The sequence below is a fragment of the Paraburkholderia sp. FW306-2-2C-D06C genome (assembly GCF_058781505.1).
This window is the reverse complement of sequence record NZ_JBYSWU010000018.1, coordinates 1-112,606: the sequence shown is the minus strand read 5'-3', so window position 1 is coordinate 112,606 and position 112,606 is coordinate 1. Positions and strand designations below refer to the sequence as shown.

The 112,606-nt window shown below is 63.5% G+C and carries 111 protein-coding genes, 3 pseudogenes and 1 riboswitch (1 of these 115 cut by a window edge); of the genes and pseudogenes, 58 read left to right on the top strand and 56 right to left on the bottom strand.

The annotated features are described in order from the left end of the window. A protein-coding gene (locus tag AC3WLT_RS16200; protein ID WP_492592721.1) for an orotate phosphoribosyltransferase crosses the window boundary here: on the top strand, nt 1-341 show its 3' end. 346 nt of this gene lie to the left of the window's left edge; only the last 341 of its 687 coding nucleotides appear in the window; its start codon lies off the left edge, out of view; it ends in the stop codon at nt 339-341. Nucleotides 342-449: 108 nt separating this feature from the next. Here AC3WLT_RS16200 and AC3WLT_RS16195 read toward each other — a convergent pair whose 3' ends face one another. Beyond that, nucleotides 450-1,139, bottom strand: coding sequence for a response regulator (locus AC3WLT_RS16195; RefSeq protein ID WP_492592720.1), 690 nt, complete (start codon nt 1,137-1,139; stop codon nt 450-452). Nucleotides 1,140-1,407: 268 nt separating this feature from the next. On the opposite strand from AC3WLT_RS16195, the gene AC3WLT_RS16190 reads away from it, so the two are divergent. The 5 genes from AC3WLT_RS16190 to AC3WLT_RS16170 all read left to right on the top strand — a co-directional run bounded on the left by AC3WLT_RS16190 (nt 1,408) and on the right by AC3WLT_RS16170 (nt 7,516). Continuing rightward, on the top strand, nt 1,408-2,010 hold the full coding sequence (locus AC3WLT_RS16190) for a YbhB/YbcL family Raf kinase inhibitor-like protein (RefSeq protein ID WP_492592719.1): 603 nt from the start codon (nt 1,408-1,410) through the stop codon (nt 2,008-2,010). Between the two features lie 294 nt (nt 2,011-2,304). Then, on the top strand, nt 2,305-3,252 hold the full coding sequence (gene argC, locus AC3WLT_RS16185) for an N-acetyl-gamma-glutamyl-phosphate reductase (protein WP_492592718.1): 948 nt from the start codon (nt 2,305-2,307) through the stop codon (nt 3,250-3,252). Between the two features lie 486 nt (nt 3,253-3,738). Then, a complete protein-coding gene (locus AC3WLT_RS16180; RefSeq protein ID WP_492592717.1) occupies nt 3,739-5,172 on the top strand; it encodes a DUF2957 domain-containing protein in 1,434 nt (477 codons plus the stop codon). 102 nt (nt 5,173-5,274) lie between these two features. Further along, nucleotides 5,275-6,522 (top strand): DUF2957 domain-containing protein, encoded by a 1,248-nt coding sequence (locus AC3WLT_RS16175; RefSeq protein WP_492592716.1) that lies wholly within the window; start codon nt 5,275-5,277, stop codon nt 6,520-6,522. Nucleotides 6,523-6,691: 169 nt separating this feature from the next. Continuing rightward, nucleotides 6,692-7,516 (top strand): OmpW/AlkL family protein, encoded by an 825-nt coding sequence (locus tag AC3WLT_RS16170; protein ID WP_492592715.1) that lies wholly within the window; start codon nt 6,692-6,694, stop codon nt 7,514-7,516. A gap of 269 nt (nt 7,517-7,785) precedes the next feature. On the opposite strand, the gene AC3WLT_RS16165 is transcribed toward AC3WLT_RS16170, so the two are convergent. Together AC3WLT_RS16165 and AC3WLT_RS16160 are read right to left on the bottom strand one after the other, a co-directional pair. Further along, a complete protein-coding gene (locus AC3WLT_RS16165; protein ID WP_492592714.1) occupies nt 7,786-8,421 on the bottom strand; it encodes a LysE family translocator in 636 nt (211 codons plus the stop codon). A 173-nt stretch (nt 8,422-8,594) separates the two neighbouring features. Next, complete coding sequence (locus AC3WLT_RS16160; RefSeq protein WP_492592713.1) at nt 8,595-9,464, bottom strand: NAD(P)-dependent oxidoreductase; 870 nt, start codon at nt 9,462-9,464, stop codon at nt 8,595-8,597. 96 nt (nt 9,465-9,560) lie between these two features. On the opposite strand from AC3WLT_RS16160, the gene AC3WLT_RS16155 reads away from it, so the two are divergent. Together AC3WLT_RS16155 and AC3WLT_RS16150 are read left to right on the top strand one after the other, a co-directional pair. Further along, nucleotides 9,561-10,367, top strand: coding sequence for a Mut7-C RNAse domain-containing protein (locus AC3WLT_RS16155; protein ID WP_492592712.1), 807 nt, complete (start codon nt 9,561-9,563; stop codon nt 10,365-10,367). Between the two features lie 72 nt (nt 10,368-10,439). After that, nucleotides 10,440-10,718 (top strand): hypothetical protein, encoded by a 279-nt coding sequence (locus AC3WLT_RS16150; RefSeq protein ID WP_492592711.1) that lies wholly within the window; start codon nt 10,440-10,442, stop codon nt 10,716-10,718. A 133-nt stretch (nt 10,719-10,851) separates the two neighbouring features. Here the strand turns inward: AC3WLT_RS16150 and AC3WLT_RS16145 are convergent, their stop codons facing one another. Together AC3WLT_RS16145 and AC3WLT_RS16140 are read right to left on the bottom strand one after the other, a co-directional pair. Next, the gene (locus tag AC3WLT_RS16145) at nt 10,852-11,064 is read right to left on the bottom strand and encodes a hypothetical protein (protein ID WP_492592710.1); all 213 of its coding nucleotides are present in this window, start codon (nt 11,062-11,064) and stop codon (nt 10,852-10,854) included. Between the two features lie 226 nt (nt 11,065-11,290). Then, nucleotides 11,291-12,043 carry an IclR family transcriptional regulator domain-containing protein gene (locus tag AC3WLT_RS16140; protein WP_492592709.1) on the bottom strand — a complete coding sequence of 251 codons (753 nt, stop codon included), beginning with the start codon at nt 12,041-12,043 and terminating at the stop codon, nt 11,291-11,293. A gap of 88 nt (nt 12,044-12,131) precedes the next feature. Between AC3WLT_RS16140 and AC3WLT_RS16135 the strand changes: the two are divergent. The 3 genes and pseudogenes from AC3WLT_RS16135 to AC3WLT_RS16125 all read left to right on the top strand — a co-directional run. Further along, a pseudogene (locus tag AC3WLT_RS16135) lies at nt 12,132-12,302 on the top strand (slipin family protein); the annotation flags it as partial. A gap of 58 nt (nt 12,303-12,360) precedes the next feature. Beyond that, complete coding sequence (locus tag AC3WLT_RS16130) at nt 12,361-13,572, top strand: RtcB family protein (protein WP_492592708.1); 1,212 nt, start codon at nt 12,361-12,363, stop codon at nt 13,570-13,572. A gap of 3 nt (nt 13,573-13,575) precedes the next feature. Next, nucleotides 13,576-13,803 (top strand): DNA polymerase beta superfamily protein, encoded by a 228-nt coding sequence (locus AC3WLT_RS16125; protein WP_492592707.1) that lies wholly within the window; start codon nt 13,576-13,578, stop codon nt 13,801-13,803. A 41-nt stretch (nt 13,804-13,844) separates the two neighbouring features. On the opposite strand, the gene AC3WLT_RS16120 is transcribed toward AC3WLT_RS16125, so the two are convergent. The 4 genes from AC3WLT_RS16120 to AC3WLT_RS16105 form a co-directional block, all read right to left on the bottom strand. After that, nucleotides 13,845-14,096, bottom strand: coding sequence for a hypothetical protein (locus tag AC3WLT_RS16120; protein ID WP_492592706.1), 252 nt, complete (start codon nt 14,094-14,096; stop codon nt 13,845-13,847). A 783-nt stretch (nt 14,097-14,879) separates the two neighbouring features. After that, nucleotides 14,880-15,575 carry a DUF2242 domain-containing protein gene (locus AC3WLT_RS16115; protein ID WP_492592705.1) on the bottom strand — a complete coding sequence of 232 codons (696 nt, stop codon included), beginning with the start codon at nt 15,573-15,575 and terminating at the stop codon, nt 14,880-14,882. 171 nt (nt 15,576-15,746) lie between these two features. After that, nucleotides 15,747-16,397: a lytic transglycosylase domain-containing protein gene (locus tag AC3WLT_RS16110; RefSeq protein ID WP_492592704.1), complete on the bottom strand. Its 651-nt coding sequence runs from the start codon at nt 16,395-16,397 to the stop codon at nt 15,747-15,749. Nucleotides 16,398-16,680: 283 nt separating this feature from the next. Further along, nucleotides 16,681-17,664, bottom strand: a complete 984-nt coding sequence (locus AC3WLT_RS16105) for a helix-turn-helix transcriptional regulator (protein ID WP_492592703.1) — start codon at nt 17,662-17,664, stop codon at nt 16,681-16,683. Between the two features lie 99 nt (nt 17,665-17,763). On the opposite strand from AC3WLT_RS16105, the gene AC3WLT_RS16100 reads away from it, so the two are divergent. Together AC3WLT_RS16100 and AC3WLT_RS16095 are read left to right on the top strand one after the other, a co-directional pair. Next, nucleotides 17,764-18,411 carry a glutathione S-transferase family protein gene (locus AC3WLT_RS16100; RefSeq protein ID WP_492592702.1) on the top strand — a complete coding sequence of 216 codons (648 nt, stop codon included), beginning with the start codon at nt 17,764-17,766 and terminating at the stop codon, nt 18,409-18,411. Between the two features lie 170 nt (nt 18,412-18,581). After that, nucleotides 18,582-18,842: a DUF6723 family protein gene (locus AC3WLT_RS16095; protein WP_492592740.1), complete on the top strand. Its 261-nt coding sequence runs from the start codon at nt 18,582-18,584 to the stop codon at nt 18,840-18,842. Nucleotides 18,843-18,879: 37 nt separating this feature from the next. Here the strand turns inward: AC3WLT_RS16095 and AC3WLT_RS16090 are convergent, their stop codons facing one another. After that, entirely contained in the window at nt 18,880-19,080 is a 201-nt protein-coding gene (locus tag AC3WLT_RS16090) for a hypothetical protein (protein ID WP_492592742.1), read from the bottom strand. On the opposite strand from AC3WLT_RS16090, the pseudogene AC3WLT_RS16085 reads away from it, so the two are divergent. Then, nucleotides 18,991-19,478 (top strand): annotated as a pseudogene (locus AC3WLT_RS16085) (chromate transporter); the annotation flags it as partial. The gene AC3WLT_RS16090 and the pseudogene AC3WLT_RS16085 overlap by 90 nt on opposite strands. A gap of 44 nt (nt 19,479-19,522) precedes the next feature. On the opposite strand, the gene AC3WLT_RS16080 reads toward AC3WLT_RS16085, so the two are convergent. Continuing rightward, nucleotides 19,523-21,088: a diguanylate cyclase domain-containing protein gene (locus tag AC3WLT_RS16080; RefSeq protein WP_492592701.1), complete on the bottom strand. Its 1,566-nt coding sequence runs from the start codon at nt 21,086-21,088 to the stop codon at nt 19,523-19,525. Between the two features lie 489 nt (nt 21,089-21,577). Here AC3WLT_RS16080 and AC3WLT_RS16075 point away from each other — a divergent pair, with 489 nt between their 5' ends. Beyond that, nucleotides 21,578-22,492, top strand: coding sequence for a CHAD domain-containing protein (locus AC3WLT_RS16075; protein WP_492592700.1), 915 nt, complete (start codon nt 21,578-21,580; stop codon nt 22,490-22,492). A gap of 206 nt (nt 22,493-22,698) precedes the next feature. Here AC3WLT_RS16075 and AC3WLT_RS16070 read toward each other — a convergent pair whose 3' ends face one another. Next, nucleotides 22,699-22,896 carry a DUF3562 domain-containing protein gene (locus tag AC3WLT_RS16070; protein WP_492592699.1) on the bottom strand — a complete coding sequence of 66 codons (198 nt, stop codon included), beginning with the start codon at nt 22,894-22,896 and terminating at the stop codon, nt 22,699-22,701. 403 nt (nt 22,897-23,299) lie between these two features. Here AC3WLT_RS16070 and AC3WLT_RS16065 point away from each other — a divergent pair, with 403 nt between their 5' ends. The 12 genes from AC3WLT_RS16065 to AC3WLT_RS16010 all read left to right on the top strand — a co-directional run bounded on the left by AC3WLT_RS16065 (nt 23,300) and on the right by AC3WLT_RS16010 (nt 35,561). Further along, the gene (locus AC3WLT_RS16065) at nt 23,300-23,746 is read left to right on the top strand and encodes a hypothetical protein (RefSeq protein WP_492592698.1); all 447 of its coding nucleotides are present in this window, start codon (nt 23,300-23,302) and stop codon (nt 23,744-23,746) included. A gap of 352 nt (nt 23,747-24,098) precedes the next feature. Beyond that, nucleotides 24,099-24,794 (top strand): phosphate signaling complex protein PhoU, encoded by a 696-nt coding sequence (gene phoU, locus AC3WLT_RS16060; RefSeq protein ID WP_492592697.1) that lies wholly within the window; start codon nt 24,099-24,101, stop codon nt 24,792-24,794. Nucleotides 24,795-24,970: 176 nt separating this feature from the next. Continuing rightward, a complete protein-coding gene (locus AC3WLT_RS16055; RefSeq protein ID WP_492592696.1) occupies nt 24,971-25,333 on the top strand; it encodes a hypothetical protein in 363 nt (120 codons plus the stop codon). Between the two features lie 92 nt (nt 25,334-25,425). After that, nucleotides 25,426-26,733, top strand: a complete 1,308-nt coding sequence (locus tag AC3WLT_RS16050; protein WP_492592695.1) for a TolC family protein — start codon at nt 25,426-25,428, stop codon at nt 26,731-26,733. Between the two features lie 11 nt (nt 26,734-26,744). After that, nucleotides 26,745-28,277, top strand: coding sequence for an efflux RND transporter periplasmic adaptor subunit (locus AC3WLT_RS16045; protein ID WP_492592694.1), 1,533 nt, complete (start codon nt 26,745-26,747; stop codon nt 28,275-28,277). After that, on the top strand, nt 28,274-31,480 hold the full coding sequence (locus AC3WLT_RS16040) for an efflux RND transporter permease subunit (protein WP_492592693.1): 3,207 nt from the start codon (nt 28,274-28,276) through the stop codon (nt 31,478-31,480). Before AC3WLT_RS16045 ends, AC3WLT_RS16040 begins: the two co-directional genes overlap by 4 nt. Then, nucleotides 31,477-31,827, top strand: a complete 351-nt coding sequence (locus tag AC3WLT_RS16035) for a copper-binding protein (RefSeq protein ID WP_492592692.1) — start codon at nt 31,477-31,479, stop codon at nt 31,825-31,827. The genes AC3WLT_RS16040 and AC3WLT_RS16035 overlap by 4 nt, the downstream gene beginning before the upstream one ends. A 78-nt stretch (nt 31,828-31,905) precedes the next feature. Further along, nucleotides 31,906-33,774: a protein-disulfide reductase DsbD gene (gene dsbD / locus AC3WLT_RS16030; protein ID WP_492592691.1), complete on the top strand. Its 1,869-nt coding sequence runs from the start codon at nt 31,906-31,908 to the stop codon at nt 33,772-33,774. 557 nt (nt 33,775-34,331) lie between these two features. Next, the gene (locus AC3WLT_RS16025) at nt 34,332-34,637 is read left to right on the top strand and encodes a hypothetical protein (RefSeq protein ID WP_492592690.1); all 306 of its coding nucleotides are present in this window, start codon (nt 34,332-34,334) and stop codon (nt 34,635-34,637) included. Nucleotides 34,638-34,690: 53 nt separating this feature from the next. Further along, entirely contained in the window at nt 34,691-34,918 is a 228-nt protein-coding gene (locus AC3WLT_RS16020) for a DUF2933 domain-containing protein (protein ID WP_492592689.1), read from the top strand. Nucleotides 34,919-35,010: 92 nt separating this feature from the next. After that, nucleotides 35,011-35,202: a hypothetical protein gene (locus tag AC3WLT_RS16015; protein ID WP_492592688.1), complete on the top strand. Its 192-nt coding sequence runs from the start codon at nt 35,011-35,013 to the stop codon at nt 35,200-35,202. 5 nt (nt 35,203-35,207) lie between these two features. Next, entirely contained in the window at nt 35,208-35,561 is a 354-nt protein-coding gene (locus tag AC3WLT_RS16010; protein WP_492592687.1) for a YncE family protein, read from the top strand. A gap of 328 nt (nt 35,562-35,889) precedes the next feature. On the opposite strand, the gene glmS is transcribed toward AC3WLT_RS16010, so the two are convergent. From glmS to AC3WLT_RS15985, 5 genes are all read right to left on the bottom strand, one after another. Next, nucleotides 35,890-37,707: a glutamine--fructose-6-phosphate transaminase (isomerizing) gene (gene glmS / locus AC3WLT_RS16005; RefSeq protein WP_492592686.1), complete on the bottom strand. Its 1,818-nt coding sequence runs from the start codon at nt 37,705-37,707 to the stop codon at nt 35,890-35,892. A 58-nt stretch (nt 37,708-37,765) separates the two neighbouring features. Beyond that, nucleotides 37,766-39,127: a bifunctional UDP-N-acetylglucosamine diphosphorylase/glucosamine-1-phosphate N-acetyltransferase GlmU gene (gene glmU / locus AC3WLT_RS16000; protein ID WP_492592685.1), complete on the bottom strand. Its 1,362-nt coding sequence runs from the start codon at nt 39,125-39,127 to the stop codon at nt 37,766-37,768. Nucleotides 39,128-39,368: 241 nt separating this feature from the next. Then, complete coding sequence (gene ttcA / locus AC3WLT_RS15995) at nt 39,369-40,367, bottom strand: tRNA 2-thiocytidine(32) synthetase TtcA (protein ID WP_492592684.1); 999 nt, start codon at nt 40,365-40,367, stop codon at nt 39,369-39,371. 3 nt (nt 40,368-40,370) lie between these two features. Continuing rightward, nucleotides 40,371-40,766, bottom strand: coding sequence for a dihydroneopterin aldolase (locus AC3WLT_RS15990; protein ID WP_115101604.1), 396 nt, complete (start codon nt 40,764-40,766; stop codon nt 40,371-40,373). A gap of 88 nt (nt 40,767-40,854) precedes the next feature. After that, nucleotides 40,855-41,673, bottom strand: a complete 819-nt coding sequence (locus AC3WLT_RS15985; RefSeq protein ID WP_492592683.1) for an SDR family oxidoreductase — start codon at nt 41,671-41,673, stop codon at nt 40,855-40,857. A 13-nt stretch (nt 41,674-41,686) separates the two neighbouring features. Between AC3WLT_RS15985 and AC3WLT_RS15980 the strand changes: the two genes are divergently transcribed. After that, entirely contained in the window at nt 41,687-42,877 is a 1,191-nt protein-coding gene (locus tag AC3WLT_RS15980; RefSeq protein WP_492592682.1) for a class I SAM-dependent methyltransferase, read from the top strand. Nucleotides 42,878-42,899: 22 nt separating this feature from the next. After that, nucleotides 42,900-43,094, top strand: a complete 195-nt coding sequence (locus AC3WLT_RS15975; protein ID WP_492592681.1) for a DUF2905 domain-containing protein — start codon at nt 42,900-42,902, stop codon at nt 43,092-43,094. A gap of 72 nt (nt 43,095-43,166) precedes the next feature. Here AC3WLT_RS15975 and AC3WLT_RS15970 read toward each other — a convergent pair whose 3' ends face one another. From AC3WLT_RS15970 to AC3WLT_RS15955, 4 genes are all read right to left on the bottom strand, one after another. After that, nucleotides 43,167-44,399: a multifunctional CCA addition/repair protein gene (locus AC3WLT_RS15970; protein ID WP_492592680.1), complete on the bottom strand. Its 1,233-nt coding sequence runs from the start codon at nt 44,397-44,399 to the stop codon at nt 43,167-43,169. Beyond that, nucleotides 44,396-45,049, bottom strand: coding sequence for a glutathione S-transferase family protein (locus AC3WLT_RS15965; RefSeq protein WP_492592679.1), 654 nt, complete (start codon nt 45,047-45,049; stop codon nt 44,396-44,398). The genes AC3WLT_RS15970 and AC3WLT_RS15965 overlap by 4 nt, the downstream gene beginning before the upstream one ends. Before the next feature lie 30 nt (nt 45,050-45,079). Continuing rightward, complete coding sequence (locus tag AC3WLT_RS15960; RefSeq protein ID WP_492592678.1) at nt 45,080-46,033, bottom strand: complex I NDUFA9 subunit family protein; 954 nt, start codon at nt 46,031-46,033, stop codon at nt 45,080-45,082. Nucleotides 46,034-46,111: 78 nt separating this feature from the next. Next, nucleotides 46,112-48,079: a lytic transglycosylase domain-containing protein gene (locus tag AC3WLT_RS15955; protein WP_492592677.1), complete on the bottom strand. Its 1,968-nt coding sequence runs from the start codon at nt 48,077-48,079 to the stop codon at nt 46,112-46,114. 77 nt (nt 48,080-48,156) lie between these two features. Here AC3WLT_RS15955 and AC3WLT_RS15950 point away from each other — a divergent pair, with 77 nt between their 5' ends. After that, nucleotides 48,157-48,699: a 5-formyltetrahydrofolate cyclo-ligase gene (locus AC3WLT_RS15950; RefSeq protein WP_492592676.1), complete on the top strand. Its 543-nt coding sequence runs from the start codon at nt 48,157-48,159 to the stop codon at nt 48,697-48,699. Between the two features lie 66 nt (nt 48,700-48,765). Here the strand turns inward: AC3WLT_RS15950 and AC3WLT_RS15945 are convergent, their stop codons facing one another. Further along, nucleotides 48,766-49,278, bottom strand: coding sequence for a winged helix DNA-binding protein (locus AC3WLT_RS15945; RefSeq protein ID WP_492592675.1), 513 nt, complete (start codon nt 49,276-49,278; stop codon nt 48,766-48,768). Between the two features lie 204 nt (nt 49,279-49,482). Between AC3WLT_RS15945 and pxpB the strand changes: the two genes are divergently transcribed. The 7 genes from pxpB (at nt 49,483) to AC3WLT_RS15910 (ending at nt 56,075) form a co-directional block, all read left to right on the top strand. Continuing rightward, nucleotides 49,483-50,136, top strand: coding sequence for a 5-oxoprolinase subunit PxpB (gene pxpB / locus AC3WLT_RS15940; protein WP_492592674.1), 654 nt, complete (start codon nt 49,483-49,485; stop codon nt 50,134-50,136). After that, the gene (locus tag AC3WLT_RS15935) at nt 50,133-51,185 is read left to right on the top strand and encodes a 5-oxoprolinase subunit C family protein (protein WP_492592673.1); all 1,053 of its coding nucleotides are present in this window, start codon (nt 50,133-50,135) and stop codon (nt 51,183-51,185) included. Before pxpB ends, AC3WLT_RS15935 begins: the two co-directional genes overlap by 4 nt. A gap of 19 nt (nt 51,186-51,204) precedes the next feature. Beyond that, nucleotides 51,205-51,957 (top strand): 5-oxoprolinase subunit PxpA, encoded by a 753-nt coding sequence (pxpA, locus tag AC3WLT_RS15930; RefSeq protein ID WP_492592672.1) that lies wholly within the window; start codon nt 51,205-51,207, stop codon nt 51,955-51,957. Between the two features lie 277 nt (nt 51,958-52,234). After that, nucleotides 52,235-52,984: a DUF969 domain-containing protein gene (locus AC3WLT_RS15925; RefSeq protein WP_492592671.1), complete on the top strand. Its 750-nt coding sequence runs from the start codon at nt 52,235-52,237 to the stop codon at nt 52,982-52,984. Continuing rightward, nucleotides 52,981-53,937: a DUF979 domain-containing protein gene (locus AC3WLT_RS15920; protein WP_492592670.1), complete on the top strand. Its 957-nt coding sequence runs from the start codon at nt 52,981-52,983 to the stop codon at nt 53,935-53,937. The genes AC3WLT_RS15925 and AC3WLT_RS15920 overlap by 4 nt, the downstream gene beginning before the upstream one ends. A gap of 11 nt (nt 53,938-53,948) precedes the next feature. Further along, the gene (locus tag AC3WLT_RS15915) at nt 53,949-54,152 is read left to right on the top strand and encodes a hypothetical protein (protein ID WP_492592669.1); all 204 of its coding nucleotides are present in this window, start codon (nt 53,949-53,951) and stop codon (nt 54,150-54,152) included. A 111-nt stretch (nt 54,153-54,263) separates the two neighbouring features. Continuing rightward, entirely contained in the window at nt 54,264-56,075 is a 1,812-nt protein-coding gene (locus AC3WLT_RS15910) for a tetratricopeptide repeat protein (RefSeq protein ID WP_492592668.1), read from the top strand. An 11-nt stretch (nt 56,076-56,086) separates the two neighbouring features. On the opposite strand, the gene AC3WLT_RS15905 is transcribed toward AC3WLT_RS15910, so the two are convergent. From AC3WLT_RS15905 to AC3WLT_RS15850, 12 genes are all read right to left on the bottom strand, one after another. After that, a complete protein-coding gene (locus tag AC3WLT_RS15905; RefSeq protein WP_492592667.1) occupies nt 56,087-57,238 on the bottom strand; it encodes a TraB/GumN family protein in 1,152 nt (383 codons plus the stop codon). Further along, on the bottom strand, nt 57,231-58,250 hold the full coding sequence (locus AC3WLT_RS15900) for a peptide ABC transporter ATP-binding protein (RefSeq protein ID WP_492592666.1): 1,020 nt from the start codon (nt 58,248-58,250) through the stop codon (nt 57,231-57,233). Before AC3WLT_RS15900 ends, AC3WLT_RS15905 begins: the two co-directional genes overlap by 8 nt. Further along, nucleotides 58,247-59,239, bottom strand: coding sequence for an ABC transporter ATP-binding protein (locus AC3WLT_RS15895; protein ID WP_492592739.1), 993 nt, complete (start codon nt 59,237-59,239; stop codon nt 58,247-58,249). Before AC3WLT_RS15895 ends, AC3WLT_RS15900 begins: the two co-directional genes overlap by 4 nt. A 120-nt stretch (nt 59,240-59,359) precedes the next feature. Then, on the bottom strand, nt 59,360-60,277 hold the full coding sequence (locus AC3WLT_RS15890; RefSeq protein ID WP_492592665.1) for an ABC transporter permease subunit: 918 nt from the start codon (nt 60,275-60,277) through the stop codon (nt 59,360-59,362). Nucleotides 60,278-60,451: 174 nt separating this feature from the next. Then, complete coding sequence (locus AC3WLT_RS15885) at nt 60,452-61,462, bottom strand: ABC transporter permease subunit (protein WP_492592664.1); 1,011 nt, start codon at nt 61,460-61,462, stop codon at nt 60,452-60,454. A 126-nt stretch (nt 61,463-61,588) separates the two neighbouring features. Further along, nucleotides 61,589-63,217 carry an ABC transporter substrate-binding protein gene (locus AC3WLT_RS15880; protein ID WP_492592663.1) on the bottom strand — a complete coding sequence of 543 codons (1,629 nt, stop codon included), beginning with the start codon at nt 63,215-63,217 and terminating at the stop codon, nt 61,589-61,591. Between the two features lie 195 nt (nt 63,218-63,412). Further along, entirely contained in the window at nt 63,413-65,056 is a 1,644-nt protein-coding gene (locus AC3WLT_RS15875) for an ABC transporter substrate-binding protein (protein WP_492592662.1), read from the bottom strand. Nucleotides 65,057-65,264: 208 nt separating this feature from the next. Continuing rightward, nucleotides 65,265-66,095 (bottom strand): methylenetetrahydrofolate reductase [NAD(P)H], encoded by an 831-nt coding sequence (gene metF, locus AC3WLT_RS15870; protein WP_492592661.1) that lies wholly within the window; start codon nt 66,093-66,095, stop codon nt 65,265-65,267. A gap of 11 nt (nt 66,096-66,106) precedes the next feature. Next, nucleotides 66,107-66,460, bottom strand: a complete 354-nt coding sequence (locus tag AC3WLT_RS15865) for a phage holin family protein (protein WP_492592660.1) — start codon at nt 66,458-66,460, stop codon at nt 66,107-66,109. Between the two features lie 118 nt (nt 66,461-66,578). Beyond that, nucleotides 66,579-68,000 carry an adenosylhomocysteinase gene (ahcY, locus tag AC3WLT_RS15860; protein ID WP_492592659.1) on the bottom strand — a complete coding sequence of 474 codons (1,422 nt, stop codon included), beginning with the start codon at nt 67,998-68,000 and terminating at the stop codon, nt 66,579-66,581. Nucleotides 68,001-68,033: 33 nt separating this feature from the next. Continuing rightward, nucleotides 68,034-68,167: riboswitch (S-adenosyl-L-homocysteine riboswitch) on the bottom strand. Nucleotides 68,168-68,248: 81 nt separating this feature from the next. Next, nucleotides 68,249-68,971, bottom strand: coding sequence for an LrgB family protein (locus AC3WLT_RS15855; protein WP_492592658.1), 723 nt, complete (start codon nt 68,969-68,971; stop codon nt 68,249-68,251). A gap of 37 nt (nt 68,972-69,008) precedes the next feature. Further along, nucleotides 69,009-69,413, bottom strand: a complete 405-nt coding sequence (locus AC3WLT_RS15850) for a CidA/LrgA family protein (protein WP_492592738.1) — start codon at nt 69,411-69,413, stop codon at nt 69,009-69,011. Nucleotides 69,414-69,580: 167 nt separating this feature from the next. Here AC3WLT_RS15850 and AC3WLT_RS15845 point away from each other — a divergent pair, with 167 nt between their 5' ends. The 3 genes and pseudogenes from AC3WLT_RS15845 to AC3WLT_RS15835 all read left to right on the top strand — a co-directional run. Next, a complete protein-coding gene (locus tag AC3WLT_RS15845; RefSeq protein WP_492592657.1) occupies nt 69,581-70,531 on the top strand; it encodes a LysR family transcriptional regulator in 951 nt (316 codons plus the stop codon). Between the two features lie 394 nt (nt 70,532-70,925). Continuing rightward, a complete protein-coding gene (locus tag AC3WLT_RS15840; RefSeq protein ID WP_492592656.1) occupies nt 70,926-72,647 on the top strand; it encodes an isovaleryl-CoA dehydrogenase in 1,722 nt (573 codons plus the stop codon). A gap of 21 nt (nt 72,648-72,668) precedes the next feature. After that, nucleotides 72,669-72,803 (top strand): annotated as a pseudogene (locus AC3WLT_RS15835) (aldehyde dehydrogenase family protein); the annotation flags it as partial. On the opposite strand, the gene AC3WLT_RS15830 reads toward AC3WLT_RS15835, so the two are convergent. The 5 genes from AC3WLT_RS15830 to fliE form a co-directional block, all read right to left on the bottom strand. Continuing rightward, complete coding sequence (locus AC3WLT_RS15830; protein ID WP_492592655.1) at nt 72,778-73,158, bottom strand: EscU/YscU/HrcU family type III secretion system export apparatus switch protein; 381 nt, start codon at nt 73,156-73,158, stop codon at nt 72,778-72,780. The pseudogene AC3WLT_RS15835 and the gene AC3WLT_RS15830 sit on opposite strands and share 26 nt — an antisense overlap. Continuing rightward, on the bottom strand, nt 73,155-74,588 hold the full coding sequence (gene fliK / locus AC3WLT_RS15825) for a flagellar hook-length control protein FliK (protein ID WP_492592654.1): 1,434 nt from the start codon (nt 74,586-74,588) through the stop codon (nt 73,155-73,157). The genes AC3WLT_RS15830 and fliK overlap by 4 nt, the downstream gene beginning before the upstream one ends. A 99-nt stretch (nt 74,589-74,687) precedes the next feature. Further along, on the bottom strand, nt 74,688-75,014 hold the full coding sequence (locus AC3WLT_RS15820) for a flagellar protein FliT (RefSeq protein WP_492592653.1): 327 nt from the start codon (nt 75,012-75,014) through the stop codon (nt 74,688-74,690). Then, nucleotides 75,011-75,445 (bottom strand): flagellar export chaperone FliS, encoded by a 435-nt coding sequence (fliS, locus tag AC3WLT_RS15815; protein WP_492592652.1) that lies wholly within the window; start codon nt 75,443-75,445, stop codon nt 75,011-75,013. The genes AC3WLT_RS15820 and fliS overlap by 4 nt, the downstream gene beginning before the upstream one ends. Before the next feature lie 274 nt (nt 75,446-75,719). Continuing rightward, entirely contained in the window at nt 75,720-76,055 is a 336-nt protein-coding gene (gene fliE / locus AC3WLT_RS15810) for a flagellar hook-basal body complex protein FliE (RefSeq protein ID WP_492592651.1), read from the bottom strand. Nucleotides 76,056-76,290: 235 nt separating this feature from the next. On the opposite strand from fliE, the gene fliF reads away from it, so the two are divergent. The 14 genes from fliF (at nt 76,291) to fliR (ending at nt 89,315) form a co-directional block, all read left to right on the top strand. Further along, nucleotides 76,291-78,099, top strand: a complete 1,809-nt coding sequence (gene fliF / locus AC3WLT_RS15805; protein ID WP_492592650.1) for a flagellar basal-body MS-ring/collar protein FliF — start codon at nt 76,291-76,293, stop codon at nt 78,097-78,099. Continuing rightward, nucleotides 78,089-79,084 (top strand): flagellar motor switch protein FliG, encoded by a 996-nt coding sequence (fliG, locus tag AC3WLT_RS15800; RefSeq protein WP_054040817.1) that lies wholly within the window; start codon nt 78,089-78,091, stop codon nt 79,082-79,084. Before fliF ends, fliG begins: the two co-directional genes overlap by 11 nt. Further along, nucleotides 79,071-79,754: a flagellar assembly protein FliH gene (gene fliH / locus AC3WLT_RS15795; protein WP_492592649.1), complete on the top strand. Its 684-nt coding sequence runs from the start codon at nt 79,071-79,073 to the stop codon at nt 79,752-79,754. Before fliG ends, fliH begins: the two co-directional genes overlap by 14 nt. Further along, nucleotides 79,748-81,244, top strand: a complete 1,497-nt coding sequence (gene fliI / locus AC3WLT_RS15790) for a flagellar protein export ATPase FliI (RefSeq protein WP_492592648.1) — start codon at nt 79,748-79,750, stop codon at nt 81,242-81,244. Before fliH ends, fliI begins: the two co-directional genes overlap by 7 nt. Before the next feature lie 2 nt (nt 81,245-81,246). Next, entirely contained in the window at nt 81,247-81,696 is a 450-nt protein-coding gene (gene fliJ / locus AC3WLT_RS15785; protein ID WP_492592647.1) for a flagellar export protein FliJ, read from the top strand. A 61-nt stretch (nt 81,697-81,757) separates the two neighbouring features. Next, nucleotides 81,758-83,338, top strand: a complete 1,581-nt coding sequence (locus AC3WLT_RS15780) for a flagellar hook-length control protein FliK (RefSeq protein ID WP_492592646.1) — start codon at nt 81,758-81,760, stop codon at nt 83,336-83,338. After that, the gene (locus AC3WLT_RS15775; RefSeq protein WP_492592645.1) at nt 83,331-83,513 is read left to right on the top strand and encodes a hypothetical protein; all 183 of its coding nucleotides are present in this window, start codon (nt 83,331-83,333) and stop codon (nt 83,511-83,513) included. The genes AC3WLT_RS15780 and AC3WLT_RS15775 overlap by 8 nt, the downstream gene beginning before the upstream one ends. A gap of 1,066 nt (nt 83,514-84,579) precedes the next feature. Then, on the top strand, nt 84,580-85,086 hold the full coding sequence (fliL, locus tag AC3WLT_RS15770) for a flagellar basal body-associated protein FliL (protein ID WP_492592644.1): 507 nt from the start codon (nt 84,580-84,582) through the stop codon (nt 85,084-85,086). 65 nt (nt 85,087-85,151) lie between these two features. Next, nucleotides 85,152-86,150 (top strand): flagellar motor switch protein FliM, encoded by a 999-nt coding sequence (gene fliM, locus AC3WLT_RS15765; RefSeq protein ID WP_492592643.1) that lies wholly within the window; start codon nt 85,152-85,154, stop codon nt 86,148-86,150. Then, nucleotides 86,143-86,601 carry a flagellar motor switch protein FliN gene (gene fliN, locus AC3WLT_RS15760; RefSeq protein WP_492592642.1) on the top strand — a complete coding sequence of 153 codons (459 nt, stop codon included), beginning with the start codon at nt 86,143-86,145 and terminating at the stop codon, nt 86,599-86,601. The genes fliM and fliN overlap by 8 nt, the downstream gene beginning before the upstream one ends. After that, a complete protein-coding gene (gene fliO, locus AC3WLT_RS15755; protein ID WP_492592641.1) occupies nt 86,598-87,230 on the top strand; it encodes a flagellar biosynthetic protein FliO in 633 nt (210 codons plus the stop codon). Before fliN ends, fliO begins: the two co-directional genes overlap by 4 nt. Continuing rightward, the gene (fliP, locus tag AC3WLT_RS15750) at nt 87,230-88,054 is read left to right on the top strand and encodes a flagellar type III secretion system pore protein FliP (protein ID WP_492592640.1); all 825 of its coding nucleotides are present in this window, start codon (nt 87,230-87,232) and stop codon (nt 88,052-88,054) included. Before fliO ends, fliP begins: the two co-directional genes overlap by 1 nt. Before the next feature lie 153 nt (nt 88,055-88,207). Next, entirely contained in the window at nt 88,208-88,477 is a 270-nt protein-coding gene (gene fliQ, locus AC3WLT_RS15745; protein ID WP_492592639.1) for a flagellar biosynthesis protein FliQ, read from the top strand. 55 nt (nt 88,478-88,532) lie between these two features. Beyond that, nucleotides 88,533-89,315 (top strand): flagellar biosynthetic protein FliR, encoded by a 783-nt coding sequence (fliR, locus tag AC3WLT_RS15740; protein ID WP_492592638.1) that lies wholly within the window; start codon nt 88,533-88,535, stop codon nt 89,313-89,315. A 7-nt stretch (nt 89,316-89,322) separates the two neighbouring features. On the opposite strand, the gene flgL is transcribed toward fliR, so the two are convergent. The 12 genes from flgL to flgB form a co-directional block, all read right to left on the bottom strand. Beyond that, entirely contained in the window at nt 89,323-90,555 is a 1,233-nt protein-coding gene (gene flgL, locus AC3WLT_RS15735; protein ID WP_492592637.1) for a flagellar hook-associated protein FlgL, read from the bottom strand. A gap of 10 nt (nt 90,556-90,565) precedes the next feature. Beyond that, nucleotides 90,566-92,542, bottom strand: a complete 1,977-nt coding sequence (gene flgK, locus AC3WLT_RS15730) for a flagellar hook-associated protein FlgK (RefSeq protein ID WP_492592636.1) — start codon at nt 92,540-92,542, stop codon at nt 90,566-90,568. A gap of 100 nt (nt 92,543-92,642) precedes the next feature. Then, nucleotides 92,643-93,416, bottom strand: a complete 774-nt coding sequence (locus tag AC3WLT_RS15725; protein ID WP_492592635.1) for a flagellar brake protein — start codon at nt 93,414-93,416, stop codon at nt 92,643-92,645. 394 nt (nt 93,417-93,810) lie between these two features. After that, nucleotides 93,811-94,809, bottom strand: a complete 999-nt coding sequence (gene flgJ, locus AC3WLT_RS15720) for a flagellar assembly peptidoglycan hydrolase FlgJ (protein WP_492592634.1) — start codon at nt 94,807-94,809, stop codon at nt 93,811-93,813. A 12-nt stretch (nt 94,810-94,821) separates the two neighbouring features. Continuing rightward, the gene (locus tag AC3WLT_RS15715; protein ID WP_492592633.1) at nt 94,822-96,018 is read right to left on the bottom strand and encodes a flagellar basal body P-ring protein FlgI; all 1,197 of its coding nucleotides are present in this window, start codon (nt 96,016-96,018) and stop codon (nt 94,822-94,824) included. A gap of 2 nt (nt 96,019-96,020) precedes the next feature. Continuing rightward, nucleotides 96,021-96,719 (bottom strand): flagellar basal body L-ring protein FlgH, encoded by a 699-nt coding sequence (flgH, locus tag AC3WLT_RS15710; RefSeq protein ID WP_492592632.1) that lies wholly within the window; start codon nt 96,717-96,719, stop codon nt 96,021-96,023. Nucleotides 96,720-96,749: 30 nt separating this feature from the next. After that, complete coding sequence (flgG, locus tag AC3WLT_RS15705; RefSeq protein WP_492592631.1) at nt 96,750-97,538, bottom strand: flagellar basal-body rod protein FlgG; 789 nt, start codon at nt 97,536-97,538, stop codon at nt 96,750-96,752. Between the two features lie 30 nt (nt 97,539-97,568). Beyond that, complete coding sequence (flgF, locus tag AC3WLT_RS15700) at nt 97,569-98,327, bottom strand: flagellar basal-body rod protein FlgF (RefSeq protein ID WP_492592630.1); 759 nt, start codon at nt 98,325-98,327, stop codon at nt 97,569-97,571. A 20-nt stretch (nt 98,328-98,347) separates the two neighbouring features. After that, the gene (locus AC3WLT_RS15695) at nt 98,348-99,862 is read right to left on the bottom strand and encodes a flagellar hook protein FlgE (RefSeq protein ID WP_492592629.1); all 1,515 of its coding nucleotides are present in this window, start codon (nt 99,860-99,862) and stop codon (nt 98,348-98,350) included. Nucleotides 99,863-99,905: 43 nt separating this feature from the next. Beyond that, nucleotides 99,906-100,628 (bottom strand): flagellar hook assembly protein FlgD, encoded by a 723-nt coding sequence (locus AC3WLT_RS15690; protein WP_492592628.1) that lies wholly within the window; start codon nt 100,626-100,628, stop codon nt 99,906-99,908. 10 nt (nt 100,629-100,638) lie between these two features. Further along, nucleotides 100,639-101,064, bottom strand: coding sequence for a flagellar basal body rod protein FlgC (gene flgC, locus AC3WLT_RS15685; protein WP_492592627.1), 426 nt, complete (start codon nt 101,062-101,064; stop codon nt 100,639-100,641). Nucleotides 101,065-101,087: 23 nt separating this feature from the next. Beyond that, nucleotides 101,088-101,582 (bottom strand): flagellar basal body rod protein FlgB, encoded by a 495-nt coding sequence (gene flgB / locus AC3WLT_RS15680; protein WP_492592626.1) that lies wholly within the window; start codon nt 101,580-101,582, stop codon nt 101,088-101,090. 216 nt (nt 101,583-101,798) lie between these two features. On the opposite strand from flgB, the gene flgA reads away from it, so the two are divergent. The 4 genes from flgA (at nt 101,799) to AC3WLT_RS15660 (ending at nt 105,219) form a co-directional block, all read left to right on the top strand. After that, entirely contained in the window at nt 101,799-103,376 is a 1,578-nt protein-coding gene (gene flgA, locus AC3WLT_RS15675) for a flagellar basal body P-ring formation chaperone FlgA (protein ID WP_492592625.1), read from the top strand. A gap of 183 nt (nt 103,377-103,559) precedes the next feature. Continuing rightward, a complete protein-coding gene (gene flgM, locus AC3WLT_RS15670; protein ID WP_492592624.1) occupies nt 103,560-103,916 on the top strand; it encodes a flagellar biosynthesis anti-sigma factor FlgM in 357 nt (118 codons plus the stop codon). Between the two features lie 94 nt (nt 103,917-104,010). Continuing rightward, nucleotides 104,011-104,457 carry a flagella synthesis protein FlgN gene (locus tag AC3WLT_RS15665; protein WP_492592623.1) on the top strand — a complete coding sequence of 149 codons (447 nt, stop codon included), beginning with the start codon at nt 104,011-104,013 and terminating at the stop codon, nt 104,455-104,457. Between the two features lie 351 nt (nt 104,458-104,808). Then, on the top strand, nt 104,809-105,219 hold the full coding sequence (locus AC3WLT_RS15660) for a type II toxin-antitoxin system HicB family antitoxin (protein ID WP_492592622.1): 411 nt from the start codon (nt 104,809-104,811) through the stop codon (nt 105,217-105,219). A gap of 48 nt (nt 105,220-105,267) precedes the next feature. On the opposite strand, the gene AC3WLT_RS15655 is transcribed toward AC3WLT_RS15660, so the two are convergent. The 5 genes from AC3WLT_RS15655 to flhB all read right to left on the bottom strand — a co-directional run bounded on the left by AC3WLT_RS15655 (nt 105,268) and on the right by flhB (nt 112,493). Beyond that, on the bottom strand, nt 105,268-106,002 hold the full coding sequence (locus tag AC3WLT_RS15655) for an RNA polymerase sigma factor FliA (RefSeq protein ID WP_492592621.1): 735 nt from the start codon (nt 106,000-106,002) through the stop codon (nt 105,268-105,270). A 28-nt stretch (nt 106,003-106,030) separates the two neighbouring features. Next, nucleotides 106,031-106,900, bottom strand: coding sequence for a MinD/ParA family ATP-binding protein (locus tag AC3WLT_RS15650; protein WP_492592620.1), 870 nt, complete (start codon nt 106,898-106,900; stop codon nt 106,031-106,033). Further along, a complete protein-coding gene (gene flhF, locus AC3WLT_RS15645; RefSeq protein WP_492592619.1) occupies nt 106,893-108,848 on the bottom strand; it encodes a flagellar biosynthesis GTPase FlhF in 1,956 nt (651 codons plus the stop codon). Before flhF ends, AC3WLT_RS15650 begins: the two co-directional genes overlap by 8 nt. Before the next feature lie 334 nt (nt 108,849-109,182). Continuing rightward, a complete protein-coding gene (gene flhA, locus AC3WLT_RS15640) occupies nt 109,183-111,285 on the bottom strand; it encodes a flagellar biosynthesis protein FlhA (protein ID WP_492592618.1) in 2,103 nt (700 codons plus the stop codon). Further along, entirely contained in the window at nt 111,282-112,493 is a 1,212-nt protein-coding gene (gene flhB, locus AC3WLT_RS15635; RefSeq protein ID WP_492592617.1) for a flagellar biosynthesis protein FlhB, read from the bottom strand. Before flhB ends, flhA begins: the two co-directional genes overlap by 4 nt. Nucleotides 112,494-112,606: the final 113 nt, after the last annotated feature.

Below are 112,606 nucleotides of genomic sequence, written 5' to 3'. Positions count from 1 at the left end.
TCGAAGGTCTGCTGACCGAAGGCCAACGCGTGCTGCTGGTCGAAGACCTGACCACCGACAGCCGCAGCAAGATCAACTTCATCAACGCGCTGCGCACGGCCGGCGCCACGGTGAACCACTGCTTCGTGCTGTTCCACTACAACATCTTCAAGGAAAGCGTGTCGGTGCTGAAAGACATCGACGTCGATCTGCACGCGCTTGCCACGTGGTGGGACGTGTTGCGCGTCGCCAAGCAAGCGGGCTACTTCGACACCAAGACGCTCGACGAAGTGGAGAAATTCCTCCACGCACCGGCCGAATGGTCGGCAGCGCACGGCGGCGCAACCTCGACGCCGCAGTAGGCGCAGCGTCGCCGCTCGAGGCGGCTGAAACAAGAAAGGCCGCCTGTCTTGTCGACAGGCGGCCTTTTTCATTGAGTTCGCCCGGGCGGGCGAACTAGCGCATCGCGGCTAAGACGCGGCGCCGGTATCGCCCGCCGAATGCGACGACAGATTCAGCAAGCCGTTGCTCTGCGCGTACTGGAACAACTCCGAATCGCGGTCGATGCCGAGCTTGCGCATCGCGGTGTTCTTCTGCGTGCTGATCGTCTTGATGCTGCGATTGAGCTGTTCCGAGATTTCCTTGATCATCATGCCGGACACGAACAGGCGCACGACCTCGAGTTCACGCCTCGACAGCATCGCGTCGTCGCTCTTGCCGCCGGCATTCATGCGCAGCGTATCGAGCGACGCCTTGACCGACGGGCTCATGTATTCGAGGTTGCGGCTGACGTGCTGCACCGCGAGGCCGATATGGCTCAGATCGTCCGATTTGTTGACGACCGAGGTGACGCCGAGTTCGCTCAGCCGCTTGAGCAACGCGGCGTTTTCCAGCATCGTCAGCACGACGATGGGAAGGCCGGGAAAATTGCGGCGCAAATAGCCGATCAACGGCAAACCGTCGCCGTATTGGCCGCCTGGCATCGCCAGATCCGTAACGAGTACATCGCACGCAACCGTCCGCAGCACCTTCATTAACTCGGTTGACTGGCGCGCTCGCGCGACCACCTGAAGGCCTGGAAACTTGAGCAAAGCCTGTTCGGCGCCGAACAGAATCACCGGATGGTCGTCGGCCACCACGACCCTGACTGGATCTTGCATTGCCCTTCCCTCGACTGATAAACCGCTCTCCAAAACTTCTGCCATCCCTTTCTATTCTGTGTACTCAAACTATTCGAGTGCGCAGTCTTTTGCCCACGCAGAATATTCCTCCGACTATAGCCGATTTCGCCCCCAACCAAGCCCGCCAACTGGGCTGACGAATGGCCAATCAAGCTAATGTTAGACTTGATTCGATCTTGGGGCACAAAATAGGGACAATAATCATCGCGAGGACAACCGCCTCGCGCCCTGACAGGAGAACCGGCACATGCGCTCGCGTTGCCTGGTTGTTTCGCTTGCCTCAACCTACCGCCGCCTGCCGTCCTTCACCTGCGCAATGCTGAGTCTTGCGCTACTGGCGGCGCAGGGCCCTCACGCGCTCGCCGAAGGCACATTCGCGCTCACCAGCGCCAGCTTCCATGCAGGCGGGACGGTGGATGCCGCGCAAGTCTTCAATCAGGACGACTGCAAAGGCGGCAACCGCTCGCCGCAACTGACCTGGCACGACGCGCCGGCCGGCGCGCGCAGCTTCGCGGTCACCCTGTTCGACCCGGATGCGCCCGGCCGCGGCTGGTGGCATTGGGCGGTCGCTGGCATTCCGGCCACCGTCGACCGCTTGCCGGAGAACGCCAGCTCGTCGGGCTACCTCAAGAAACTCGGTGCGGTCGAAGCGCGCAACGATTTCGACGTCGACGGCTACGGCGGCCCCTGCCCGCCACCCGGTAAACCACATCGCTATGTGATCACCGTTTATGCGCTGAGCACCGCCGACCTGCGGCTCGGGCAGGGCCGCCCGGCGCTGATGTTCGATCACGAGATCAGCACCGCGACGCTCGGCAGTGCGCGGATGGTGGTCAATTACGGGCGATAGCGCCGGCCGCGGGCGATCTGGAAACGGCACGGATGTTCGGCGCGCGCATCGACAGGCGCGCGGTGCAACCGCACTCGGCCGCTCGTCAATCTGCTCCGAACCCGCCTGTATCGGCTTGCATCTGCCGCATAACCGGTCGCGCCGATATCATTTTTGGCGCACATCGTCGTTTTTTCACCCCATTTTTCACCCCTTTTGCGCCCCGATCAGTACGACCACCGCCATCACGTCTTAAAATAGCGTTCCGGCGCGGTGTCGCGCCCCGTTTCCAGCCAAGCAGCCAGTGAGATCGAGATGAGCACGAAAGTTTTTGTCGACGGACAGGAAGGCACGACCGGCCTGAAGATTTTCGAATACCTGTCGCAACGCGCCGACGTGGAGATTCTGCGTATCGAAGAAGCGAAGCGCAAAGACCTCGACGAGCGCCATCGTCTCATCAACGCATCGGACGTCACGTTCCTGTGCCTACCGGATGTCGCCTCGCGCGAATCGGCCTCGCTGGTGGACAACGATCGTACCGTGCTGATCGACGCCAGCACGGCCTTCCGCACTGCCGCCGACTGGGCTTACGGTCTGCCTGAACTGGCGCGCTCGCAGCGCGAGCGTCTGCGCACCGCGAAACGCATCGCCGTGCCGGGCTGTCACGCGTCGGCCTTCGTGCTGGCGATGCGTCCGCTCGTCGACGCAGGCGTCGTGGCGCCGGACTTCGCCGCGCATGCGTACTCGATCACCGGCTACAGCGGCGGCGGCAAGAAGATGATTGCCGACTACGAAGCCGGCGGCAACGCCAGGCTCAAGAGCCCGCGTCCGTACGCGCTCGGCCTCACGCACAAGCATCTGCCGGAAATGGCGGCACATACGGGCCTGAAGTCGGCACCGGTGTTCACGCCGATCATCGGCGACTTCTACAAGGGTCTGGCGGTCACCACCTTCTTCTCGCCGAACCAGTTGGCCAAGAAGACGGCGCCGCAAGACGTGCAGGCGCTGTTCGCCGAATACTACGCGGGCGAGGCGTTCGTGAACGTCGCCTCGTTCGATGCAGACGCAAACCTCGACGGCGGCTTCTTCGACGTGCAGGCGAACAACGACACCAATCGTGTCGACCTGTTCGTGTTCGGCAACGAGGAGCGCTTCGTGACTGTCGCGCGTCTGGATAACCTGGGCAAAGGCGCATCGGGCGCGGCGATCCAGTGCATGAACCTCGCGATCGGCGCCGCCGAAGAAAGCGGATTGAAACGCTAATACGTCCGCGATCGAGACGGCATTGGCCGTTAATCCAGAGAAAAGCCGGTCTTTGCAGACCGGCTTTTCTGTTTTAAAACCCGCACATCAAATCCTTCTTTCTCAGTTAATCGGTAGCAGCCCGTATTTCTTTTAAAACAAAAATCGGACTATTCATCATCGAGTCGGTAAATCGTTCCCGAGATCGACTCACACAGCATAGTTTTCCGCCTGGGGAAACTCCTGATTTTTTCGCGAACGATCGTTCGAAGATGATAGAGCCTTTTTGCTGTTTCGCTTGCCTGGTAAGCCTGTGCGGCGAAGCAACGGTACCGCTGTCCCAGCAAAAATTCCTTTTTGTTTAAAAGGCCCGCCAGCATCCATCCAGCATGCATCCCGCAAAAAAAGCGCTGTTTGAATCAGTCTTTTTAGACGGTTCTTTCAATTGACAGGCATTAACTGCGCAGCGAAATTACTTCGCACAATTACATGAAGGGAGACAGCAGGATGTCGCTTGCCATTATTCGAGGCTTGACAACGGCCATTGCCACGGTCCCATTTCTCATCGCTTGCGGCGGCGGCAAAGCCGACAATCCCAGCGCGATCAGTGCGCCGCAGTGCTCGGGTTCGAGCTGCGGCGTCCAGGGTCCGCCGGCTCAAGGCGCGGGCGCAGCCGCGCTGTGTCCGGCCAATGCGGACATCGTCAAGACCACGTTCCTCGGCGGCGCAGGCAGCGGCGAAGTGGTGCAACTGAATATCGACGCCACCGCGATGACCTACACGCTGAAGTGGCTCAAGTCGCCGATCCCGTTGACCAGCGCCGACGTCACGGTGACGCGTGAAGGCACGCAGATCACCGGCGCGGTGATTCACCCGCCGACCGGCACGCTGCCGACCGCGGAGCAGACACGTTGCGCGTTCATCCTCGGCAAAGGCACCGGCACCGCGGCTGCCGACGGCACGACTTACACGACGCCCGACTTCGTCAACAACCCGAACCCGCCGATGATCCTGGTCGGCCTGGGCGTAGCGGGCGGCGGCATTCCTGGCGCGACGGTCGAGTACGCCGGGCTGACCATTGCTCCGTTGCCGGGCCTGCAGAACATCGGCGCCGTGCCCAAGCGTCATTTCGACTTCTATCCGTTCCTCGGCTTTGCCAGCACGACGACGGACCTCACCAAGCTGGCTGGCACCTACAACGGCCTGCTCTACCACATCGTGCCCTCGGGCTCTTACGCGGCAACGGCCACCAACACGGTTGAAACCTTCGATGCAAGCGGCAACTGCACCGGCTCCAATCAGGCCAACGCCGCGTTCAACCCGAGTACGAGCGGATGCCTGACGACCGGTACGGCGTGGACCGTCAACAGCAGCGGCTACTTCGACAGCCAGCAGGCGCCGCAGATCGGTGCGCAACTGAAGCTGCCGCCGTTCAATCAGCCGAGCGGCAAGTCGGCTCAGGCACACATGATTCTCGGTCAGATCAACGGTGCGACGGTGCCGCTCGTCATCCGCACGGGCTCAGTGAATCTTGGCACGGCGCCGTCGCATCTCGACGCCAAGGTCGACGACGAATCCGGCATCGCCATGCTCGCCACCGCCACTCCGCTCGCATCCGGCGGTTTCGACGGCGGCTATGTCGGCGCGGACTCGAACTTCAAGTACACCGCGACGTTGATCCAGGGCGGCGTGGGCACCTTCATCAACCCGACGACCTCCACGACGGAAGACGGTTTCGGTTTGGGCTACGGCCTGCCGAGCCCGGGGCTGGTCGGCGTGCAGGACAAGAACGGCAAGACCGGTTTGGCGATTGCCTCCGGCGGCCTGTACGCGATCGCCATTCAGGACACGATGAATGGCGGCGTGGCGCCGACCTCGCAACTCAATGGCTCCGCTGCCGGCGCACCGTACTTCGGCGTCGGAGCGCAGATCAGCAAATAAGGGACGGCCAGACAGCAGTTGGCAGTACGAGAAATAACTAGAGCAAGAGAGGTGGCTGGACTGGGAGCCAGCCACACACAACGAGAAAATTCTGGAGGCGGTATGAATTGGAGATTCCTTTCGGTGCTCGCTCTTGCGGCACCGTTGCTGGGGGCGTGCGGCGGTGGTGGTGGCGGCGGTGACGGACCGGTGACTGAAGTTCGCCTGTGTCCTGCTTCGCTCGACTACGGCACGGTGTTCACGGGCGGCGGCGGCGACGGCGAACTGGTCAAGCTGCAACTCGATACGACCAGGATGACCTGGCAAGTCAGCTACATCGAATCGCCGATTCCGGCGACCCCCGGCACCGTCGTGCCAACGCGCGCCGGTCAGACTGCAAGCGGCACGCTGACGCAGGAAACCTTGCTGCCGACGAACAAGCTCAATCAGTGCGCTTTCCGGCTGAACGGCGCGAGTCTCGATCCGAACCGTCCGGCACGGATTTTCGTTGGCGAAGGCGTCGCGGGCGGCACGATTCCGGGCGCGGAAATCTCGTTCGGCGGGATTCTCGGCGTGGGCGCGGTACCCGATACCAAGTTCCCGTACTACCCGTTCATCGGCTTCTCGTCGATTGAAACAAACATCGCGAATGTGGCGGGCACCTACAACCAGCTCGGCTATCACCAGGTTCCGTCGCAAAACTTCGCGCCGGTCGCGGTCGATTCGAAGATCACGATCAACGCGGACGGCACGTGGAGCGAGTGCGACAACTCCGGGGTCAACGCGGGCAAGTGTCAGCAGCCGGGCACGAACCTCGTGCAGGCGTCCGACGGCAGCGGCGCGTTCCAGACCAACAACTTCCAGGGCCAGGCCAAACCGACGCTCGCCACTACGCCGAAAGCCAGGGGCTACATGATCGTCGGCAAGCTGCGCAACCAGCTGGTGCCGATCCTGGTTCGCGCCGGCGCAGCGAACTCGTCGGTCACCGTGCCGCAGAACGGCGAGCTGGGACCGTACGCGGACGACGAATCGGGCATCTCGATCCTGGCGCCGCAAAACGCGATCGCGCTGAACTCGCAGAACGGCGAGTACATCGGCGTGGATAGCCAGTTCGACTACCGCACCACCGCATTCGAAGGCACGCAGGCCACGCTGCTCGATCCGTTCAATCCGTCGCAGGCTTCGCTTGCGACGGCGCTGGATCTGAGCTTCACGCAAACCGTGCCGGGCGTGGTGACGACGACCCATGTGGGCGCCTCGACGGGCACCACGCCGACCGGAAAGATGATCTTCACGGGCGGCGTGTTCGGCTACCTCGACCTGACCAACGCGGCCTCGCCGTACTTCACGATCGGCGCCTTCGTCCAGTAACGGGCGAAGCACGCGCCGCCTGCACGCAACGAGGGCGTTTGCGTCCCGGCTGCTGCGTCCGGCAACGACGCGGCAGCCAGCGCCCACAGAGTATTCAGCGCAACGGCCGGGCAGCCGGGTAGCCGCCACGCGCCTTTCCAGGCGCGCGCGCATCAGGAGGGGGAACAACATGAAAAAAATCTATCTCGCGGTACTGGCCGCTTGCCTGTCCGCCAGTGCTCACGCCCAGCATGCGGGCGACAACGTCGCCGTACTCGGCTGGTTTCACGTCATGCCGCAGGATTCGAGCACGCCGCTGACCACCAACGTCGCGCCGACGCCGATCAATACGCCGTTGCGTCTGCCGAGCTCGTTCACGTCGGCCGGCACAGGCTTGTCGACTACCAAAGCCGACACCGCCGGCCTCGTGTTCAGTCATTACCTCACCGACCACATCGCGGTGACGACGGTGGCGGGCGTACCGCCGGTCTTTAAGATCTATGGACACGGCACCATCAAGCCGCCGGGACCGGCGGGCGCGCTCGGCCAGCAGAATCTCGGCGATCCGCAGACCAATCCGATCGTGAAGAGCGTGCGTCAATGGAGCCCGGCGCTGCTGTTCCAGTACTACTTCAATGCGCCGACCGCGAAGTTCAGGCCGTTCGTCGGCATCGGCGTGTCGTACAACTGGTTCTCCGATGTCCAGCTGAGCCCGAACTTCGTGCAGTCGACGCAGAACAACCTCGGCGCGGTGCTAGCCGCCGGCGCGGGCAAGCCCGGGCAGACGCAGGTATCGGCGAAGGCTTCGTCGTCATGGCAGCCGGTGTTCAATGCGGGTCTGTCGTACAACATCACCGATCACTGGGGCATGGTGGCGTCGGTCACGTACATCCCGCTGAAGACGACCTCGTCGGTCATCGTCAAGGCGGCGGACGGCACGGAACTGGGTGTCTCCAAGGCGGAGCTGAAAGCGGATCCGATCATTTCGTTCCTGGCCGTCTCGTATAAGTTCTAGGTTCGACGCAGACGTGACAAAGCCGGCGGCCCTTCCAGGGGGCCAGCCGGCTTTGTCGTTCGGGATTCCGGGCGAAACGCGAAATTCAGGGTAAAAAAAAGCCCGCCTAAGTTGGCGGGCTGAATCCATATCAGAGGAGACATGGAGGAGACAAGACGAACTATAGCAAGCGGTTTGGTGCGGCGCAACATTCAAATTAGGGTTGACCCTCATCGTTGCTTACACGCAACACTTTACTGGTCGGATTGATGACGGCGCCAAGCGCCCGCCTAGTGGCGCACTAGCGCCATCATCGCGCCGAAGCCAACAAACACCCCGCCCGTCAGACGATTGAACATCTTCGCGACGCTGCGGCTCTTCAATTTGGCGCCGATCCGCGTGCCGAATCCGGCGTACACGAGATACCAGCTCACCTCGATGACCGCGAACGTGGCGACGAGGACGCCGAACTGCGCCAGCTTCGGCTGCGCGGCGTCGATGAATTGCGGCAGCAGCGCGGCGGCGAACAGAATCGCCTTCGGGTTGCTGCCGGCCACGAGGAAGCCATTGCGAAACAGCGCGGCGCGCGAACGCGCGGGTTTTGCGGCCAGTTCGTCTGCTTCGCCGGCGGCGGCTTCGTCGGCCGGCGCACGCCATGCCTTGATGCCCAGATAGACGAGGTACGCGGCGCCGATCATGCGCAACGCGTTGAACATCGCCGGCCATGCTTCGAGAAACACGCCAAGGCCTGCCGCCGACACCGCCAGCATCAGAACCAGCGCCGACAGACACCCGGCCATGGTCGCGCTGGAGCGGCGCAGGCCGTGCCGGGCGCCGTGAGTCATGACCAGCAGCATGTTCGGGCCAGGAATCGCGGAAACGACGAAGACGGTGGCGGCGAACAGCCACCAGGTATGCAGACTCATGAGAATCGACGCGAAAAAAAGATCGGGCGGCTATTATGCCCGCTCACGCGGATCCGCGGCGCAGCAGTGCTACTTGACTTACAACGGCAGCCCGCGGCGGCTCAGCGCCGGAATACAGAAATCGCCACGCCTTGCGGACTCGCCTTCGCGCGACACCGCCCACGCGCGGAGATTCAGCGCCCTGCCCGCCGCGCCGCCACCTCGCCCAGCACCGCGAAGTCTTTCTCGCCGTCCCCGTGAGCCACCGCTTCCAGCAGGCTGTCGCGCACGACGCTCGCAATCGGCAGCGGCGTCGTCACCGCGTCGGCGGCGGCCAATGCAAGACGCACGTCCTTCAGCCCAAGGCGCGCCTTGAACAGCGCCGGCTCGTAGCGCTGCTCCGCGATCAACTTGCCGTAGCCCTGATATACCGGGCCTGGGAAAAGACCGCTTGTGATCACGTCGAGGAAATCCTGCATCGCAACGCCGTGCCCGGTCACCAGCGTCGCCGCCTCGCCGAGCGTCTCGACGGCGGCGGCCAGCATGAAGTTCGCCGCCAGCTTCATCACGTTCGCCTGCTGCGGCAGCGAACCGATCCGCCACGTTTTCTGGCCGATGACGTCGAAAATCGGCTGAAGGCGGTCGATCGCCTCGGCCGGGCCGCCGGCGACGATCGTCAGCTTGCCCGCCGCCGCGACGTCGGACCGCCCCAGTACCGGCGCGGCGACGTAATTGACGCCGCGCGACGCGTGCGCCGTCGCCAGTTCCTCGGCGAGCGCCACCGAGATCGTCGCCATGTTCACGTGGATCAGGCCGCGCGTGGCGTGCTCCAGCAGCGACGCGGTGATGACTTCGCGCAGCGCGGCATCGTCGGCGAGCATCGAGAACACGGCGTCGCCCGCAAACGCTTCGGCCGGCGTCGCGACGATCCGCGCACCCGCCTCGGCGAGCCGCTGCGCGCGTTCCGGCGAGCGGTTCCACACGCGCACCTGATGCCCGGCTTTCAAAATATTGGCAACCATCGCGGCGCCCATCTCGCCGAGACCGATAAAACCGATGTCCATCTGTCGCTCCGTCATTTCTAAAGAACTGGAAGTAAAGCACACCCGTGCGACACGTGCAGGACAGCACGCATCGAAACACGGTGCGATACTGATGCGATGGTCACCGCGACATTCCGCTTCTATGAGGAGCTGAACGACTTTCTCGCCCGGCCGCTGCGCCGGCGCGCGTTCAGTTGCGCCTGCGCGAACGGCGCCACCGCGAAGCACATGATCGAGGCGCTCGGCGTGCCGCATACGGAAGTCGAGCTGATTCTGGTGAACGGCGAATCGGTCGGTTTCAATCACCCGGTCTCGGACGGCGACCGCATCGCCGTCTATCCGAAGTTTGAAGCGCTCGACATCCAGCCGCTGTTGCGTGTGCGCGAGCGGCCGCTGCGCGTCATGCGCTTCATCGCCGATGCGCATCTGGGCGGTCTCGCGCCGCTGCTGCGGCTGGCCGGCTTCGATACGCTCTACGACAACCATTACCCCGACGCCGATATCGAAACGCTCGCCGCCGAGGAACAGCGCATCGTTCTAACGCGCGACCGCGAGTTATTGAAACGCCGCACTATCACGCACGGTTGCTACGTGCGCACGCTGAGGCCCCGCGAGCAGTTGCGCGAAGTGTTTGAACGGCTCGATCTGGCCGGCAGCGCGCAGCCGTTTCGCTTGTGCCTGATGTGCAATGCGCCGTTGCGGCGCATCGCCAAAGAAGAAGTCGCCGGCCGCGCGCCCGAAGGCGTGCTGGAACGGCATACGCAATTCGTCACCTGCGACGTCTGCCGGCGCGTGTTCTGGGAAGGCACGCACTGGCAAAGAATGCGCGCGCTGATGGACAGCGTGGCCGGTGCACCGGACCGGGCTGCCGGAGCGGCACCCGAGCAGAAATCGAACGGCGCCTGCACGCCGCGTGAGTCCTGAGTGCCGCCGCTCACGTAGCGCGCGGCGCGATGCGTACAATGCGGGATTACTTATCTGGCAGAGGCCTTCCGTATGGCGATGAAAAAGACCGACCTTGAAAAGAACAAGGCACTCAAGCTGAACAACGCAATGAAACTGGCGACCACCGACCGTTTCGGCAAAGCCGCGGCCGCCGAGCCGAAACTCGATCGCCGCGAGCAGCGCAAGCTCGATCAGGCGCAGGGCCTCGTCGCCTTTGCCTGCAAGCTGGACGGCGAACTGGTCGCGCAACTGAAAGAACGGGCTGTCGCGCATCCGCACGGCATGACCGGACTGCTGAACGAAGTCATCAAACGCGGCCTCGCGGGTTAAGGTTGCCGCGAGCGCCATTGCCGCGCTGCATCTGCGCGACGGGCAGGCAAACAACAAACCGCCGCGCGAATACAAAAAGGCCAGAGCAGAAGCTCTGGCCTTTTTGCTGGTGACGCTGAACTATAGCTTCAGCTTAGTTCGCCGTGCCCTTGTCGTTCGTGCCGGCTGCCGAAGCGGCTGCCGAAACCGGAGCGCGCTTGCCGTGCGTCTTCAGCTTCTTGATGTGGTGCTTCTTCGGCGTGCTAGCTGCAGCTGCCGGCGCTGCTGCGTCCGATGCCTGTGCGAAAGCTTGAACGGAAACCAGCGCGATCGATGCTGCTGCGAGCGAGACGATAACTTTTTTCATGTGTTGTTCCCCAAACCTGAACGGCAGAGTCAATGTGAATGAATAAGCTGCACGGTAAAGCAGACATGGCTTGAGCGCCTTCCCGCTCCCCGCGGGAGAGTATTACGCAGTGTAGGCGGTTTGTCATGCCTAAAACTCGATATGTATTTTCCGGGAGACACGTTGCTTTCGCGATGCTCTCACTCATTAAATACATCGCATTAGGGCAATTACCTAGGTGATCGTTTTAGACCAGGTTGCGCAGCAGGCTGGCGGTTTCCTGCAAGGTCGGCAGCACCCGGTGCAGCGCGGCGTTTGCCGACTCCTGGCCGATCGGCATGCTGACGCTGATCGCCGCCACCACCGAGCCGTGCCGGTCTCGCAGCGGCACCGCAACACCGCGCATACCCAGTTCCAGTTGCTGGTCGGTGACCACATAGCCATTGCGGCGGATTTCGCCGAGCACTTCGCGCAACTGCCCGACTGTCGAATACGTGTACGGCGTGAACACCTTGATCGGGTACGAGGCGAGCCACTGCTCGATATCCTCCGGCGCGCGAAACGCCAGCAGGACCAGGCCCGCCGACGACAACGGCGCAGGCGCTCGCGAGCCGAGCACGAATCCGACCGCCATCGCCCGGTTCACGCCATTGCGCGCGACGTAGACCACGTCGTGTTCGTCGAGAATCGCAACCAGTGCGGTTTCCTGCACGGTGGCCGTGATGCGCTGCAGGAAGGGTTGCACCGTGCGCGGCAAGCGCGCCGAATCCAGATACGACTGGCCGAGCCGCAGCACCCGCGGCGCTAGCCAGAACAGCTTGCCGTCGGTGTCCACGTAGCCGAGTTCACGTAGCGTCAGCAGATAGCGGCGCGCCGCTGTGCGCGACAGCGCCGCACGCGAGGCCACCATGGTCGGTGTCATACGTGTGTGCGCTTCGTCGAATGCTTCGATGATCGCAAGCGCCTTGGCGGCGCCGGCGATCCAGTCTTTCTCGTCCATTGTGTTTACCTGAAAATCGGTCGGCTCGGCGGCTCAGCCGCTCCGTGAACGTCATGGCTGTTGCGCGATTATCGCGCGACGAGCGCCCTCGCTGCTGAACACCGCGAAGGTGATGGAAGAGAACCCGACGGCCTTGCGCCTGAAGGAACTCGAAACGCTCGAGCGGATCGCGGAACGCATCGACCGGATCTCCGTGTTCGGCGGGCTGGATCAGGTGCTGAACGGACTGGTGAGCATCAAGGGCGCGCAAACGTCGTAGAGTTAAAGTGCGGTCGCGGTGAGACAGGCGGCCGCTGTACAAAAGAGAGAGAAGCAAAATGGATTACCAACTGATGGAAGTAGCGGACGGCAAGCCGGTCAAGATGTGGACCGAAGGCGTCGCCATCGACGATTTTGCACGCGATCAACTCATGTACACGGCCAGGCTGCCGTTCATCTTCAAGCACCTGGCGGTGATGCCGGATGTGCACGCGGGCAAAGGCTCGACGATCGGCAGCGTGATTCCCACGCTCGGCGCGATCATTCCGGCGGCGGTCGGCGTGGACATCGGCTGCGGCATGATGGCTGTCCGCACTACGCTCAAAGCAGCGGATCTGCCGGACTCGCTGGCCGGCCTGCGCAGCGCGATCGAACGCGCGGTGCCGCACGGCCGAGCGCCGGGCCGGCGCGATCCGGGCGCGTGGGAACGGCCGCCGCAGCCGGTCGACATCGCGTGGAAGTCGCTCGCCGCGGGCTTCAAGCGCATCGTCGACAAGTATCCGAAACTCGCGCGCACTAACAACTACGTGCATCTGGGTACGCTCGGCACCGGCAATCACTTTGTCGAAGTGTGCGTGGACGAAGCGGACAGCGTGTGGTTCATGCTGCACAGCGGTTCGCGCGGCGTCGGCAATGCGATTGGCAATCTGTTCATCGAACTGGCGCAAGCGGATATGCGGCAGCACCTTGCCAATCTGCCGGACCGGAACCTCGCCTACTTTGAAGAAGGCAGCGCGCACTTCGACGATTATGTCGAAGCGGTCGGCTGGGCTCAGGACTACGCGCGGCAGAATCGCGAACTGATGATGGGCGCGGTGATCCGCGCGGCGCAATCGATTATCGCCAAGCCGTTTTCGCTCGATGAGCACGCGGTGAACTGCCACCACAACTACGTGCAGAAGGAACGTCACTTCGGCACGGAGATTCTGGTGACGCGCAAGGGCGCGGTGTCGGCGCAGAAGGGGCAACTCGGCATCGTTCCGGGCTCGATGGGCGCGAAGAGTTTTATCGTGCGCGGGCTCGGCAATGCGGAGAGCTTCTGTTCATGCAGTCATGGCGCGGGTCGTGCAATGAGCCGCACCGAAGCAAAGCGGCGCTTTTCCGTCGAGGACCAGATCAAGGCGACGGCGCACGTCGAATGCCGTAAGGACGCAGGCGTGATCGACGAAATCCCGATGGCCTATAAGGACATCGACGCCGTCATGGCGGCGCAGCGCAGTCTCGTCGAGGTGGTCCACACGCTGCGGCAAGTGGTGTGCGTGAAGGGTTAGCGGGTGCGCGCGGATCGATGTTTCAATGATCTGTCGCTGCTCGCCGAAATCAATGCGCTGCTCGCGCTGAAAATGCGGGCGGGCGAAGGCGAATATGGCCCGCGGCGACCGGCGATCCATCGGTTTATCGAAGCGTCGCCAGCCGATGTACAAAGTCCGTCTGACTACAAACGGCCCGAGGGCGACGCCGCCATGCTGGACGCCTATCTGCGCGACGTGATCCGCTCGTAGAGCCTCGGCACCGTCGTCGAAGCGCCTCGTGCGCTTCGACATTAAGCCGCGCGCGGCTGGGCGAACATTTTGGGTGTGTCCCCAGTGGGTGGGAACACGCACCAGCAGCCGTCGTCGTGGCGAAAGAAAAACAAACCGCGCGAGCCGGTTTCCAATGAGGCCTCGACGCGGACATAACGCCTGCCACCCAGCCTGGTACGGCTGAATTCGGTCACGTGAACTGGAATCGAGGGTCCCGGCGCCAGCCATTTCTCGACCAGGAAACGCAGCGAATGCTCGCTCGCGGCTTTCATGATCCGCTCCGGACCGGTTTGTCTTGACGTGATTCGCGCGCGGCTTCGGTGCTTTCGTCACTGTCGCCGGCTGCGTCCGCATCGCGTTCGGCGGATGCGAGGGCCATGGCCCGGTTGGTCGCCGCCGCCCGCAGCGTGCTGCAATGAGCGGCATGCCTGATATCCGAAAGAAGACGGACTAGCTGTCGTGCTGTTCTGCGTTTCATTACACCCCCCCGCACCGCACCAATAACTTCATAAAACACTTTAACTCTATGCCTGGATCGGGCGTTCCTGAAGAGGTTTTGACAAAATAGCAACAGTTGCGCTTGCAAAATGAGACACGCAATCTTCGTACCGTCCGACTTCAATGTGCGCGCCTCGGAGCGTCAAAGTATGTACGGTGGCGAGCGGATGGCATCGATGAAAAGCTGGCGGAAGCGGCATGTGGAAGTCACTGCGAAGAACCCGAGTTATCCACGTCTGCCTATGGATAACTTCGGGATAGCGGGTCGGACAGCCTGTGCGCGGAATCTTGATAAGACGGGCCGAAGAGCGAGCGCCGCCAAAGTTATCCCGTCTTCGTAGTTTTTCTACAGACGTGTTCCGCAAGGTTATGGTTTTCGCATGCCGTTGATGCGGCGGGGAATTTAAGACTTATCCACAGAAGGGCTTAGCCCTTGTTAACTATTACTACATATATATACGTATGAAGTAAAAGACATAGGATAAGTACCGCTGCACGCTGAAATCAAAGGCTGAACATGCGCCGGGCAATCACGGCGCAAGCGTGGCCAGATGCAATCAGGGCGCTATGCCACTCGCGCTTGCAGGTTGCACGGAAGCAGCCTGCCCTACCGCTGCGGGCATCGCCGGAACGGGCGATGGAGATGGCAATGGAACCGAGGCTTCGACCGGCACGGGCAACATGCGCGTCTCGATGCGGCTGTTTGACACCGGCTGCGTGCGCACCACCGTCTGCAGATAGTGGTCGACGAGGCCGAAGAAACGGTCGTAGAACTTCCCCGACGGAATGGTCTCGCTTGAAATCTTTACCATCGCATCGCTGTTCGAACGGATCGGTAGCGACAACGACCCCAGCACGCTCAACCCGACGCTCGCCGACGTATCGCTTTTCTTCAGGGCAAAGCCGTTTTGCACGGCGTTCACATAGACGATGCTCGTATCGCTCGCCTCTTCACCCGGTGTACAGACGACATGAAATTCCACGACGACGTGCGAATCCCCGGTGGGCTGAAAATTCTTCGTACCGTCGACGGTATCGGTGCGCGTCATGGTTGTCAGATAGCCCTGGCTCAGCAAAGCGCGGCGCGCGGCTTCACAGGTATCGGTGGTGCTCGAGTTGAAATTGCGGGCGTAGGGGCTCGCGCCCGTTTCGAACAATTCCTGCTGGAATTTCGGCTGCGGGGTGCTGCTGCAAGCGGCAAGCGCGAGCAACCCGAGCGAGGCGGCGGTGGTTTTGAAAAACGAGGTGAACATGATCGATCGGAAGGGGCGCTACGTGAACTCGACTGGGAATGCATTGTAGAGCGCGTTGCACAAGCTGCGTAAAAAGCGTGCAGCCCGCGCGTGGCGCCGCCGTACATGGCGTGACGGCCGGTTACAGCGCCGGGGTCGGCTGCAACGTATAAGCAGAAAAGGAGCAGGCGCTCAGTTCGACGCCGCGGGCAATCCGTTCGACAACCCCGACGCGCCGATCGTCCCGGCAGCGTTGCCGGCCGGCATTGCAAAGGAGTTGGCCCAGTGGTCCGGCGCCGCACAACGATCGGCCGGACGCGCCTCGCACATGCCGGCCGGCACGTCCGGCTGCTGCGCCGCGTCTTGCGGGCCGGCCACTTCAGCGAAGTCTTCGACGCGCAAGCTCACCTTCTGCGCGTACGCCTGCGAGCCGCCGTAGCTCTTGAGCGCAGCGTTCAGGTCGCCATTGGCCGAGCGCATGTAGCCGTACAGGATCGCCGAACCGACGTCGATGTTGGTGGTCGGCTCGGTCAGGTCCTTCACGTGTCTCAGCATCCCTCTGTGGGCGCCTGGCACGACCTGCATCAGGCCGGTTGCGCCGTTGGCGCCCTTGGCCTTTTCCTTGAAGCGGGATTCGATCGAGATGATCGCCAGCAGCAGTGCCGGCGGAAGTGAATACTTCGAGGCGGCGGATTGCACCGCGTCCGAAATCTTTTGAGCCTTTTCCTTCGCCAGACCGAATTTTTGCGTCAGATACGCGGACATGCGGTCAGTGTTTTCCTCAGCCGTTGCGGCTTGCATCAGGCCGAGCGAAAGCACGATCAGGCAAAGTAACCGGCTCATGACGGAGGATAGAGAAGGAAGGGAATTCGCGAATTATAGCGCTGCCCCAAAATGAGGTACCGATCAGCCAAAATTCGTCTTATCAAAGCGGGCCGGCCGATGGGGAAGAACACCCGGCGCGCCGCGGTGTCACGCAGCGATCCTGACTTGAACAGCCTGCAATTGCCCTCCCCCGCAGGATTGCCGACCAGTGTTTCGATTCGTAACTTATGCGCCGTTAGTTGCAAATTTCCATCGAGAGAGTGCTCAACTTAACTGGTGCGCATCGGATCGGGCTGCGGCGTCATTGCCCGTAGCGGCGATGCAAGGCCGCGGCAACCTCCGCCATCTGCGCGCGCAGTTCCGGCGGCGCCAGCACTTCGGCTTCGGCGCCGAAGCGCAGTAGCTCCGCACACGCCTGTCTCACCGAGCCGACGGGCAGCGTGACGGTGCGCCAGCCATCCGCCGCATCCGGTTCGCTGATCGTGGCCGCGGCACGCGCGAACGGCGACACGAAGGCTTCGAGCATTTGCATGCCCCACGGCGACAGACGCAGCGTCGCCTCGCTTGCATGCATCTGTTCGGACAGACGCTGTGTGCTGTCCTGCCAGAACGCAGCGAGATCGAAGGCGGCCGGCCGTTCGAAGGTGTCGTCCAGCACGCTCAAATCGCGAATACGAGAGATGCGGTAGATGCGGATATCCGCATCTACGCGCCCGGCCACATACCACGCGCCGCTTTTCAGCACGATGCCAAGCGGTTCGATCCGGCGAAACTTTTCGGCCTTCCAGCTTTGATAGCGAATCTGCAACGGGTGCTGTTCCCAGACCGCGTTGGCGATCAGCGGCAGATGCACGGGCTGATCGGCATCGGAGAACCAGGCGGGGGCGTCGAGGTGAAAACGCGAGCGCATGCGCTCGGCAGTGGAGCGCAGTTCGACCGGCAATGCGGCGAGCAGCTTGGTTTGCGCGCCCGCCATCACCGCACCCAGGCCAAGCGCCTGCACAGGCCCCGGCAAGCCGGCGAGAAACAGCGCCTCGGCTTCTTGCGACGACAGACCGTTAAGGCGCGTGCGGTAGCCGTCTAGCAATCGGTAGCCGCCTTCCGCGCCGCGCTCGCTACGCACGGGGACGCCTGCGGCGCTCAACGCGTCGATGTCGCGATAAATGGTGCGCAGCGAGACCGCGCATTCGTCGGCGAGCGATTGGGCCGTGACCTGCCCACGCGCTTGCAACGCCATCAGAATGGAAAGTAGGCGGCTGGCTCGCATGCGGACAAGTGTAGTCATACCTGACACAAACTGACAGGTATGGGCGCTTAAGATGGGTGAACCCGGTGCAGCATCGTTGTTGCCATTGCTCAAGACGTTTAACCAGAGGGCCTCGCCATGACCACAGACCGCACGATCACGCTGTTCCATTCACCACAATGCCGCTCGATCAGTACGCTCACGCTGCTCGAAGAACTCGGCGCCCCGTATCAGCTGAAGGTGCTGAACATAAAGGCCGGCGAGCAGCGCAAGGCGCCGTATCTCGCGATCAACCCGCTCGGCAAGGTGCCGGCGATCTATCACGGCGACGCGCTGGTGACCGAACAGGTCGCGATCTTTATTTATCTGGCCGACCTGTTCCCGGAAGCCGGCCTCGCGCCGGCGTTGAACGACCCGTCGCGCGGGCCGTATCTTCGCTGGTTGGTGTACTACGCGGCGTGCTATGAGCCAGCGCTGGTCGACAAGTCGATGAAGCGTGAGCCGGCGCCGCCGGCGCGATCACCTTATGGCGATTTCGATTCGATGATCGGAACGGTGGCCGCCCGGTTGCAAGCATCTCCCTATTTGCTCGGGGACAAGATTTCCGCCGCGGATATCTTGTGGGGCATCGCGCTGCATTGGGGGATGCTGTTCCAGCTGGTGCCTGAAACACCGGTATTGCTGGGGTACGCCGAGCGCATTTGCGCGCGGCCGAGTTTCGTGAAGGCGAGCGAGATGGACGTGGCGCTCGCGGCCAAACATGAGGCAGCGCTCAAGGGCGCGTGACGGGCGTTGTCCGATCCAGGTCGAGTGCGGCAGGCGGGTTGCGTTTCAGGTTGGATCCACGGAGATTTGAGACAATGAACGCCGCCGGTGAACGCCTTCCCCGGAACAACCGGGTGAAGCTCCGGCTTTCTGAGCAGATGCTGCCCCATCGAACAAGAGATGTTTCAGGTATGAGCAAGACCGCATTTATTCCCAGCGTACCCGCGACGTCCGAGGATGACTTTGAAGTTTCGGCGACGTCGAAACTGGCCGGCTACCGACGCTTCTTCGGCGTGTTGAAGGTGGTTCGAACGACCGACGGCCGCGTGCTGTTCCCATTCGACGGCGCGCCGGAACTTGGGCCGTTTCCCACTAAGCTGGAAGCGGTAGCGGCGGCGCAAGTGTACGGCGAACATATCGTGACCAGCGATCTGGCGCGTCCGGAGTTGTAGACGCTGAAGCGGTGCATCGACGCACCGGCGCATCCGCTCATTGCGGAACATCCAATCGAAGGCTGCAGCGTTCGGAGTTTCGACGCAACAAAGTCAATTTGCGCCGGAGGATGAAACGGGCAGCCGCCGCGTCGAAGCGGTCGAGCCGGTGGTGAGCTTCGGCGAGGCGCTGTGGTACTGGCTGAAGCTTGGCTTTATCAGCTTCGGAGGCCCGGCCGGGCAGATTGCCATCATGCATCAGGACCTGGTCGAACGAAAACGCTGGATTTCCGAAAAGCGCTTTTTACACGCGGGCACAAGGCCGGCGACACGACGTTTGGCCCGGCCATCCTCGACGACGACACGCCCACTCCGCGACACGCGCTGTTCACGTGGAAGCGCTTCGCGGCCGTGCTGGCTTTCTTCATGCTCATATGGCTCGCGACCCTCACGCTCGCGTTCGGCTGGACCGGAACGCTGCCGCAAATAGCCTGGTTTTTCACCAAAGCCGCCTTGCTGACCTTCGGCGGCGCATATGCGGTGCTGCCGTACGTCTATCAGGGCGCCGTCGATCATTACCACTGGTTGAGCGTCCTTCAGATGATAGATGGCCTCGCGCTCGGCGAAACGACGCCTGGGCCGATGGTGTGTGCAGTGAGAAACGGAAGCAGCCGGGTGCTCGCGCTTGCGGGGCGCGCGAGCTATTGAGACCTTTGCAATGTGGGCGAGCGAGTCCCACAAGGAATTTCCTCCGCGGTCGAGAAGCGATACGTACCCTTGCCGGCTTCCTTTGCGTCGTACAACGCCGCGTCGGCTCGCTTCATCAATCGTTCGAAGGACTCGCCGCTCGCCGAGAACGCAATGCCGATGCTGGTGCCGATGCTGACAGCCTCGCCGATTGATAGCCAATACGGCGTGGCTATTTGGCGGATAACGCGTTGAGCGAGTGCGACGGCGCCGGAAGGTGTTGCGTTCTCGAAGACAATGGCGAACTCATCGCCGCCGAGTCGCGCCACCAACTCTTCACGTTGAAGCAACTCTCGCAATCGGTTTGCAACGGTTACCAGTACCTCGTCTCCGGCATGATGACCAAGTCTGTCGTTAACCTGTTTGAAACCGTCCAGATCGAGATACATCACCGCCACTGCGGGTTCGCGGTTTGCCGCGGAACAGCAAAGTATCCGTTCAATCTCGTCGCGCAGTTCGCGGCGATTGGGAAGGCCCGTGAGTGGGTCGTGACGCGCCAGATAGAGGATTTTCGCTTCGGACTCCCGGCGCTCCGTAACGTCCTCGATAATGATGACAGCGCTTCCATCGGGTACCGGGTTTCGGGTCATCTCGAGCTGGCGGCCGTCGTTGAGTTCCATGTCGAACGGACTCCCTTCCTTTGACAGCCATACAGCGCACTGCTCGACAAGTTGCCTTCTGAGCGTTTCCCCAAACTTCACCAGTCCCACATGGCCGATAAATTCCGGGAGCGGGACGTTGAGCTTCAGCATCTCGACAGTCGCGCCGAACAGTTCTGCGGTTCGGCGGTTGGCAATAATCACCTTGCCGGCGCTATCAATCGTGCATAGCCCGTGAGGCATATGGGCCAATGCGGCGTCGAATCTGGCTGCAAGTTCAGCATGTCGCTGTTCAGCCGTCATCAGGGCAACGAGCACCTGATAGTGTCTCCGGACAACCGAAGCCATTGCGGCGATGTACATGAAGAGTGGCGGCACGAGAATCCACGACCCGCCGCGAGGTGCGAGCAGCGCGCCCAGACCAATGGGTAATGCGCCCAGGCAAATCTGTGCGATGGCCAGACGGGGCAAGGCTGCATTTCTCGACGCTATACCGCCAAGAATTCCGGCGGTTACCATGACGGCGAGTGAGGCTAACTCCGCATCCGGGGACATGACACAGGCCATCGTCCCGATGCCGAACAGGAAGCAGGCCAGCAGCGAAACCGGCGCGTAGTGGGTTGCCCACGGACCCGGATGGGCCGCTTCTGTGCGGTTGCGCACGACGTAAGCATGCGCGATGCCGAGTCGCGCGGCGAGGACGCATATATCCGCTACCAGCCATAGAGCTGCCCACATCTGATGCAGACGGACGAGGGCAACGAACGCAACAAATGCGCTGGCGAGGCCCGACAGGAGCAGTGGCCGGGTATTCTCAAACAACGTCGATAGCAGTGACGAGCGGATGGCAGCTGTAACCTGCCCGTGCCCCGACGACGGTGTCGCAAGAATCGAATTGAGGATGGACGTCCTGCCTGACATAGTGTGGCCGCGCGGTGAAGGTTAGTTTCCGGGCCGCGTCAATCGACGGCAACTCTCTGCGTTTACGGCGGAAGCGGTTACTTTCTTGATGGGCGCAGATACTTACTCGACATGCTAAGCCAATTCGCCTGATATATGCACGGATGGTCGCCCCCCGTATGGAACCAGCAGGTGTCCGCCAATGCAGCAGTCTGGCTCGTGCTGTGCGAGCCAGGTCACGTGACAACGTCCCACGCGGTATTGAGCGAGTGTCATTGTCCCAGGCAGGCGACCCGAATCATCGTTAAGCATTGACAGGCATAAGGGATTTTCCACGGTACTTCGGTGAGACCAAGGGGCGCATTGGCTTTCGGTCATTCGTCGTTGTACGATCTGAACGGATGGGCAGATAGCATCCGAAATCATGGCGCGTCGTGGAGCTACCGTGCGAGCAGGTGTTAGCCGCTGGCTATCTCCCTCCACAATGCTAAATTCGCGGGTGTCCCGGAAATGAACTCCCACATTCTCGTGCCGGCAACAGCAGGAGCGTCCACACCGATTGCTGGCGACGACAGCGGAAATGTGGATTCGATAACACCGGCAACGTCGACGTCCGACGCGTTTGTGCGTTTGGCGACGTCAATTTCTGGAGACGCTGCGCGGCGTGCTCGCGCATTGCATTTGAAAGAAGCAGACCCTGAAGTCCTGCACAAGCTTCGTGTCGCTCTACGCCGGCTGCGCTCGCTCTGGTGGGCGTACGAGCCGCTACTCGACCGGAAAGACTCGAAGCTGCAACGTGGAGAGTTCAAATCCCTGGCCAACGCTGCAGGCAAAACTCGCGACTGGGATATCCTGCGCGACCTGCTTGCCGCTGACCGGTCGATGCAGCCGGTTTTTACCTCGCTCATCGAGTCTGTAGACGTGCATCGCGCCGACGCCCTGTCGTTCAGCCGCAGGACAATCGGGAACGCCGGCGTTGAACAGATGCTGCAGCGTGCGCTGGCAGGCGCCCGACACCAGCTGGATTCGCGAGCCAACACTCTGACGCTCGCCGGGTTTGCCGAGGACCGTGTGAAATCGGTTGAGAGGACACTGAGGAAGCGAGTGAATCGAGCGGTATCGGACAAATATTCAGGGTACGCTGCGCTTCACGAGGTGCGAATCGCGGCGAAAAAGCTGCGATATCTGCTGGAGTTCTTTTCGCCGGTCCTCGATGGCAGTCATCAGGCGACAATTGAGCGGTTGACGTCGTTGCAGGACGAACTCGGGAAGCTCAATGACCTCGTCACGAGCGAAACGTTACTTCGAGAGTATTCGTTCCAGCTCGGCGAGCGAAAGGTGGTCGAAGAGGCCGTCAGGTATCTGCAAGACCAGAAGAGGCATCACATGCACAACGTGCACAAGATATTGCGCACGACACGATAGCCGTTCAGCCAGCGCCCCGCCCCGACGCCCAGTCTCACTTACCTCCCGGCGGATTTTCGTTGCTTCGTTTCCGCGCGGCGCGATAGGTCGGAGTCGTCGTCAATGACAGGGAACCCCGGGAATGCTGCAACCCTGAGCAGCCTCTCCAGTACCCGAGATCGACACTGGGTATCGTGAGGCGATTTAATGAACTTTGTGGCGCTCGCCTAGTGCCGGTCTTGCGGAACACCGCGCAGATTTTCACGAACGCGTTTGGTGACCAGGACGGTCAGGTAGTCCAGGATTCGCGCACCGTCGCTGTATTCGGCCCACGTGTCCGCATACATTTTCGACACAGTCTCAGTCGGTGTATTGGTGTCGGAGGCAATTGCCTTGACGACATCTTCAAAGTTGGGCTGGACCATGGTGTGCTCCTGACTTTCGAAGGGAGGGCGCGCGCCTGCGGAAAGCCGATTAAACGATGTTGTCGACCCGCATGCAAATTGAATCGATCTATCGTTGAGGCAGGTCAGTTGTCGTCATTTTGTCTACACAGATTCTGTCGTTCACCTGACTGGTAGCGTGCCTACTCCACATCTCCGCGACGGCCACTAGCGACCCGGCAGATGCACACGTCGAGCGCGCACTGCACAAATTCAATCGTTTCAGAGGCTTGCCCCGCTTGCTCGCGAATCGTCCACAGCCTTGCAAACAGATTACGTGGACAACTTGCGGGCCATACCCGTAGGGTGGCATCGCCGATGCAGTCTGGGAAACGCTCAAAAACCGTATATACTGTTTATATCATTTCCCCATCAGGAGACGGACATGAGCGAAGCAAGCATCAGGAAGCCGACAAAGAAGGCCTTTCACTTTCCCAAGAACGTAAACGGCCACGCGAAGGCCGATGGCAAGCAGGCACATGAGGTAAACGCGCCGGCCAGCGAAGTCGCAGATGCGAAACCTGTCTCGACAAAGGCCGCAAAACAGAAGCGCGCCGCAGCGGTCGAGGCGGCGCCAGCCAGTCCCGCTGCTGAAATGAAGCCGAAGCGCGAGAAGAAGGAAAAGGTCGTGCGTGACAGCTTCACCATGCCGAAGTCCGACTACGAAAAAATCGCGGCGCTGAAACAGAAGTGTCTTGACGCAGGCGTGTCGGTGAAAAAGAGCGAGCTACTGCGGGCTGGCCTGCTCCTGCTCGAATCGGCCGCATCCAAGCGTCTGCTGGCCGCTATTTCTGCAGTCGAAACCGTCAAGACCGGTCGACCAGCAAAATAGTAGCGGGGCGATTTCCCCGCTTGACGTGGCTAGCGTGCTTCCGCATCGCACGCTAGCAATTCTTCGTTGCTTATGTCCGCCTCGCGCGAATTGGACTGTCGGTTGCTTGCACGAACCAACGGTCTGACAGGACTGCACAACCGTCGCGCCTTCGAGGAAACGACACTGACGGAGTGGGAGCACGTACAACGAATCAGGCACCCATTGTCGATGCTTCCGTCGACGTTGAGCCCTTCAAGGGTTTCAACGATTTGTACAGGCACTCCGTGGTTGATGACGCAATGTTTGCGGCCGCCAATTGCGTCGTGTAACGGAGGTTTGAACCACTGGCGAGTTCGGCCGAGGAGCGAAGATGTCGGATAAACATCTTTCCAGCAGGTTTGACGTCGACCTCAACCGGCTTTCAACGAGGCTGCTCGAAATGGGCGGACTGGTCGAGGCACAGATTACATGCGCGATGGAGGCGCTGAACACCTTCGATTTGACGCTTGTTGAGCAGGTCCGTGAGGGTGAACACCGGCTCAATGCGATGGAAATTGAAATCGATGAGGAAGTGAGCAACATCATCGCTCGTCGACAGCCCACGGCTCGTGACCTGCGACTTCTGATGGCTGCCTCGAAGTGCGTCACCAACCTCGAGCGTGCAGGCGACGAGGCCAGGAAGATTGCCAAGCGAACCCGCCGCATCGCCATGGAGACCAACGCGCGAACCGTTAACATCGCTGAAATCAAGGCCTCCGGCGAAATGGCATCACACATTCTTCGCCGGGCGCTTGATGCATTTGCGAGGATGGATACCGTTGCAGCCGCGCAGATTGTCCGGGACGACGAAGCCATCGATAACGAGTTCGAGACCTTCGTGCGCAAGCTCATAACGTCCATGATGGAAGACCCCCGGACAATCTCGATGGGACTCGACTACCTGTTCATAGCGAAGGCCATTGAACGTATCGGCGACCACGCGACCAACATCGCTGAGTTTGTCGTCTACGTTGTTAAGGGTACCGACGTTCGCCACGTGCCCCGAGAGCAGATTGAGCATCGCTGAAAAGTATTAACGTTCGACCACTTCGACGAGACAGCGTGCCACAGCATGGACCTTCCCATGGCGGGAAGGTCAAGGGGCAGTAAGCGCTTTAATCGAGCGACCGCTGTGTGCAGAGGGCGACGCAGGCTACAAATTCCATGGAACATGAATAAAATACCTTCGCTATAATCCGAGCCATGAAATTTCTCCGGACATTGCTGCTCCTGTTGCTTTGCGCTGTGCTGCCCATCAGTGGGCTGGCAGCAAGCGGGCTGACTGGAGAATGTCCGATGCAGATGAGCATGGGCTCCGACGATGGTAGTGCGATGTCTTCGGAGATGCCGGGCTGCGAGACGATGAAATCCTCGCAGCCGGGGAAAGCCAAAGGCTTCTTCTGCAAGGTAACGGCGCAATGCCAACTCGGTAGTCTGTATCACCCGGTCTCCACTACCGAGGTAACCCGTCCCGCCGGGCTGTCCAGCCCCGTCGCCTTCCATTACGCACAGTCGCTGTCCGTCCGTGAACCGGCCGGTCTCTGGCGACCTCCTCGCGCCATCTAATCCCTTTCTGACAGGTTCGCCGCGTTTGCGGCGAGGTCGTCCTGCGTCCAGGACGTGGATTCCCTGTGGGAGTCCGCCGTTGGGGTTAGAACATGCCTTTAACTATTGGCACGCCGTCATGCCGGCGTGCACCACTGCGCACGCGTTCGCTTGTCGCCGCGTTGATTCTCAAGAGCGTCGCTGCGTACGCGCAGGAAGCACCCGTCACGCTTGATGCGGCACTTCAGTCCGCTACCGACCGCTCCGCCGCCATCGGGGCGGCGCAAGCATCGGTGCGCGCCAGTTCGGAAGCCGCCGTCCGAGCCGGCCAGTTGCCTGACCCGATGCTGAAGGCTGGCGTCGACAACCTGCCGGTGAACGGGCCGCAACGGTTCACCATCGGTCAGGATTTCATGACCATGCGCCGTATCGGCATCGAACAGGAATGGGTGTCTGGCGACAAGCGACGGCTGCGGTCCGCTCTGGCGAACGGCGTCGTGGACCGCGAGCGCGCCGGCTATCTGGCCCAGCTCGCGAACACGCGCCAGCAAACGGCCACGGCGTGGCTGAACGCGGTCTATGCGAAGAAAGCTGTCTCGCTGCAGCAGGAACTCGTTGACCACATGACCCATGAGCTGGATGCGACGAAAGCTTCTTATCGTGGGGCGAAATCTACTGCGGCCGATGTCACGCAAGCCCAGGCAATGCTGGCGCAGACCCAGGACCAGTTGCTGAAGGCCCAGCAGACGTTTCAGACCGCACTCATCGGCCTGTCCAGATGGACGGCCGTTCCCGTATCCGATGTGGCCGGCGACCCGCCGGCACCGCAATCCTATGTATCGTCCCTGCCGCCCGACGAGCTTCGTCAGGTGCAACCGGCACTCGTCGCAGCCGCCCGGGACATTGCCGTAGCTGACGCCGATACCGCTGTCGCCAACAGCAACCGCCGCCCCAACTGGACATGGGAAGTCTCCTACCAGCAACGTGGCGGGCAGTACTCGAACATGGTGTCAGTTGGCGTCAGCATCCCGCTGCCCCTGAACCGCAAGAACCGTCAGGACCGTGACGCCGCCGAAAAAGCGGAACTTGGCACCAAGGCGCGCCTGATGTACGAGGACGCGCAGCGTCAGGTCGAAGCGGATATCCGCACGCAGTCTGCAACCCTGACCAGTGGTCGCGAACGCATTACCAATCTCAACCATTCCCTGCTGCCGGCTGCGGACCAGCGCGTGCAACTCGCGGCTGCGGCGTACAAGGCAGGCACCGGGTCGCTGGCGGACACATTCGCTGCAAGGCGTGCGCAACTCGATACTCAGCTTCAGGTGCTCGACCTGCAGCGCGACGTATCGCAAACCTGGGCCCAACTGGAATACCAGGTCGTGCCCGCCTCGATGTCCGCTTCGATGCCCGTCAGTCAGTGAAGGAGAACAACATGCAAAAGAAACAACTGGCGCGCGCGGCTTTAACGGCGTTTGCCGCTGCGGTGCTCCTCGGCCTCGGCTATGTCGCCGGCACGCATCGTCCTGCGATGGGTGGCGCAAGCGCTGTCGCAGCCACACCGTCCGGCAACAAGGTTGACCCGAAGACGGGTCGCAAGGTGCTTTACTGGCATGACCCGATGGTCCCGAACCAGCATTTTGACAAGCCGGGTAAGTCGCCTTTCATGGACATGCAGCTGGAGCCGGTTTATGCCGACGAGGGAGGCGCGAGTGGCATCAAGATTGACTCAGGGCTGCAGCAGAACCTGGGCATTCGCTACGCGACCGTGCGTCGGCAGGAAACGACGGAGGGATTCGACGCTGTCGGCACCACGCAATTCGACGAATCGCGGTCAGACGTTGTCCAGTCGCGCGTCACGGGTTACATCGACCACCTTTATGCCAGCGCGCCGATGCAGCGGATTGCGAAAGGGGCACCGATTGCGTCGCTGTTCGTACCCGACTGGCTGGCACCGCAGGAAGAGTATCTCGCGCTCAAGCGCAGTGGGATGGATAGCAGCATGCTGGAAGCGTCGCGCGCGCGGATGCGGGCGATGTCGATTCCGGACGGTGTCGTCGCGAACCTTGACCGGACCGGAAAGGCACAGACTCATGTCGTTCTGTCGTCGCCGGAAACAGGTGTCGTGAGCGAACTGAACGTCAGGGATGGCGCGATGGTGGCACCAGGACAGACGCTTGCCAAGGTCGCTGGTCTCTCGAAGCTGTGGCTCATCGTCGAAATCCCCGAGGCGCTTGCACTGAGCGTGCAGCCCGGCATGACGGTGGATGCGACGTTCGCGGGAGACCCGACCCAGCACTTCAAGGGGCAGATTCGCGAAATCCTGCCCGGCATCAGCACCAGCAGCCGCACGCTGCAGGCACGCCTTGAAATCGACAACGCCGCGCTCAAGCTGACACCCGGCATGCTGATGCGGGTGCGTGTCGGTGGACAGAAGGCGGTATCGCGTCTGCTCGTTCCGTCCGAGGCAGTCATCACGACGGGCAAGCGCTCGGTGGTTATCGCCAGGAAGAGCGATGGCCGTCTGCAGCCCGTATCCGTCACCGTTGGAAACGATGTCGGCGATGAGACCGAGGTGTTGAGCGGCCTGAGTGACGGCGAGCAGGTCATCGCGTCCGGCCAGTTCCTGATTGACTCCGAGGCCAGCCTGAAATCGGTTCTGCCACGACTGGAAGGCAGCGCAGGTACGGGGCCGAGCGCGCCTGCGCCCGCGTCCGCGCCGGCTGCACCTGCAGCGAAAACATACGAGACCACCGGCAAGGTCGAAAAGGTGACGGCCGGGGACATCACGTTCTCGCACCAACCGGTCCCAGCCCTGGGCTGGGGCGCAATGACGATGTCGTTCGGCAAACCGTCGCCAACTGCCTTTCCGGACGTGCGAGCCGGCCAGACGGTGCATTTCGTCTTCAGACAGTCGGCTGATGGTTACCAGCTGACGAAGGTCGAGCCGGTCGGAGGCGCCAAATGATTGCGCGTCTTATCAGGTGGTCAATCCACAACCGGTTCCTCGTGCTGCTGGCGACCGTGCTCGTCACGGCCTGGGGCGTCTATTCGGTTACACAAACGCCGCTCGATGCGCTGCCTGACCTGTCCGATACGCAGGTCATCATCAAGGCGTCGTATCCGGGCAAGGCGCCGCAGGTCATCGAGGACCAGGTCACGTATCCGCTCACCACCACGTTGCTCGGCGTGCCGGGCGCGAAAACCATCCGGGCGTATTCGTCGTTCGGCGACACGTTCGTCTACGTGCTATTCGACGACAAGACCGACCAGTATTGGGCGCGCTCGCGGGTGCTCGAATATCTGAATCAGGTGCAGAGCCGCCTGCCGCAGGGGGCGACCGTCTCCCTTGGACCGGATGCAACTGGCGTGGGCTGGGTGTACGAATACGCACTTGTCGACAGGACCGGACAGCACGACCTCGGACAACTGCGCGCGCTGAACGACTGGTTCCTGAAGTTCGAATTGAAGTCCGTACCGGATGTGTCTGAGGTCGCCAGCATTGGCGGCATGGTGCGCCAGTACCAGGTTGTGCTCGACCCGGACAAGCTGCGCGCATACGGCATTACGCAAGCGATGGTATCTGACGCGCTGGGCAAGGCGAACCGGGAGTCGGGCGGGTCAGTCGTTGAGATGGCCGAGTCCGAATATATGGTGCGGTCGTCCGGCTACCTGCATTCCCTCGACGATTTCCGCAACATCGTGCTGCGGACCAACGAGGCAGGCACGCCGGTTCTGCTCGGTGACGTAGCCCGGATTCAAATAGGACCCGAAATGCGGCGGGGCATCGCCGAGCTGAATGGCCAGGGCGAGGTAGCTGGCGGTGTCATCGTCATGCGCTCCGGCAAGAACGCGCTGACGACAATCGACGCGGTGAAGGCGAAACTCGCCGACCTGAAGCGTTCACTGCCGGCCGGAGTCGAGGTCGTGACGACCTACGACCGCTCCCAGCTCATCGAGCGCGCGGTGGACAACCTGAAGGACAAGCTCATCGAGGAATTCATCATCGTTGGGCTGGTCTGCGCGGTGTTCCTGTTCCACCTGCGCAGTGCGTTTGTCGCGATTCTGTCGCTGCCGCTCGGTGTGCTGGCCGCGTTCATCGTGATGCGTTATCAGGGTGTCAACGCGAACCTGATGTCGCTGGGCGGTATTGCGATTGCCATCGGCGCGATGATTGACGCGGCCATCGTGATGATTGAGAACGCCCACAAGCATCTGGAGGCGTACGAGCACGACCATCCGGGAGAACCAATCACGACGGCACAGCGCTGGGAGCTCATCGCGACATCGGCGGCTGAGGTGGGGCCCGCACTGTTTTTCTCGCTCCTCATCATCACGCTGTCGTTCATCCCGGTGTTTTCGCTGGAAGGGCAGGAAGGCAAGCTGTTTTCGCCACTTGCCTTCACCAAGACCTACACGATTGCCGCTGCGGCCGGCCTGTCGGTAACGCTGGTGCCGGTATTGATGGGCTACCTCATCCGGGGCCGAATTCCGCACGAGAACGCCAACCCCATCAATCGCGTACTGATTCGACTATACCGACCGTTGCTGGAAGCGACGCTGCGGCGGCCGTGGGTTGCGATCGGCCTGGCAGTGGTCGCGCTCGCCGCGTCGGTAGTTCCCCTCTCTCAGCTCGGTGGCGAATTCATGCCGCCGCTCGACGAGGGTGACTTGCTGTACATGCCGACGGCCCTTCCGGGAATCTCTGCCGAAAAGGCCAGCGAACTACTCCAGCAGACTGACCGGCTCATCAAGACGGTGCCAGAGGTGGCGACCGTCTTCGGCAAGTCCGGCCGTGCTGACACTGCGACCGACCCGGCGCCACTCGAGATGTTCGAGACCACCATCCAGTTCAAGCCGCGCAGTCAGTGGCGTCCCGGCATGACACCGGAGAAGCTGGTCGACGAACTGGACCGGACCGTCAAGGTGCCGGGGCTGTCGAACGTGTGGGTACCCCCCATCCGGAATCGTCTGGACATGCTGTCGACCGGCATCAAGACGCCGGTCGGCGTCAAGATTTCCGGCAGCGACCTTGGGCACATCGACAGAATCGCGGCGCAGGTTGAATCTGCCGTGAAGAATGTACCCGGCGTAACGTCCGCACTGGCCGAACGGCTGAACGGCGGCCGGTATATCGATGTCGACATCGACCGGTTGGCGGCAGCACGTTACGGGCTTGCAGTGGCGGACATCCAGTCAGTCGTGTCCTCAGCAGTGGGTGGTGACAACGTCGGCGAAGTCATTGCCGGCCGCGAGCGGTTTCCCATCAATATCCGCTATCCACGCGAAATCCGGGATTCGCTCGAGAGGCTGCGTCAGCTGCCGGTCGTCACGGACCGTGGCGCACAGATCCAGCTCGGCGATGTCGCGCACATCACGATTGCCGATGGCCCTCCGATGATTCGCAGCGAGAACGCGCGCCTTTCTGGCTACGTGTACGTGGACATCCGTAACACGGACCTGCAGTCGGCTGTGAAAGCAATGCAGCGTGCTGTTGCGGAACAGGTCGTACTGCCTCCCGGTTACTCGATTGCATGGTCTGGACAGTTCGAATATCTGGAGCGTGCGGCGGCGAAGTTGCGCACGGTTATCCCCGTGACGCTTGTCGTCATCTTCGTGCTGTTGTTCCTGACGTTCAACTCTGCGGCTGATGCGCTGCTGCTGATGTCGACCGTGCCGTTCGCTCTGGTCGGCGGCTTCTGGCTCATCTGGATTCTGGGCCACGCGGTATCTGTCGCGACCGCAGTCGGATTCATCGCGCTCGCGGGCGTGGCGGCGGAGTTCGGCGTCGTCATGCTGCTGTACCTGAAGGGGGCGCTGAATCGCAGGCTGGAAGCCGGCGATCCGCTGACCGAGGCGCTTCTGTTCGACGCGATTCGGGAAGGCGCGGTATTGCGCGTGAGGCCGAAGGCAATGACGGTTGCGGTCGTGCTCGCCGGTCTCATCCCCATCATGGTCGGCCACGGCGCTGGCTCGGAAGTCATGCAGCGCATCGCCGCACCGATGGTCGGTGGCATGGTCACGGCGCCCATCCTTTCGATGTTCGTTATTCCCGCAGCCTGGTTCCTGCTTCAGCGCCGCCGCGCGAGACAGGCAAGCGGTGCGCGGCTACCCCATGCAGTACCTTCCGGCATGAAAGTGCCATCTACCCAAACTGGAGAAATTCAATGAAGAAGTTGATTGTTGCGTCCGTTGCCCTTGTAGCCATCGTTGCCGCGCCTGCGTTTGCCGGTGACGACATGGCCGGCATGAACATGTCCATGAAACCGTCGGCTACAAAACCGTCGTCGAATAGCGCGCTCACTGACGCTGAGGTGAAGAAGGTGGACCCGGCCACCGGCATGGTCACGCTGATGCACGGGGCGCTGGAGAACGTCGGGATGCCGCCGATGACGATGGCGTTCAAGGCGAAGGATACTGCGATGGTCAAGCAGGTTCACGAGGGCGACAAGGTGAAGGTTCGTGTCGAAAACGTGAATGGGACGCTGACCATCGTGAAGCTGGAAAAGCAGTCGTAATGAGGTAGTCACACTGGACTGCAGGCTCTCCGTCCGTCGTGAGCCAGCAGTCCGGCTTGCGTGGATAGAGGCCAAGCGATGCGAACAACATCAATTTCCGCCCAGCGAGGCATTTGCCGTCCGAAGGATACGCTCAACCGCGTATTGTGGGTCGCACTCGGCTTGTTGTTCATACTGACGTCGCTGGCTGCTCACGCGGTGAACGAGTCCGACCTGCTGCCGCCTGAACAGGCGTTCCCGTTGAGGGTCACGCTCAATGCGCCGCAAGAGGTAGCGCTGTATTTCGACACACAGCCCGGCTATTACCTGTACCGGGACAGGTTCAGCTTTGCGGCTGACGGCGCACCGATGAAACCGGACCAGATGCCACCCGGAGAACTGAAAAATGACCCGACGTTCGGCACGGTCACGGTCTACCACAGACCGGTGCAAATCCATATTCATTTGCCTCGCCCCATAGCGCCCAGCGTCGAGCTGTCCGTCACATCGCAGGGATGCGCGGACGCGGGTGTCTGCTATCCGCCGCAGACGCGAAGCTATCGTGTGGCGGCCGATGGCTCTGTGACGTCCGTCGCAACAGAGAATAAAGCCACGGCTGGCGTCACAGAATTCCCGAGCGTTGGCGAGAGCCCGTCGCCCACCGTGTCTGGAATCAACCTGCATCCAGCGAACGGTATTTCCTTACCGGAGCTGCTGGGTTTTCTGTTCGCCGGCCTGCTGATTGCAGGCACGGTCTGCATGTATCCGCTCATCCCCATCGTAACGGCCGTGATAGGAGGAACCCGGGAGCGGTCGTCCCTGGGACGAGGCTTCGCGCTGTCGCTCGCCTATGTGCAAGGGCTTGCAATTACCTACGCGGTCGCCGGCACCATTGCTGCACTCATCGGCATCCCGTTGGTGGCCGTGACGCAAAAGCCGTGGGTGCTGGCTGGCTTTGGCCTGCTCATGGTTATCCTTGCGCTCGGGATGTTCGGCCTGTTCAGGCTGCAACTGCCAACCAGCTGGCAAACCCGACTTACCGACTGGAGCAATCGCCTGCCAGGCGGGAGGATTGTTCCAGTGTTCGTGATGGGTATGCTATCCGCACTGATTGTTGGGCCGTGTTCGACCCCAGCGTTGGCAGGTGCGCTGCTCTATATCGCGAACAGCCGTGATGTCGTCGGCGGAGCGCTGGCACTGTATGTGATGGGCATCGGGATAGGCATTCCATTGCTGCTCGTCGGCACGTTCGGGGCGCACATTCTGCCCAGGTCGGGCCACTGGATGATTGCAATTCAGAACACGCTTGGCGTCATGCTGCTCGCCGCCGCATTGTGGTTTGTCTATTCGCTGCTGCCAGGATGGCTGCTGATGATACTGGTCGCGCTGCTGCTGACCAGTTGCGGCATGATGCTCAGGGCTTTTGACCCGCTACCGCCTGACGCACCCGGTATTTCCCGAGTGGGAAAGGCGCTTGGCATATTGCTGCTGGTCGCCGGAGTTGCTGAATTCATTGGTGTTGCATCGGGCAACTTCGACGTTCTGGAACCGCTTCGAGGCGTTATGCGTTCGTCGTCATCGGCGAGCGCAGACGTGAATGCAAATGCAACCGCACGATTTGAGGCGGTACGGTCGAATGCCGAACTCGACCAGGCGCTGAAGGCAGCGGGCGGCCAGCCTGTGATGGTCGATTTCTATGCAGATTGGTGCATCAGCTGCAAGGAACTCGAGCGCTTTACCTTCACCGACTCACGTGTGGTCAGCGAATTTGCTCACTGGAAGCTGTTGCGAGTCGATGTGACGAAGAACACCGCAGAGGATACCGCGATGCTGCGGCGCTTCGGGCTCTTTGGGCCGCCGGCCCTGATTTTCTTTGGCCGGAACGGCCGACAACAACCCGATGCCCAACTTGCGGGATTCGTCGGTGCCGATGCATTCCTCGCGCATCTGAAGCAATGGGGGCAGTAGCGTGAACCTGTACACGAGTTCGAGGGGCAGCACGCGATGTGCTGCCGCAGCACCTATACTGAAATCCATGAAAGTCTGGGCCAAACTCGTCGCGTGCTTTCTGATTGCGTGGTTGCCGCTGCTCGGCTACCCGGCGCAGGCTTCGGTTTGTCCAGCGGCGGTGGCGGCCGCCCATCAGCAGATACAAGCCTCACACGGGGCGGACATGGTGACGTGCGAGCAAGGAGCCCGTCACCACGCCGTCAACGCCCAGCCTGCATGTCACGGCTGCATGGGGGGCGGCCTCGTCTGCGGTGTGCCTGGCATACCCGTGACGTACGCCGTTATGGTTTTACCTTCCTCGCCTGTCTATCGGGCTGTCGCCCGCACGTTCGCAGAACAGTTCATTCCCGAACTGCCGGCACCTCCGCCGCGCTCGCTGTAACTCCCTAGTCGACCAGGTTCGAACGGCTTCACTCCGTGGCTCACGCACGTTTGCCATGCACGTGATGAACGTCGACCCGCGCGTCAGAAACTGCTTTCTCAGTGACACGATTAAACCGAATCCGGAGAGTTACATGACCACGAAATTTCTACGAGCAGCAGCGCTGTCGGCGCTTCTATTGACCGCAGGCACTGTTGCCATGGCAGCCGGTGGTACGGGCAATAACCCGAGCTCACCCGCGCAAACACGCGAACACGGCTCCTCCATGATGGGAATGGGAGGAATGGGCGGCGGCATGATGGGCAGCTGTCCAATGATGGGCGGCAATATGGGCATGGACCCGAAGACCGCGATGCGCATGCACGGCGAAATGATGAAGGCGATGGGCGACATCATGCTCAAGTACTCGGACCAGGCAGGTACATCTCCGTCGAAGTGACGCGGATTTCTTCCAGACATGGATACCAATCTAATTTCAGTAAGGAAGCAACCATGAAGTGCAATACAAAGACGATGGTGACGACCGGACTTGCGCTCGCATTGGTACTCGCGCTCGGCTACTGGGCGCTGCCACAGTTTCGAGGGTCCCTGACGTCATTCATCCTGGTCGCCTGCTCGTTGGTGTGTCCGCTGTCGATGCTGTTCATGATGCAAGGCATGCAGTCTGGTGCCGACAAGCCGGATGCGCGGGATGAAGCCGTGGGGGAGCAGAAATCATGAGTTGATTCTTGCGAGGCTTAGCTAAATTGCACGGAACAGTACGACCTCACGTCTCGTCGCGCTGTTCCGTGAATGGTGCAACGGAGGGAATCATGTTCGACAACGCCCGGATATTCAACGTTGTCGTCGCTATCTTCGCCGTCATGGGCCTCGTCGCTGTGCTCGGTGTCGTCGGCATGGCGGTGATGCCATCCGCGAAATTGAGCTTCGTGTACTCGTTGGGCAAGCCTGGCGCTCCATTCTTCAGGTCGATGAGGACCTGCTGTCCGCAACGTTGGGGTTAAGTGCGTTGTCGGTCGGCCAATCCTCAAGGGCGCAGGAACTGTTCGTTGCCGACGTCGGGGACAATTCAGTCAAGCATTTCGATGCCTCGAGCGGGACATATCTTGGCGCCTTTATTGCGCCGAAGACTGCCGGGCTAAAGGGACCCATGGGGATGATTTTTACGGGTGGGCAACTTGTGGTTGTCAACCAGAACCTGGGCACCGGCCAAAGCGGCGAGGTTCTGCAGTTCGACAGTGCGACCGGCACTTTTGTCGGCAAACTTGTCGCCTCGAGCGACCGAAACGCACCCTTCGCGCCGCGTGGCATCGTACGCGGAGGGCGGGACAACGGCTTCTACGTGGCCGATATCGGTGACTAGGCTGGCAAGTGTGCCAATCAAGGCAACGTCAAAGAATATGACGCTGCGGGCGCCTTTCTAGGCAATCTGGACCGGCAAGCGTTCACTGCCGAGTTCCATCCACGCGGTGTGGTTTTCGGGCCGGACGGTCTTCTGTATGTCTCGGCAGTGGGTTGCCTCGACCCGAAGGACCCGCTCTACAACCCGCTCACCAGATACATCTTGCGCTTCGATGCCCGCACCAAGGCATTTGATGGCGATGCCTTCCAAAGAGGCGGCTGGTACAAACTTTTTTGTGTAGGTACAACCTTTTTGTGCGCCGTTAAATACCGGTGGCGAGCCTGCCCCCTCACTCCACCGTAACCGACTTCGCCAGATTCCTCGGCTTATCCACATCCGTGCCCCTTGCACAAGCCGTGTGATAAGCCAGCAACTGCAACGGCACAACGTGCAGAATCGGCGACAGTAGGCCATAGTGCTCCGGCATCCGGATCACATGCAGCCCCTCATCATTGACGATCTTCGTATCCGCATCAGCGAACACATACAGCTGGCCGCCGCGCGCGCGCACTTCCTGAATATTCGACTTCAGCTTTTCCAGCAGCGCGTCGTTCGGCGCCACCGTCACGACCGGCATGGCTTCAGTCACGAGCGCCAACGGCCCATGTTTCAGCTCACCGGCCGGATACGCTTCCGCGTGAATATAGGAAATTTCCTTGAGCTTCAGCGCGCCTTCAAGCGCAATTGGATAATGCAACCCGCGCCCGAGGAACAACGCATGCTCCTTGCGCGAAAACTCTTCCGACCACGCGATGATCTGCGGCTCCAGCGCCAGCACGCTATTCAACGCGGCCGGCAAGTGGCGCAGCTGCCTGAAATAGTCCGCCTCCTGCGCCGCATTCACATGCCCACGCAACTTCGCGAGCGTCACCGCCAGCACGAACAGCGCGACCAGTTGCGTCGTGAACGCCTTGGTCGACGCCACGCCGATCTCGCGCCCCGCGTGTGTCAGGAACGACAACTCGGTCAGGCGCACCATCGCGCTGGTGCCCACATTGCACACCGCCAGCGTATGTTTGTGCCCCAGCGACTGCGCATGCTTCAGCGCGGCCAGCGTATCCGCCGTCTCGCCCGACTGCGAAATCACCACCACCAGCGACTTCGGATTCGGCACCGACTCCCGATAGCGATACTCGCTCGCAATCTCAACCTGGGTCGGAATCTTCGCGATCGATTCGAGCCAGTACTTCGCGGTCAACCCCGAGTAGTAGCTCGTGCCGCACGCCAGAATCAGAAGGCTGTCGATATCCGCGAACACCTTGTCCGCGCCTGCGCCGAATAGCGAAGCGTCGAACGAATCGGCTGGCGGGATCGTGTCGGTGATCGCGCGTGGCTGCTCGAAGATTTCCTTTTGCATGAAGTGACGATACGGGCCGAGTTCGACCGCGCCGCCATACGCTGCAACCTGACGCACTTCGCGGCGCGCTTCGTTGCCGTCGCGCTCGGCGATGCGAACGCCGTCGAGCGACAACTCACAAACGTCGCCTTCTTCGAGGAAAATGAAACGCTCGGTGCTGCCGGCCAGCGCCAGCGCATCCGAAGCCAGGAAGTTCTCGCCGCTCCCGAGGCCCACTACCAATGGCGAACCTTGCCGCGCGCCGACCACCGTATGCGGCTGATCCTTGTGCAGCACCGCAATCGCATACGCGCCGTGCAACTGCCCGACGGCCTCGCGCACGGCGGCGAACAGATCACCGCGATACAGACTGTGAATCAGGTGCGCGATAACCTCCGTATCGGTCTGCGACACGAACACGTAACCCTTGCCCCGCAGTATTTCGCGCAAAGACTCGTAGTTCTCGATGATGCCGTTGTGTACCAACGCGAGCGCATCTTTCGAGAAGATCGGGTGGGCGTTGTCCGTCACCGGCGCGCCGTGCGTTGCCCAGCGCGTATGGGCGATCCCCGTGATGCCTTCAAGACAGCTCTCGTGCACCTGTTCGTCGAGATCCGCCACACGCGCGACGCTGCGTGCGCGGCGCGGCCCGTCGTTGCCGAGCACGGCGACGCCGCACGAGTCGTAGCCGCGATACTCCAGACGCCGCAGTCCTTCGATCAGGACGGGGACGATATTACGTTGCGCAACCGCGCCGACAATGCCGCACATGGCTTAATTCCTTTTCAAGGCCGGGTTTCAGGGGCGCGCCTCACGCGCGCCGTGCCCATCAGCTTTTCTTCCTGGTCGGACGGACATAGCCCGTCTTGCTCGTTTGAGTCTTGTCGTTCAGGACCAGCATGTCTTCTTCGACGTCCTTCCAGACCGTCGTGCCCGCCGCGATCGTCACGCCGCGCTTCACGCGCACCGGCGCGACGAGTTGCGTGTCCGAGCCGACGAACACGTCGTCTTCGATGATCGTGCGGAATTTATTCGCGCCGTCGTAGTTGCAGGTAATGGTGCCCGCGCCAATATTCACGCGCGCGCCGATGTCCGCATCGCCGATGTAGGTCAGGTGGTTCGCCTTCGAGCCGTGGCCGAGCACCGCGTTTTTCACTTCGACGAAATTGCCGACGTGCGATTCGTCCTGCAACGACGCGCCGGGACGCAGCCGCGCATACGGCCCGAGCACGACGTTCGCGCCGACTTCGGCGCCCTCGATATGCGTGAACGCATCGACACGCGTCCCCGCGCCGATGGACGCGTTGCGGATCACGCAGTTCGGTCCGATCGTCACGTTGTCGGCCAGCGTTACGCGGCCTTCGAACACGCAGTTCACATCGATCGAGACGTCGCGCCCGCATTCGAGCGTGCCGCGCACGTCGAGCCGCGCCGGATCGGCAAGCGTGACGCCCGCGACCAGCAACGCATCGGCGACGGTGTGCTGATGAATCCGCTCGAGTTCGGCAAGCTGCTGCTTGCTGTTCACGCCAAGCGTTTCCCACTCTTCGTCCGGCTGCGTGGTGACGACTTCGAACCCTGCCTCGATTGCCAGTTCGACGGCGTCGGTCAGGTAGAACTCGCCTTGCGCATTGTCGTTCTTCAGCGACGCGAGCCAGCCGCCGAGGCGCTCGGTCGGCACGACGATGATGCCGGTGTTGATTTCGGCGATACCCAGTTGTTCAGGCGTCGCGTCTTTCTGTTCGACGATGCGCGAGACCTTGCCCTGCGCGTCGCGCACGATACGGCCATAGCCGCTCGGGTCGGCGAGCGTCACAGTGAGGACGCCGTAGCCGCCCTGCCCTGCGCGGTCGGTCAACGCCTGCAGCGTGCTGGCGCGGGTCAGCGGCACATCGCCGTACAGCACGAGCGTGGGCACCGCAGGATCGAGCAGCGGCAGCGCCTGCAGCACCGCGTGGCCGGTGCCGAGCTGCTGCTCCTGCACGGCGAACTGGACATCCGGCGCCGCCACGGCTTTGCGCACGGCTTCGGCGCCATGGCCGATCACCACGACGAGACGCGTGGGCTCGAGCGTGCGGGCAGTGTCGATGACGTGAGCGAGGAGTGGCCGGCCGGCCAAAGGATGGAGCACCTTGGGAAGCGCGGAGCGCATGCGCTTACCGGTGCCTGCCGCCAAAATCACGATGTTCATGGCGTCGGCGAAGAGACGAGTTTGGAGCCCGCAATTCTACCATGCAGCTTCTGACGGCAAGGCCGCACGCGGATACCTTGTTACAGGCTGAAATAGCCGGAAACGCGCGGTTTCCGGGCGCTTCATAGCGGCCTCGAACAGCCGCCCAAACAACCGCTCGAACAACCGCTCAAGCGATCGCCCAAACAACCGCTCAAACAACCGCTCAAACAACCGCTCAAACAACCGCCCAAACAACCGCTCAAAGATCGTCGAACTGGACGATCGAAATCGGCTTCGATCCGTTAAGGGTTGCGCCATCGCCGGCGTCGGTCGAACATGGTTCTTCGTCGAACGCGATATCGCCTTGCGGGTCGGCCTCGCCGGTTGCGCGCAGACCGGCGAACGGGAACAGCTTGTGATCCATCAGATGCGACGGCACGATGTTCGACAAGGCATTGAACATGTTTTCGACGCGACCCGGGAAACGCTTTTCCCAATCGCGGACGAGTGCCTTCATTTCCGCGCGCTTCAGGTTCGGCTGGCTGCCGCACAGATTGCACGGAATGATCGGAAATTCGCGCAACTCCGCATATTTTTCCAGATCGGTTTCCTTCACATAGGCGAGCGGGCGGATCACGATGTTCTTGCCGTCGTCCGATTGCAGCTTGGGCGGCATGCCCTTCAGCTTGCCGCCGTAGAACAGGTTCAGCAGCAGCGTTTGCAGGATGTCGTCGCGATGATGGCCGAGCGCGATCTTGGTCGCGCCGAGTTCGCCGGCGACGCGGTACAGGATGCCGCGCCGCAGCCGCGAGCACAGCGAGCAGGTGGTCTTGCCTTCCGGCACCAGCCGCTTGACGATGCTGTACGTATCCTGGTTCTCGATGTGAAACGGAATGTCGAGCTGCTTCAGATACTCGGGCAGCACGTGCTCGGGAAAACCGGGCTGCTTCTGGTCGAGGTTCACGGCGACGATGTCGAAGTGGATCGGCGCGCGTTCGCGCAGCCGCATCAGCACGTCGAGCATCGCGTAGCTGTCCTTGCCGCCCGACAGGCAGACCATCACCTTGTCGCCGTCCTCGATCATGTTGAAGTCGCCAATCGCCTGACCGACCTGGCGCGCGAGGCGCTTGAACAGCTTGTTGTTCTCGTACGCTTCTTTCTGCTCGCGGCGCGTGAGCGGCGACCTGGCCTTCGCGGCGTGCCCGGCTTCAGTGGCCTCGGTGGCCTCAGTGTCGTTCAGGAGTTCCTGAGCATTCATGGCTCAATCCTCTTTGATACGGAAGACTTCGACGCCCACCGCGTCGCAGTCGGGATAAACGTCCGGCTTTTCAGTCGACACGCGCGCCGCCCGCACCTGCGGATGCTCGAGCATCGTCTTGACGAGGTCGTCGCAGAGCGTTTCCTGCAAGTGGATGTGTCCTTGCTCGACGCGGCGCGCGATGGTCGAACGCATGAAGTCGTAGTCGACGACTTCGCGCAGCTTGTCTTCGACCGGCGTGGACAGCGCGAGCGGCACGAACAGTTCGACGTTGATCACGACGCGCTGTTCGCCGCGCTTTTCGAAGTCGTGCACACCGATGTTGATGTGCACTTCGTAATTGCGCAGAAAGAGCCGGCGGCAATCGGCGAGCCGGGGATGCGAAAGAGCGGCAAACATGTTCGTTCCAGTCGAAAAAAGCGTGCGGGGCACGCAAAGGGACGCTTCAAAGCACGGCAACCGCCATTGTCGGCAGGCCGCGCGCGCTTCAGGCGCCCGTCAAAAACATTACGTCGCGCGGCAGCGGCACGAGGTGCTGCCCGCCGTCGACCACCAGCGTCGTTCCGGTGACGCCCGCTGCATCGGCGAGATACAGCGCGGCGGCGACAATATCCTCCGGCCGCGACGCGCGGCCCAGAGGCGTAGCTCGGTGAGCTTCTGCGAAACCGGACGGCGTCTGATCGCCGGATTGCATCGTCAGACCGGGCGCGAGCCCGACCACGCGCACTTTCGGCGCCAACGCCTGCGCGAGCGCAACCGTCGCCGTCTGCAACGCGGCCTTCGACAGCGTGTACGACAGGTAATCCGGGTTCAGGTTGTACAGCTTCTGGTCCAGCACGTTGATGACGACCGCGCGCTGGCTTTCGTCGGCGCGCGCGGCCTCCGGCGTCGCCTCGAACAGCATACGCGCCAGCACCAGCGGCGCGCCGAGATTCATCGCCGTCAGCTTCAGCAGCAGCTCGTAGCCGACGTTCTGCGCGGTGTCTTCCTCGAAGCGCGACGCATTGTTGACGATGCACGTCGGGCGGCCCAGCGCGGCGGTACACGCCGGCAGGAGCCGCTCGACCTGGGCCTCGTCGCCCAATTCCGCGTGCAGAGCGACCGCACGGCGGCCCATGGCGGCGATTTCCTTGACCACTTCGTCCGCCTCCGCCTTCGACGCGCCGTGATGGACCGCCACGTCCCAGCCGCGCGCGGCAAAGCCGAGCGCGAGCGCCCGGCCGATGCGCCGGGCGGCGCCGGTAATCAGCACGATGCGCGGCGTTTCGGGCGCGCGGGCGGCGGCGGTGTCGAAAGAGGCGGTCATTTACAATGCGGGGATGAATCCGAAAGCTCACCAACCCGATAGTTTACCTGCTCCCGGCCCGAGCGCGCTGGCGCAGTCCGAAGCGCTGGTCGCGCAGCTCCGCGCGGAGCTCGAAGCCGCCGGCGGCTGGCTGCCGTTCGACCGCTACATGGAACGCGCGCTGTACGCGCCGGGACTCGGCTATTACAGCGGCGGCGCCCGCAAATTCGGCCGCCGCGCGGACGACGGCAGCGACTTCGTCACGGCGCCGGAACTGTCGCCGCTGTTTGCCGCCACCTTGGCGCGCCCGATCGCCGAGGCCTTGCAGGCGAGCGGCACGCGCGACCTGATGGAATTCGGCGCCGGCACCGGCAAACTGGCCGCCGGGTTGCTGAACGCACTCGACGCGCTGGACGTCGCATTCGAGAGCTACTCGATCGTCGATTTATCGGGCGAATTGCGCGAGCGCCAACGCGAAACCATCGAAGCCGCCGCGCCGGCGCTGGCAGCGAAGGTGCGCTGGCTCGACGCGTTGCCGGAGCGCTTCGAGGGCGTGGTGATCGGCAACGAAGTACTGGATGCGATGCCGGTGCGGCTGTTTGCTTTTGGCGGCGGCGCCTGGCACGAGCGCGGCGTGGTTTGGCGCGATGAGGCGTTTGCGTTCGACGACCGCCCTGTTTCCGCGGCTGCGGACATAGCGTTTCTCGCCCAGATCGAGGCTGCCGGCGACGATTACGTGACCGAGACGCACGAAGCGGCGTCCGCTTTCACGCGGACCATTTGCACGATGCTGACGCGTGGCGCGGCCTTTTTCATCGACTATGGTTTTCCGCGTCACGAGTACTACCATGCGCAGCGTGCACAGGGCACGTTGATGTGTCATTACCGGCACCGGGCGCACGGCGATCCATTTGTTCATCCCGGCTTGCAGGACATTACCGCGCACGTGGAATTTACCGGTATCGCCGAAGCCGGGGTCGAGGCCGGGGCGGATCTGTTGGGGTTTACTTCGCAAGCGCGGTTTTTGTTGAATGCGGGGATTACCGAGGCGTTGTCGGAGATCGATCCTTCTGATACGGCGAGATTTTTGCCTGCGGCGAATGCAGTGCAGAAGTTGTTGTCCGAGGCGGAGATGGGAGAGCTGTTCAAGGTGATCGCGTTTTCGCGTGGACTGGATGACACGCTTGCGGCGTTTTCCAGTGGCGACCGGTCACATACGCTTTGATTTTTTGCCTCGAGGATTCGCGATGATCCGCTGGCTGTTGACTACGTTTATTGCCGTGGCGGTGTTGTCGGCCTGCTGGCCGTGGCTCAGGAAGATCGGTATTGGACGGATGCCCGGAGATGTGACCTTGCACCTCTTCGGGCGGGAGTATCCGTTTCCTTTTATGTCTACGCTCGTGCTGTCGATAGTGTTGTCTCTGCTGGCTCGGGTTTTGTAGGTTTCGCTTAGACACACAGACATAAACCGCCGGGAGGGCCAAAAAGACCCTTACCCGGCCCTTACCCAGCCCTTACCCAATAGCCGCTTCGACAGCCCGAACTCTCTCCTGATGCACCGCCTCCTTGATCGCCCCCGGTGAGTCAGCGAGCCGCTTGGCCACGGCGCCAGCATCAACAGCCCGTGCAGCCATTAGAGCAATTCGCAAACGCTCAGCTTGCGGATACGCCTGCATCTCAAACCCAAGCCTGCCGCGAGCATCAGACTCACAAGCCTGCAAGGCTTCCGCAAACCGCGCAGGTTTCCGAATCGCATCGCTGCGCTCGAGCAACTTCACCAGCGCGGCAGCGCCCATCTCCATCACGCGATGGAGATTCCCATGCTCCCGCGCGACCAGTAGCGCCAGATCGCGACAGTCATTGGGCACCCGCAGCCGCTCGCATAAAGGCTTCAGCAAATCCACACTGCGCCCCTCATGCCCGATATGCCGCGGCAACACGTCCTCCGGCGTCGTCGCCTTGCCAAGATCGTGGGTCAACGCAGCGAATCGCACGGCCAACGCGTACCCCTGCTGCGCAGCGTAATCGACCACCATCATCACATGCACACCCGTATCCACCTCAGGGTGATAATCGGCCCGCTGCGGCACGCCGAATAGCGCGTCGATCTCCTGCAGAATCCGCGCCAACGCACCGCACTCGCGCAGCACATCGAACATCCGCGAAGGCTTCTTCTCCATCAAACCTCGCGACACTTCCTGCCACACGCGCTCGGCCACCAGCGCATCCACTTCGCCGCCGGCGACCATCTTGCACATCAGCGCCATCGTCTCGGGCGCCACCGTGAAATCGACGAACCGCGCCGCAAACCGCGCAATCCGCAAAATCCGCACGGGATCTTCGAGAAACGCATCGCTGACATGACGGAACAGCCGTGCCTGCAGATCGGCCTGGCCATTGAACGGGTCGATTACCGGCCCGGTCAACTCACCGTCCGGGCGCACCTCGCGCGCCATCGCGTTGATCGTCAAGTCGCGGCGCGCAAGGTCTTCTTCAAGCGTGACGTCGGGCGCGTAGAAAAACTGGAAGCCGTGATAGCCCGCCGCCGTCTTGCGCTCGGTGCGCGCGAGCGCGTATTCCTCGTGCGTCTGTGGATGCAGGAACACAGGAAAATCCTTGCCGACCGGCCTGTAACCCTGCGCAACCATCTGCTCGGGGGTCGCGCCGACCACCACGTAATCGCGATCCTGCACCAGTACGCCCAACAACTCGTCGCGGATCGCGCCGCCTACCGCGTAGATTTTCATGGGCATACGTCTTGATAAGGAATCGCATGCGTTTCATGCAGCGCGCCGTCGATCCACGCCCTCACAGCCGGCAACGCCGTCACGCGCCGAACGTAATCCGCGGCGGCTTCGGACAAAGCCGGCTGCCAGGTGGTGAAGCGCATCACCACAGGCGCGTACATCGCGTCGGCAATGCTGAACTCACCGAACAGGAATGGACCGCCGTATGTGTCGAGGCACCCGCGCCAGATCGCGTCAATGCGCGCGATATCGGCCAGCGCGCCTGGCGTCCCGTTCTTGCCCGGAAACGACGCGCGGATGTTCATCCACATGTTCGAGCGCAATTCGCCAAAGCCCGAATGCATCTCTGCGCTGATGCTGCGCGCGTGAGCGCGTGCCGTTGCGTCGCGTGGCCAGAGCGCGTGTTGCGCAAAGCGCTCAGCCAGCGTCTCGGCGATCGTCAGCGAATCCCAAATGGCCGAGCCGTTTTCGTCGATCAGACACGGCACCTTGCCGGGGCCCGTGGGCGCGTGAGCCAGAATTGCGGAGTTCGTGTTGGGTTCACCCAGTTCGACCGGCACCTCCTCGAACGGAATGCCGAAATGTTTGAACAGCAGCCACGGACGCATCGACCACGACGAATAGTTCTTGTCACCGATAAGCAGCTTCATGCTTTGTATAAAGAGAGGAGAGAAAAAGGTTCAGCGCCCCGCGTTGGCGCGAAAACAGTTGAAGCGCGAGCGGCTCGACGCGCCGGTCAGATACACGGGCGCAATCGTCTCGATGCTGGCCGGCTCGATGCCCAGTTCGGGCGCAATCGGCCCGCTCAGCACGTTGTCGACTTTCATCGAATCGAGATTGTCGCGCGAAATCACCGGCTCGCCGGGCGCCATTTCGAACGTCAATGCCTGCAAACGCGCCAATGCTTCCGGCAGACGGATGATCCGCGCATGCCGCCCGATCACGTCGCCGCAATACCTGACGAGGTCTTCGAGCGAATAGACAGTGGGGCCGCCCAGTTCGTAGGTATGGCCGCTGGCTGCGTCGAGATCGAGTACGTTGACGATTGCTTTGGCGACGTCGCCGACATACACCGGCTGGAACTTCGCATCCGGCATGGCGAGCGGAATCACTGGGAAGACACGCTGCAGGAACGCGAACTTGTTGAGGAATTCGTCCTCGGCGCCGAACACCACGGAAGGCCGGAAGATCGTCCACGCCACATTGGCCGCATGCACGGCCTTTTCGCCGTCGCCCTTCGAGCGCGAGTACATGCTCGGCCCGTTCATGTCGGCGCCGAGCGCGCTGAGATGAATCAGCCGATGCACGCCCTTGCCTTCGCAAGCAGCAACGATTTTGGTCGGCAGTTCGACGTGCGCCCTGGCGAACTCGCGGCCATACGGTGTGCCGCGTTTGCCATGTAACGTGCCGACCAGGTTGATCACGGCATCGGCATTCTCGACGAAGCGCGCGAGCTGGACCGGATCGAATACGTCGGCCTCGATCACGTCGACGGGCAGCAGTGTGAGATGGCGGGCGTTATAGCGCCGGCGAGTGGCAATGCGCACGTCTTTGCCCATTTCAACGAGCGCGTTGACGAGATGGCTGCCAATAAAACCGGAGCCGCCGATGATCGCAATGGCTTGATGTCGCATTTTCGACTCCCTGGTGGAAGCCGCGGCAACGGCTGGCGTGGCGCACCGCCGCATCGACCGGATGCGGCGGCACGGCGCTTACGGTGCGATATAACCCAGACGCGCCTTCAGCGATTGCGGACGGCCTTCGAACAATGCCGCGTAGTAGACCGTGTTGGACAACACATTCTTGACGTAGTCGCGCGTTTCCTGGAACGGAATCGTCTCGGCGAAGATCGCGCCTTCCACCGGGCGCTGCAACGATTCCCGCCAGTTGCGCGGACGGCCCGGCCCGGCGTTGTAGCCGGCGGTTGCCAGCACGGCGGACCCGTCGAACTGATTGTAGATCATCGACAAATAGTTAGTGCCGAGCAGGATATTGGTGTTGATATCGTTCATCTGCTCGCGCGTAATCGGACCGAGGCCGATCTTCTTCGCGACCAGTTGCGCGGTGCCCGGCATCAACTGCATCAGGCCGCTCGCGCCGACTTCCGAGCGTGCGTTCATGATGAAGCGCGATTCCTGGCGAATCAGCCCGTACGCCCATTCGATGTCGAGCCCGTTCGACTGCGAATCGCGCTCGACGATATCGCGGAACGGCGACAGATAGCGCAGCGAGAAATCGTGTTCGCTCTTCGTGCGGTCCGCCGTGTTCACGGTGCGGTCATACAGCTCGATACGGCGCGCGTATTCGGCGACGGCGATCAGTTGCCGGTCGCTCAAGGTGCGCAGCGGCCAGTTCCATTCGCGATTGCCTTCGAGCCGCAGATTCAGCGCATAGAAACGCTGCGCCAGATCGAACCCCGGCGTATTGCCCGCCTGCTGGACTTCGGCGTCGGTCACGCTGGTTTTCGGCGGCACGGTGATCTTCTGGCCGAGCTCTTCCGCAGCCAGTTGGCCGTAGAAGTTGAAACCCTGCGAGATCGATTCGAATTCCTGGTTGGCCGTGGTGGTGTCGCCGGCCTGCTTCAGCGCGCGCGCATGCCAGTACACCCACGACGGCTGATTGCGCAGCGGCGCCGGCATCTGTTCGGTCGACCAGCGCACCATGTTCCAGTCGCCCGCCAGCAGCGCGGTGCGGGTGCGCCATTCGTACGCGGGATTCGACAGCGGCGCATTCGCCGACAGACGATACCAGTCGAGCGCGCCCGGCATCTGCCTCGCGGCGGCCTGATAGGCAATCGTGCCCCAGCCGATCGCGCGCTCGGGCGAGTTCAGCGACGGCGCCACCGACGCGAACGTGGCCGCTGCCATGGCCGGGTCGTTGCGCGCCATCCGCGTGATCGCCAGCAACGCGAGTTGATGCGACTGCGAATCGGGACCGACGCCGCGCGCCAGCAACAACGGCGGCGTGCTCGCGGCCTGGCCGAACAGCACCGGATCGGGCGCCTGGTTGCCGAGCGCATCGACCAGCTTGCTGCCGGTATTCGTGTAGTTCTGCTCGTACGCGAGACGGATCTGCTGCCACACGTCGTCGGTGCTGAATTGCTGGTTGACCGCCAGCACGGTGATCAGATCGACGCAGCCGTCGCCATACACTTTCGGATCGACCAGCAGCGCACGCGCCGCCTCGGCGACGTTCTCGCCGCGCGCGGCGCGCGATTCGAGCGCGTAGCACTTCACTTGCGTATCGTCGTTCAGCACGAAACGCGCGTATTGCTGGTCGAAGTTGCGCCAGTCGTGACGCGTGCCGAGTACGGTGAGGTAATCGTTGCGCATGCGGTCGGCGATGGCCTGGCCGTCGTACTTCTTCAGGAACGCCAGAACCGGCTCATCGGGCGCGTCGACGCGCGCATGGCCGGTGGAATCGAACAGCTGAGGCTTGATCTGGAAATACTCCAGATAAGACGGCGCCGGATAGCCCGGAATCATGCTCGCCAGCTGTGCTGCGCGCGCCGCATCATTATTGCGGGCGGCCTCGCGAAGCTGGACGAAGATCTGGTCGTCGTTCGTGAGTTGCGAAAGAGGAATGGGCTTGACGGCGGAAGCCGTGCTACATGCGACGAGCGCGGCTGCAGCAAGCGCCAGACCGGCCGCGCGATATACTCGGAAAAGGCGTTTTGACATCGTTGTTTCTGGAGCGCGAATTGAACCCAAGCATAGCATGCAACCCCGTCGCCGAATCGAAAAAGGCGCTGCGTCGAATGCTATTGGAAGCAAGGCTGCAAGCGGCTTCCGAGCCCGCGCACAATGTCGCGCTGAACCGCCGCATACTCGATGCGCTGAAACGCTTCAGCGTGAACAGCGTGGGGTTTTACTGGCCGCTCGCGGGCGAATTCGACGCGCGCGCCGCGATCGCGGTCTGGCTCGCAGCCAGCGCGCAACGCGAAGCGAGTTTGCCGGTCGTCAAAGAACGCGGCGCGCCGCTCGAGTACCACGCATGGAAGCCCGATACGCCGATGAAGATCGGTCATCACAAGATTGCTGAACCGGCCTCGGGGTGCGTCGTGATTCCCGATCTGCTGTTCGTGCCGTGCGTCGGTTTCGACGAGGACGGTTACCGGTTGGGCTATGGCGGCGGCTATTACGACCGCACGCTGGGCGCGTGGCCGGGGCCGAAGAAACCGGTCACGGTCGGTATCGCTTACGAAGCGTGCCGCACGCCAGCGCTGCAACGCGAAGCCCACGACGTCCCGCTCGATCTGATCGTGACCGAAGCCGGCCTCTATCCACGGTCGGCGGATTAAGCGCTCAAGCGTGCGGCGAGCGCCCCGTCAGCCGCATCCGCGCGAGGATGCGGCCACGAAGACCTCTTATAAAGACGCCGCGGCCCGCGCGGCCGTGTCGTACAGCCCGGACGCGTTGCGCATCAACTGCGCAGCCTCGCCGATCTGCTCATTGGTCAAGCCGCTTTCCTTCAGCGTCGAAATCAGACAGCTCTCGCGCACCTCGCGATACTTCAGGCAGAGCTCACGGCCCGCATCGCTCGCCGAGAAGAACACTTCCTTGCCGGTCTTTTCGCTTATTACATACCCTCTAGCTACGAGCTTCTTCAACGCGTAGGTGGCGACGTGCGTGTCCTCGATGTTCAGCACGAAGCAGATATCCGCGAGCTTCTTGCGACGCTCGCGATGGCTGACGTGGTGCAGCAGCGAGACTTCGATGGCGGTCATGTCCTTGTCGCCGGCCGCCGACATGCAACGCACCATCCAGCGGTTGAACGCATTGCCCGCCATGATGAGCGCGTACTCCAACTCGGACAGTTCCGCGCTTGTGTCAGATACGAGATGTTCCGAGGAGACGATCTTGGTGGGGTGGCGCGACATGGTGACGATTCTCGAAGCTGAAAAAGGAGGTGTCGGGAGTGTACGACGAGCCACCGGTTCCCGGGAGGCCGGCGAAAACTCTTATTGAGAAATTGTTGATATTTTATTGATAATGTACTATTCAAACGTCGCCTGTCCTATGCCAATAACCTTCGGTAGGGGCGACGTACCCGAATTCTCCGACTCGATCTGGGCCAGCAAGTGATGAGCCAACCAAGAATTTTTCCGCTCGGCGATGCCGCGCTTGTCTGCGAGGCGCCGCCGCCCGCGACGCTGGCATGCCAGCGGCGCGTGTGGGCCGCCGCCGAGGCCGCGCGAGACTGGCCACATGTGCTGGAGGTCGTGCCGGGCATGAATAACCTGACGCTGGTGTTCGATCCGCTCGAAGCCGATTGCGAAACGCTTGCCGGCCAGTTGCGGGCCGCGTGGGAGGCGATCGGCGATGTGCCCGTGCCAGGCCGCGAAGTCGAGATTCCGGTGCAGTACGGCGGCGAGTTCGGCCCCGATCTGCAAGTGGTCGCCAATCACACCGGCTTGACGGTGCGGGAAGTCGTGCAGCGTCATGCGGGGGGCGAGTACGTGGTGTTCTTCCTCGGCTTCCAGCCGGGCTTCGCCTATATGGGCGGCCTCGCGGAAGCGCTGCACACGCCGCGCCGTTCATCGCCGCGGCTCGAAGTGCCGGCAGGTTCGGTCGGCATCGGCGGTGAGCAGACCGGCATTTATCCGGCCACTTCGCCCGGCGGCTGGCAGCTGATCGGCCGCACCGAACTGCCGCTGTTCGATCCGGCGCGCCGCCCGCCCACGCTGCTGCAACCGGGCGACCGGGTGCGCTTCACCGTCGCGGGGATACACGCATGATCGATGTGATTCGCGCGGGTCTCCTGACCACGATTCAGGACCTCGGCCGTCACGGCTACCGGCATCTCGGTGTCGCGATGGGAGGCGCGCTCGACCGTCTGTCGCTCGAAGTCGGCAATCGCCTCGTCGGCAACCGGCCCGATGCGGCCGGCCTGGAAATCACTTTCGGCCCGACCGTGCTGCGCTTTCTGCGCGCCACGCGCGTGGCGATCACCGGCACCGAATTCGGCGCGACGCTCGACGGCAAGCCGGTTTATTCGTGGTGGAGCCTGCCGGTGCAGGCCGGCCAGGAACTGGTGCTGCAGGCGGCCAAACGCGGCATGCGCGGCTACGTCTGCATCGCGGGCGGCATCGACGTATTGCCGATGCTCGGTTCGCGCAGCACCGATCTGGCCGGCCATTTCGGCGGACTCGGCGGCCGGGCGCTGCGCGACGGCGACCGCCTGCCGGTCGGCGCCCCGCCGCAGCGCGGCCATGTCGGCTTCAGCCCCGAGGCGCCGGAGTTCGGCGTGAAAGCGCCCGCCTGGTGCAAGTTCGTGCTGGTCCACGAGCCGCTGCGGCGCGGCCGGCATCCGTCGGGCGTGCCTTGGGCCGTGCCGATCCGGGTGCTGCGGGGACCGGAGTACGACAGCTTCACACCCGAGGCTCACGAGAGCTTCTGGTCCGACGAATGGCTCGTCACGCCGAACAGCAACCGGATGGGCTACCGTCTCGCGGGCAGCGAACTGAAGCGCACCCGCAAAGCCGATCTGCTGTCGCATGCGGTGTTGCCGGGCACGATCCAGGTGCCGCCCAACGGCCAGCCGATCGTGCTGATGAGCGACGCGCAGACCACCGGCGGTTATCCAAAGATCGGCGCGGTGATTCAGGCCGATCTGTGGAAGCTCGCCCAGGTTCGCCTGAACGCGGCAGTCCGTTTCATCCCGACGACGCCGTACGAGGCGCGTCAGGCTCTCCTGGAAGAACGCACGTATCTGCGGCAGATCGATGCCGCGATCGCGATGCAGGAAGAACGCTGCGCGCGCCAGTTGGCCGTCGCAGCGCTGTAATACGAAGCAGAGGAACACCATGGAAATCGATTTGAACGCCGATCTCGGCGAAGGCTGCGGCTCCGACGAGGCACTGCTCGACCTCGTCAGCTCGGCGAACATCGCGTGCGGCTGGCACGCGGGCGGCGCCAATGCGATGCGCGACTGCGTGCGCTGGGCGGTACAGAAGGGCGTGTCGATCGGCGCGCATCCGAGCTTCAACGATCCCGAGAATTTCGGCCGCAAGGAAATGGACTTGCCGGCCCACGAAATTTACGCGGGCGTGCTGTACCAGCTGGGCGCACTGTCGGCGATCGCGCAAGCCGAGGGCGGGCGCATCGCGCACGTCAAACCGCACGGCGCGCTGTACAACCAGGCCGCGCGCGACGCGAAGATCGCCGACGCGATCGTGTCCGCGGTGCACGATTTCGATCCGTCGGTGGCGGTGTTCGCGCTCGCCAACAGCGGCCTGGTGACGGCCGCACGCAACGCGGGCCTGACCGCCATCGAAGAAGTATTCGCCGACCGCGGCTATCGCGCCGACGGCTCGCTGGTGCCGCGCAAGGAGCCAGGCGCGCTGCTCGACGACGAAGACGAGGTGCTGACCCGCACGCTCGCCATGGTGCGCGAGCACCGCGTGCAGGCCGTGGACGGCCAATGGGTGCCGCTCAACGCGCAAACCATCTGCCTGCACGGCGACGGTCCGCACGCGCTGGCGTTTGCGCGGCGCATCCGCCGCGCGCTAGAAGACGCCGGCATCGAAGTTCACGCGGCCGGCGCTGCCCGCGTCTAGGCGTCGGCCAGGACGCGCCGGACAGCGCGCGAGCCGACCCTCGCGAAGCCCAGAACGCCCCGCTCCCCGCGGGGCGTTCGCCAAGGTTCGCCAAGGTTTGCCAGGTGCAGGACTCATTGCCGTACCCGCGGTCATTCAGCAGATGCAGGTGCAGGTGTAGTCGAAGCAACGCGGCCATCAAGAGCCGCGGCAGCAAGACGGCGCATGGATCATCAGGCGCCGGCTCACGTGAGCCGCCACAAGCGGCGAGGTTGTGAAACCCTGTTTGGAGATCCAGATGCAGACAACAGTCAGTCTATGGCCGCTCATTGGCGTGGCCGTCATCATCGCCGGCTTTTTATTACGGTTCAATCCGATGCTGATCGTGGCGGTCGCCGCGATCGTCACGGGTCTGGCCGCGCACTTCCCGCCCGAAAAGATTCTTGCCGAAATCGGCACCGGCTTCATCAAGACGCGCAATATCCCGTTGATCATCCTGTTGCCGCTCGCCGTGATCGGTCTGCTCGAACGGCATGGGCTGCGCGAGCGCGCGCAAGCATGGATCGGCGGCATCAAGGCCGCCACGGCGGGGCGTTTGCTGATCGTCTATCTGCTGGTGCGCGAACTGACCGCCGCGGTCGGCCTGACCGGTCTCGGCGGCCATCCGCAGATGGTGCGTCCGCTGATCGCGCCGATGGCCGAAGGCGCGACGGAAACCCGCTTCGGCAAGCTCAGCGATGCGATCCGCTTCAAGCTGCGCGCGTTCTCCGCTGCGACCGACAACGTCGGCCTGTTCTTCGGCGAGGACATCTTCGTCGCCTTCGGCGCGATCGTGCTGATGACGACCTTTCTGAAAGAAGCGGGCATCGTCGTCGAGCCGATTCACGTGGCCGTGTGGGGCATTCCGACCGCGGTTTGCGCGTTCGTCATTCACGGCTTCCGCCTGCATCTGCTCGACCGCAAGCTCGAACGCGAATTGCGCGGCAATGCGTCCGCGAGCGCCGCTGCTGTTACGTCGGCGCAACCTGCAACAGGAGACCAGGCATGACGCTCTCGATTACCTATCTGTTCTGGCTGCTGGGCGTCGTGCTGCTCGTGATCGGCGGCATGATCGTCACAGACAAGGAACACCCGCGCCGCTTCACCGCCGGCGGTTTCTGGATGCTCTACGCGCTGATCTTCCTGATCGGCGACAAGCTGCCGCCCGCTTTGGTCGGCGCGGCGGTGGTCGTGATGGCGCTGATCGCCGGCTTCGGCGGCGTGACCGCGGCCAAGCCGAAACTGCTGTCGCTCGAAGCCCGCAAGGCCAGCGCCGCGCGCCTGGGCAACAAGCTGTTCGTGCCCGCGCTGACGATTCCGGTCGTCACCGTGATCATCACGTTGTCGGCGAGCCACCTGATCTTCGGCGGCATACCGCTGATCGAAAAAGCCAACGTGACGCTGATCGGCTTCGGGATCGGCTGCGTGATCGCGCTCGCGATTGCTTGCGTGCTGACGCGCGACACCGTCGGCCAGTCGACGAAGGAAGCGCGCCGGCTGGTCGATGCGCTCTCGTGGGCCGCGGTGCTGCCGCAGATGCTCGGCATGCTCGGCCTCGTGTTCTCGGACGCCGGCGTCGGCAAGGCCGTCGCTCACGTGACCACGGCCTATATCAGCCTCGACTACCGGTTTGTCGCGGTGGCCGTGTACTGCATCGGCATGGCGCTCTTCACGATGGTGATGGGCAACGGCTTCGCCGCCTTCCCGGTGATGACGGGCGGAGTCGGCGTGCCAATTCTGGTCGGCGTGTTTCACGGCAACCCGGCGGTGATGGTCGCGATCGGCATGTTCTCCGGCTACTGCGGCACGCTGATGACGCCGATGGCCGCCAACTTCAACATGGTGCCCGCTGCACTGCTGGAACTGCCGGATAAGAACGCGGTGATCAAGGTGCAGGTGCCGACCGCGCTGACCTTGCTGGTTGTGAACATCTTCCTGTTGAATTTCCTGATGTTCCTGTAGGACTGTGGCCTTTGCCGGGCGTGCGCGGCAAACCTCGACGAATGACAGGTTCGGCGGTGTTTGCCGTGTTTGCCGTGTTTGCCGTGTTTGCCGTGTTTGCCGTGTTTGCCGTGTTCGACGCGTTTGCCGCGTTTGCCGCGTTTGCCGCGCAAGAACGCGCAAAACGGATGCGGCGCAGAACCTCTGCCCGCGGCAAACCAGCGTCGCCGAATTAGGATGCGTCCGATCGTCAGGATGAGTGCAGAAACATAAGCTGGTGGATGGTCTCCCATCCACACGCGCCGGCGCGTACAACGTGCGCCGCCGGCGCTCTCCAGCAGGTTCCCATGGAACAGTCTTCCCACCTCGACACCGCGCGCGCCGACGCGCCGGGCGGCGATACGCCGCCTTCCGCCTATCTCGCCTCAGTGCTCGACGCCGCGCTCGAAGCGCACCAGGCTGGCCGGCTCGATGCCGCCGAGCCTTTCTACCGCGAAGCCCTCGCGCTCGATCCCGCACATGCAAAGGCACTGCACTACTTCGGCGTGCTGCAACACCAGCGCGGCAATCATGGCTTCGCCGCGGAGCTGATGAGCGAAGCACTCGAACTCGATCGCACGGACGCCGCCTGCTGGAGCAATCGCGGCCTCGTGGCCGCCGCGCTCGGCCATCGCCACGAAGCAATGATCTGCTATGACCAGGCGCTGCAGCTACAGCCGGATTTTGCCGACGCACGCAACAACTTCGGTATCGCGCTGCAAGCGCAAGGTTCGCTCGATCAAGCGATCGAGCAATATCGTCTGGCGCTGGCGGCGAACCCGTCGCTCAGCGACGCGCATTTGAACCTCGGCACCGCGTTGAGCAAGCTCGGCCGCTACGACGAGGCACTGGCGTGCTATCAGGACGTGCTGTCGCTCGATCCGCAGTCGGCGGAAGCGCACTTCAACGCAGGCAATGCGCATAACGCGCAGGGCAACCACGACGCTGCAATCGCCAGCTTTCAGCAAGCGCTGCTGTTGCGCCCAAGGTACGCCGAGGCGCACGTCAACCTGGGCAGCCTGATCGGCAAGCTCGGCGACTACGTCGGCGCCGAAACCCACTACCGGCAAGCAGTCGCACTCAAGCCGAACTCGACCAATCTGGTGTGCCTCGGTGGATCGCTCGGCGCGCAAGGCCGTCTCGACGAAGAAGAAGGCTTCTATCGTCAAGCATTGGCACTGAATCCCGAGTACGCGGATGCGCACCAGAATCTTGCGTGGCACCTGCTCAAGCGTGGCGACTATAAGCAAGGCTGGGCGGAGCATGCGAAGCGTTGGCGCACGAACGACTACGAGGCGATCGCCATTCCGGAGGTTGCCGAATGGCGCGGCGAATCGCTCGACGGGCGCCGCGTGCTGCTGGTCGGCGAACAGGGTTTCGGCGACCAGTTCCAGTTCCTGCGCTATGCACGCGTGCTCGAGCAACTCGGCGCAACCGTCGACACCTTCGTACGGGAGCCGCTGCTGCCTCTGGCCGAACGCGTGCCGGGCGTGCGCCGCGCGTTCAGCGGCAAACCTGACGGCGAGTACGATTTCTGGGTGCCGATGACGAGCGTGCCGTCGTGCGTCGGTACGGAACTGACCACGATTCCTGTCGAAGTACCGTATCTGTTCGCCGACAAAGCGCAGGTCAAGGCATGGCGCAAGCGGGTGGACGCCGGCAAATCGAAGCGCAAAGTGGGTTTGGCGTGGGCCGGCAGTCCGACGTTTGGCAATGACCGCTATCGGTCAATGGCACTGACTGACCTGTCCGCGCTAAGCGAGGTCAGGAATGTCGCGTGGTATCCGCTGCAGAAAGGCCCGGCGCACGCCCAGCTAGCCGGCGCGCCTGACGCTTTCCGTGCTCACGATTTCACCGCTGAGCTGAATAGCTTCGACGATACCGCTGCACTCATCATGAATCTCGATCTGGTGATTGCCGTGGACACGGGTGTCGCGCACCTGGCAGGCGCACTGGGCAAGCCAGTATGGGTGCTGCTGCCCGCCAACTCCGACTGGCGTTGGCTCGAAAACCGCAGCGACTCGCCGTGGTATCCGACCATGAAATTATTCCGGCAAACGGAGTTGGGGGATTGGGCGTCGGTGGTCGAAGAAGTCGCTAAAACTTTGCTCGACCAGTAACGTCACCCCGTTCACCCCGTCTCCACCACAAACCCGTGCTGCCGCAAAAGCTGCAGCACGCCTTTACGCCCACCCAGATGCAACGCGCCAATCGCCACGAACACCGGCTTGTTCGGCGCGGCGATCAGCAGCATCCGCGACACGAAGCGCCGGTTGCGCTCATACACGATCTTGTTGTCGATCTGATCGGAGACCCGCTTGTCGCGTGCCAGCTTTTCCGACTTCGCCGCCTGCCATGCCGCAATTGCATCGGCATCGCCCACCCTCCACAGCCGGTGCAAAGCGCGCACGTCGTCGACGTTTTCCGCGGGCGTCTGCACCAGGTCCTGTGCGAGCATTTCGCGTTGCTGCACAAGCGTCAGCCCCGTGAACGCGCGCATCTGCTGCGACAAGGTCTCGAGTCCGACGATCTTGCCGCGCGTCCTGATGTAGACGTTCTGCAATTGCGCCTCCGTGCCGTATTCGGTCTGCAAGCCGGCGCTCAACGAATCGTAGGTTTCGACCAGCAAGGACGCGAGCCACGGCCGCATCTTCTTGATTTCATCCAGCGCGGCAGGATTGCCGCGCAAACGAAACGCGAGCTTGCGCCACAAAGGATCGGGCAACAAACCGGGCAGGCAGTCGCGCCGGCATACGCCGTATTTCGACACGTCGTCTTGCGAGACCAGCAGCTCGTCGGGCGACAGTTCGAGCGCGAGCGTCCCCGAGGCGGCGAGCGCACCCAGGATCGGCGGACGGAATGGCTGGTTGGGCGGGTAGTCGGCGGGATCGCCTACGTGCAACGTGCCGAGCAGGTAGATCGTGGTAGTGCCGCGCGTGGCGACATAGAACGGCATGCGCGCCGGCTGCAAACGCACCGGACCGCTGGCCGTGGTGCCCGGCGCGGCGGGCGGCGGATTGAAGCCGGGCAAGGTGGCGCGCGGCGGCGCCGGCAGATTGGGCACCGGCAATGCCGGCCGCCCCGCCTGAGCAGGCGCGTTGGCGGCGGACCCCGCGGCATGCGCCGCGACGATCGGCCCGTCACCGCTCAGATGCAAGACGGAACAAGCGCCGAGGAGCGCGGCACCGGTCAGTGCACGCGCCCTCCAGCGCCGCGCGAAAGCGGCGTAGCCGCCGTCACGCGAGCGGCGCGTAAAACGACGCGCCGCCACCCCATCAGGCATCCACTTCCCCCACCTCCTCGGCGCGGTGACACGACACCTGACGGCCATCCACTTCACGCAGCTTCGGCTCTTCGCTGCGGCACCGGTCGATCGCATACGGGCAGCGCTGATGGAACGTGCAGCCCGACGGCGGATTCAGCGGCGACGGCATCTCGCCTTGCAGCTTGATCTTGATGCGGCGATCCGATTCGAAGATCGACGGGGTCGCCGACATCAGCGCCCGCGTGTACGGATGCCGCGGCGTCGAGAAAATCCGCTTCTTGTCGCCGAGCTCCGCCACGCCGCCGAAGTACATCACCATCACATCGTCGGCGATATGCTCGACCACCGAGAGGTTGTGCGAGATGAACACGTAGCTGGTCTTGAACTGCTCCTGCAGATCCATGAACAGATTCAGAATCTGCGCCTGGATCGACACGTCGAGCGCGGACACCGGTTCATCCGCGACGACGATCTGCGGATCGAGAATCATCGCGCGCGCAATCGCCACACGCTGCCGCTGGCCGCCGGAGAACATATGCGGATAGCGTTTTGCATGTTCCGGACGCAAGCCGACGGTGCGCATCATCTGCGCAATCCGTTCGGCGCGTTCGCTGGCGCTCAACTGCGTGTTGATCGCGAGCGGTTCGCCGAGCGTCTGCTCGACGGTCTTGCGCGGATTCAGCGAGGCAAACGGATTCTGGAACACCATCTGCACACGCCGCCGCAACGCCGCGATCTTCGCGTGATCGGCGCCGGCTACGTCTTCGCCGTCGATCAGCAAGCGGCCCGCGGTGGGCGTCTCGATCATCGTCAGTTGACGCGCGAGCGTCGACTTGCCGCAACCGGATTCGCCGACCACCGCGAGCGTCTTGCCGCGTTCGAGCGCAAACGACACGCCGTTGAGCGCCTTCACCGTGCCCTGAGCGAACATGCCGCGCTTGACCGTGTAGTGACGCGCGAGCTGGTCGGCGACCAGCACGTGATCGCCCGCATGGTCCGACTGGCGCCGCGTCTCGGGTACTGCGTTCATCGTGCGCCTCCATGGGTGTGAACGTTGGCGTCGCCGCTCAGGTTCAGGGGTTTGATGCAGCGCACGCGCGCGACTTCAGCGTGACCTTGCATCGGCGCCAGTGCCGGCCGCGCCTTCATGCAGTCGTCGACCACATACTTGCAGCGCGGTGCGAAGAGGCAGCCTTTCGGTCGGTCGTCGCGACCCGGCACCATGCCCGGCAATGCGGCGAGCCGCACCGCGCCGACATTGTGCTCGGGAATCGCCGCCAGCAGCGCTTCCGTGTACGGATGGTGCGGCGCGGCGAAGATATCGGGCACGCGGTTGGTTTCGATCACTTCGCCAGCGTACATGACCGCGACGCGCTGCGCGACTTCGGACACCACCGCCAGATCGTGCGAGATCAGCACGAGCGCCATGCCGCGTTCCTTCTGCAGCTTGATCAGCAGCTCCATGATCTGCGCCTGGATGGTCACGTCGAGCGCGGTGGTCGGTTCGTCGGCGATCAGCAGCTTCGGATTGCAGGCAATCGCCATCGCGATCATCACGCGCTGGTTCATCCCGCCCGACATCTGATGCGGAAACGCGCCGATACGGTTCTTCGCGTCCGGAATGCCGACCTGGTCGAGCAATTCGAGCGCGCGCCTATCCAGTTCGCTGCCGCGCAACCCTTCGTGCAGCTTCAGCACTTCCTTGATCTGATAGCCGACCGTGTAGCTCGGATTCAGACTGGTGAGCGCGTCCTGGAACACCATCGCGATGTCTTTGCCGATGATCTTGCGGCGTTCCTTCGCCGACGCCTTCAACAGGTCTTTGCCGTTGAAGGTGACTTCGTCGGCGGTGACTTTGCCCGGCGCGTCGATCAGGCCCATCAGCGCCATCATCGTCACGCTCTTGCCCGAGCCCGATTCGCCGACCACGCCGACTACTTCGCCCGGCGCGACATCGAGGTTGATCCGGTCGACCGCGGGCAGTCCGTTGAAGTTGACCGCCAGATTGCGGATGGTCAATAAGTTGCTGTCAGTACGCGCACGGCCGCCCGAAGCGTGCTGACCGGCCCCCGCCCCGAAGGAAGTCCCCTTGGGGGACTCGGGGGGCAGCGAATGAAGTGAGCGTGGGGGTTGTTCCATTCAGGCCATCCGTTTCAGTTTGGGATCGAGTGCGTCGCGCAGCCCGTCGCCGAGCAGATTGATCGCGAGCACCGAGATCAGGATGGACAGACCCGGCATCGTGACGATCCACCAGGCGCTGTCGATGTAATCGCGCGCCGAAGCGAGCATCGCGCCCCACTCCGCCGACGGCGGTTGCACGCCGAGGCCGAGGAAGCCGAGCGCCGCGGCATCGAGAATCGCCGATGAGAAGCCCAGGGTGGCCTGCACGATCAGCGGTGCGGTGCAGTTCGGCAGCACTTGCGAGAACATCAATCGCAGCGTGCCGGCGCCCGCGACGCGCGAAGCCGTCACATATTCCTTCTGCAGTTCGCCTTGCGCCGACGCACGCGTCAGGCGCACATAACCCGGCAGCGCGACGATCGCGATTGCCAGCATCGTGTTGACGAGGCCCGGACCGATGATCGCGACCACCGCGACGGCGAGCAGCAGCGACGGCAACGCGAGCAGCACGTCCATGATGCGCATGATCGGCGTATCGGCCCATTTCTCGAAGAACGCCGCGACCAGGCCGAGCACGATGCCCGGAATCAGCGCGAGCACCACCGAGACGAAGCCGATCCAGAACGACAGCCGCGCGCCGTACATCAGACGCGAGAGGATGTCGCGGCCCGCTTCGTCGGTGCCGAGAATGAACTTCCAGTTGCCGCCTTCGAGCCACGCGGGCGGAATTTTGACGAAGTCGCGATACTGCTCGATCGGGCTATGCGGCGCGATCAACGGCGCGAAGATCGCGATGAAGATCAGCACCACCACGACGATGCCGGCGCCGACCGCGCCACGGTTACGCGAGAAATTCGCCCAGAATTCGCGGGCGGCGATGGCCCGGCCACTCGGGGGAGTGACGGCCTGGGGGACGGTATTTTGAATGTCTGCCATGGTCGTTCATGCCTCCCGCAGAGCCGCCTCAAGGGAGGCATGCGCCCCCTCGGGGGGCAGCGAACGCAAGTGAGCGTGGGGGTTCATATTGTTGCCTCCCGCAGAGCCGCCTCAAGGGAGGCAACCGCCCCCTCGGGGGGCAGCGAACGCAAGTGAGCGTGGGGGTTCATATTGTTACCTCGTATGGCGAATGCGCGGGTTGAGCACGCCGTACAACAGATCGACGACGAGGTTCACGACGATCACCAAGGTGGCGATCATCAGGATACCGCCCTGCACCACCGGATAATCGCGCCGTCCGATCGCATCGATCAGCCACTTGCCGATTCCCGGCCACGAAAACAGCGTCTCGGTCAGCACCGCGCCCGCAAGCAGCGTGCCGACCTGCAAACCGATCACGGTCACCACCGGAATCAGCGCATTGCGCAACGCATGCACGACGATCACACGCCCGGGCGACAGACCCTTCGCGCGTGCGGTGCGGATGTAGTCTTCGCGCAGCACTTCGAGCATCGACGAACGCGTCATCCGCGCGACCACCGCCAGCGGAATCGTGCCGAGCACGATGGCCGGCAGGATCAGATGGCTCAGCGCGGATTTGAACGCGCCTTCGTCGGTGGACATCATCGCGTCGATCAGCATGAAGCCGGTCACGTGCGGAATGTCGTATTCGACCGCGATACGGCCCGACACCGGCGTCCAGCCGAGCTTCACCGAGAACATCATGATGAGGATCAAGCCCCACCAGAAGATCGGCATCGAGTAGCCGGTCAGGGCCGTGCCCATCACGCTGTGATCGACCACCGTGCCGCGCCTGAGCGCCGCGAACACGCCCGCCGGCAAGCCGATGATCAGCGCGAACAGCATCGCGCACATCGACAGTTCGACGGTAGCGGGAAAGCGTGCGAGGAATTCGCCCATCACGCTGGTGTTGGTGATGATCGAGGTGCCGAGGTCGCCGTGCAGCGCGCGGCCGATGTAGTGGATGTATTGAATCGGCAGCGGCTCGTCGAGCCCCAACCGGTGCATCGCCGCGGCATGCATGGCCGGATCGACGCCGCGCTCGCCCATCATCACTTCGATGGGGTCGCCCGGGATCAGGTGAATCAGCGCAAACGCGAGGATGGTGATGCCGATGAAAGTCGGTATCACCATGCCGACGCGGCGCAAAACGAAGCGGAACATGGTTTGTCCCTATGGTCTTGATGAAGAAAAAACGCAACCGGCGACAAGGGCTTGTGACCCCGGTCGCCGGACCATTTCGACCAGTTTTCTAACCGTGCGAAAAGCGTACTGCGTGAGCTTTACGAATTACTTGACGCTGACGCCGTCGAAGCGCGCGTAGCCAAGCGGCTCGATACGCATGTCGACGACCTTCTTGCTGACAGGCTGATACACCGTCGAGTGGGCGATCGCCGAGAACGGCAGTTGCTGCGCGAAGATCTGCTGAGCCTGCATGTAAGCCGTCGTGCGCGCACCCTGATCGGACGTGACGCGGCCCTTCTGGATCAGATCGTCGAACGGCTTGTAGCACCACTTCGAGAAGTTGTTGCCGTTCACCGCTTCACAACCGAGCAGCGTGCCGAGCCAGTTGTCCGGATCGCCGTTGTCGCCGGTCCAACCGATCAGCATCGTGTCGTCTTCGCCTGCATGCGCACGCTTGATGTACTCGCCCCATTCATACGTGACGATCTTCGCCTTCACGCCGATCCTGGCCCAGTCGGCCTGGATCATTTCCGCCATCAGGCGGGCGTTCGGGTTGTACGCGCGCTGCACCGGCATCGCCCACAGCGTGAGGTCGAAACCGTTCGGGTAGCCGGCCTTCGCCAGCAGCGCCTTGGCCTTGTCCGTATCGAAAGACGCGCTCTTCAGATTCTTGTCATACGACCATTGAGTCGGCGGCATCGGATTCGTCGCAGCCTGGCCCGCGCCCTGATACACCGATTCGACGATCGCCTTCTTGTTGATCGCCATGTCGAGCGCCTGACGCACTTCGAGCTTGTCGACCGGCTTGTGCGACACGTTGTACGCGAGGTAGCCGAGGTTGAAGCCCGGCTGCGACGGCATCGCGATGTTCGCTTCAGCCTTCAGCGGCGCGATGTCGGCCGGACGCGGATAGCTCATCACCTGGCATTCGTCGCGCTTGATCTTCTGCACGCGCACGCCGGCGTCCGGCGTGATCGAGAAGATCAGCTTCGAGATCTTCACCGTGTTCGGCTTCCAGTAATCCGGATTGCCGTCGAAGCGGATCGTCGCGTCCTTCGTATAGCTGCGGAAGACGAACGGACCCGTGCCGACCGGGAACTGGTTGATGTCGGCCGCCTTGCCGGCCTTCAGCAGTTGATCGCCGTATTCGGCCGACAGGATCGACGCGTATTCCATCGCCATATTCTGGATGAACGGCGCGTTGACTTCCTTCAGCGTGAACTTGACGGTGTACGGATCGACCTTGTCGACGCCGGTGATCAGCTTGTCGAGGCCCATGTCGGTGAAGTACGGGAACTGCACCGGGTACGCCTTGCGGAACGGCTGGTTCGTATCCAGCATGCGCTGGAACGTGAACACGACGTCGTCGGCATTGAATTCGCGCGTCGGCTTGAAGAACGACGTGGTCTGGAACTTCACGCCATGACGCAGATGGAACGTATAAGTCTTGCCGTCCGGGGACACTTCCCACTTTTCGGCGAGGCCCGGCTCGACTTTGGTGCCGCCACGCTCGAACTCCACGAGGCGGTTGTAGACGGTGAACGTATTAGCTGTGAAATCAGTGCCCGTGGTGTATTGGGCAGGATCGAAACCCGCGGGACTGCCTTCTGAGCAGTAGACCAGGGTTTTATTCGGAATCTCGGCGCGCGCGACACTTGCGCCCACCATCGATGCCGCTGCAGCAGCGACGAGCGTCGTAACACGCGCGGCGCGCAACAGATTGTTTTGCTTCATGTTTCCTCCAGGTTCGGGGCCGGCTCCCGCCGGCGTAGCGCGATATTACTTGAGCTTGGCTCACACCAACAAGCGGAGGAAATTCCCTCTGTTGACGATCGGAAACCATTCGGGCAGACAAAAAGCCGCACGCCGGCGCTGGCCGGAGCATGCGGCTTCAGAGGGCGGGCTCGGCAAAAAACGGCCCGCTTACAGTCATTTCAGGCCGACGTTCATGAATTGGGTCGGGCCGAACGGGTCGATCTTGAAGCCGGTGACGTCCTTGCTGATCGGCTGATAGACCGTGGAATGGGCGATCGGCGTGAACGGGACCTGTTGTTTGAAGAGTTCCTGAGCCTCCGTATACGCCTTGGTGCGCTCGGGCAGATCCGTGGTGCTGCGGCCTTTTTTGATCAAGTCGTCGTAGGGCTTGTAGCACCATTTGGAGAAGTTGCTGCCGTTCACCGCATCGCAGCCGAGCAACACCCCTAACCAGTTGTCCGGGTCGCCGTAATCGCCGGTCCAGCCGATCAGCATCGCTTCATGCTCGCCGGAATGGCCGCGGCGAATGTATTCGCCCCATTCGTAGGTGGCGATCTTCACCTTGACGCCGATCTTCGCCCAGTCGGCTTGCAGCATTTCGGCCATCAGCCGGGCGTTCGGGTTATAGGGGCGCTGAACCGGCATCGCCCATAAGGTGAGATCGAAGCCGTCCGGATAGCCCGCCTGCTTGAGCAACGCTTTCGCTTTGCCGACGTCGTATGGAGCGTCCTTCAGGTTCTTGTCGTAGCCCCATTGCGTCGGCGGCATGGGATTGGTTGCCGCCTGGCCGGCGCCCTGATACACCGAGTCGATAATCGCCTTCTTATTGATCGACATATCGAGCGCGCGACGCACCATCACATTGTCGAGCGGCTTTTTCGTGGTGTTGTAGGCGATATAGCCAAGGTTGAAACCGACCTGGCTCGGCATCGCTAGCGACGCGTCGGCTTTGACCGCCGGAATATCAGCGGGACGCGGATAAGCCATCACCTGGCATTCGCCGCGTTTGAGCTTTTGCAGCCGTACCGCCGGATCGACGGTAATCGCGAATATCAGTTTGCTGACTTTAACCACGCCCGGTTTCCAGTAATCCGGATTGCCGTCGAAGCGAATCGTGTCGTCCTTGGTATAGCTGCGGAAGATGAACGGGCCGGTGCCGACCGGAAATTGATTGATATCCGGCGCTTTACCCGCTTTCAATAACTGATCGCCGTATTCGGCCGACAAAATCGACGCGAACGGCATCGCGATCTGCTGCAGGAACGGCGCATCGACCTCCTTCAGCGTGAAACGCACCGTGTAGGGATCGAGCTTCTCGATCTTCGAAATATTCTTCGCGAGGCCGAGATCGGTGAAATACGGAAACGGCACCGAGTATGCCTTGCGGAACGGCTGCTCCGGATCGAGCATTCGCTGATAGGTGAAGACGACGTCGTCGGCATTGAATTCGCGCGTCGGCTTGAAGAACGACGTGGTCTGAAACTTCACGCCGTGGCGCAGATAGAACGTGTATTGCAATCCATCTTGCGACACGTCCCATTTCTCGGCGAGGCCCGGTTCGATATCCGTGCTGCCATGCACGAATTCCACGAGCCGGTTATAGACCGTGTACGAGCCGGCGCTGAATTCGACGCTGGTGGTGTATTGCGCGGTGTCGAAGCCCGCCGGGCTGCCCTCGGAGCAGAACACGAGTGTTTTGTCAGGCAGCGTGGCCGCTTGAACCGCCGCGGGTGAAAGAGCGGCGGCCAGAACCGCACAGGCGCTCAAAGCGGGAAGACAGGCATGGCGAACCGCAAACAGCAACTTGGATACTGTCATAACGTTCTCCGCACAGCAGCCACGTCAGCTGCGCTTTGATCATAGACAGCACAAAAATCGGGTTCAATGCGGGCTTACACGCCGCGAGCAAGATACTCACGGGCACCCGCCGTTGCAATGCAGCAACGGTTTTCACCGGGCGAAAAAAAACCGCGCGGCCGGATGAGCCGTGCGGTTTCCGTACAACACGTCGGCGGTGCCGGCGGTATCAGACGCCCAGCCGTTCGCAGATCGCCTTGGTCGCCGCAGCGCCGTTCAGCGTATAGAAATGCAGTCCCGGCACGTTCGCTGCGACCAGACGCCTGCACAGATCGGTCACCACATCCAGCCCGAACGCGCGAATCGACTCGCGATCGTCGCCGAAGCTTTCCAGACGGCGCGCGATCCAGCGCGGCACTTCCGCGCCGCACATCTCCGAGAAACGCATCAGCTGCGAAAAGTTCGTGATCGGCATGATGCCCGGCACGATCGGTACGTCGACGCCGAGCTTCTTCGCATCCTCGACGAAACGGAAGTACGCGTCCGCGTTGAAGAAATACTGCGTGATCGCGGAGTTGGCGCCGGCCTTCACCTTGCGGGCGAAGTTTTCCAGATCCTGGCGCGGCGAGCGGGACTGCGGGTGGTACTCCGGATAGCCGGCCACCTCAATCCAGAACCAGTCGCCGAACTCGGCGCGGATAAAGCTCACCAGTTCCGACGCGTAGCGCAATTCGCCGACTTCGCCCATGCCGGACGGCAGATCGCCGCGCAGCGCGACGATATGGCGGATGCCATGCGCGCGGTACTCGTTGAGAATCGCGCGCAGGCTCTCTTTCGACGAGCCGATGCACGACAGGTGGGGCGCGGCTTCGAGCCCCTCCTTCGCCATCTCGACGACGGTATCGAGCGTGCCCTGTTGCGTCGAGCCGCCCGCGCCGAACGTGACGGACACGAACTTGGGCTTGAGCGCCACGAGCTGCGCACGCGTGGCGCGCAGCTTGTCGACGCCTTCCTGCGTCTTCGGCGGGAAGAATTCGAATGAAAGTTCGATCGGGTTCATGATTCAGTAGATCAACCGATACTGCGGTTGCCGAAAATAAGCGCGGACAGCAGCCACGAAACGATGCTGTACAGAATCGAGCCGAAGAACGCCGACCAGAAACCCGACACTTCGAAACCCTTCAGCAGCGACGCGCACAGCCAGAAGCACAGCGCATTGACCACCAGAATGAAGAGTCCGAGCGTGAGAACCGTCACGGGCAGCGTCAACAGGATCAGCACCGGCCGCAAGATCGTATTGATCAACCCGAGCACCACCGCGACGATCAATGCGGTGCCGAAGCTGCGGATATGAATCGACGGAACGAGGTAGGTGATGATCAGGAGCGCAAGCGCGTTGATCAGCCAGGTCAGCAGCACGGTCATGTAGAGCTCCTTGTAGGCTAGTGTCCGTTCTACGAAAAGAGACGGGCATGGCGAACAGAGCGGCGCCTGGTGCGCCGCCCTGTCGTCAAACCGTCATGCTTTAAAACCGCCCGCGTGCTTAATAGCGGTAGTGGTTCGGCTTGAACGGACCGTTCTTGTCGACGCCGATGTAACCCGCCTGCGCGTCCGACAACACCGTCAGGTTCGCGCCGATGCGCGCCAGATGCAGGCGTGCAACCTTTTCGTCGAGATGCTTCGGCAGCACGTACACCTTGTTCCCGTACTGGTCGCCTTGCGTGAACAGTTCGATCTGAGCCAGCGTCTGGTTCGTGAACGAGTTCGACATCACGAACGACGGGTGGCCCGTTGCGCAACCCAGGTTCACGAGACGCCCTTCAGCCAGCAGGATCACGCGCTTGCCGTCCGGGAAAATGATGTGGTCGACTTGCGGCTTGATGTTGTCCCACTGGTACTGGCGGGTCGACGCCACGTCGATTTCCGAATCGAAGTGACCGATGTTGCAGACGATCGCGTTGTGGCGCATCGCCTTCATGTGATCGTGGTTGATCACGTGGTAGTTGCCGGTGGCCGTCACGAAGATGTCGGCCTTGTCGGCGGCGTATTCCATCGTCACGACGCGGTAGCCTTCCATCGCCGCCTGCAGCGCGCAGATCGGATCGATTTCGGTGACCCACACGGTGGCGCCCAGACCGCGCAGCGATTGCGCGCAGCCCTTGCCCACGTCGCCGTAGCCTGCAACGACCGCGATCTTGCCGGCGATCATCACGTCGGTCGCGCGCTTGATGCCGTCGACCAGCGACTCACGGCAGCCGTACAGGTTGTCGAACTTCGACTTGGTGACCGAGTCGTTGACGTTGATCGCCGGGAACGGCAGACGGCCTTCCTTTTCCATCTGATACAGACGGTGCACGCCGGTCGTGGTTTCTTCGGTCACGCCCTTGATGTGCGCGAGGCGCGTCGAGTACCAGGTCGGATCTGCGTCCAGATGACGGGCGATCGACTTATACAGTGCGACCTCTTCTTCATTGGTCGGCTTCGAGATCACCGAACGGTCTTTCTCGGCCTTCGAGCCGAGGATCAGCAGCAACGTGGCGTCGCCGCCGTCGTCGAGGATCATGTTGGCGAATTCGCCGTTCGGCCATTCGAAGATGCGGTGCGAGAACTCCCAGTATTCGTCGAGCGACTCGCCCTTGAATGCGAACACCGGCGTGCCGGCCTTGGCGATGGCCGCAGCGGCGTGGTCCTGCGTCGAGAAAATATTGCACGAGGCCCAGCGAACATCCGCGCCGAGCGCGGTCAGCGTCTCGATCAGCACGCCGGTCTGGATCGTCATGTGCAGCGAACCGGCGATGCGCGCGCCCTTCAGCGGCTGCTGCGCCTTGTACTCTTCACGCGTTTGCACGAGGCCGGGCATTTCCGTCTCGGCGATGTCGAGTTCCTTGCGGCCCCAGCCGGCAAGCGACATATCGGCAACGATGAAATCCTGGGAAGCTTGGGAATCGATAACTGCGGCGTTCATCACGCCCTCCTTTCTAAGAAATTGACTAGAAATTTGACGTGAGCGCGGTTCGATGCGGTGGATCGGAGCGCGATGCGCATCCGAACCCTCCGATTGAAGCCTTCGAGCCTGGCGGGCGGCCGGCGAATAGTGAATCCGCGGTACCCGTCGCAACGCTCCTCGAAGACGAACGGCGATTGTAGCAAATTGAGATGGCTACGGGGTGCGGATCGGGTTTGTGGAATTCGAGCGTGGGGTACGCCTCGGTGTCAGATCGGCAGCAGCCCCAGCATCGGCGCAAGCAGCACCATCACCACGCCGGCGATCATCATCGTCAAACTGGCGACCACGCCTTCCTCGCTGCCGAGCTCACGCGCCTTCGCGGTGCCCACGCCATGCGCCGCCGCGCCGAACAACGCGCCGCGCGCGAGCCGCGTGCGCAGCGGCACGAGCCCCAGCACCAGTTCACCGAACAGCATCCCGCACACGCCCGTCGCGATCACGAACAGCGCGGTCAGGTCCTTCGGCGCATGAATCTTGTCGGAGACGGCAAGCGCAAACGGCGTCGACACCGAACGGGTCATCAGACTGCGTTGCAGTTCCGGCGAAAGATGCAGCAGCTTCGCCAGCATCAGCGAGCCGCCGACCGCGACCACGATGCCCACCGTCACGCCGACCGTCAGCGAGATCCAGTGCCGTTTGAGCAGCTCGCGGTATTCATAGATAGGCACGGCGAATGCGACCGTGGCGGGACCGAGCAGCCACATCAGCCAGCGTGTGTCCTGGAAGTAGACCGGATACGGAATATGCAGCAGCACGACGATCGCCGCGAGCACCGCCGGCACGGCGAGCAAGGGCGTGAGCCACGGCGACCTGAAGCGCGCGTATAGCGCCTTCGACGCGAAATACAACGCCACCGTCAGCACGAAACAGCCGGCCGCGATCAGACGCGATGCATCGTCGGCGAACAGGGACGAATAAAGCGCGTTCATGGGCAGGCTTCAGCGTGGCAGAGAGGTGGAAGAATAATCAGGCGCGGGCCGCATGCCGCGCGACCATCACGCGGCGCAGCGCCAGCCGGCGTTCGAGCCGTGCGGCCTGTTCGACCGCAAAGGCGACCGCGACCATCACCATCAAGGTGCCGGCGACCACCACCAGCGCGAGACGCCAGCCGTCCTCGCGAAACAGCCCGCCGTACTGCACCGCCGCAACCGCGGCCGGAATGAAGAACAGCAGCATGTCCGACAGCAGCCAGTCGGCGCCGGCCTTGATCCAGCGCGGCGCGATACCGCCGCAGAACAGCAGCGCGAGCAACGCGACCAGACCGACCACGCCGCCCGGCACCGGCAAATGAAGCTGACGCACGACGAAATCGGCGACCAGCCAGAGGCCGGCAAGCGCACCGCTCTGCACGGCGATCCGCGCCACGCGCATCGCGCCGCTGGCGCGGCCGGCGTTCGCGAATCGGGAGAGAAGCTGCGGCGTCATGGCAATCCCCAAGTGACTTTTGATGAAAGTCAGTATAGGTTGCAACGCAACATAAATATAATGACTTACTACCATTCAAACCATTCCAATTTGGAATTTCGGAGTCCCAGATCGTGGAACTACGTGCGCTGCGCTATTTCGTCGAAGTGGTGCGTCAACAGAGCTTCACCGTCGCCGCCGAGCAGATGTTCGTGACGCAGCCGACCATCAGCAAGATGGTCAAGTCGCTGGAAGACGAGATCGGCTCGCCGCTGCTGCTGCGCGACGGGCGCCAGATGGTGCTGACCGACGCTGGCCGGATCGTCTATCAGCGCGGCCAGGACGTGCTGGCCGCTCACGCGCAGTTGCAGGCCGAGCTGAACGATCTCGACACGCTCGGCCGCGGCGAACTGACGATCGGCATTCCGCCGATGGGCGGCTCGCTCTTCACGCCCGCGATCGCCGCGTTCCGTCAGCGCTACCCGAAAATCGAACTGAAGCTGTTCGAGCAGGGTTCGCGCGCGATCGAAGCGGCGCTGATCAACGGCGAGCTGGAGTTGGGCGGCGTGCTGCAACCGGTCGACCCCGAAAATATCGACGTTCTCCCAATGACGCGGCAATTGTTGTGGCTGGTCGCGCGCACCGGTTCGCGCTGGGACGATCTGTACGAGGTGCCGCTTGGCCAGCTGGCCAGCGAACCGTTCGTGTTCTATGGCGAGAGCCTTGCGCTCAATGATGTCGTTCTGAACGCGTGCCGCACGGCGGGGTTTGCGCCGACCATCGTCGGACGTAGCGGGCATTGGGACTTCATGGCGGCGCTGGTGCTGGCCGGGGTCGGCATTGCGCTGTTGCCGGCGCCGTATTGCCGGCGGCTCGACGCCGCGCAGTTTACCTGCCGGCCGGTCGTCGAGCCGGAAATTCCCTGGGAGATGGCGATAGGCTGGCGCCGCAACGGCTATCTGTCGCATGCGGCGCGCGCGTGGCTCGAGGTTGCCCGCGAGACGCTGCCGGGCCAGGCCGGCGACGATTTCATGCTGGGGCCGGGTATCGGCATGAGCGGAATCGCGGCGCCGCTTTCCAGATAAAAACATGCGGCTCGCCAGCGAGCAGCTGCCCGAGCCTGCACCGACGATGATGTAGTCGTATTGCATCCGCTCCTCCTAATGGGCCGCGTTGCCCGCGGACCCTGTCTCGTGCACACTTGTCTACGTGTGTTTTATCGGCATTGCAGGGAGCGTTGCGGCGCCACGGCGAGTTCATGTCAGGGCGATCCCTCTAAACGAAAGCGCAGTTGCGACCCTATGATGAAAGACGCGCGAGCGCCCGCCAGGCTGCCCGCGCAAAGCATTCGAACACGGCGCCGGGCGCGCCGTCCCGTCAGCGTGCGGCACGACACGCAGCGATCAGACAGCACGGCGCAGCGCAACGCAATGCAGCGCCGATCAGCGCCGGCGCGCATCCGGTGAACGGAGACAGCAGATGGAACCGCAAGAGCGCGGGCACGCCCGCGGCCACACACTCGGTCGCACACGCGGTCACACGCACGACGTGACAAATCAGGCGCCGCCGCTGGCGGACTACAACCTGTTTGCGAGCGACGCCGCTTTATCCGCCGCCCTCGAACGCGAAGGCGCCGCGTGGCATCGCGAGGCGCTGCTGCGCGACGGCGCCGCGCTCACCACGCCGGAAACGCTCGCGCTCGCCGAACTGGCCAACCGCCACCCCCCCGAACTGTTCACGCACAGCCCGCGCGGCGAACGCATCGACGCGCTGGAGTTTCATCCGTCGTGGCATACGCTGCTGTCGCTGCTGCGCCGCGAAGGTCTGCACGCGCTGCCGTTTTCCGACCCGCAGCGCGGCGCGATGGTCGCCCGTTGCGCCGGCTACTTCCTGCACGCGCAACTCGAATCCGGTTCGCTCTGCCCGTTGACGATGACCTTCGCGAGCATTCCGGTGTTGCAGCGCGAACCGGCCTTGTTCGGCACGCTGCGCGACAAGCTCTATACCCGCGAACACGATCCGCGCGACGTCCCGCTCGCGCAGAAAACCTCGGCGATGATCGGCATGGGCATGACCGAGAAGCAAGGCGGCTCCGACGTGCGCAGCAACCGGACACGCGCGTACGCCACGCACGGCAGCGGTCGCGGCGCCGAATACCGCCTCGTCGGCCACAAATGGTTTTTCTCCGCGCCGCAATGCGACGCGCATCTGGTGCTCGCCCGCACCGGCGATCACGAAGGCCTGTCGTGCTTCTTCGTGCCGCGCTTCGCGCCGGACGGCAGCAAGAACGCGGTGCAGATCCAGCGGCTGAAAGACAAGCTCGGCAACCGCTCGAATGCGAGCAGCGAAGTCGAGTTCTTCGACGCATTCAGCATCCTGATCGGCGACGAAGGCCGCGGCGTGCCGACCATCATCGAAATGGCGAACTACACGCGGCTCGATTGCGTGATCGGCAGCGCGGCGTTGATGCGCGCGGCGCTGGTGCAGGCGATCCATCACGCGCGGCATCGCAGCGCGTTCGGACGGCATCTCGCCGATCAGCCGCTGATGCGCAACGTGCTGGCCGATCTTGCTTTGGAGTCGGAAGCGGCGACTGTGCTGTTTATGCGTCTCGCGCGGGCTTTTGAAGAATCGGCCGATGCGGCTAACGCATCGCCCGCCGAGCGCGCGTGGCGGCGCATCGTCACGCCGGCGGCGAAGTATTGGGTCTGCAAGCGCGCACTCGAATTCACCGGCGAGGCGATGGAAGTCTGGGGCGGCAACGGCTACGTCGAGACGGCGCCGATGGCGCGTTTTTATCGCGAAGCCCCCGTGAATTCGATCTGGGAAGGTTCGGGCAACGTGATGTGCCTCGACGTGCTGCGCGCCACGGAGCGCGAACCCGAGGCGGCGCAAGCGTTGTTCGCCGCGTGGCAAGCGGATGCGCAGAGCCACCCGGCGCTGGGCGCCGCGCTCGCCAGGCTCGCTGCCACGCTCAACGGACCGGCCGAACATCGCGAGACGTCCGCCCGGCGTATCGCGCAGCAAATCGTGCTGATCGCGCAGGCCAGCTTGCTGATCCAGCATGCGCCCGCCGAAGTCGCCGATGCCTTCATCGCCACGCGGCTCGCCGACAGCTGCGGCGAAAGCGGCCGCGTGTACGGCACGCTGCCGGCTACGTTCGACCACGCGGCGATCATCGAGCGAGCGTTTGCGGCTTGATTGCCGCTTGCTTGCCGCTTGATCGCCGTCACCCAGGCGCCGGACGAAAGCGCGCTGATGCAGGAGGAAATCTTCGGACCGCTGCTGCCGATCGTCCCCTACGACACGCTCGACGACGCGATCGCGTGGATCAACACGCGACCCCGTCCGCGCGCATCTCGCCGGAAACCTCGCCGGAAACTTCGGTGGCGACCACGTCGGTGACGTCCGGCTCCCTGGCGGCCCCGTCTTCGGGCTCATCCTCCGCGCCGCTTTCCAGCCGATGCAGCCACGCCAGCAATTCCGCCACCGCCTGGTAAAGCTGCGGCGGAATCCGCGTATCGAGGTCTACCTGCATCAGCAGCGACACCATCTCCGGCGCTTCATGCACGTAGAGGCCGGCTTCCTTGGCGCGTTGCACGATCATCTCGGCGACGAGGCCGTAGCCCTTGGCGATCACACGCGGCGCGGGTTCGCCGCCGTGCGCGTCATAGACGAGCGCTGCCGCGCTGCGGCGGTGTTTGCGGCTCATCGCATGTCCCAATCGAAATCGTCGAGCGGCGCGGCCTCCGGCCGGACCGCACGAGCGGCGCGGCGCGTAGCCGGCGCCGGTGAGGCCGCCGAGGCGGAGCGCGCATACGCCGAAGCCGCTGCCGCACCTGCCGCGCCTGCTGCGTTGGACACCGTGGCAGGCGCGCCGCCGCCGATCTCGCGGATCGTCAGCCCGTTCAGTTCGATGCCCGCCGCCGCCAGCCGCTGACGAAAGCTCTCGCCCTGCATCGCCAGCCGCGCCGCACCGCCGGGACTCGCCTGCACGCGCGCCACCAGCCGCGTGCCCGTCAGCGTCAATTCCGCATCGACGGTGCCGAGCGTCGGCAGCGACAGCGTCAGACGCGTGCGCCACGGCTGGTCGTCCTCGCTCGCCGTGCCGCCGCCGCTGCGGTTCCATTCGTCGCCGTCCTGCTCGATTGTCCAGTCGAGCTTGGCGCCCGGCCACGCTTCGCCGGTCCAGCGAAACTGCCCGGTCGCGAGCAGATCGAGTTGCTGACGCACCAAAGGAATCGTCGCCGGATGGACCTGAGCTCCCATCGATTGCGAGTTTTGCGACGGCGCGTTTTGCGACGGCGCGCCATCAGCCAAAGGCGCCGCGGCGTTATGCAAGCTCGAGTGCGCGGGCTGGCCGTTCAGATCCGAAAGAGAGTTGGCCAGCACTTCGCCAGCCACGAAACGCGCGGCCTGTGCCGTCTGGATCGCCGGCGTCGCGCGCGCGGCGGCGTTGCCGTCGAGCCCGCCGCTGGCCGCACCGTTGGCCGAGGCGCCCAACCCCTGGCGCTGCGCGGTATTCGCGCTTGGAGCCGGCTCGGCATCGCTCGCCCAGTCGAGCGGCAATTGCGCGGCAGCGGCCACCAGCCTGTTTTGCGCCTCGCCGGCCAGGGCGGCGGGCGAGCGCTGGCCCGCCAGCCATTGCGCGAGATGAGCTTCGTAGAACAAACCGCTGTCGCCGACCGTCTGTTCGAGCGCCGCCGCCAGCGCGGCGACCGGCACCTGCGCGGCGGCCACGTTCGCGGTGGACGTGGTCGCGGCTGCATTCGCAGGGGCATTCGCAGACGAAAACGCGGTATTGGGGGAAGCCGGGGAAAAAGTGTCGAACAGCGGCGAGCCGCCGATTCCGACATCGAGCGCCGGCGCGGCCGGCCAGATCGGCGTCTGGCCAAGCACGGCAGGCGTCGCCTCGCCGCCCGAGTGCACGATCGCGTTGAGCGTCAGCGCGACGGCGGACAGCGCGGTTTGTGCCGAAGCCGGCGGCGTGGCGGGCGCCGCAACGGGCGTCGCCGCCGACGGCGCGGTATCGACGCCCGCCGCACCGGTCTGCGTGGTGGCCGCCGAGCCCGGCGCAATATTGAGCAGACTGTCGACCCGGCTCGCGAGCAGCGAAGCGATGGCCGTGTCGATTCCGTTCATGCCGATTCCTTGGTCACATGGGCAGCGCGCTCAGGTACGATCCGGCGCGCCTGGGCAAATCCAATCCGATCCAGGCAAACCCGGCGCGCCCGGTCAAGCTCAGCGCGCCCCGTACAGTTCCTTGAGCACGCGGGCCGACCGTCCGGCAAACAGGGCCGACAGATTGGCCATGCCCGGATTCGCCAGATCGCGAACCGCAGCGTCGTCGGCGAGGATCTGCCGGATCAGCGCGTATTTGCGCAGGCGCTCCGATTCGTCCAGCTTGACGCCGGTTTCCGCATCCCGCAGCGCATCCACCAGAATCCGGTACTCCTCCTGCAAGCGCACCAGATCGTTCCACAGGGCTCGCCGCGCCGCCGTCAACATGCGGTGGGAAATCGCTGCAATCGCCTCGTAGCGGGCGAAATATTCTGCGTTCGATGTCATCTCATGCTTTCCGCGGCCGGCTGTGCCGCCATCCGCGCGATCTCCGGGGCAATCCCGATCCAGGCTTCTTCTAGCGTCGCCAGCAGGCCATCGACCTCGACCAGCATCGCCTCGCTTTGTTTTATGTTGGCTTCGAGCAGCCGGCGCGCCATATAGCTGTATAGCGCGTCCAACCGCTCTGCAATCTCGCCGCCCGCCTCCCGGTTGAGCGACTGCTGCAGCCCGCTTTCGACGATCTGAATCGCCTTGCCGATCGCTTCTCCGCGAGCCGGCACATTGCCTTGCTGCACATGCATGCGCGCTTGCGCGATCGCTTGCCGGGCGCCCTGATACAACATCACGATCAGACGATGCGGACTCGCGCCCATCACCCCTGTCTCGACGCCCACGCGTGCATACGCATTGGCTCCAGAGTGTCCTGGGGAAAACATCGGCGCTCCTCCTCTCTTGCACTGCGGTTGGTCATGGCAACCCATCCGTGCACGTTGCCGCGCGCCGAACTCTGCCTGTACCTGGTTATCGGATAGGCAGCGGGAAAGCTTTAGTCTGTTGTAAGGAGGATTAAGGGCTGATTGGAGCGGGCCACGTTGGTCGGGCCACGTCGAGCGGGCCACGTCGGTCGGCCCACGTCGGGCGGCCCGGTCGGCCACACGATGTTCAGCGTTCAGGCAGGCAAGCGGGACAGCCTTGCCGCCCGGGCCGCGCTCACACCGACATCTGCATGATGTCGTTATAGGCCGACACCAGTTTGTTGCGCACCTGCAAGCCGAACTGGAAACCGACGTTAGCCTTCTGCATATCGACCATCACGTCGTTCAGCGACACGTTCGACGCGCCGAGTTCGAACGCCTGCGATTCGCCGACCGCCTTGGTCTGATCGCCGCTGATCTTGTCGAGCGACGCCTTCAGCGCCGAGGCGAAGCCGCCGGGCGTCGCCGCGCCGGACTGGCCAGCCGCCGGGTTGTTGCTGCCGGCCGCTTGCGCCGCCATCGACTGCATCTGTTGCAGCGCCGACGAGAGCGCGTTCACGGGCAAAGTCATGTTCTCTCCAGGGAATGACGACCGGCATGCCGAACCGCACCGATCTGAGCGAAAGCATAGCAGCGGGCCTTTAGGGAAAGCCCCGAAACTAGGGGGAAAACCCGGCTCTATTCAAGCAATCGGGTTGAGCGGCCCTGCGGATAATTTCAATGGTGAAAGTATCTGTCCGTGCGCCCGCCGACCCTCGGCGCGGCGCGGCGGCAGAACGCAAAGGCATCCCGGAGATACCCGACGCATGGATTCGTCAGCCAACTCTTTGATCAACCCCGACGCCCGCATGGGCCTCGCCGGCGCGCAGCCGGGCGCGGGCGCGTCCGGCGCCGGCCAGCCGGGCGGCGCGGCCGACCTCGGCGGCTTGGGGGGCAACCTTGGCGGCATGGGCGGCAACTTCGGCCAACGCCTGTCGGGCCTCGCGCAAATGCGCGGCAATCCGCGTGCGCCGCTGATTTTTGCTGTCGCGCTGCTGGTTGCGATCGTGGCGGGCCTGTTCCTGTGGTCGCGCGCGCCGGACTATAAGGTGCTCTACAGCAACCTGTCGGACCGCGACGGCGGCGCGATCATCACCGCGCTCCAGCAGGCCAATATTCCCTACAAGTTCTCCGACGCCGGCGGCGCGATCCTCGTGCCCGCCGAGCAGGTGCATGAAATGCGCCTGCGTCTGGCTTCGCAAGGCCTGCCGAAGAGCGGCTCGGTCGGCTTCGAATTGATGGACAACCAGAAGTTCGGCATCAGCCAGTTCGCCGAGCAGATCAACTATCAGCGCGCACTGGAAGGCGAGCTGCAACGCACGATCGAATCGATTTCCTCGGTGAAGTCGGCGCGCGTGCATCTGGCGATTCCGAAGCCTTCCGTGTTCGTACGCGACAAGGAAGCGCCCTCCGCGTCGGTGCTGGTCGACCTGTATCCGGGCCGCGCGCTCGACGAAGGCCAGGTGCTGGCGATTACCCATATGGTGTCGTCGGCGGTGCCGGATATGCCGGTGCGCGGCGTGACGATCCTCGACCAGGACGGCAACCTGCTGACGAACCCGTCCTCCGGCAGCGGTCTGGACGCCTCGCAGCTGAAGTATCGCCAGCAGATCGAACGCAACACGCAACAGCGCATCGACGCGATCCTCGCGCCGCTGTTCGGCGCCGGCAATGCGCATTCGCAGGTCAGCGCCGATATCGACTTCGCGCGTATCGAGCAGACCTCGGAAAACTACGGCCCGAACGGCAGCCCGCAACAAGCCGCGATCCGCAGCCAGCAATCGAGCAGCGCCACCGAAATGTCGCAGGCGGCCGCCTCGGGCGTGCCCGGCGCGCTGTCGAACCAGCCGCCGCAACCGGCTTCGGCGCCGGTCAATGCGCCGAACGGCGCGAGCGGCGTGACCACCACGCCGGTCAGCGACCGCAAGGATTCGACCACCAACTACGAACTCGACAAGACCGTGCGCCATCTGGAGCAGCCGATGGGCGGCATCAAGCGTCTGTCGGTGGCGGTGGTGGTCAACTATATGCGGGTGGTCGACGCCAAGGGCCACGCCACGATGCAGCCGGTCACCGCCGACAAGCTCACGCAGGTCAATCAGCTGGTGAAGGACGCGATGGGCTTCGACGCGTCGCGCGGCGACTCGGTCAACGTGGTCAACAGCGCGTTCACCGCCGACGTCGACCCGAACGCCGACCTGCCGTGGTGGCGCTCGCCGGACATGATCGCGCTCGCCAGGCAGATCGCGACCTACCTCGGGATCGGCGCCGTCGCCCTGTTCCTCTACTTCGTGATGGTGAAGCCGGCGCTGCGCCGCGCGTTCCCGCCGCCGGAGCCGGTCGCCGCCGCGGCGCTGCCGTCGCCGGACGAGCCGATCCTGCTGGACGGCATCCCGGCCGCCGAGCGCATGGCCGCCGGCACCGCCGCTGAAGCGGAAGCCGACTCCGAGCTGCTGATGCTGGAGAACGCCAAGCACAAATACGAACGGAACCTGGAATTCGCGCGCAACATCGCGCGCCAGGATCCGAAGATCGTTGCAACCGTCGTGAAAAACTGGGTGTCCGATGAGCGCTGAAGGCGTAATGAAGAGCGCGCTCCTGCTGATGTCGATCGGTGAGGAAGAAGCCGCGCAGGTGTTCAAGTTCCTCGGGCCGCGTGAGGTCCAGAAGATCGGCGTCGCGATGGCCGCGCTGAAGAACATCACGCGTGAACAGATCGACGAGGTCCTGCAGGAGTTCGTGCGCGAGGCCGAAAAGCATACGGCGCTGTCGCTCGATTCGAGCGACTACATCCGCTCGGTGCTGACCAAGGCGCTCGGCGACGACAAGGCCGGCGCGATCATCGACCGGATTTTGCAGGGCAGCGACACCAGCGGTATCGAGGGCCTCAAGTGGATGGACTCCGCGGCGGTGGCCGAGCTCATCAAGAACGAGCACCCGCAGATCATCGCGACGATCCTCGTGCACCTGGACCGCGATCAGGCGTCGGAAATCGTCGCGTGTTTCACCGAACGTCTGCGTAACGATGTGCTGTTGCGGATCGCGACGCTCGACGGCATCCAGCCGGCCGCGCTGCGCGAACTCGACGACGTGCTGACGGGCCTGCTGTCCGGCAGCGACAACCTCAAGCGCAGCCCGATGGGCGGCATCCGCACGGCGGCCGAGATTCTCAACTTCATGTCGAGCAACCATGAAGAAGGCGTCATCGAAAACGTCCGCCAGTACGACGCGGAACTCGCGCAAAAGATCATCGACCAGATGTTTGTGTTCGAGAACCTGCTCGATCTGGAAGACCGCGCGATCCAGCTGCTGCTGAAGGAAGTCGAGTCCGAGGCGTTGATCATTTCGCTGAAGGGCGCGCCGCCCGCGCTGCGCCAGAAGTTCCTGTCGAACATGTCGCAGCGCGCCGCCGAACTGCTCGCCGAGGATCTCGACGCGCGCGGTCCGGTGCGCGTCTCCGAAGTCGAGACGCAGCAGCGCCGCATCCTGCAGATCGTGCGCAATCTGGCGGAAAGCGGCCAGATCGTTCTAGGCGGCAAGGCGGAAGATGCGTATGTCTGATACGACCTCCAGGCGCAAGGACAGCCTCTCGGCCTACCAGCGCTGGGAGATGGCCTCGTTCGATCCGGTGCCGCCGGCGCCGCCCGAACCCGAAGTCGACGACGGCGCGTTCGAAGCCGAACTCGAACGTCTGCGCGAGTCCGCGCATGCGCAGGGCATTGCGTCGGGTCACGTGGCCGGACAGGCGCTCGGTTATCAGGCCGGTTACGAGCAAGGTCACGCGCAGGGTTTCGAGCAGGGCCAAAGCGAAGCGCGCGAAGAAGCCGCACGTCTCGCTGCATTGGCCGCGACCTTCAAGGCGGCGCTCGACGGCACCGAGGGCGCGATCTCGGAGACGCTGGTCGCGTTGGCGCTGGACATCGCGCAACAGGTGGTGCGCCAGCACGTGCAGCACGATCCGACCGCACTCATTGCCGCCGCGCGTGAGGTGCTGGCCGCCGAGCCGACGCTGGTCGGCGCACCGGCGCTGATCGTCAGTCCGGCCGACTTGCCGGTCGTCGAAGCCTATCTGATGGAAGAACTGCAAACGCGCGGCTGGACCGTGCGCACCGATGCGTCGGTCGAACGCGGCGGCTGCCGCGCGCAGGCCGGCAGCGGCGAGGTGGATGCCGGCATCGAGACGCGCTGGGAGCGCGTCGCCGCGGCGCTTGGCAAGGTGAGCACATGGTGAAGCCGACGCTCGAAGAGATTCGCGCCAGCGATCTGACGCCGCTCGAACGCGAGCTCGCGCTGGCGTCGTTCGGCGCCGAGGCGCTGGCTCCTTACGATCCCGCCCTCGACACCAATCCGCACATGCAAGCCTGGCGCGGCCGGCTCGACGCGCTGCGCGCGCGCAACGCGATCGCCAGGCCGATGCGCGCCTGCGGACGCCTGACGCGCGCCGCCGGTCTGGTGCTCGAAGCGGTTGGCCTGCGTCTGTCGGTGGGCGCCGAGGTGATGATCGAACTGCCGCCCGGCAGTTCGCTGCCGATGGCCGAAGCCGAAGTGGTCGGCTTCTCCGGCGACAAACTGTTTCTGATGCCGACCACCGAGGTGATCGGCCTCTTGCCCGGCGCGCGCGTTTATCCGCTCGAAAGCGCGCCGATCGCCGATCCGATGGCGGGCGCCAAGCGCCTGCCGGTCGGCTGGGAATTGCTCGGCCGCGTGCTCGATGCGTCGGGCCGGCCGCTCGACGGCCTCGGCCCGCTCGGCACGCACGCCGACGCGCCGCTGTCCGCGCCGGTCATCAACCCGCTGAACCGCGAGCCGATTCACAAGGTGCTCGACGTCGGCGTGCGCGCGATCAACGCGCTTCTGACCGTGGGCCGTGGCCAGCGCATGGGTCTGTTCGCCGGTTCGGGCGTCGGTAAATCGGTGTTGCTCGGAACGATGGCGCGTTACACCAGCGCCGAAGTGATCGTGATCGGCCTGATCGGCGAACGCGGCCGCGAAGTGAAGGAATTCATCGAACAGATTCTCGGCGAGGAAGGTCTGGCGCGCTCCGTCGTGATCGCCGCGCCGGCCGACGTCTCGCCGCTCTTGCGGATGCAGGCCGCGTCGTACTCGACCTCGCTTGCCGAATATTTCCGCGATCAGGGCAAGCACGTGCTGCTGCTGATGGATTCGCTGACCCGCTACGCGATGGCCCAGCGCGAAATCGCGCTGGCCGTGGGCGAGCCGCCCGCCACCAAGGGTTATCCGCCTTCGGTGTTCGCCAAGCTGCCGGCGCTCGTCGAGCGGACCGGCAACGGCCCGGCGGGCGGCGGCTCGATCACCGCGTTCTACACCGTGCTGACCGAAGGCGACGACCAGCAGGACCCGATCGCCGACTCCGCGCGCGCGATTCTCGACGGCCATATCGTGCTGTCGCGTTCGCTCGCCGAGGCCGGTCACTATCCGGCGATCGACATCGAAGCGTCGATTAGCCGGGCAATGACCGCGCTGATCGACGATAACCATCTCGACAAAACGCGTATGTTCAAGCAGATGCTGTCGCGCTATCAGCGCAACCGCGATCTGATCAACGTCGGCGCCTATTCGAGCGGGCGCGACGCGCTGCTCGACCGTGCGATTGCGCTGTATCCGCGGATGGAAGCATTTTTGCAGCAAGGTTTTCGCGAGTGCGCAAACTTTGAGCCGAGTATCGCGATGCTGGACGCGCTGTTTGCCCAAGGAAGCTGACGATGGCGAAACACTTTCCGATCAAGACGCTCATCGGCCTCGCCAAGGACGATGTGGACGCCGCCGCGCAGCGCCTCGGCCGTGCGCAGCGCGAGCGCGGCGAGGTGCAATCGCAGCTCGATTCACTGGTGCAGTACCGCGACGAATATCACGCGCGCTTCACGGCGACCGCCCAGACCGGCATGCCCGCCGGCAACATGCGCAATTTCCAGGCGTTCATCGACACGCTCGACTCCGCCATCGAACAGCAGCGCAATCTGCTGGTGACGGCCAATGCGCGTGTCGAGGCCGCCAAGCCCGACTGGCAGCGCCAGAAGCAGAAACTCGGCTCGTACGAAGTGTTGCAGGCGCGCGGCGAGGCCGTCGAAGCGAGGCAAACGGCGCGGCGCGACCAGCGCGACGCCGACGAACACGCCGCCCGAATTCTGAGGATGCGCGCCGAGGGCGTCTGACGCGCCGCGCGCCGCCTCGACAGACCGAACACCCCGTTTTGACGGATTGACAGGATCATCTATGTCGGCACTCTCACCGATCGGCTCACTGCTCGGCTCCGCCAGCAGCACCTCCACCAGCGCGGCCATGGCCGCCGCGGCGAATGCCAAGCCGTTCTCGCAAACGCTTCAGCAAAGCATCGCCGCGCAAAACAGCGCGGCCGCGCAGAGCGCGAGCATGCCGGCGGCGTCGTCGTCGGCTTCATCCTCCTCCTCGCCGTCCTCACCCGCATCGTCGTCCTCATCCGCACCGTCGTCGCAGGCATCGTCGTCGAGCGTGCATGACGCGCCGCCCGCACCCGACGCCGCCTCGAAGAGCACCGACGGCGCGGATGCCGGGAACGGCAGCAAGAACGACAGCAACGCAGCGAGCGCATCGTCGTCCAGTTCGTCCTCGTCGGGGGCGACGCAGCAGGCCGCGAACGACAAGCCTGCCGCGAACCCGGCGAAATCCGGCAACCCGGTCACGCAGACCGACGCCAGCATCGCCGCAGCTACCGCGGCGGCTGCGATACAGGCGCAGGCTCAAGCTTTGGCCAACGCAAACGGCGCGGCTGCCCCGGCCACCACCGACCCCGCTGCGGCATTGGCTGACGCAGCGGCTTCGCTGCCTGACGCGACGACGGATACCACGACGGGCGGCACCCCCGGCAAAAAGACGAGTGCGACCGATGCGAAGTCGGCACAGGACGCATTGCAGGCGGCGTTGGCCGCGCTGTCGAGCGCTCAGGGCGCGGTGCCGGTGCCCGCTCAGGCGCTGGCGAGCGGCGCGGCGGCGAACGCATCGAGCGCGTCGAGCGCCGCGAGCGGTTTGGCTGGCGATGCGACTACCGGACTGAATGCGTCGGCGGGCGGCAAGACGCTCGTGGCCGGTTTGTTCGGCGACGGCAAGGGAGCGAATGCGGCCAAAGCTGCCTCGCTGACGGCAGCCGCGACCATGGTGGCGGATCCGTCGGCGGCGGCGAAGACGGCTGTTGACGCGTTGGCGTCAACGGCGGGCGGCGGCGCTCAGGCCGACAATCTGGCGTCCTTCAAGAGTGCAGCCGATGCGGCGGCGGCAGCATTGGCCGCCACGCAGGCGGTGGCCGGCGCCGCGAGCACGACCGCGGCCGTGCAAACGACCGGAAACGCCGGCGCGGCCGAAGTGGCGAATGCATTGGCGCCGCAGGTCGGCACGACTGACTGGGAAGACGCGTTGAGTCAGAAGGTGGTGTTCTTGTCGAATGCGCATTCGCAGAGCGCCGAGCTGACTTTGAATCCGAAGGATTTGGGGCCGCTGCAGGTTGTGTTGCAGGTTGCCGATAACCATGCCCATGCGCTTTTTGTTTCTCAGCACCAGCAGGTGAGGGAAGCCGTCGAGGCGGCTTTGCCGAAATTGCGGGAGGCGATGGAGTCCAATGGGATTGGGCTTGGCAGCGCGAGCGTTAGCGATGGGTTTGGCCGGTCGGGGAGTGGGCAGCAGCAGAGTGCTGATTCTGGCCGGTCCGGTGGGAGGGCTACAGCTACGGCTGCTTTTGCCGGCGGCGCTGGGGAGTCTGTTGGGGCTGTTGTGGGGAATGTTGCCGTGCGGCGCTCTGTTGGGTTAGTGGATACGTTTGCTTGATTTTTTTTTGCCTGCGCGGCGCTTCTTCTTGTGTTTGTTTGCCTACGGCGTGGTCTTTGTTTGTTTGCCTTTGGCGGCGGCATTGTTCTGTGTGCCTGCGGCGTTGGCCTTCCTTGATTTTTTGCCCTGTGCGGCACTTATAGTGGTGCTGCCTACGGCGTTGGCCTTTCCTTGATTTGATATTGGTTTATTAGCTTTCCCCCTGTGCGGGGGAGCACCTACTTTTCTTTGCCGGCCGCAAAGAAAAGTAGGCAAAAGAAAGCGGCTCAAACCGCTAATTCTGAAGCGGGCACCTCGGTCAGCCACCGGTAGTGGAAACCTGCCGGACCACACCGTGGTCCATGAGTGCCTGTGACAAGGCAGTCATCCACCCCTTCTCGCGCTACGCGCTCGCCGGCAAGGTCCATCCCACACCACCCGCTTCGGTTTTGCCTGGCGACAGCCATCGGCTTCGCCTCGGCGGGGTGCAGATCTGGATTGCTGTGTTGAGCAGAACCTGAGCGTAATGGCGCAGCGCTTACGCGTGAAATGGCGAGCTACGCCCTGCGCAAAGCGTAGGCGCCAAACGTAGTGGGTGGTTGGATGAAGTACCTTTCTGGCGAGCGCGTAGCGCGAGAAGGGGTGGATGACTGCCTTGTCACCAGGGCGTGAAGGTGCACTGGCACAGATCAGGTGGCCTCCACTCCCCGTCGATCATAGAGGTGCCCGCTTAGTACTTGCGGTGTGAAGCCGCTTTCTTTTGCCTACTTTTCTTTGCGGCCGGCAAAGAAAAGTAGGTGCTCCCCCGCACAGGGGGAAAGCTAATAGACCACAAAGAAAACAAGGAAAGGCCAAAGAAGTCAGAACAGCGAAAGGCACTGCCGTAGGAAAACACAACCAGAAAGCGCCGCACAGGCAAAAAAAAAGCCAAGACCAGCGCCGTAGGCAAACAAACATAAGAAGCGCCGCGAAGGCCAATAATCAAACAACGACCACCTCAGGCAAACCACAAATTGCCGCCGCCAAAGGCAAACAGCACAAGGGGCAACGCTAATAGACCAATAACAAGAGAGAAAGGCAAAAAACTCAGAACAAGCAAAGACACACCGCCGTAGGCAAAAGGAAACCAGCAAGACCGCCCTCCGCCTGAAAGGCAAAAACAAGAGATAGCCCGCATTAACCCTTCTTTTCGACCCATCGCGCCGCAGGCAAATCAACAACAATCACCATCACCAGCACTAACGGCAAGCAAAGCAAACCTCATGGCATCCACGACCGCAAACCAGCAAGCCGCGCCCGCCTCGCCGGGCCCGTTGAAGCGAATCATTCTGATCGCCCTCATTGCGATCCTCGCCGCAGGCGCCGCCGGCGCAGGTGTGTGGTTCTATATGTCCAAACGCAGCCCAGCCCCCGCGTCAGCGGAAACCGCCAGCGCGCCGGCGCCACTGGCGGCGCCGCTCTTCTTCCCGCTCGAATCGATGACGGTCAACCTGCAGTCGGACGACGGTCAGCAACACTTCCTGCGTATCGGCCTCACCCTCAAGCTGAACGACCCGAAAACCCAGCAGGAACTCACCGACCACATGCCGGAAGTGCGCAGCCGCATCCTGCTCGCGCTGTCGAACAAGCATCCCGACGAACTGGCGCCGCTCGAAGGCAAACGCGCCCTCGCCACCGAACTCCTGACGCTGATCGAACAGCCCACCGATAAGGGCGCCACGCCGATCCGCGTTCAGGACGTCCTGTTCACCGAATTCGTCGTGCAGTGACGTCCGCAGTGACGTTATTTCGCGCTGCCATCATCAACCGCCACGGGACGCACGAGGAATAAGGAATGGGCCACGAAGAGTTCATGTCCCAGGAGGAGGTCGATGCCCTCCTCAAGGGCGTAACCGGCGAGTCCGACTCGATCGCCGACCAGAGCGATCGTGCGGGCGTTCGCCCGTACAACATCGCGACGCAGGAACGCATCGTCCGCGGCCGGATGCCGGGCCTCGAAATCATCAACGATCGCTTCGCGCGTCTGTTGCGCGTCGGCATCTTCAACTTCATGCGGCGCTCGGCGGAAATCTCCGTCGGCCCGGTGAAGGTACAGAAATACAGCGAGTTCACCCGCAACCTGCCGATCCCGACCAACCTGAACCTGGTCCACGTGAAGCCGCTGCGCGGCACCTCGCTGTTCGTGTACGACCCGAACCTGGTGTTCTTCGTGGTCGACAATCTGTTCGGCGGCGACGGGCGCTTCCATACCCGCGTCGAAGGCCGCGATTTCACGCAGACCGAGCAGCGCATCATCATGAAGCTGCTCAATCTCACGTTCGAGCACTACGCGACGTCGTGGAAAAGCGTGCGCCCGCTGCAGTTCGAATACGTGCGCTCGGAAATGCATACGCAGTTCGCCAACGTCGCGACGCCGAACGAAATCGTCATCGTCACGCAGTTCTCGATCGAGTTCGGCACCACGGGCGGCACGCTGCACATCTGCATGCCGTATTCGATGATCGAACCGATCCGCGACATCCTGTCGTCGCCGATCCAGGGCGAGGCGCTCGAAGTCGACCGCCGCTGGGTCCGCGTGCTGTCGCAACAGGTGCAGGCCGCGGAAGTGGAACTGACCGCCGACCTCGCGCAGGTGCCGGTCACGTTCGAGCAGATCCTGAATATGCGCAAAGGCGATGTTCTGCCGATCAACATCCCCGAACACATCACGGCGAAGGTCGACGGTGTGCCGGTGATGGAATGCGGCTACGGAATTTTCAATGGTCAGTACGCGTTGCGGGTCCAGAAGATGATCAGCGCAGCCGACACGATGAAGGAAGGTGGATATGAGTGACCTGAAAGCAAAGCCCGAGATGGAATTGCCGGAAGCCGAACAGCTGGCTGCCGCGGAATCCGCCGAGGACGAAGCGGCGATGGCCGACTGGGCCAGCGCGCTCGCCGAGCAGAACGACAACACGGAAGTCAGCGCCACGACAGCCGGCGTGTTCCAGCCGCTGTCGAAGGTCGAGCCGACCTCGACGCGCAACGACATCGACATGATCCTGGACATCCCCGTCCAGATGACCGTCGAACTCGGCCGCACCAAGATCGCGATCCGCAACCTGCTGCAACTCGCGCAAGGTTCGGTCGTGGAACTGGACGGCATGGCCGGCGAACCAATGGACGTGCTGGTCAACGGCTGCCTGATCGCACAGGGTGAAGTCGTGGTCGTCAACGACAAGTTCGGTATTCGTCTGACCGACATCATCACGCCGTCCGAACGCATCCGGAAGCTGAATCGATGAAATGCATTGCCGGTCGCGCCGTGCTGGATGCGTCGCGCAATGTTCCCGCTCGCGCGGGGCTCGCGGTGAGGGCCGTGACCGCTTCGGCGGCGCTGTTCGCGCTGACGTTCGTATCATCCGCCGCGCACGCGGCCGACATGAACGCGGTCAACAACGCTGCGAAAATCGCCTCGGGTGTCGGTGCAGGCACGGCCGTTCCGGCGCTCGGCGTCGGCGCGGTGTTGCAAACGATCGTCGGCCTGCTGGTCGTGATCGCTCTGGTATTCGGTTGTGCGTGGCTCGCGCGCCGCTTCGGCTGGCAGCCGGCGAAGCGCGGCGGTCTCGTGAAGACCATCGGCGGCGCTTCGCTCGGCGGCAAGGAGCGCGTCGCGGTGGTCGAGATCGGCGATACGTGGCTCGTGCTCGGCACGGCGCCCGGCAATGTGCGTCTGTTGCATACGATGCCGGCCGGTTCGGCCGCAATCGATCCGCTCGCAGGCACGCCACCCGCCGCTGCGGGTGAACGCGCATCCTTGCCCGGCACCTTCGGCCAACGCTTTCGCGATGCTTTGAAAGGCGAAATGGGCAAACGTTTCAACGCACTCAGCGACGCCAACGGTATCAACGGGCAAGGCAGCGGGGATCGGTAATGCAGTTCAGTCTTCAACCAGCGCGTGATGCGCAAGCCACACGCGTGTCGTCCGCCGCTTCGAAAATCGTCCCCGTGCTGCGCCGTTTCGCCCCTGTTGCATTGCCGGCGCTGATGCTCGCGCTGCCGACGCTGTCGTTCGCGCAAACCGCCGGCCTGCCGGCCTTCAACACGAGCCCTGGCCCGAACGGCGGCACGACCTACTCGCTGAGCGTGCAGACGATGCTGCTGCTCACGATGCTGTCGTTCCTGCCGGCGATGGTGTTGATGATGACGAGCTTCACGCGCATCATCATCGTGTTGTCGTTGTTGCGTCAGGCGCTCGGCACGACCACCACGCCGCCGAATCAGGTGCTGGTCGGCCTCGCGCTGTTTCTCACGCTGTTCGTGATGTCGCCGGTGCTCGACAAGGCCTATACCGAAGGCTACAAGCCGTTCTCCGACGGCTCGATGCCGATGGAGCAGGCGGTTTCGCGCGGCCTTGCGCCGTTCAAGACCTTCATGCTGCGCCAGACCCGCGAAAGCGATCTCGCCCTCTTCGCCCGCATCTCGCATGCCGCGCCGATGCAAGGTCCGGAAGACGTGCCGCTGTCGCTGCTGGTGCCGTCGTTCGTCACCAGCGAATTGAAAACCGGCTTCCAGATCGGCTTTACGATTTTCATCCCGTTCCTCATCATCGACATGGTGGTGGCGAGCGTGCTGATGTCGATGGGGATGATGATGGTGTCGCCCGCCACCATCTCGCTGCCGTTCAAACTGATGCTGTTCGTGCTGGTCGACGGCTGGCAGTTGCTGCTCGGCTCGCTCGCGCAGAGCTTCGTTTGAGCCTCGTGCTGATTGGCTTCGCCGGGCATCGCTTGTCGGTATCGCTTGTCGGTATCGCTTGTCGGTATCGCTTGTCGGTATCGCTTGTCGGTATCGCTGATCGGCCCCGCTTATCGATTTCGTCCAACCTTTCACACTTCCGGTCGAACCATCATGAATTCCGAATCCGTCATGACGCTGGCGCACCAGGCCATGTATGTCGGCCTGCTGCTCGCCGCACCGCTCCTGCTGGTCGCGCTGATTGTCGGTCTGGTGGTGAGCCTGTTCCAGGCCGCCACGCAGATCAACGAGACGACCCTCTCGTTCATTCCGAAGCTGCTCGCGATTGCCGTCACGATGGTGATCGCCGGGCCGTGGATGCTGACGACCATGCTCGACTATCTGCGCCAGACGCTCACCAACATTCCGACGCTCGTCAACTGAGCGCCGCGCCGGCCCCCTCGCCCTTCATCGCCGCCCGTACGCTCGCGCCGCCGCCATGTTTTCCGTCACCTACGCGCAACTGAACACCTGGCTCACGGCGTTCCTGTGGCCGTTCGTGCGAATCCTTGCGCTGACCGCCACAGCGCCGGTGCTCGGCAACCGGTCGGTGCCGATCCGCGTAAAAATCGGCCTCGCGGCCTTCATCACGATCATCGTCGCGCCGACGCTCGGCGCGCTGCCGCAGGTCACGGTGTTTTCCGCCGAAGGCGTGTGGATCATCGTCAACCAGTTCCTGATCGGCATTGCGCTCGGCGTGACGATGCAGATCGTGTTTCAGGCGATCAGCGCTGCCGGCGACTTCGTCGGTCTGGGCATGGGTCTCGGCTTCGCGACGTTCTTCGATGCGCAGGCGAGCAGTTCGAGCCAGGTGCTGTCGAGCTACATGAACGTCATCGCGATGCTGGTGTTTCTGGTGATCGACGGCCATCTGCAGATGATCAGCGCGCTGCTGGCCACGTTCCAGTCCGTGCCGGTGTCGGCGAACATTCTCGGTGCGCCCGGCTGGCGCACGCTGGCCAACTTCGGCAGCACGGTGTTTTCGGCAGGCCTGCTGCTGTCGCTGCCGGTGGTCGCCGCGCTGCTGATCAGCAACCTCGCGCTCGGCATTCTCAACCGCGCCGCGCCGCAAATCGGCGTGTTCCAGATCGGCTTTCCGCTGACCATGCTGATCGGCTTGCTGCTCCTGCAACTGATGATCCCCAACATGATTCCGTTCTTCACGCGTCTGTTCGACATCGGTATCGATCAGATGGGGCGCGTCGCGGCGGGGTTGAAGTAGCGCCCGGCTAGTTCAGGTACTGGAACAGCGACAGGTTCTGCACCTTCGCGAACGCCTGTTCCGCCGCTTGCAGCGAAGTCTGCATCATCGTGTACTTGCTGACCGTCTTGGTCATGTCGGTCTGGGTCAGATCCGCCAGGCCGTTCGCCGTCTGCAGCGTGTTGGTCTGCGTGACCGTCTGCAACGCCTGCACTTCCTGCTCACGGCCGCCTACCGCGGCCTGGGCCGTCACGACGTTGTTCATCGTGTTTTCGAGCTGGGTCTGGCTGGTGACCATCGCGCTCTGGAAACTGGCGGTCGCGGCTGCGCCTGAAACCGGCGTTTGCAGCGTCGTGATCAACTGGCTCAGGTTGGCGAATACGTCCGTGCTGCCTTGCGTGGCCGGCGTCACGGTGAAACTGTCGCCCGCGTTCGGCGCGCCGGTGATCGTCACCGACTGGCCACCGAGCGTGATCGCCGAGCCCGACGTGAAAGCCTGCGGCGTGCCCGTCGTGACCGTGCCGGTTGCCGGATCGGTCGAAGTCACCGTGTAGGTGGTCGCCGCGCCGGCGCCCGCGAAGGCGATCGAGTAGGTGTAGGCGTTGGTCGGGTCGGTCGGATTCGTCAGGCTGACGCCGCTGATCACGCCGGTGCCGCTGTTGCCGGCGGTCGCGGCCGGGACCGCGCTGGTGCCGATCGACGCCACGCTGCCGAAGATCGCGATGCCGTTGTCGGCGGTCTGAACGGTGTGCGAGTCGGTGATCTGCACGGCGCGCGTACCGGTGTCGCCGGAATAGGTCACGACGCCGGCGGAATTGGTGGTGTACGGCTGCGCGGTGCTCTGATAGCCGGCAAACAGGTAGTTGCCCTGCGGGTCGGTCGAGTTGGCGAGCGTCATCAACTGGCTGCGCAGGCTTTGCAACTGCGTGGCGATCGAGCCGCGGTCGCCGTCGTTCAGCGAGCCGTCGCCGGCGCGCAGCACCAGCGTGTGAATGCTTTGCAGCACGGTGGTGACGCTGCCGAGCGTGGAGTCTTCCTGTTGCAGCGAGGAGAGCGCGGTGCCCTGGTTGCTCGTGTACTGCGACAGGCTCGTCGCCGTCGAGCTCAACTGCACGGCCTGCGCTGCGCCGAGCGGATTGTCCGAGGGTGTGGAGAGGCTCACGCCGCTCGAAATCTCTGCGTACAACTGCGACAGCTGAGCTTGCTGATCGCTCATCGTCGCCACGTTCATGTTGAAGTACTGCGTGCTGGAGATGCGCATGTTCAACGCCTCACTGAATGATGCCGATCAACGTCTGGAACAGGGTCTGCGCGGTCTGGATGACTTTGCTGTTGGCCTGATAGAGCTGCTGATACTGAAGCAGGTTGGCTGCTTCCTCGTTGATGTTCACGCCCGAAACCGACTGCTGCGCGGTGGTGATCTGCGTCACCAGCGAGGCCTGGGCCGTGCTCGAAGTCTGAATCTGATTGGTCTGGTTGCCGATCTGGTTGACGTAGTTCGCATACGCGCCCGTCAGCGTGACCGTGCCGCCCGCCATCACCTTCGCGGTGGACAGGTTCGACAGCGCCAGCGCATTGCGGCCGTCGTTGGTCGCGCCGGTGTTCGGGCCGATGGTGAACTTGTCGCCGGCAGCCGGCGTGCCGCTGATCGTCACCGACACGTTGTTCATCTGGCCGGCGGTCGCGTTGTTGATCGTGAGCGTGGCGCCCGTGGCCGACGAATACGGCACCACGGTCGCCGCGCTGGCGATCGTGTAGGTGGTCGACGGCGAGCCCGCCACCGTCACCGTCGAACCCACCGGGAAGCCGGTCAGACCCGCGCCGTTGTACGACAGCGTGGTGGTCGAGTTAGGCATCGTGTAGCCCGCCGACACTGTGCCTTGCGAGATCGTGCCGGTACCGGTGTTGGTCGACGCGGACGCGCCCAGCACCGGCGCCGCGGCGGCGATCGCCGAAGCGGCCGTGGTCGCGGTGGCGAAGCTGTTCAGCGCGCCGCGGGTCGGTTCGACCGTGAACGAATCGCCCGGGTTCATCGTGCCGGTGGTCGAGAACTGCAGGCCGTTGATCGGCAGGGCCAGGCTGGTAGCCGAACCCACCACGCTGCCGGTCGAATTGTCGGTCAGCGTGTAAGCGGTGCCGTTGTAGGCGAGCGTGTAGTCGCCGGTGGTCGGCTGCGCGCCATTCGCGAACGACACGTTCAGCGACGCATTGCCGGTGTTCTGCGTGTTGGCGTAGACCGTCGGGCCGCCCACCGAGAACAGCGCGGCGCCCTGGCCGCCGCTCAGCGTCACGCCGAGCGCGTTCTGCGCGTTCACTTGCGAGGCGAAGCTCACGGCAATCGCGCCGAGTTGCGCTTCGCCCGGATCGAGCGTCTGGCTGCGGAACGCAAGCAGGCCGCCGAGCGTGCCGTCCGTGATCTTGCTGTCGGGCAGATTCTGCGGCACGGCTGCCGGATTGGCGCCGGCCTGGCCGAGATACTGCACCGACAGTTCGCTGGTGTCGCCCGTCGAAGGCGCCGTGCCGAGGTTGTAGCTGTTGCCGCCGGAAACCAGCGGCTGGCCGTTGCCCATGAACACGCTGTAGCTGCCGTTGGACTGCACCACCTGAACGCCGACCAGTTGCGACAGATTCGACACCGCGAGGTCGCGCTGATCCAGCAGCTGATTCGGCGGCTGGCCTTGCGTGCTGGCCGCGGAGATCTGGCCGTTCAAGTTCGCGATCTGTTGCGTGTAGCTGTTGATCTGCGAAACGGTATTCGTGAGCTGCGTGTTGACGCTCTGACGCAGCGCGTCGTATTGCTGGCCCGCGGCGTTGATCTGGTTCGCGAGCGTCTGCGCGCCGCTCATCGCGGTCTGGCGGGTGGCCAGGCTCGAAGCGTCGTTCGCGACGTTCTGCAAGCCGGTGAAATAGCTCGTGATCGCGGTCGCAATGCCCGCTGTCGGACTGCCGATCACATTGTTGAGCTGCGAAATCATCGAGTTGTAGGCGGACAGCGAGCTGCTCGACGACTGCGCGTTGTTCAGCTCAGTGGTCAGATACTGGCTGTACTGACGCGTCACGGTCACGGTCGAAACGCCTTGCGGCAGATAGCCGGAGCCCGTGTACTGGCCGCCGGTTTCCGCGTAGACGGGCCGTTCGATCGTATAGCCCGCCGTCGACGCGTTGCTGATGTTCTGGCCGGTTGTCGTGAGTCCCCACTGGGCTGCGTTCAGTCCACTGAGGCCAAGATTGATGAGGGTGCTGGACATGCGTCATCCTGAAGGGCGACACCGGACACATGCCGCCGCGTTACTTGAACATCCTGTTTAACGGCCCGCGCGGGGAAAAATTGAGGGCCATTCCCGTTGCTCAGCGCACCAGCGAGCGGCGCTTCATTTCGAGTTGCGTGATCAACCGCTGCAGCGTGTTTTCCGCGCTGCCGGGCAGCGTCAGAAAACGGAAGCCGAGCTGATAGCGCTGCGTGCCGTTCGGCAATGCGGTCGAACGATGCGACACCAGTTGCAGATCGAGCGACAGACGGCCGAGCGCACCGAGCGACAGTTCGCAATCCTGCAGCCGGGTGCCCATCGGCAATTCGGCCACGCGTTCATCCGCAGTGCGCATGCCGACCCCGCCGAGCGACAGGTCGTTCACTTCGAAGCGGAACGTATCGCCTTCAGGCAGGCGGCCGCTGCACGTATACGGATCGAGAATCGGCGCATCGACGCGGAAATACTCGCGGCGCTGCACGTAGAACAGCACTTCGGGGAAGTCCGCCTCGAATGCGGGCAGTCCTTCATAGCGGGTTTCGCGCGGCGTGCCCGTGGCGAACTCGACACGCACGCCCTCCGGCGACGCGTGGAACTGGCAAAGCGGCGCCGCCAGCAAACCTTTGTTCTGGTCCGACAGCGCGCCCCAATCGAAAGTGAAAGTGCGTCCGCGCACGTCGACGTCGAGCAGGCGCGTGACGAGCTGGCCGCCCGCATGTTGCACGGTGAGGAAATCGCCGCGATTGACGAGATTGCGCAACTGAACGCCGATCTCCAGCGGATTGCGACGGCCAAAGTCGTGAGCGCTTTCGTCTGGCGCGGCGTGCGGCTGGCCGGGGGCTTCAATCTGGCCGTTCGACTGGTTAGTATCCATGGGCTTGCCGGTATGCATGTTCGCGGGCGCGTGCCCAGGGCTCCTGCCAGGGCTTTCGCACGGTCTTCATCGAGGCCGCGGCACGCGCATTCAACCGGACGTTACAACACTTTCCGGTATCGGGTCTAACTTGATTAGCGGCAGCGTCCGGTCAAAATTTAGGGGCCGGTAATTAAAATATTTGCCGCAAACGTTAAAACGCCGATCCGCATCCAACGCAAGCCGGGCGCATCAATACGGGCAACGATCATTTAGACAACGGATACACCGTGAATCAGCCGCGAAACAAGACACGCGATATCTGGTATGGCGGCTCGGCCGACCACCCGCGCGGGTGATCGGCCTGTTCCGTCTTTTTATGCAGCTGGCCCCGTCGCGTGGATGGATTTTATGCTCAGGCCATTTTCTGCATGATCGACATCAGTTTTTTCGCGTAATGCGGATCGGTCGCGTAGCCCGCGCGCTGCATGCCGTTGGCAAAGCCGTTCACATCGTGCGAAGAATTGATGACCTGCGCATAACGCGGATTGCCTTTGAGCAGGTTCGCGTAATCGGTCATCGCTTCCTCGTACGAGTCGTACGCGCGGAATTTCTCGACGGTGCGCTGCGGCTTGCCGTTCACATATTCGGTCGTGACGGTCGAAACGGTCTTGCCGGTCCAGTCTCTCGTCGCCTTGATGCCGAACACGTTGTGACTGCTCGAGCCGTCGGCCTTTCTGATCTCGCTCTTGCCCCAGCCCGATTCGAGCGCGGCCTGGCCGATGATGAAGCGCGCCGGAATGCCGGTTGCGGCGCTGGCGGCCTGGGCGGGCGCGGCCAGCTTGTCGACGAACGCGTCGATTTTCGGCGAGCTGCCGTCGCCTTTGAGCGGCGGGGTCAGCGAGCTGTTGGCCGAGTAGCCCTTGCCCATCGCCAGCTGCCCGTTGGCCTGCGCATTGCCGTACGCCTTGGCGAGCGCGTTCAGCGCGGCGGTCTGGCCTTCGTCGCCGCCGCTGCCGCCGCCGAGCGCATTGGCCATGCCGGCGAGGCCGCCCGCACCGCCTGCTGCGCCGCTCACCTGCATGCCCTGGTTGCGCATCATCTGCTTGAGCATCGCGTCGGCCACGCCGATGCCCTTCTGCGACATCTGCTGCGACAACTGCTGATCCATCATCGACGTGAAGGTGGCGCTGTCGTGCGAATCGAACGGGCTGTCCTGCGGCGTCGCATCGCGCATGCTCTTCAACATCATCTGCGTGAACACCGCGTCGAACTGCTGCGCGGCCATCTTCATGCCGGCCTGCGGCGAAGCCTTGGCCTGCGCGCTCAGCTTGGCGAACCCCTGCACGTCGAGGGCAAAGCGCTGGGTCAGGTCGTTCGCCGCATTGGCGGAGTTGGTCGTATCCGAATTCATCTGCTGTCTTCCTTAGATGATTTCCAGGTCGGCGCGCAGAGCGCCCGCCGCTTTCATGGCCTGCAGGATCGACATCAGATCCGCGGGCGTCGCACCCAATGCATTGAGCGCCTTCACCACTTCGGCGAGGTTCGCACCGGCGGTCACGAGCTTCAGGGCGCCGTTGTCCTGCTTCATCTGAATCTGCGACTGCTGGGCCACCACCGTCTGGCCGTTCGAGAACGCGCCCGGCTGGCTCACCACCGGCTGCGTATTGATCACCACCGACAGATTGCCGTGCGCCACCGCGCAGTTCTGCAGCGTAACCATCTGGTTCATCACGATCGAGCCGGTGCGCGCGTTCAGGATCACCTTCGCGGCGGCTGGCGCTGGCTTCACGTCGAGATTCTGCAAGCGCGCCATGAAGGCGACCTGCTGTTCCGGATCGGCCGGCGCGCGCAGTTGAATCGTGCGGCCGTCGAGCGCCATGGCGGTGCCGCCGCCGAACGCGTTGTTGACCGCCGACACCACACGCTGCGTGGTGTCGTAATCCATGTCGTTCAGTTCGAGCTGCATGGTGCCCGCTTGCGACACCGAGGTCGGCACCGCGCGTTCGACGATCGCGCCGCCGGCGATGCGGCCCGCCGCCAGTGTGTTCACCTGCACCTTGCTGCCGTTCGCGCTCGCGCCGGCGCCGCCGACCGCGAGGTTGCCCTGGCCGAGCGCGTACACCTGGCCGTCGGCGCCCTTGAGCGGCGTGAGCAGCAGCGTGCCGCCGCGCAGGCTCTTGGCGTTGCCGAGCGACGACACGGTGACGTCGATCGCTTCGCCGGGACGCGCGAACGGCGGCAGCACCGCCGTCACCATCACCGCGGCAACGTTCTTCAACTGGATGTTCGACAGCGACGATTGCGAGTTACTCGACCCGGCGGCCTGGTTGTTGATCGAGATGCCGAGGTTCGCCAGCATGTTGGCGAGCGTTTGCGTGGTGAACGGCGTTTGCGTGGTCTGGTCGCCTGTGCCGTCGAGGCCGACCACGAGACCGTAGCCGATCAGCGGGTTGTCGCGCACGCCCTGAATCTGCACGAGGTCCTTCAGACGCTCGGCATGGGCGGGCGTCGCCGCCGGCAGCGCCACGCAGGCGAGCGCGAAGAGAGCCAGCGCCCGGCCAGCGTGAACGAGTCGCGCGAAGCGGCGGGAGCGGCCGGAGCGGAAAAAGGCGGTACGCATGATTACCACGGCGACACGTTGAGAAAGAAGCGCTGCAGCCAGCCCATGTTCTCGGCTTCGTCGATATAACCCTTCGCGGAGTATTCGATTTTCGCGTCGGCCACCTGGGTCGAGTACACGGCGTTCAGGTTCGAAATCGTGTTCGGATTCACAACGCCGGAAAAGCGCACGAACTCATTGCCCTGGTTGATCAGCATCTGCTTCTCGCCGCTCACCATCAGGTTGCCGTTCGGCAGCACGCCTGTCACCGTTACGGTGATCGTGCCATTGAACGTATTCGACGCGTTCGCGCCGCCGGTCGCCTGAAACTTGTTGCCGCCGGTCGCGTTCAGGTTGACCTTGCCGAAGAAGCCGCCGAGAAAGCCGGCGGTCGGCACGTCGAAGTTGGTGCTGCCGTTGCGGTTGGTCCCGGCGCCCGAGGACTTCGTCGCGTTGACGTTTTCCTGAATCACGATCGTCAGAATGTCGCCGACATTGCGCGGCCGCTGGTCTTCGAACAACGGCCGGCCGGCGTAACCCGGGTTGAAGATCGAGCCTGGCGATTGCGCCGCAGGCGGAATCGGCGGCATGGCCGTCATCGGCTGCTGGGTGATCGGTTGCTTCGGCACGAGGCCGCAACCGCCCAGCGCTGCGAGCAGCGTGAGCTGCACGAGCGCCTGAGCCGTGCGCGAATGAACCGGATTACGAGTGAAGTGCGACATCTTGATTACCGCCTGTTAATTCCCAGCCGCTCAAACCTGCATCTGGCTGAGGGTCTGCAGCATCTGGTCGGAGGTCGTCACGGCCTTGCTGTTGATTTCATACGCGCGCTGCGTCTGGATCATGTTCACCAGCTCCTGCACCACGTTCACGTTCGAGGCTTCCACGTAACCCTGATTCAGCGTGCCGGCGCCGTTCAGGCCCGGTTGCGCGATGTTCGGCGCGCCCGACGACGCGGTTTCCGCGAACAGGTTTTCGCCCTTCGCATCCAGACCGGTCGGGTTGATGAAGGTGGCGATCTGCATCGAGCCGAGCTGCTGGCTGTTGCTCGAGCCGGCGACGGTGATCGACACCACGCCGTCGCTGCCGATCGTCATCGAAGTGGCATTGGTCGGGATCGTGATCGCCGGAATCACCTGGTAGCCGCTCGAGGTGACGAGCTGGCCCTGCGCGTTGGTCTGAAACGAACCGTCGCGGGTGTAAGCGGTCGTGCCGTCGGGCATCTGCACCTGAAAGAAGCCCTGGCCGTTGATGGCGACGTCTTTCGAGTTGCCGGTTTGCTGCAGGTTGCCCTGGGTGTACAGACGCTCGGTGGCGACCTGTTGCACGCCGGTGCCGAGCTGGATGCCGGACGGCAGTTCGGTTTGCTGGGTCGAGTTCGCGCCGGGCTGGCGGATGGTCTGATACAGCAGGTCCTCGAACACCGCGCGCGAGCCCTTGAAGCCGTTGGTGCTGACGTTCGCGAGGTTGTTCGAGATCACGTCCATCTGCGCCTGTTGCGCATTCATGCCGGTAGCGGCGATGTAGAGCGAGCGATTCACAATTTTTCTCCTAGGTGCCGGGGCAACCCGTTAGCTGAAACTGAGCAGCTGGTTGGCGGACTGGTCGTTCTTGTCGGCGCTTTCCAGCAGCTTGGTCTGCATCTGGAACTGGCGTGCGTTGGTGATCATCGAGACCATCGCGCTGACCGGATTCACGTTGCTGCCTTCGAGCGAAGCCGGCGCCAGCGTGACGGCCGGGTCGGCGTCGGCGGGGTTGCCGTCGGCGGTGCGAAACAGGCCGTCGTTGCCGCGCGTCATGGTTTGCGGAGCCGGATTCACCAGTTTCAGCTGATCGACCGTCACCACCGCCGTGGGCGGATCGCCCGGCGTGAGCGCGGTCACCGTGCCGTCCTTGCCGATCGTGATCTGCGCACCCGGCGGCACCGACACCGGACCGCCGTTGCCGAGCACCGTCTGATTCATGGCATTCACCAGCTGGCCGTTCTGGTCGATGTGCAGATTGCCGGCGCGCGTGTAAGCCTCGGTGCCGTCGGCGGTCTGCACCGCCAGCCAGCCCGGCCCCTCGACCGCGACGTCGAGCGGGTTGCCCGTCTGCTGGATCGGCCCGGGCGTGTAGTCGGCGCCCGGCGTCGACGACAGCACGAAAGTGCGCGTGGTGTTGTCGTTGATCGAACTGCCGTCGCCGAACGCCATCGGCACGGCGCGGAAAGTCGCAAGCTGCGCGCGAAAGCCGGTGGTCGAGGCATTCGCGAGGTTGTTCGCAACGATGGCCTGCTGTTCGAGCGCTTGTGTGCTGCCCGACATCGCGGTGTAGATCAGCCGATCCATGATGGGTCAGTCCCGGTCGCTTACAGGTTGATCAGGGTCTGGTCGACGGCCTGCTGGGTCTTGATCGTCTGCGCGTTCGCCTGATAGTTGCGTTGCGCGGTGATCAGATTCACCAGTTGGCTCGTCAGGTCGACGTTCGAGTTTTCCACCGCGCCGCCTTGCAGCGTGCCGTGGTTGGTCGAGCCCGGCACCGAAATCTGCGCGACACCCGATTGGGAGGTCTGCTGGAACTCGTTGTTACCGAGGTTCACGAGACCGTTCTGATTCGAGAAGTTCGCGAGTGCGACCTGGCCGAGCGCGGCGGTTTGCTGGTTCGAATAGTTGCCGGTCAGCGTGCCGTCCGAACCGATCGTGAAGCTCGTCAGCGTGCCGGCAGCGTAGCCGTCGGGCTGCAGCGAGTTCACGCCGTTCTTGCCGCCGTACTGCGTCGTGCCGCCGATGTTCAGCGTCAGGTTCTGCGGCGTCGACGAACCGTCGGTGTTCGGCACCGAGAAGTTGAAGACGAACGGCGTGGTGGTCGCGACACCGGCCGCGTCGGTCGTGCCGAGCAGCGTGCCCGACGAATTGAAGTTCGCGTGGCCGATCAGCGACGCCGTGCCGGTCGAGCTGCCCGCGTACACGTTCCACGTGCCGGCCGAGGTCTTGGCGAAATACATGTTGACCTGCTGCGAGCCGCCGAGCGAGTCGTATGTCGTCGTGCTGGTCGAGTAGTTGTACGTCGTCGAGCTGTTCTGGTTGAACGCCACCGCGGTCGGCGCGATCGTGTAGCTGTCAGTGCCGGCGGCGGCCGGCACGCCGTTGAACGTGATGGTCTCGCCGTTGCCGAGCTGGATCGCGGTGCCGGCCGTGTACGTCGCGGCGGTGGTCGTCGTGCCGAGCGTGTTGTCGGTTACCGTGTAGGTCGTCGAGGTCGGGAAATTGACGGTGTAGTTGTCGTTGTTCGTGCCCGAAGCCGTGTTCGTGATGGTCGCGCCGGTGGTGGAGAGCGTGCCCGTACTGCTGACGGCCGTCACGGTCGGCGTGCCGAGCATCAGCGGATCCTGGGCGTTCAGGTTCAGGCCGGCAGCGATCTTGGTGGTCGCCTGCGGCGCGATGTTCGCGGTCGGCACCGAGAGCGGCACGGTTTGCGCGGTGTTGACGACGCCCGAGCTATTCGCGCCGTAGCCCATCAGTTGCAGGCCTTGCGCGTTGGTGATGAAGCCGTTCTTGTCGAGCTGGAACACGCCGTTACGCGAGTACACCAGCGAACCGTTGTTCGACAGCTGGAAGAAGCCATTGCCGTTGATCGCGACGTCGAGCGCCTGATTGGTGCTGGTGATCGTGCCTTGCGCGAACTGCTGCTGCACTTCGGCGAGCTTCGTGCCGATGCCGACCTGGTTGTTCACCGCGGTCGCCACCGAATTGGCGTACATATCCGCGAATTGCGCTGCGCCGCTCTTGAAGCCAACCGTATTCGCGTTGGCGATGTTGTTGCCGATCACGTCGAGATCGCTCGACGATGCCGCCAACCCGCTCAAACCTGTTTGGTAACCCATGACGGTCTCCGTATCTGGAAGGTCGTAACTGACTGAATCTGAATCAGAGGATGGCGGCGACGCTGGTCAGCCCCACGGTCGAACCGTTCGACAGCACGAGGCCCGGCGTACCGTTGCTCTGCATGACGACGCTTTGCACCGTCGCGCCCGCGAGCGTCGTGGCCGTGGCCTGCTGGCCGTTGATCGTGCCGACCGCGCTGATCGTGTAGGTGCCGTCGGGCAGCGTGTTGCCGGCCGAGTCGGTCGGCGTCCAGCTCACCGGAATCGTGCCGGCCGACTGCTTGCCGAGGTCGACCGTGTTGACGATCGTGCCCGCCGAGTTCTTCACGACCACCTGCAGGTCGCCCACTGAGTTGGCGAGCTGCACGCCGAACGAGCTGGCCTTGCCGCTCGCGACCGTCACCGAACTGCCCGGCGCGAGCACCGTCGAGCCGATCAGCAGCGCGGCTTGCGACTGCTGGCCGGCCGACAGTTGCGTCGACAACGAGGTGAGCGTCGTATTCAGCTGGCTGATTCCCGACACCGTGTTGATCTGCGCCAGCTGCGAGGTCATCTGCGAGCTGTCCATCGGATTGGTCGGGTCCTGGTTCTTCATCTGCGCGACCAGCAACTGCAGAAAGGTATTCTGCAGATCGGTCGCCGACGTGCCGCTCGTCGAACTGGTGGAGCTGGTCGAGCTCGAGGCACTCTTCGTGCCGTTCATCGTATCGAGCAGCGTCTGCGACACGGTCGTGCCGCTGCCGCCGATGGTGGTGCTGGTGGTCAAGGAGTTCTCCTCAGGTTCCGATCGTGAGCGTTTTCAGCATCAGTGTCTTGGCGGTGTTCAGGGTCTCGACGTTGGCCTGGTACGAGCGCGAGGCCGAGATCATGTTGACCATTTCCTGCACCGGGTCGACATTGGGCAGCGTGACGTAACCGTCCGCGTTGGCGGCCGGGTTGCCCGGGTCGTAGGCGGTCTTCATCGGCGTCGGGTCGTCGACCACGCCGGTGACCTGCACGCCGCCGACCTGCTGGCCGGAGCCCGAGCGCGCGCCGCCGAGCGGGTTCACTGCGAACACGACCTGCTTGGCCTTGTACGGCTGGCCGTCCGGGCCCGTCGTACTGTCCGCGTTGGCGAGATTGGACGCCGTCACGTTGAGCCGTTGCGACTGCGCCGACATCGCGGAGCCCGCAACACCGAAAATATTCATCAAAGATGGCATGTTTCCTTCCTCTTGCAGCCGAATTACGAACCCGACGTGATCGCCACCAGCATCGTTTTGATCTGGCTCGACAGCACCGTCATGCCCGATTCGAAATGCAGTGTGTTGTCGGCGAACTGCACACGCTCGGCATCGATATCGACCGTGTTGCCGTCGAGCGCGGGTTGCGTCGGAATGCGGTATTGCAGATTGCCGTAGTCGTCGGGCGCGCCGCCGGTCGGCGTGAGCGTCGTCTTGCCGGACATGTGGCCCGGCGCGGTCGAGACCATCGACATGCCGCCCGTCACGCTGGCAGGCTGCGTCATCGCCAGCGTCGAAGCGTTCGACGCGCCCTGGCCAGCCCCGCCGCCGCTCTTCTTCAGCGCGCCCGCGAGCGACGAAGCGAAATCGACGTCGCGCGCCTTGTACCCGGGGGTATCGGCGTTGGCGATATTCGAAGACAACAGCTCCTGGCGGTAAGCGCGTACGTCGAGCGCCTGGCGGCCAAAGGCGAATTCGGCATCGAGTTTGTCCAGCATAGAAATCTCCGGAGAACGTTCCCGAGGTTCCCGTGAGCGCCTCGCGTGAGGACTGCCTCGGCCGGGAAGACCTTTTTGCATGAGGTCCATCTTATGGGCCGAACGCAAGCGGCAATCGGACGAATAACCGGGAAAGGGGGCTTCTATTCAACGTTTGCCCAATGGAGGCGCTCACTAGAATGCAAAACGTACTGATGCATTCGATGGAGAAACGCGATGGACCTGCCCACTTTCGATCTGACGCACCGCGCACGCCGCGCGGCGGCGGCGCATCGCGTGGGAGCGGGCGCGGTTCGGCTTGCTGTGCGGGTTCTGGTGATCTCGGCGCTGTGCGTCACGGCCGGCGCCGTCTTGTTGCCGGGCGCCGCGCAGGCCGAAGATGCCGGCGGCCCGATCGTGATTCCCGGCCCCGGTGAGAAGAATCCGGCTGCGCTCGCCGATCTGGCCGAACACATGCGGGCGGCGCCTTCGAAACGCGCGGGCTCTGCCGCCACGCTGGCCGCGGCCGCCGCGCAGTCGCTGACGCCGGGTCCGGTCGCACGCGACGCCGATCAATTCACGCGCGCCGCCAATGCGAGCGGCTCGATCGTCATTGCGGGCACAGGCGAAGCGCCTGCGGCGCCGGCGATGATCCGCACCAGCTTCAAGCCCGATGCGAACGGCGTCGTGACGATTCCCGCGCCGGCGAATGCCAATGCGGCCTCGGTCAATCCGGCGGACGGCTCTGCACGCGTCAATGTCGTGCCAGGTTCGCATCAGGTCGTGCCGATCGTGGTGACGCCGCCGCCGCTGAATGCCGCACGGCAAGCTGCGGCGGTACAGCCGGTGGCGGCCAATGCACCCGCGGCACCCGCGAGTTCACCCACGAATGGCGCTGCCGGCACATCCGCTGCGGCCGGCTTCGATACGCTCGCGTCGCGTGGCGAGCCGCCGCAGCTAGGCGCGAGCGGCAAGCCGGTTGCGACGCCGGCAGTACCCGCACGGGCATCAGCCCCAACAGCTGCGGCGATGCCGGCGCCGCCCGCCATCATTCCCCGCACACCGCCGATGCGCCAGGTGGCGCCGGCCGTCGCGCAACAGAATCTGCGCGCCGCCGGGGTGACACAGCTGGTGACACAACCCGCGACACAGCTGGCGACACAGCCCGTGGCTCAAGCCGCTCCGCTGCCCGGCCAGCAAGACCCCGAAGCGATCCGCAGCGCCGCCCTCGCCTTCCTGCAACAGCAATCCGCCGGCTTGCCCGGCAAGGTCGAAATCACCGTCGCACCGGCGTTTCCGCGCGGTCTCGCGGCCTGCACGATGCTCGAACCGTTCATGCCGAGCGGCGCGCGCCTGTGGGGCCGCATGACCGTCGGCGTGCGCTGCGCGGGCGAACGGCCGTGGACCCTCTACCTGCAGGCGCGCATCTCGCTGCGCGCCACCTACTACCTGGCCGCCCGCGCGATGTCGCCGGGCGAAGTGCTCACCGCCGCCGACCTCGTCGCCCGCGACGGCGACCTGACCGGTTTGCCGCAGGCGATCGTCACGGACCCGTCGCAGGCGGTCGGCTCGGTCACGCTCACGCGCGTCGCCGGCGGCATGCCGCTGCGCCGCGACATGCTGAAAAGCGCGTCGGCGGTGTCGATCGGACAGACCGTGCGGGTGGTCGCGGCAGGCGTTGGCTTCGCGATTTCGGCCGAAGGCAGCGCGATGAACAACGCGTCGCCGGGTCAGCAGGTGCGGGTGAAGACGGCCAACGGCCAGATCATCTCCGGCGTCGTCAAGGACGGTTCGACGGTGGAGATTCAGTTGTGAAGCGGCTCGCCGGGATGCCGGCCGCCGTGGATTCATCGACGATGGCGGGCTTCGCGGGCGTGTTGCCCGCGCGGCTCGCGGGGCCGGATCGCCCCGAACGACAAGGCAAGACCTCGAGCGATTGCGCTAAAGTTTTGATCAACGGTTGCCGTTATCAGAATCAAATCGTTCAGGAAGCCAATCGTGAAAGTCGATTCCAAAACTCATTCGAATCTGCCGACGTTGAAAGACGCGCTGTCCCGCTCGCAGCAAAGCGACGCGACGGCCGCGACCAGCAACGCGCAGAGTGCGGGCACGGCCTCGCAGAGCACCACCAGCAGCGGTTCGGGCGACGCCAGCGTCAGCCTGTCGGGTCTGTCGCAGCACCTGCGCAGCCTCGCGGCGTCCGGTTCCGCCGATATCGACACGGCGCATGTCGAATCGATCAAGCAGGCCATCAAGGATGGTTCGCTGACGATCGATTCCGGCAAGATCGCCGACGGCGTGCTCAATACGGCGCGCGAACTGTTGCAAAGCAAAACCTCGTCGACCGGCAACTGATCGACGCATCGAAGTACGGTGAATTGCCGGGCGGCATTCGACAAACCCGGCTCGTGAGTCACGCGCGGGCCGTCGTGTTCAGCGAGTTGTTGAGATGAAAGACGCCCTGCTTGCCACCCTGATTGAAGAATATTCGGCCGTCGAGGCCTTCGCCTCGATTCTGGCGCTCGAAACCAAGGCCTTGACCGCCTTGTCGCCGCTGGAGCTGTTGCCGCCGATCATCGAGAAGAAAACCGAACTGATCGGCGTGCTCGCCAGGCTCGAAAGCGAGCGGGACGCGCAACTGGCCGAACTCGGCTTTCCCTCCGGCTGGCCCGGCATGGAACTCGCGGCCAGCACCGACGCGCGGCTCGCGACACACTGGTCGCTGCTGCAAAAAGCCGCCGATCGCGCGCGGCGCTTCAATATGAGTAACGGCGAGCTGATCCGCGTGCGGATGGACTACAACCAGCGTGCGCTGAAGGCGCTGCAAGTGGCCGTGCCGCAGAAGACCGGCTTCTACGGACCGGACGGACGGATGCCGGCGCGTCCCGCGGCGTAACGATTTTCCTCGGACCGGCGTTTCGGGCGCCGATCCGGCTGAGTAGATTGTGTTGAACGAGGGGCTCGTCTTTGACGAGCCTTTTTGTTTTTCTGACTGTTTTTCTGACACCGGCAAAAGACCCTTCCCGGCCGCCTCCACGGCGCGTTGGCCATCCGGCCAGGTAGCGCGGATTTGTCTGCCGCGTTGAAATCACCGGCTCCCCCCAACTGAGATTCTTCGCCGTTCCGGGCAGCTTCAACGCTGCCTCGACCGAGCAAGCGGCGAAGTATTCACTAGCGAGGTTGTGTAATCGTGTGTATGATTCGCGGAGTGCAATATGAACAGCATTCTGAAACAGGCAGGCCTGAAATGAAGAACCTGATTTTCCCGATCGCGATCGAGCCAGGTGACGAGCGCCATGCGTTCGGCGTGGTGGTTCCCGACATTCCGGGTTGTCACGCAGCGGGCGATACGCTTGAGGAAGCCTACGCGAATGCGAAGGAAGCGATCGAGGCGCATCTCGATACGCTGCTCGACGAAGGGCTGCCGATCCCCGAACGGCTGACGCTCGAAGAGCATCGGCGCAATCCGGACTATGCGGGCTTTACGTGGGGTTTCGTGACCACCCGGAATATCCCGGCGCTGAAGAAAGCGGTGCGCATCAATATCTCGCTGCCCGAGGCGCTGGTCCACGATATCGATGCCTACGCACAGGCGCGCGGCATGTCGCGTTCGGCGTTTCTCGCGCTGGCCGCGGAACATGAGATGGCGGATGCTTGAGGCGGCGTAGGCGAGTGTGCCGCCGGTCGAACATCAACCCTTCAAAACTCAAGTCGCCTCGGCATTCGCCCAGGCCATCTCCCGCAGCCGCGTGCGCAGGCGCGCCACCGCCTGGCTGTGCAGCTGGCACACGCGCGATTCGCTGACCTCCATCACCGCGCCGATTTCGCGCAGGTTCATGCCGCGTTCGTAGTACAGCGACATCAGCAGCTTCTCGCGCTCCGGCAGGCGGTCGATCGCCTCCACCAGCGCCGAACGCAGGCTGTCGTCAAGCAGCGCCGAGAGCGGGTCCGAATGATCGACGCAGTAGCGGTCGAGAAACGGCTCATCGTCCGCGGAACGGTCGAAGTCCTCGTAGTAGATCAGCTGGCTGCCGTGCAGGTCCTGCAACATCGACTGATACTCGTCGAGCGGCATTTTCAGATGCTCGGCGATCTCGGTCTCGCTCGCCGAGCGGCCCAGGTTCTGTTCGACCTTGTGCACCGCGGTTTCGACTTCGCGCGAGGTGCGCCGCAAGCTGCGCGGCAGCCAGTCGTTGCTGCGCAATTCGTCGAGCATCGCGCCGCGAATCCGCTGGCTGGCGTAGGTCTCGAACTGCGCGCCCTGGTCTTCCTTATAGCGGCTCGCCGCGTCCAGCAGTCCGATCATGCCGGCCTGAATCAGATCGTCGAGATCGACGCTCGCCGGCATCTTGGCGACGAGCTGCAAGCCGAGGCGACGCACGAGAGGTGCGTACTTCGTCAGAACGTCGGCTTGGGAAATCCTTCCCTGAGCGTTATACATCGTGCTCCCCTTGTCCCCGTGCCGCCTCTCAGGCGTGCCGCACAGACGGTTGGTCGGCGTGTTGCGCCGCTGTAACTGTCGCAGGCGCCACCCAGGGCGCTTGCGACGACATCGCTGGCCGCATCGGCCAGTACTGCAATTCAGCGGCAAGGTGCCGGAAGTCCCGCGCAGCCGGTGTCGACGGGAACGCATCGACGACACAACGCGACAACGCCAGGGCTCGCGCCATCCGCGCATCGGCGGCAATGCAACCGGCGTCTTCCAGCGCCACCGTCAGATAGCGCCCGGCCACGCCGGCCAGGTTTGCAAAAGCGGTATGCGCGTCGTCCACGCTCTGCACGTGGTTCACCAGCACGCGAAACTGCGCGGTGGCGTGCGCGTAGTGCAGACGCTTCATGCACGCGTACGTGTCGGTGAGCGCCTGCGCGGCCACGCGCGTGACGATCATCACTTCGTGCGCCTGCATCGCGAGCGGCGACAAATGGCCTTGCGGATCGAGTTCCGCGTCGATCAGCACGATGTCGGCAGAGCCGTGCAGCACCACGCCGAACTGCGCGGCCGTATGGCCTTCGCGGTTCTGACGCGGAGCGGCCAGCATCGAGAAGCCGAGCGCGTGCCGTGCGGCGGCGGCGTCCAGCGTCATCTCGCCGCGCATCACGGCCGCAAAATTGCCCGCGCCGCGCACGCCGCCGAGCATCGCGCTCACTGACTTCTCGCCGAGGCATTCGTCGATCACCAGCACGTCCTTGCCCTGCTGCGCGAGCGCCGCGGCAAGGTTCACCACCGTCGTCGTACGGCCCATGCCCGCCGAGCCGCCCGTCACCGCGATCACCCGCGATCCGTTCTTCGCCAGCAACCGCCGCAGTCCTTCTGCCTGATCCGAGATGAATTTATCCAAAGCGGACCTCGTGCAGTTCTGCCGTCGACCGCGCGGAAAGTGCGGACAGCAACGCCGGAATATCGTCGTCGTGCGGCACGAACGGCGAGTTGTCGCGGGGAATGCAGAACGTGCTCTTGATCAGGAATTTCTTTGTCGCGACGTACAGGTTCTCCGGCACCTTCTGCCCGGTCGACACGTAATGCACCGGCAGCTTGTAGCGGATCACCGTGTCGAGCACGCCGCCGAGATTGGTGGCCTCGTCGAGCTTGGTCAGGATGCAGCCGGCGAGCGGCTGCTGATCCGGCGCGCGTTGGTACGCCTGCACGACTTCGTTGAGCGTGTCGCCGTGGCTCGTCGCATTCAGCAGCAACAGGCGCTGCACCGGCTGGCCGGCGCGGCACAGCATCGCGATCTGGTCGGACACGAGGCGGTCGCGCTGGCTCATGCCGATCGTGTCGATCAGCACGATGTGCTTGTTGCGCAATTCAGAGAGCGCCAGTTGCAGATCGGCGCTGTCTTTCACCGCGTGGACCGACACGCCGAGAATCTTGCCGAAGATGCGCAGTTGTTCGTGGCCGCCAATCCGGTAGCTGTCGGTGGTGAGCAACGCCACCTTGCTGGCGCCGAAACGCATCACGCAACGCGCGGCGAGCTTGGCGGTGGTGGTCGTCTTGCCGACGCCCGTCGGGCCCATCAGCGCGAAGACGCCGCCGCGCTCCATCAGCGCGTCTTCGTCTTCCATCACCGGCAGGTTCGATTCGAGCACCGAGCGGATCCACTCCATGCCGCCTTCCATGTCTTCGACGTTGTCCGGCAGGTTGTCGACCATCATCTGCACGAGCTGCGCGGAGAAACCGGCGGCGAACAGATGCTTGGTCAGCGCGGCGCGCGCCGGGCTGCGACGCTGGCGATCGCCCCACAGCAGGCCGGCGAAGTGTTCTTCCATCATCCCGCGCATCGACGCGAGTTCGTTCATCACGGTTTCGTTGACGACCTGCTCCATGCGCGTCTTGATCGCTTCGGCGACCGCGGCGGGAGTGCGGGTCTCGTCGCCGGCCGGCAGCGACGGCGCGATCTTTTGCGCGGCGCGGCGCGCCGCGATTTGCGCGGCCTCGCGCGCCCATTCGGGCGTCCCGGCGGTGTCGGGCGCGTTGCCGGCTTGCGCTGCGCCAGCCTGCGCTGCGGCCTTGCCGGGCTCGACCGTGGCGCCGAGGCCCTTGGCCATCGCGGCGGCAGGCGTCATCGCTGCGGGGCGCGCGCTGTAGGCGCCTTGTTGTTGCTGTTGCTGCTCGGCGGCGATGCGGCGGGCGTGATCGATCAGCCAGGGATTCGATTCGGCCATCGTGCGCGGCGCTTCAGCGGCGACTGACAGGGCAGCGGGTGCGGCCGGCACACCGGCGGCCTCGAGCAGATCGGCGCGGATGTCTTCGGTGAGACGGGTCGCCGCGGCGCGGACGCTGGGCTGGTCGATGGCGATCGGCTGTGCCGCAGCAGGCATGGCCGGCGCCATCGACTGGGGTTTGGCAGCGCCCGGCAGCACGGCTTTCGGCACAACGGCGTTGTTCGGCGCCGCAACCGGCGCATCGCCGGCGGCGGTGTTCAAGGCGGCGTTCGAAGCGGTATTCGCGGCCATGGTCTCAGCGCCGGCTTCCGGGCTGGCGCCGAACACCGATGCGAACACATCGGGCATGCCGCTCGCATACGGATTGGCCGGCGTGGCGCGCGGCGCCATCAGCGCAGGCTGTCCAGCCGTTGCATTCATCGGCGCGGTCTGCGGCGCACCTGCTCCGGTGCGCGGAGCCTTAGGCGCGATGGCTGCCAGGTCGCTGTCGGCCAGCGCGACGATTTCGACGCTGCCGTCGTCCATCGTGCGATTCGACAACACGACTGCATCCGGGCCCAGGGCTTCGCGCACGAGACGCAGAGCATCACGACTGGTAGCGCCGATAAATTTACGAATGTTCAAGCTGGACCCCCGATGAGGTAAACGGACTGACGGACCGGCAACACACCGCTTCCCATTGAGATCAATTATTGCGAAAGCCATCGAGTGACGATCGATGGATAAAGACGGGTAAAGGTGGGCAATTCGGGCGATAGACATGCGGCCCGTGCCACGCGAAAGCCGGATTTAAACGGGCTTTTCGGGCCCGGCAGGGGGGGGCCGTTTTGCGCTCGGAGCGTGTACGCCGCAACCCGCGCACGGCAAGAAGAAACGCGAGCCGGAATGAAAACCGGCGCTCGAAGGAGCGCCGGCAGAAAGTATCGACCCGGCGAGCGGCGACGCTTAACCGCGCCGTTCAACCATGCGCGCCGATCAGATTCACGACCTTGACGTTGCGCGTGTCCGGCACTTCCGCATACGACAGCACCTTCAGCTGCGGCAGGCTACGGCGCAGGAAACGCGCGAGCATCGGCCGCAACGCGTGCTGCACCAGCAGCACCGGCGCGAGCCCGAGGTTCTGCTGACGCGTCATCGCCTTCTGCGTTTCGGTCATCAGCGTATGCGCGAGCCCGGGCTCGAGACCCGGATTGGCGCCGGTCGACAGCGCCTGCGACAACACCCGTTCCAGATTCGAATCGAGGCCCATCACCTGCATATCGCCGGCGCCCGGGAACCACTGCTGCGTGATCGCGCGGCCCAGCGCGAGGCGCACGGCGGCGGTGAGATCGTGCGCGTCGGTGAGCTTCGGTGTGTGTTCGGACAAGGCTTCGAGGATCGTGCGCATGTCGCGGATCGGCACGCCCTCTTCCAGCAGGTTTTGCAACACCTTTTGCAGCGTGGTGAGCGGCAGGGTCTTCGGCACCAGATCGTCGACCAGCGACGGCGTATCTTTCTGCATCCGCTCGATCAGCGCCTGCACTTCGCGGCGGCCGAGCAGTTCGGACGCGTGCGTGACCACCAGATGATTCAGGTGCGTCGCCACCACGGTGCTCGAATCGACCACCGTGTAGCCGTACACCTGCGCCTGTTCGCGCAGATTCGTGTCGATCCAGATCGCCGGCAAACCGAACGCCGGGTCTTGCGTCGGCGTGCCCGGCAGCGCGGCGGAAACCTGCCCCGGATTGATCGCCAGCCATTGCCCCGGATACGCTTCGCCGACGCCGACTTCGACACCCTTCAGCGCAATCCGGTAACCGTTCGGCCGCAATTCGAGGTTGTCGCGGATATGGATCACCGGCGGCAGGAAGCCGATTTCCTGCGCGAACTTCTTGCGGATGCTCTTGATCCGCTTGAGCAGTTCGCCGTCCGAGTTCTTGTCGACGAGCGGGATCAGCCGGTAGCCCACTTCGAGGCCGAGCGTGTCGATCATCGTCACGTCGTCCCAGCTGGCTTCGGTGTTTTCCACCGGAGTCATCGCGGCCGGCGCGACGTCGATCAGCGCGGTGCTGCTCTTGCGTTCCTCGGCGCGCTTTTTCATCGTGCGGCCGAGCTGGATCAGGCCGCCGCCGAGAATCAGAAACGCGAAGTGCGGCATGCCCGGAATCAGACCCATCAGCACGAGAATGCAGCCGGTGATCATCAGCACGCGCGGATTCGTGAAGAGCTGGCCGGTCAGCTGCGTGCCGATGTCTTCGTTGGTGGCGACGCGCGAGACGATCACACCGGCCGCCGTCGAAATCACCAGCGACGGGATCTGCGCGACGAGGCCGTCACCGATGGTCAGCAGCGTGTAGGTCTTGCCTGCCGACGCGAAGTCCATCCCATGCTGCACCATCCCGACGATCAGGCCGCCCAGGATGTTGATCACCATAATCAGCAAGCCGGCGATCGCGTCGCCGCGCACGAACTTGCTCGCGCCGTCCATCGAACCGTAGAACTCGGCTTCCTGGGAGACTTCCAGGCGGCGCTTGCGGGCCTGATCTTCGTTGACGAGGCCGGCGTTCAGGTCGGCGTCGATCGCCATCTGCTTGCCGGGCATTGCGTCGAGCGTGAAGCGCGCGGACACTTCCGCGATCCGCCCCGCGCCCTTGGTGATCACCATGAAGTTGATCACCATCAGGATGATGAAGACGACGATACCGACCGCGAAGTTGCCGCCCACGAGGAAGTGGCCGAACGACTCGATCACCTGGCCGGCGGCGTCCGGGCCGGTGTGGCCTTCGAGCAGCACGACCCGCGTGGACGCCACGTTCAGCGACAGGCGCAAGAGCGTCGAGAACAGCAGCACGCTCGGGAAAGCCGCGAAGTCGAGCGGCTTCATCGTGTACATGCTGACGAGCAGCACCATCACCGACAGCGCGATGTTGAAGGTGAACAGCATATCCAGCAAAAACGGCGGCAACGGCAAGATCATCATGCCGAGGATCATGCAGATCAGCACCGGCCCGGCGAGGGCGCGCAAATTGGTGCTGCTCAAGGCATCGGGCCGTCGGGACAGGAATCCGGCGCGAGCGTTCATGCGGAGGCTCCTGGAGCGTCTTCGTTAGCGTTGTTGAGCGTGTCGGCGGCTTCCTGATCGGCTTCCTGATCCGACACGCCGCCCTTGTCGAGTTCAGCCGGCACGTCGAGTTCGGTCGGTGCGACCGGCGCGACGCCGCCTTCGGTGTTAAAGCGCCGCAACTGATACACCCATGCGAGCACCTCGGCGACCGCGCCGTACAGCGGGCCGGGAATCTCGCGGTCCAGTTCGACGTTGTGATACAGCGCGCGCGCCAGCGGCGGCGCTTCGAGCAGCGGCACATTGTTTTCCGCGGCGATTTCGCGAATCCGCGCGGCCACCAGGTTCACGCCCTTGGCGACCACCTTCGGCGCGCGCATCTCGCCGTCGGCGTATTGCAGCGCAACGGCGAAGTGCGTCGGGTTGGTCACCACCACGTCGGCTTTCGGCACCTGCGTCATCATGCGGCGGCGGGCAATCGCCCGCTGCTGCTGGCGAATCCGGCCTTTGATATGCGGATCGCCTTCGCTTTCGCGATGTTCGCGCTTCACTTCTTCCTTCGTCATGCGCAGTTTCTTGTGGAACTGCCACAGTTGATACGGCACATCCAGCGCCGCCACGACGAACATGCCCGCCACCGTCATGCCGCAGCACACGGCGATCAGATGCATGGCGTTGGCCAGCGCAATCTGCACGGGCTGGGTGGCCAGCGCGAGAATCTCCTCGCGGCGATGCCAGATCGCCGTGCCGCCGATGATGCCCACCACCAGGGTTTTCGCGAGCGACATGCCGAGCTGGATCGGCCCGTTGATCGAGAACATCTTGCCGAGACCGGCGATCGGGTTGAGCCGGTCGAACTTGGGCTCGAACCCTTTTGCGGACAACTGCCAGCCGCCCAGCGCCATCGGCGCGAGCAAGGCGGCGAGGCCGGTCAACGCGAGAATCGGCAGCAACGCGTACAGCCCTTCGCGGCTCGCGGCGCCCGCGCCGATCATCATGCGGCGCGTTTCGAACACGCTGGCGTGATCGAACGTGAAGGCCGCGCGCAACATGCTCTGCAAATGCTCGCCGATGCTGCCGGACATGCCCCACACACCGAAAAAGCCGGCCGCCAGCAGCGCAAACGTCGACAGCTCCCGCGAACGCACGATCTGCCCTTCCTCGCGCGCCTTCTGCAGGCGCCGGGGAGTGGCTGATTCGGTTTTTTCGAGGTCGCTGTCCTCTGCCACAAAAGCTCTCCAATCGGTCGAGGCGCGATGCCTGGTTCCAGTGAGAGCGATTATTCCCGTTGGGCGCAACCGACGATCGGCGGATAAGGGCGGGGAAAGGGGGGTATTTCGGG

Coding starts and splice junctions, on each gene's coding strand:
- AC3WLT_RS16195 (WP_492592720.1), bottom strand. CDS start 1,139: ATGCAAGATCCAGTCAGGGTCGTGGTGGCCGACGACCATCCGGTGATT.
- AC3WLT_RS16190 (WP_492592719.1), top strand. CDS start 1,408: ATGCGCTCGCGTTGCCTGGTTGTTTCGCTTGCCTCAACCTACCGCCGC.
- argC (WP_492592718.1), top strand. CDS start 2,305: ATGAGCACGAAAGTTTTTGTCGACGGACAGGAAGGCACGACCGGCCTG.
- AC3WLT_RS16180 (WP_492592717.1), top strand. CDS start 3,739: ATGTCGCTTGCCATTATTCGAGGCTTGACAACGGCCATTGCCACGGTC.
- AC3WLT_RS16175 (WP_492592716.1), top strand. CDS start 5,275: ATGAATTGGAGATTCCTTTCGGTGCTCGCTCTTGCGGCACCGTTGCTG.
- AC3WLT_RS16170 (WP_492592715.1), top strand. CDS start 6,692: ATGAAAAAAATCTATCTCGCGGTACTGGCCGCTTGCCTGTCCGCCAGT.
- AC3WLT_RS16165 (WP_492592714.1), bottom strand. CDS start 8,421: ATGAGTCTGCATACCTGGTGGCTGTTCGCCGCCACCGTCTTCGTCGTT.
- AC3WLT_RS16160 (WP_492592713.1), bottom strand. CDS start 9,464: ATGGACATCGGTTTTATCGGTCTCGGCGAGATGGGCGCCGCGATGGTT.
- AC3WLT_RS16155 (WP_492592712.1), top strand. CDS start 9,561: ATGGTCACCGCGACATTCCGCTTCTATGAGGAGCTGAACGACTTTCTC.
- AC3WLT_RS16150 (WP_492592711.1), top strand. CDS start 10,440: ATGGCGATGAAAAAGACCGACCTTGAAAAGAACAAGGCACTCAAGCTG.
- AC3WLT_RS16145 (WP_492592710.1), bottom strand. CDS start 11,064: ATGAAAAAAGTTATCGTCTCGCTCGCAGCAGCATCGATCGCGCTGGTT.
- AC3WLT_RS16140 (WP_492592709.1), bottom strand. CDS start 12,043: ATGGACGAGAAAGACTGGATCGCCGGCGCCGCCAAGGCGCTTGCGATC.
- AC3WLT_RS16130 (WP_492592708.1), top strand. CDS start 12,361: ATGGATTACCAACTGATGGAAGTAGCGGACGGCAAGCCGGTCAAGATG.
- AC3WLT_RS16120 (WP_492592706.1), bottom strand. CDS start 14,096: ATGAAAGCCGCGAGCGAGCATTCGCTGCGTTTCCTGGTCGAGAAATGG.
- AC3WLT_RS16115 (WP_492592705.1), bottom strand. CDS start 15,575: ATGTTCACCTCGTTTTTCAAAACCACCGCCGCCTCGCTCGGGTTGCTC.
- AC3WLT_RS16110 (WP_492592704.1), bottom strand. CDS start 16,397: ATGAGCCGGTTACTTTGCCTGATCGTGCTTTCGCTCGGCCTGATGCAA.
- AC3WLT_RS16105 (WP_492592703.1), bottom strand. CDS start 17,664: ATGACTACACTTGTCCGCATGCGAGCCAGCCGCCTACTTTCCATTCTG.
- AC3WLT_RS16100 (WP_492592702.1), top strand. CDS start 17,764: ATGACCACAGACCGCACGATCACGCTGTTCCATTCACCACAATGCCGC.
- AC3WLT_RS16095 (WP_492592740.1), top strand. CDS start 18,582: ATGAGCAAGACCGCATTTATTCCCAGCGTACCCGCGACGTCCGAGGAT.
- AC3WLT_RS16090 (WP_492592742.1), bottom strand. CDS start 19,080: ATGCATGATGGCAATCTGCCCGGCCGGGCCTCCGAAGCTGATAAAGCC.
- AC3WLT_RS16080 (WP_492592701.1), bottom strand. CDS start 21,088: ATGTCAGGCAGGACGTCCATCCTCAATTCGATTCTTGCGACACCGTCG.
- AC3WLT_RS16075 (WP_492592700.1), top strand. CDS start 21,578: ATGAACTCCCACATTCTCGTGCCGGCAACAGCAGGAGCGTCCACACCG.
- AC3WLT_RS16070 (WP_492592699.1), bottom strand. CDS start 22,896: ATGGTCCAGCCCAACTTTGAAGATGTCGTCAAGGCAATTGCCTCCGAC.
- AC3WLT_RS16065 (WP_492592698.1), top strand. CDS start 23,300: ATGAGCGAAGCAAGCATCAGGAAGCCGACAAAGAAGGCCTTTCACTTT.
- phoU (WP_492592697.1), top strand. CDS start 24,099: ATGTCGGATAAACATCTTTCCAGCAGGTTTGACGTCGACCTCAACCGG.
- AC3WLT_RS16055 (WP_492592696.1), top strand. CDS start 24,971: ATGAAATTTCTCCGGACATTGCTGCTCCTGTTGCTTTGCGCTGTGCTG.
- AC3WLT_RS16050 (WP_492592695.1), top strand. CDS start 25,426: ATGCCTTTAACTATTGGCACGCCGTCATGCCGGCGTGCACCACTGCGC.
- AC3WLT_RS16045 (WP_492592694.1), top strand. CDS start 26,745: ATGCAAAAGAAACAACTGGCGCGCGCGGCTTTAACGGCGTTTGCCGCT.
- AC3WLT_RS16040 (WP_492592693.1), top strand. CDS start 28,274: ATGATTGCGCGTCTTATCAGGTGGTCAATCCACAACCGGTTCCTCGTG.
- AC3WLT_RS16035 (WP_492592692.1), top strand. CDS start 31,477: ATGAAGAAGTTGATTGTTGCGTCCGTTGCCCTTGTAGCCATCGTTGCC.
- dsbD (WP_492592691.1), top strand. CDS start 31,906: ATGCGAACAACATCAATTTCCGCCCAGCGAGGCATTTGCCGTCCGAAG.
- AC3WLT_RS16025 (WP_492592690.1), top strand. CDS start 34,332: ATGACCACGAAATTTCTACGAGCAGCAGCGCTGTCGGCGCTTCTATTG.
- AC3WLT_RS16020 (WP_492592689.1), top strand. CDS start 34,691: ATGAAGTGCAATACAAAGACGATGGTGACGACCGGACTTGCGCTCGCA.
- AC3WLT_RS16015 (WP_492592688.1), top strand. CDS start 35,011: ATGTTCGACAACGCCCGGATATTCAACGTTGTCGTCGCTATCTTCGCC.
- glmS (WP_492592686.1), bottom strand. CDS start 37,707: ATGTGCGGCATTGTCGGCGCGGTTGCGCAACGTAATATCGTCCCCGTC.
- glmU (WP_492592685.1), bottom strand. CDS start 39,127: ATGAACATCGTGATTTTGGCGGCAGGCACCGGTAAGCGCATGCGCTCC.
- ttcA (WP_492592684.1), bottom strand. CDS start 40,367: ATGAATGCTCAGGAACTCCTGAACGACACTGAGGCCACCGAGGCCACT.
- AC3WLT_RS15990 (WP_115101604.1), bottom strand. CDS start 40,766: ATGTTTGCCGCTCTTTCGCATCCCCGGCTCGCCGATTGCCGCCGGCTC.
- AC3WLT_RS15985 (WP_492592683.1), bottom strand. CDS start 41,673: ATGACCGCCTCTTTCGACACCGCCGCCGCCCGCGCGCCCGAAACGCCG.
- AC3WLT_RS15980 (WP_492592682.1), top strand. CDS start 41,687: ATGAATCCGAAAGCTCACCAACCCGATAGTTTACCTGCTCCCGGCCCG.
- AC3WLT_RS15975 (WP_492592681.1), top strand. CDS start 42,900: ATGATCCGCTGGCTGTTGACTACGTTTATTGCCGTGGCGGTGTTGTCG.
- AC3WLT_RS15970 (WP_492592680.1), bottom strand. CDS start 44,399: ATGAAAATCTACGCGGTAGGCGGCGCGATCCGCGACGAGTTGTTGGGC.
- AC3WLT_RS15965 (WP_492592679.1), bottom strand. CDS start 45,049: ATGAAGCTGCTTATCGGTGACAAGAACTATTCGTCGTGGTCGATGCGT.
- AC3WLT_RS15960 (WP_492592678.1), bottom strand. CDS start 46,033: ATGCGACATCAAGCCATTGCGATCATCGGCGGCTCCGGTTTTATTGGC.
- AC3WLT_RS15955 (WP_492592677.1), bottom strand. CDS start 48,079: ATGTCAAAACGCCTTTTCCGAGTATATCGCGCGGCCGGTCTGGCGCTT.
- AC3WLT_RS15950 (WP_492592676.1), top strand. CDS start 48,157: ATGCTATTGGAAGCAAGGCTGCAAGCGGCTTCCGAGCCCGCGCACAAT.
- AC3WLT_RS15945 (WP_492592675.1), bottom strand. CDS start 49,278: ATGTCGCGCCACCCCACCAAGATCGTCTCCTCGGAACATCTCGTATCT.
- pxpB (WP_492592674.1), top strand. CDS start 49,483: ATGAGCCAACCAAGAATTTTTCCGCTCGGCGATGCCGCGCTTGTCTGC.
- AC3WLT_RS15935 (WP_492592673.1), top strand. CDS start 50,133: ATGATCGATGTGATTCGCGCGGGTCTCCTGACCACGATTCAGGACCTC.
- pxpA (WP_492592672.1), top strand. CDS start 51,205: ATGGAAATCGATTTGAACGCCGATCTCGGCGAAGGCTGCGGCTCCGAC.
- AC3WLT_RS15925 (WP_492592671.1), top strand. CDS start 52,235: ATGCAGACAACAGTCAGTCTATGGCCGCTCATTGGCGTGGCCGTCATC.
- AC3WLT_RS15920 (WP_492592670.1), top strand. CDS start 52,981: ATGACGCTCTCGATTACCTATCTGTTCTGGCTGCTGGGCGTCGTGCTG.
- AC3WLT_RS15910 (WP_492592668.1), top strand. CDS start 54,264: ATGGAACAGTCTTCCCACCTCGACACCGCGCGCGCCGACGCGCCGGGC.
- AC3WLT_RS15905 (WP_492592667.1), bottom strand. CDS start 57,238: ATGCCTGATGGGGTGGCGGCGCGTCGTTTTACGCGCCGCTCGCGTGAC.
- AC3WLT_RS15900 (WP_492592666.1), bottom strand. CDS start 58,250: ATGAACGCAGTACCCGAGACGCGGCGCCAGTCGGACCATGCGGGCGAT.
- AC3WLT_RS15890 (WP_492592665.1), bottom strand. CDS start 60,277: ATGGCAGACATTCAAAATACCGTCCCCCAGGCCGTCACTCCCCCGAGT.
- AC3WLT_RS15885 (WP_492592664.1), bottom strand. CDS start 61,462: ATGTTCCGCTTCGTTTTGCGCCGCGTCGGCATGGTGATACCGACTTTC.
- AC3WLT_RS15880 (WP_492592663.1), bottom strand. CDS start 63,217: ATGAAGCAAAACAATCTGTTGCGCGCCGCGCGTGTTACGACGCTCGTC.
- AC3WLT_RS15875 (WP_492592662.1), bottom strand. CDS start 65,056: ATGACAGTATCCAAGTTGCTGTTTGCGGTTCGCCATGCCTGTCTTCCC.
- metF (WP_492592661.1), bottom strand. CDS start 66,095: ATGAACCCGATCGAACTTTCATTCGAATTCTTCCCGCCGAAGACGCAG.
- AC3WLT_RS15865 (WP_492592660.1), bottom strand. CDS start 66,460: ATGACCGTGCTGCTGACCTGGCTGATCAACGCGCTTGCGCTCCTGATC.
- ahcY (WP_492592659.1), bottom strand. CDS start 68,000: ATGAACGCCGCAGTTATCGATTCCCAAGCTTCCCAGGATTTCATCGTT.
- AC3WLT_RS15855 (WP_492592658.1), bottom strand. CDS start 68,971: ATGAACGCGCTTTATTCGTCCCTGTTCGCCGACGATGCATCGCGTCTG.
- AC3WLT_RS15850 (WP_492592738.1), bottom strand. CDS start 69,413: ATGCGCGTGGCGCGGATCGCCGTGCAGAGCGGTGCGCTTGCCGGCCTC.
- AC3WLT_RS15840 (WP_492592656.1), top strand. CDS start 70,926: ATGGAACCGCAAGAGCGCGGGCACGCCCGCGGCCACACACTCGGTCGC.
- AC3WLT_RS15830 (WP_492592655.1), bottom strand. CDS start 73,158: ATGAGCCGCAAACACCGCCGCAGCGCGGCAGCGCTCGTCTATGACGCG.
- fliK (WP_492592654.1), bottom strand. CDS start 74,588: ATGAACGGAATCGACACGGCCATCGCTTCGCTGCTCGCGAGCCGGGTC.
- AC3WLT_RS15820 (WP_492592653.1), bottom strand. CDS start 75,014: ATGACATCGAACGCAGAATATTTCGCCCGCTACGAGGCGATTGCAGCG.
- fliS (WP_492592652.1), bottom strand. CDS start 75,445: ATGTTTTCCCCAGGACACTCTGGAGCCAATGCGTATGCACGCGTGGGC.
- fliE (WP_492592651.1), bottom strand. CDS start 76,055: ATGACTTTGCCCGTGAACGCGCTCTCGTCGGCGCTGCAACAGATGCAG.
- fliF (WP_492592650.1), top strand. CDS start 76,291: ATGGATTCGTCAGCCAACTCTTTGATCAACCCCGACGCCCGCATGGGC.
- fliG (WP_054040817.1), top strand. CDS start 78,089: ATGAGCGCTGAAGGCGTAATGAAGAGCGCGCTCCTGCTGATGTCGATC.
- fliH (WP_492592649.1), top strand. CDS start 79,071: ATGCGTATGTCTGATACGACCTCCAGGCGCAAGGACAGCCTCTCGGCC.
- fliI (WP_492592648.1), top strand. CDS start 79,748: ATGGTGAAGCCGACGCTCGAAGAGATTCGCGCCAGCGATCTGACGCCG.
- fliJ (WP_492592647.1), top strand. CDS start 81,247: ATGGCGAAACACTTTCCGATCAAGACGCTCATCGGCCTCGCCAAGGAC.
- AC3WLT_RS15780 (WP_492592646.1), top strand. CDS start 81,758: ATGTCGGCACTCTCACCGATCGGCTCACTGCTCGGCTCCGCCAGCAGC.
- fliL (WP_492592644.1), top strand. CDS start 84,580: ATGGCATCCACGACCGCAAACCAGCAAGCCGCGCCCGCCTCGCCGGGC.
- fliM (WP_492592643.1), top strand. CDS start 85,152: ATGGGCCACGAAGAGTTCATGTCCCAGGAGGAGGTCGATGCCCTCCTC.
- fliN (WP_492592642.1), top strand. CDS start 86,143: ATGAGTGACCTGAAAGCAAAGCCCGAGATGGAATTGCCGGAAGCCGAA.
- fliO (WP_492592641.1), top strand. CDS start 86,598: ATGAAATGCATTGCCGGTCGCGCCGTGCTGGATGCGTCGCGCAATGTT.
- fliP (WP_492592640.1), top strand. CDS start 87,230: ATGCAGTTCAGTCTTCAACCAGCGCGTGATGCGCAAGCCACACGCGTG.
- fliQ (WP_492592639.1), top strand. CDS start 88,208: ATGAATTCCGAATCCGTCATGACGCTGGCGCACCAGGCCATGTATGTC.
- fliR (WP_492592638.1), top strand. CDS start 88,533: ATGTTTTCCGTCACCTACGCGCAACTGAACACCTGGCTCACGGCGTTC.
- flgL (WP_492592637.1), bottom strand. CDS start 90,555: ATGCGCATCTCCAGCACGCAGTACTTCAACATGAACGTGGCGACGATG.
- flgK (WP_492592636.1), bottom strand. CDS start 92,542: ATGTCCAGCACCCTCATCAATCTTGGCCTCAGTGGACTGAACGCAGCC.
- AC3WLT_RS15725 (WP_492592635.1), bottom strand. CDS start 93,416: ATGGATACTAACCAGTCGAACGGCCAGATTGAAGCCCCCGGCCAGCCG.
- flgJ (WP_492592634.1), bottom strand. CDS start 94,809: ATGAATTCGGATACGACCAACTCCGCCAATGCGGCGAACGACCTGACC.
- AC3WLT_RS15715 (WP_492592633.1), bottom strand. CDS start 96,018: ATGCGTACCGCCTTTTTCCGCTCCGGCCGCTCCCGCCGCTTCGCGCGA.
- flgH (WP_492592632.1), bottom strand. CDS start 96,719: ATGTCGCACTTCACTCGTAATCCGGTTCATTCGCGCACGGCTCAGGCG.
- flgF (WP_492592630.1), bottom strand. CDS start 98,327: ATGGATCGGCTGATCTACACCGCGATGTCGGGCAGCACACAAGCGCTC.
- AC3WLT_RS15695 (WP_492592629.1), bottom strand. CDS start 99,862: ATGGGTTACCAAACAGGTTTGAGCGGGTTGGCGGCATCGTCGAGCGAT.
- flgC (WP_492592627.1), bottom strand. CDS start 101,064: ATGCCATCTTTGATGAATATTTTCGGTGTTGCGGGCTCCGCGATGTCG.
- flgB (WP_492592626.1), bottom strand. CDS start 101,582: ATGCTGGACAAACTCGATGCCGAATTCGCCTTTGGCCGCCAGGCGCTC.
- flgA (WP_492592625.1), top strand. CDS start 101,799: ATGGACCTGCCCACTTTCGATCTGACGCACCGCGCACGCCGCGCGGCG.
- AC3WLT_RS15665 (WP_492592623.1), top strand. CDS start 104,011: ATGAAAGACGCCCTGCTTGCCACCCTGATTGAAGAATATTCGGCCGTC.
- AC3WLT_RS15660 (WP_492592622.1), top strand. CDS start 104,809: ATGAAGAACCTGATTTTCCCGATCGCGATCGAGCCAGGTGACGAGCGC.
- AC3WLT_RS15655 (WP_492592621.1), bottom strand. CDS start 106,002: ATGTATAACGCTCAGGGAAGGATTTCCCAAGCCGACGTTCTGACGAAG.
- flhA (WP_492592618.1), bottom strand. CDS start 111,285: ATGAACGCTCGCGCCGGATTCCTGTCCCGACGGCCCGATGCCTTGAGC.